At 58.2% G+C, this 115,343-nt stretch carries 105 protein-coding genes and 2 other RNA genes (1 of these 107 cut by a window edge); 40 read left to right on the forward strand and 67 right to left on the reverse strand.

Translation table 11 applies throughout. The features are described from left to right. Positions 1 to 1,238 carry the 5' portion of an acetolactate synthase 3 large subunit gene (locus AC27VJ_RS11840; RefSeq protein WP_488684176.1) on the reverse strand. Its footprint begins 556 nt before the window's first position, so 1,238 of the gene's 1,794 nt are visible here — the first part of the coding sequence; it begins with the start codon at positions 1,236 to 1,238; the stop codon falls past the left edge of the window. A 400-nt stretch (positions 1,239 to 1,638) separates the two neighbouring features. Between AC27VJ_RS11840 and AC27VJ_RS11845 the strand changes: the two genes are divergently transcribed. Then, complete coding sequence (locus AC27VJ_RS11845) at positions 1,639 to 3,606, forward strand: ATP-binding protein (protein WP_488684177.1); 1,968 nt, start codon at positions 1,639 to 1,641, stop codon at positions 3,604 to 3,606. 139 nt (positions 3,607 to 3,745) lie between these two features. Here the strand turns inward: AC27VJ_RS11845 and miaA are convergent, their stop codons facing one another. Beyond that, positions 3,746 to 4,645, reverse strand: a complete 900-nt coding sequence (miaA, locus tag AC27VJ_RS11850) for a tRNA (adenosine(37)-N6)-dimethylallyltransferase MiaA (RefSeq protein ID WP_488684178.1) — start codon at positions 4,643 to 4,645, stop codon at positions 3,746 to 3,748. Between miaA and serB the strand changes: the two genes are divergently transcribed. Further along, the gene (serB, locus tag AC27VJ_RS11855; protein ID WP_488684179.1) at positions 4,644 to 5,534 is read left to right on the forward strand and encodes a phosphoserine phosphatase SerB; all 891 of its coding nucleotides are present in this window, start codon (positions 4,644 to 4,646) and stop codon (positions 5,532 to 5,534) included. The two genes, miaA and serB, sit on opposite strands and share 2 nt — an antisense overlap. Beyond that, a complete protein-coding gene (locus AC27VJ_RS11860; protein WP_488684180.1) occupies positions 5,531 to 6,088 on the forward strand; it encodes a GNAT family N-acetyltransferase in 558 nt (185 codons plus the stop codon). Before serB ends, AC27VJ_RS11860 begins: the two co-directional genes overlap by 4 nt. Before the next feature lie 260 nt (positions 6,089 to 6,348). Here AC27VJ_RS11860 and AC27VJ_RS11865 read toward each other — a convergent pair whose 3' ends face one another. From AC27VJ_RS11865 to ssrA, 3 genes are all read right to left on the reverse strand, one after another. Beyond that, complete coding sequence (locus AC27VJ_RS11865; protein ID WP_488684181.1) at positions 6,349 to 6,546, reverse strand: DUF4169 family protein; 198 nt, start codon at positions 6,544 to 6,546, stop codon at positions 6,349 to 6,351. A 27-nt stretch (positions 6,547 to 6,573) separates the two neighbouring features. After that, positions 6,574 to 7,083, reverse strand: a complete 510-nt coding sequence (locus AC27VJ_RS11870) for an SspB family protein (RefSeq protein WP_113087887.1) — start codon at positions 7,081 to 7,083, stop codon at positions 6,574 to 6,576. 130 nt (positions 7,084 to 7,213) lie between these two features. Further along, positions 7,214 to 7,586, reverse strand: a transfer-messenger RNA (tmRNA) gene (ssrA, locus tag AC27VJ_RS11875). A 116-nt stretch (positions 7,587 to 7,702) separates the two neighbouring features. On the opposite strand from ssrA, the gene AC27VJ_RS11880 reads away from it, so the two are divergent. From AC27VJ_RS11880 to AC27VJ_RS11920, 9 genes are all read left to right on the forward strand, one after another. Next, on the forward strand, positions 7,703 to 8,011 hold the full coding sequence (locus tag AC27VJ_RS11880) for a DUF2853 family protein (RefSeq protein WP_113087888.1): 309 nt from the start codon (positions 7,703 to 7,705) through the stop codon (positions 8,009 to 8,011). 87 nt (positions 8,012 to 8,098) lie between these two features. Further along, on the forward strand, positions 8,099 to 8,893 hold the full coding sequence (locus AC27VJ_RS11885) for a thymidylate synthase (protein WP_353578106.1): 795 nt from the start codon (positions 8,099 to 8,101) through the stop codon (positions 8,891 to 8,893). Further along, positions 8,890 to 9,417 (forward strand): dihydrofolate reductase, encoded by a 528-nt coding sequence (locus tag AC27VJ_RS11890; protein WP_488684182.1) that lies wholly within the window; start codon positions 8,890 to 8,892, stop codon positions 9,415 to 9,417. Before AC27VJ_RS11885 ends, AC27VJ_RS11890 begins: the two co-directional genes overlap by 4 nt. 146 nt (positions 9,418 to 9,563) lie before the next feature. Continuing rightward, positions 9,564 to 10,703 carry an FtsH protease activity modulator HflK gene (gene hflK, locus AC27VJ_RS11895; protein WP_113087891.1) on the forward strand — a complete coding sequence of 380 codons (1,140 nt, stop codon included), beginning with the start codon at positions 9,564 to 9,566 and terminating at the stop codon, positions 10,701 to 10,703. 1 nt (position 10,704) lies between these two features. After that, positions 10,705 to 11,634 carry a protease modulator HflC gene (gene hflC, locus AC27VJ_RS11900; RefSeq protein WP_488684183.1) on the forward strand — a complete coding sequence of 310 codons (930 nt, stop codon included), beginning with the start codon at positions 10,705 to 10,707 and terminating at the stop codon, positions 11,632 to 11,634. Between the two features lie 129 nt (positions 11,635 to 11,763). Then, on the forward strand, positions 11,764 to 12,093 hold the full coding sequence (locus AC27VJ_RS11905; protein WP_488684185.1) for a DHCW motif cupin fold protein: 330 nt from the start codon (positions 11,764 to 11,766) through the stop codon (positions 12,091 to 12,093). A gap of 162 nt (positions 12,094 to 12,255) precedes the next feature. After that, on the forward strand, positions 12,256 to 13,806 hold the full coding sequence (locus AC27VJ_RS11910) for a Do family serine endopeptidase (RefSeq protein ID WP_488684186.1): 1,551 nt from the start codon (positions 12,256 to 12,258) through the stop codon (positions 13,804 to 13,806). 246 nt (positions 13,807 to 14,052) lie between these two features. Then, a complete protein-coding gene (locus AC27VJ_RS11915) occupies positions 14,053 to 14,262 on the forward strand; it encodes a ribbon-helix-helix domain-containing protein (RefSeq protein ID WP_113087969.1) in 210 nt (69 codons plus the stop codon). Between the two features lie 59 nt (positions 14,263 to 14,321). Continuing rightward, on the forward strand, positions 14,322 to 15,032 hold the full coding sequence (locus AC27VJ_RS11920; protein ID WP_488684187.1) for a dienelactone hydrolase family protein: 711 nt from the start codon (positions 14,322 to 14,324) through the stop codon (positions 15,030 to 15,032). A gap of 66 nt (positions 15,033 to 15,098) precedes the next feature. On the opposite strand, the gene AC27VJ_RS11925 is transcribed toward AC27VJ_RS11920, so the two are convergent. From AC27VJ_RS11925 to AC27VJ_RS11940, 4 genes are all read right to left on the reverse strand, one after another. Further along, positions 15,099 to 18,800 (reverse strand): AsmA family protein, encoded by a 3,702-nt coding sequence (locus AC27VJ_RS11925; RefSeq protein ID WP_488684188.1) that lies wholly within the window; start codon positions 18,798 to 18,800, stop codon positions 15,099 to 15,101. Between the two features lie 85 nt (positions 18,801 to 18,885). Continuing rightward, positions 18,886 to 20,304 (reverse strand): FAD-binding oxidoreductase, encoded by a 1,419-nt coding sequence (locus AC27VJ_RS11930; protein ID WP_488684189.1) that lies wholly within the window; start codon positions 20,302 to 20,304, stop codon positions 18,886 to 18,888. A gap of 120 nt (positions 20,305 to 20,424) precedes the next feature. Beyond that, on the reverse strand, positions 20,425 to 23,577 hold the full coding sequence (locus tag AC27VJ_RS11935) for an efflux RND transporter permease subunit (protein WP_488684190.1): 3,153 nt from the start codon (positions 23,575 to 23,577) through the stop codon (positions 20,425 to 20,427). Further along, positions 23,574 to 24,728 (reverse strand): efflux RND transporter periplasmic adaptor subunit, encoded by a 1,155-nt coding sequence (locus AC27VJ_RS11940; protein ID WP_488684191.1) that lies wholly within the window; start codon positions 24,726 to 24,728, stop codon positions 23,574 to 23,576. Before AC27VJ_RS11940 ends, AC27VJ_RS11935 begins: the two co-directional genes overlap by 4 nt. A gap of 247 nt (positions 24,729 to 24,975) precedes the next feature. Between AC27VJ_RS11940 and AC27VJ_RS11945 the strand changes: the two genes are divergently transcribed. Then, on the forward strand, positions 24,976 to 25,389 hold the full coding sequence (locus AC27VJ_RS11945; protein ID WP_353578094.1) for a carboxymuconolactone decarboxylase family protein: 414 nt from the start codon (positions 24,976 to 24,978) through the stop codon (positions 25,387 to 25,389). A gap of 95 nt (positions 25,390 to 25,484) precedes the next feature. Next, complete coding sequence (locus tag AC27VJ_RS11950) at positions 25,485 to 27,953, forward strand: ATP-dependent helicase (RefSeq protein WP_488684192.1); 2,469 nt, start codon at positions 25,485 to 25,487, stop codon at positions 27,951 to 27,953. 10 nt (positions 27,954 to 27,963) lie between these two features. Here AC27VJ_RS11950 and AC27VJ_RS11955 read toward each other — a convergent pair whose 3' ends face one another. Beyond that, on the reverse strand, positions 27,964 to 28,806 hold the full coding sequence (locus AC27VJ_RS11955; RefSeq protein WP_488684193.1) for an alpha/beta hydrolase: 843 nt from the start codon (positions 28,804 to 28,806) through the stop codon (positions 27,964 to 27,966). Positions 28,807 to 28,894: 88 nt separating this feature from the next. Further along, on the reverse strand, positions 28,895 to 29,116 hold the full coding sequence (locus AC27VJ_RS11960; protein ID WP_488684194.1) for a hypothetical protein: 222 nt from the start codon (positions 29,114 to 29,116) through the stop codon (positions 28,895 to 28,897). A gap of 41 nt (positions 29,117 to 29,157) precedes the next feature. Here AC27VJ_RS11960 and AC27VJ_RS11965 point away from each other — a divergent pair, with 41 nt between their 5' ends. Further along, the gene (locus AC27VJ_RS11965) at positions 29,158 to 29,640 is read left to right on the forward strand and encodes a DMT family transporter (RefSeq protein ID WP_488684195.1); all 483 of its coding nucleotides are present in this window, start codon (positions 29,158 to 29,160) and stop codon (positions 29,638 to 29,640) included. Further along, the gene (locus tag AC27VJ_RS11970; protein ID WP_488684196.1) at positions 29,637 to 30,059 is read left to right on the forward strand and encodes a DMT family transporter; all 423 of its coding nucleotides are present in this window, start codon (positions 29,637 to 29,639) and stop codon (positions 30,057 to 30,059) included. The genes AC27VJ_RS11965 and AC27VJ_RS11970 overlap by 4 nt, the downstream gene beginning before the upstream one ends. A 6-nt stretch (positions 30,060 to 30,065) precedes the next feature. Here the strand turns inward: AC27VJ_RS11970 and AC27VJ_RS11975 are convergent, their stop codons facing one another. Then, complete coding sequence (locus AC27VJ_RS11975) at positions 30,066 to 31,337, reverse strand: DUF2778 domain-containing protein (protein ID WP_488684198.1); 1,272 nt, start codon at positions 31,335 to 31,337, stop codon at positions 30,066 to 30,068. A 447-nt stretch (positions 31,338 to 31,784) separates the two neighbouring features. On the opposite strand from AC27VJ_RS11975, the gene pncA reads away from it, so the two are divergent. Continuing rightward, complete coding sequence (gene pncA / locus AC27VJ_RS11980) at positions 31,785 to 32,411, forward strand: bifunctional nicotinamidase/pyrazinamidase (RefSeq protein ID WP_488684200.1); 627 nt, start codon at positions 31,785 to 31,787, stop codon at positions 32,409 to 32,411. Between the two features lie 7 nt (positions 32,412 to 32,418). On the opposite strand, the gene AC27VJ_RS11985 is transcribed toward pncA, so the two are convergent. Continuing rightward, the gene (locus AC27VJ_RS11985) at positions 32,419 to 32,670 is read right to left on the reverse strand and encodes a DUF2164 family protein (RefSeq protein WP_113087905.1); all 252 of its coding nucleotides are present in this window, start codon (positions 32,668 to 32,670) and stop codon (positions 32,419 to 32,421) included. A gap of 129 nt (positions 32,671 to 32,799) precedes the next feature. Between AC27VJ_RS11985 and AC27VJ_RS11990 the strand changes: the two genes are divergently transcribed. Both AC27VJ_RS11990 and AC27VJ_RS11995 read left to right on the forward strand, forming a co-directional pair. Beyond that, the gene (locus AC27VJ_RS11990; protein ID WP_488684201.1) at positions 32,800 to 33,519 is read left to right on the forward strand and encodes an AzlC family ABC transporter permease; all 720 of its coding nucleotides are present in this window, start codon (positions 32,800 to 32,802) and stop codon (positions 33,517 to 33,519) included. Then, positions 33,519 to 33,833, forward strand: a complete 315-nt coding sequence (locus AC27VJ_RS11995; RefSeq protein WP_488684202.1) for an AzlD family protein — start codon at positions 33,519 to 33,521, stop codon at positions 33,831 to 33,833. Before AC27VJ_RS11990 ends, AC27VJ_RS11995 begins: the two co-directional genes overlap by 1 nt. On the opposite strand, the gene AC27VJ_RS12000 is transcribed toward AC27VJ_RS11995, so the two are convergent. From AC27VJ_RS12000 to AC27VJ_RS12015, 4 genes are all read right to left on the reverse strand, one after another. Further along, positions 33,823 to 35,658 (reverse strand): aminopeptidase P family protein, encoded by a 1,836-nt coding sequence (locus tag AC27VJ_RS12000; protein ID WP_488684203.1) that lies wholly within the window; start codon positions 35,656 to 35,658, stop codon positions 33,823 to 33,825. The genes AC27VJ_RS11995 and AC27VJ_RS12000 overlap by 11 nt on opposite strands. A 90-nt stretch (positions 35,659 to 35,748) precedes the next feature. Then, complete coding sequence (locus tag AC27VJ_RS12005; RefSeq protein ID WP_488684205.1) at positions 35,749 to 36,627, reverse strand: 50S ribosomal protein L11 methyltransferase; 879 nt, start codon at positions 36,625 to 36,627, stop codon at positions 35,749 to 35,751. Between the two features lie 95 nt (positions 36,628 to 36,722). Next, complete coding sequence (locus AC27VJ_RS12010; protein ID WP_488684206.1) at positions 36,723 to 37,322, reverse strand: SCO family protein; 600 nt, start codon at positions 37,320 to 37,322, stop codon at positions 36,723 to 36,725. A gap of 124 nt (positions 37,323 to 37,446) precedes the next feature. Next, positions 37,447 to 37,605, reverse strand: coding sequence for a hypothetical protein (locus tag AC27VJ_RS12015; RefSeq protein WP_488684207.1), 159 nt, complete (start codon positions 37,603 to 37,605; stop codon positions 37,447 to 37,449). A gap of 229 nt (positions 37,606 to 37,834) precedes the next feature. On the opposite strand from AC27VJ_RS12015, the gene AC27VJ_RS12020 reads away from it, so the two are divergent. Beyond that, positions 37,835 to 38,302: a chemotaxis protein CheW gene (locus AC27VJ_RS12020; RefSeq protein WP_113087912.1), complete on the forward strand. Its 468-nt coding sequence runs from the start codon at positions 37,835 to 37,837 to the stop codon at positions 38,300 to 38,302. Between the two features lie 217 nt (positions 38,303 to 38,519). On the opposite strand, the gene AC27VJ_RS12025 is transcribed toward AC27VJ_RS12020, so the two are convergent. Both AC27VJ_RS12025 and AC27VJ_RS12030 read right to left on the reverse strand, forming a co-directional pair. Then, on the reverse strand, positions 38,520 to 39,005 hold the full coding sequence (locus tag AC27VJ_RS12025) for a CreA family protein (RefSeq protein WP_488684208.1): 486 nt from the start codon (positions 39,003 to 39,005) through the stop codon (positions 38,520 to 38,522). Between the two features lie 65 nt (positions 39,006 to 39,070). After that, positions 39,071 to 39,661, reverse strand: a complete 591-nt coding sequence (locus AC27VJ_RS12030; RefSeq protein WP_488684209.1) for a 3'-5' exonuclease — start codon at positions 39,659 to 39,661, stop codon at positions 39,071 to 39,073. Positions 39,662 to 39,819: 158 nt separating this feature from the next. Here AC27VJ_RS12030 and AC27VJ_RS12035 point away from each other — a divergent pair, with 158 nt between their 5' ends. Then, positions 39,820 to 40,713, forward strand: a complete 894-nt coding sequence (locus tag AC27VJ_RS12035) for a DMT family transporter (protein WP_488684343.1) — start codon at positions 39,820 to 39,822, stop codon at positions 40,711 to 40,713. On the opposite strand, the gene AC27VJ_RS12040 is transcribed toward AC27VJ_RS12035, so the two are convergent. Both AC27VJ_RS12040 and ligA read right to left on the reverse strand, forming a co-directional pair. After that, the gene (locus tag AC27VJ_RS12040) at positions 40,710 to 41,606 is read right to left on the reverse strand and encodes an aminoglycoside phosphotransferase family protein (protein ID WP_488684210.1); all 897 of its coding nucleotides are present in this window, start codon (positions 41,604 to 41,606) and stop codon (positions 40,710 to 40,712) included. The genes AC27VJ_RS12035 and AC27VJ_RS12040 overlap by 4 nt on opposite strands. Before the next feature lie 61 nt (positions 41,607 to 41,667). After that, complete coding sequence (gene ligA, locus AC27VJ_RS12045; protein ID WP_488684211.1) at positions 41,668 to 43,842, reverse strand: NAD-dependent DNA ligase LigA; 2,175 nt, start codon at positions 43,840 to 43,842, stop codon at positions 41,668 to 41,670. Positions 43,843 to 43,955: 113 nt separating this feature from the next. On the opposite strand from ligA, the gene AC27VJ_RS12050 reads away from it, so the two are divergent. After that, positions 43,956 to 44,570: a LysE family translocator gene (locus tag AC27VJ_RS12050; RefSeq protein WP_488684212.1), complete on the forward strand. Its 615-nt coding sequence runs from the start codon at positions 43,956 to 43,958 to the stop codon at positions 44,568 to 44,570. Here AC27VJ_RS12050 and recN read toward each other — a convergent pair. The 7 genes from recN to AC27VJ_RS12085 all read right to left on the reverse strand — a co-directional run bounded on the left by recN (position 44,567) and on the right by AC27VJ_RS12085 (position 53,616). Beyond that, on the reverse strand, positions 44,567 to 46,240 hold the full coding sequence (gene recN, locus AC27VJ_RS12055) for a DNA repair protein RecN (protein ID WP_488684213.1): 1,674 nt from the start codon (positions 46,238 to 46,240) through the stop codon (positions 44,567 to 44,569). The genes AC27VJ_RS12050 and recN overlap by 4 nt on opposite strands. Positions 46,241 to 46,256: 16 nt before the next feature. Next, positions 46,257 to 47,123: an outer membrane protein assembly factor BamD gene (locus AC27VJ_RS12060; RefSeq protein ID WP_488684214.1), complete on the reverse strand. Its 867-nt coding sequence runs from the start codon at positions 47,121 to 47,123 to the stop codon at positions 46,257 to 46,259. A 233-nt stretch (positions 47,124 to 47,356) separates the two neighbouring features. Further along, positions 47,357 to 48,316, reverse strand: coding sequence for a UDP-3-O-acyl-N-acetylglucosamine deacetylase (gene lpxC / locus AC27VJ_RS12065; protein ID WP_113087922.1), 960 nt, complete (start codon positions 48,314 to 48,316; stop codon positions 47,357 to 47,359). Between the two features lie 286 nt (positions 48,317 to 48,602). Further along, positions 48,603 to 50,354 carry a cell division protein FtsZ gene (ftsZ, locus tag AC27VJ_RS12070; RefSeq protein ID WP_113087923.1) on the reverse strand — a complete coding sequence of 584 codons (1,752 nt, stop codon included), beginning with the start codon at positions 50,352 to 50,354 and terminating at the stop codon, positions 48,603 to 48,605. Between the two features lie 90 nt (positions 50,355 to 50,444). Beyond that, on the reverse strand, positions 50,445 to 51,776 hold the full coding sequence (gene ftsA, locus AC27VJ_RS12075) for a cell division protein FtsA (protein ID WP_113087924.1): 1,332 nt from the start codon (positions 51,774 to 51,776) through the stop codon (positions 50,445 to 50,447). Next, positions 51,773 to 52,702 (reverse strand): cell division protein FtsQ/DivIB, encoded by a 930-nt coding sequence (locus AC27VJ_RS12080; protein WP_162727775.1) that lies wholly within the window; start codon positions 52,700 to 52,702, stop codon positions 51,773 to 51,775. The genes ftsA and AC27VJ_RS12080 overlap by 4 nt, the downstream gene beginning before the upstream one ends. Further along, positions 52,690 to 53,616 carry a D-alanine--D-alanine ligase gene (locus tag AC27VJ_RS12085; protein ID WP_488684215.1) on the reverse strand — a complete coding sequence of 309 codons (927 nt, stop codon included), beginning with the start codon at positions 53,614 to 53,616 and terminating at the stop codon, positions 52,690 to 52,692. Before AC27VJ_RS12085 ends, AC27VJ_RS12080 begins: the two co-directional genes overlap by 13 nt. Positions 53,617 to 54,144: 528 nt before the next feature. Here AC27VJ_RS12085 and AC27VJ_RS12090 point away from each other — a divergent pair. Beyond that, a complete protein-coding gene (locus tag AC27VJ_RS12090) occupies positions 54,145 to 55,449 on the forward strand; it encodes an MFS transporter (RefSeq protein ID WP_113087927.1) in 1,305 nt (434 codons plus the stop codon). Between the two features lie 546 nt (positions 55,450 to 55,995). On the opposite strand, the gene murB is transcribed toward AC27VJ_RS12090, so the two are convergent. The 20 genes from murB to AC27VJ_RS12190 all read right to left on the reverse strand — a co-directional run bounded on the left by murB (position 55,996) and on the right by AC27VJ_RS12190 (position 76,697). Beyond that, on the reverse strand, positions 55,996 to 56,961 hold the full coding sequence (gene murB / locus AC27VJ_RS12095) for a UDP-N-acetylmuramate dehydrogenase (RefSeq protein ID WP_488684216.1): 966 nt from the start codon (positions 56,959 to 56,961) through the stop codon (positions 55,996 to 55,998). Next, positions 56,958 to 58,373, reverse strand: coding sequence for a UDP-N-acetylmuramate--L-alanine ligase (gene murC / locus AC27VJ_RS12100; protein ID WP_488684217.1), 1,416 nt, complete (start codon positions 58,371 to 58,373; stop codon positions 56,958 to 56,960). Before murC ends, murB begins: the two co-directional genes overlap by 4 nt. After that, positions 58,370 to 59,509, reverse strand: a complete 1,140-nt coding sequence (gene murG / locus AC27VJ_RS12105; protein WP_488684218.1) for an undecaprenyldiphospho-muramoylpentapeptide beta-N-acetylglucosaminyltransferase — start codon at positions 59,507 to 59,509, stop codon at positions 58,370 to 58,372. The genes murC and murG overlap by 4 nt, the downstream gene beginning before the upstream one ends. 4 nt (positions 59,510 to 59,513) lie before the next feature. Continuing rightward, the gene (gene ftsW / locus AC27VJ_RS12110) at positions 59,514 to 60,668 is read right to left on the reverse strand and encodes a putative lipid II flippase FtsW (RefSeq protein WP_113087931.1); all 1,155 of its coding nucleotides are present in this window, start codon (positions 60,666 to 60,668) and stop codon (positions 59,514 to 59,516) included. Positions 60,669 to 60,672: 4 nt separating this feature from the next. Further along, positions 60,673 to 62,082, reverse strand: coding sequence for a UDP-N-acetylmuramoyl-L-alanine--D-glutamate ligase (gene murD / locus AC27VJ_RS12115; protein WP_488684219.1), 1,410 nt, complete (start codon positions 62,080 to 62,082; stop codon positions 60,673 to 60,675). Between the two features lie 4 nt (positions 62,083 to 62,086). Further along, positions 62,087 to 63,187 carry a phospho-N-acetylmuramoyl-pentapeptide-transferase gene (mraY, locus tag AC27VJ_RS12120; RefSeq protein ID WP_353578071.1) on the reverse strand — a complete coding sequence of 367 codons (1,101 nt, stop codon included), beginning with the start codon at positions 63,185 to 63,187 and terminating at the stop codon, positions 62,087 to 62,089. A 121-nt stretch (positions 63,188 to 63,308) separates the two neighbouring features. Then, on the reverse strand, positions 63,309 to 64,742 hold the full coding sequence (locus tag AC27VJ_RS12125) for a UDP-N-acetylmuramoylalanyl-D-glutamyl-2,6-diaminopimelate--D-alanyl-D-alanine ligase (protein WP_488684221.1): 1,434 nt from the start codon (positions 64,740 to 64,742) through the stop codon (positions 63,309 to 63,311). Then, on the reverse strand, positions 64,739 to 66,199 hold the full coding sequence (locus tag AC27VJ_RS12130; protein WP_488684222.1) for a UDP-N-acetylmuramoyl-L-alanyl-D-glutamate--2,6-diaminopimelate ligase: 1,461 nt from the start codon (positions 66,197 to 66,199) through the stop codon (positions 64,739 to 64,741). Before AC27VJ_RS12130 ends, AC27VJ_RS12125 begins: the two co-directional genes overlap by 4 nt. A 58-nt stretch (positions 66,200 to 66,257) precedes the next feature. Then, positions 66,258 to 67,997 (reverse strand): peptidoglycan D,D-transpeptidase FtsI family protein, encoded by a 1,740-nt coding sequence (locus AC27VJ_RS12135; protein WP_488684223.1) that lies wholly within the window; start codon positions 67,995 to 67,997, stop codon positions 66,258 to 66,260. Continuing rightward, positions 67,997 to 68,554, reverse strand: coding sequence for a cell division protein FtsL (gene ftsL, locus AC27VJ_RS12140; RefSeq protein ID WP_488684224.1), 558 nt, complete (start codon positions 68,552 to 68,554; stop codon positions 67,997 to 67,999). Before ftsL ends, AC27VJ_RS12135 begins: the two co-directional genes overlap by 1 nt. Before the next feature lies 1 nt (position 68,555). Continuing rightward, positions 68,556 to 69,581 carry a 16S rRNA (cytosine(1402)-N(4))-methyltransferase RsmH gene (gene rsmH, locus AC27VJ_RS12145; protein WP_488684225.1) on the reverse strand — a complete coding sequence of 342 codons (1,026 nt, stop codon included), beginning with the start codon at positions 69,579 to 69,581 and terminating at the stop codon, positions 68,556 to 68,558. 14 nt (positions 69,582 to 69,595) lie between these two features. Then, a complete protein-coding gene (gene mraZ, locus AC27VJ_RS12150) occupies positions 69,596 to 70,036 on the reverse strand; it encodes a division/cell wall cluster transcriptional repressor MraZ (protein ID WP_488684226.1) in 441 nt (146 codons plus the stop codon). Between the two features lie 398 nt (positions 70,037 to 70,434). Beyond that, an RNA gene (rnpB, locus tag AC27VJ_RS12155) (RNase P RNA component class A) lies at positions 70,435 to 70,836 on the reverse strand. 90 nt (positions 70,837 to 70,926) lie between these two features. Beyond that, positions 70,927 to 71,352 (reverse strand): hypothetical protein, encoded by a 426-nt coding sequence (locus tag AC27VJ_RS12160; RefSeq protein WP_488684227.1) that lies wholly within the window; start codon positions 71,350 to 71,352, stop codon positions 70,927 to 70,929. Then, complete coding sequence (locus AC27VJ_RS12165) at positions 71,349 to 71,603, reverse strand: type II toxin-antitoxin system prevent-host-death family antitoxin (RefSeq protein WP_488684228.1); 255 nt, start codon at positions 71,601 to 71,603, stop codon at positions 71,349 to 71,351. Before AC27VJ_RS12165 ends, AC27VJ_RS12160 begins: the two co-directional genes overlap by 4 nt. 76 nt (positions 71,604 to 71,679) lie before the next feature. Next, positions 71,680 to 72,873 carry an NAD(P)/FAD-dependent oxidoreductase gene (locus AC27VJ_RS12170; protein ID WP_488684229.1) on the reverse strand — a complete coding sequence of 398 codons (1,194 nt, stop codon included), beginning with the start codon at positions 72,871 to 72,873 and terminating at the stop codon, positions 71,680 to 71,682. 279 nt (positions 72,874 to 73,152) lie between these two features. Next, on the reverse strand, positions 73,153 to 74,340 hold the full coding sequence (locus tag AC27VJ_RS12175; RefSeq protein ID WP_488684230.1) for an FAD-dependent oxidoreductase: 1,188 nt from the start codon (positions 74,338 to 74,340) through the stop codon (positions 73,153 to 73,155). A gap of 69 nt (positions 74,341 to 74,409) precedes the next feature. Beyond that, positions 74,410 to 74,946, reverse strand: a complete 537-nt coding sequence (locus AC27VJ_RS12180; RefSeq protein ID WP_488684231.1) for a lytic transglycosylase domain-containing protein — start codon at positions 74,944 to 74,946, stop codon at positions 74,410 to 74,412. Between the two features lie 246 nt (positions 74,947 to 75,192). Continuing rightward, complete coding sequence (locus tag AC27VJ_RS12185) at positions 75,193 to 75,960, reverse strand: N-acetylmuramoyl-L-alanine amidase (protein WP_488684232.1); 768 nt, start codon at positions 75,958 to 75,960, stop codon at positions 75,193 to 75,195. Further along, entirely contained in the window at positions 75,957 to 76,697 is a 741-nt protein-coding gene (locus AC27VJ_RS12190) for a TerB family tellurite resistance protein (protein ID WP_162727931.1), read from the reverse strand. The genes AC27VJ_RS12185 and AC27VJ_RS12190 overlap by 4 nt, the downstream gene beginning before the upstream one ends. Before the next feature lie 309 nt (positions 76,698 to 77,006). On the opposite strand from AC27VJ_RS12190, the gene AC27VJ_RS12195 reads away from it, so the two are divergent. The 7 genes from AC27VJ_RS12195 to AC27VJ_RS12225 all read left to right on the forward strand — a co-directional run bounded on the left by AC27VJ_RS12195 (position 77,007) and on the right by AC27VJ_RS12225 (position 85,066). Beyond that, positions 77,007 to 78,218, forward strand: coding sequence for a pyrophosphate--fructose-6-phosphate 1-phosphotransferase (locus AC27VJ_RS12195; RefSeq protein WP_353578061.1), 1,212 nt, complete (start codon positions 77,007 to 77,009; stop codon positions 78,216 to 78,218). A 173-nt stretch (positions 78,219 to 78,391) separates the two neighbouring features. Continuing rightward, positions 78,392 to 79,027: a LysE family translocator gene (locus AC27VJ_RS12200; RefSeq protein WP_113090086.1), complete on the forward strand. Its 636-nt coding sequence runs from the start codon at positions 78,392 to 78,394 to the stop codon at positions 79,025 to 79,027. Positions 79,028 to 79,150: 123 nt separating this feature from the next. Beyond that, a complete protein-coding gene (locus AC27VJ_RS12205; RefSeq protein WP_488684233.1) occupies positions 79,151 to 80,227 on the forward strand; it encodes a transglycosylase SLT domain-containing protein in 1,077 nt (358 codons plus the stop codon). 328 nt (positions 80,228 to 80,555) lie between these two features. Beyond that, positions 80,556 to 81,806: a BtaA family protein gene (locus AC27VJ_RS12210; protein WP_353578058.1), complete on the forward strand. Its 1,251-nt coding sequence runs from the start codon at positions 80,556 to 80,558 to the stop codon at positions 81,804 to 81,806. Then, positions 81,803 to 82,480: a class I SAM-dependent methyltransferase gene (locus AC27VJ_RS12215; protein ID WP_488684234.1), complete on the forward strand. Its 678-nt coding sequence runs from the start codon at positions 81,803 to 81,805 to the stop codon at positions 82,478 to 82,480. Before AC27VJ_RS12210 ends, AC27VJ_RS12215 begins: the two co-directional genes overlap by 4 nt. Positions 82,481 to 82,886: 406 nt before the next feature. Beyond that, complete coding sequence (locus AC27VJ_RS12220; RefSeq protein WP_488684235.1) at positions 82,887 to 83,678, forward strand: glycoside hydrolase family 25 protein; 792 nt, start codon at positions 82,887 to 82,889, stop codon at positions 83,676 to 83,678. 161 nt (positions 83,679 to 83,839) lie between these two features. After that, a complete protein-coding gene (locus AC27VJ_RS12225) occupies positions 83,840 to 85,066 on the forward strand; it encodes a lytic murein transglycosylase (RefSeq protein WP_488684236.1) in 1,227 nt (408 codons plus the stop codon). 536 nt (positions 85,067 to 85,602) lie between these two features. Here the strand turns inward: AC27VJ_RS12225 and metF are convergent. The 3 genes from metF to soxR all read right to left on the reverse strand — a co-directional run bounded on the left by metF (position 85,603) and on the right by soxR (position 88,097). After that, a complete protein-coding gene (gene metF / locus AC27VJ_RS12230) occupies positions 85,603 to 86,499 on the reverse strand; it encodes a methylenetetrahydrofolate reductase [NAD(P)H] (RefSeq protein WP_488684237.1) in 897 nt (298 codons plus the stop codon). A gap of 1 nt (position 86,500) precedes the next feature. Next, positions 86,501 to 87,514, reverse strand: coding sequence for an ArsR/SmtB family transcription factor (locus AC27VJ_RS12235; protein WP_488684238.1), 1,014 nt, complete (start codon positions 87,512 to 87,514; stop codon positions 86,501 to 86,503). A gap of 133 nt (positions 87,515 to 87,647) precedes the next feature. Next, positions 87,648 to 88,097: a redox-sensitive transcriptional activator SoxR gene (gene soxR, locus AC27VJ_RS12240; protein WP_488684239.1), complete on the reverse strand. Its 450-nt coding sequence runs from the start codon at positions 88,095 to 88,097 to the stop codon at positions 87,648 to 87,650. Positions 88,098 to 88,194: 97 nt separating this feature from the next. Here soxR and AC27VJ_RS12245 point away from each other — a divergent pair, with 97 nt between their 5' ends. Next, complete coding sequence (locus tag AC27VJ_RS12245) at positions 88,195 to 88,659, forward strand: VOC family protein (RefSeq protein WP_488684240.1); 465 nt, start codon at positions 88,195 to 88,197, stop codon at positions 88,657 to 88,659. A 56-nt stretch (positions 88,660 to 88,715) separates the two neighbouring features. On the opposite strand, the gene gstA is transcribed toward AC27VJ_RS12245, so the two are convergent. Beyond that, the gene (gene gstA, locus AC27VJ_RS12250) at positions 88,716 to 89,351 is read right to left on the reverse strand and encodes a glutathione transferase GstA (RefSeq protein ID WP_488684241.1); all 636 of its coding nucleotides are present in this window, start codon (positions 89,349 to 89,351) and stop codon (positions 88,716 to 88,718) included. Positions 89,352 to 89,502: 151 nt separating this feature from the next. Between gstA and AC27VJ_RS12255 the strand changes: the two genes are divergently transcribed. Then, positions 89,503 to 89,826, forward strand: coding sequence for a winged helix-turn-helix transcriptional regulator (locus AC27VJ_RS12255; protein WP_488684242.1), 324 nt, complete (start codon positions 89,503 to 89,505; stop codon positions 89,824 to 89,826). A 158-nt stretch (positions 89,827 to 89,984) separates the two neighbouring features. On the opposite strand, the gene AC27VJ_RS12260 is transcribed toward AC27VJ_RS12255, so the two are convergent. From AC27VJ_RS12260 to AC27VJ_RS12275, 4 genes are all read right to left on the reverse strand, one after another. Further along, positions 89,985 to 92,222, reverse strand: a complete 2,238-nt coding sequence (locus tag AC27VJ_RS12260; protein WP_488684243.1) for a methyl-accepting chemotaxis protein — start codon at positions 92,220 to 92,222, stop codon at positions 89,985 to 89,987. A 188-nt stretch (positions 92,223 to 92,410) separates the two neighbouring features. Then, complete coding sequence (locus AC27VJ_RS12265; protein ID WP_488684244.1) at positions 92,411 to 93,118, reverse strand: GIN domain-containing protein; 708 nt, start codon at positions 93,116 to 93,118, stop codon at positions 92,411 to 92,413. Positions 93,119 to 93,145: 27 nt separating this feature from the next. Beyond that, complete coding sequence (locus AC27VJ_RS12270; protein ID WP_488684245.1) at positions 93,146 to 93,718, reverse strand: DUF1700 domain-containing protein; 573 nt, start codon at positions 93,716 to 93,718, stop codon at positions 93,146 to 93,148. Further along, positions 93,715 to 94,041, reverse strand: a complete 327-nt coding sequence (locus AC27VJ_RS12275) for a PadR family transcriptional regulator (RefSeq protein WP_488684246.1) — start codon at positions 94,039 to 94,041, stop codon at positions 93,715 to 93,717. Before AC27VJ_RS12275 ends, AC27VJ_RS12270 begins: the two co-directional genes overlap by 4 nt. A 149-nt stretch (positions 94,042 to 94,190) precedes the next feature. On the opposite strand from AC27VJ_RS12275, the gene AC27VJ_RS12280 reads away from it, so the two are divergent. Continuing rightward, on the forward strand, positions 94,191 to 95,174 hold the full coding sequence (locus AC27VJ_RS12280) for an alpha/beta hydrolase family protein (protein ID WP_488684247.1): 984 nt from the start codon (positions 94,191 to 94,193) through the stop codon (positions 95,172 to 95,174). 79 nt (positions 95,175 to 95,253) lie between these two features. Here the strand turns inward: AC27VJ_RS12280 and ettA are convergent, their stop codons facing one another. Continuing rightward, positions 95,254 to 96,903 (reverse strand): energy-dependent translational throttle protein EttA, encoded by a 1,650-nt coding sequence (gene ettA, locus AC27VJ_RS12285; RefSeq protein WP_353578047.1) that lies wholly within the window; start codon positions 96,901 to 96,903, stop codon positions 95,254 to 95,256. 105 nt (positions 96,904 to 97,008) lie between these two features. Here ettA and AC27VJ_RS12290 point away from each other — a divergent pair, with 105 nt between their 5' ends. The 6 genes from AC27VJ_RS12290 to AC27VJ_RS12315 all read left to right on the forward strand — a co-directional run bounded on the left by AC27VJ_RS12290 (position 97,009) and on the right by AC27VJ_RS12315 (position 102,613). After that, positions 97,009 to 97,941, forward strand: a complete 933-nt coding sequence (locus AC27VJ_RS12290) for an alpha/beta hydrolase (RefSeq protein WP_488684248.1) — start codon at positions 97,009 to 97,011, stop codon at positions 97,939 to 97,941. Positions 97,942 to 97,990: 49 nt separating this feature from the next. After that, positions 97,991 to 98,314 carry a type II toxin-antitoxin system RelE/ParE family toxin gene (locus tag AC27VJ_RS12295; protein WP_488684249.1) on the forward strand — a complete coding sequence of 108 codons (324 nt, stop codon included), beginning with the start codon at positions 97,991 to 97,993 and terminating at the stop codon, positions 98,312 to 98,314. A 13-nt stretch (positions 98,315 to 98,327) separates the two neighbouring features. Further along, entirely contained in the window at positions 98,328 to 98,639 is a 312-nt protein-coding gene (locus tag AC27VJ_RS12300) for a helix-turn-helix domain-containing transcriptional regulator (RefSeq protein ID WP_488684250.1), read from the forward strand. Between the two features lie 107 nt (positions 98,640 to 98,746). Continuing rightward, entirely contained in the window at positions 98,747 to 99,952 is a 1,206-nt protein-coding gene (gene caiB, locus AC27VJ_RS12305) for a succinate--glutarate CoA-transferase (RefSeq protein ID WP_488684251.1), read from the forward strand. Beyond that, positions 99,949 to 101,601 carry a thiamine pyrophosphate-binding protein gene (locus tag AC27VJ_RS12310; RefSeq protein WP_488684252.1) on the forward strand — a complete coding sequence of 551 codons (1,653 nt, stop codon included), beginning with the start codon at positions 99,949 to 99,951 and terminating at the stop codon, positions 101,599 to 101,601. The genes caiB and AC27VJ_RS12310 overlap by 4 nt, the downstream gene beginning before the upstream one ends. A 259-nt stretch (positions 101,602 to 101,860) precedes the next feature. Then, entirely contained in the window at positions 101,861 to 102,613 is a 753-nt protein-coding gene (locus AC27VJ_RS12315; RefSeq protein WP_488684253.1) for a HugZ family pyridoxamine 5'-phosphate oxidase, read from the forward strand. A gap of 367 nt (positions 102,614 to 102,980) precedes the next feature. Here the strand turns inward: AC27VJ_RS12315 and AC27VJ_RS12320 are convergent, their stop codons facing one another. From AC27VJ_RS12320 to AC27VJ_RS12330, 3 genes are all read right to left on the reverse strand, one after another. Further along, entirely contained in the window at positions 102,981 to 103,322 is a 342-nt protein-coding gene (locus AC27VJ_RS12320) for a RidA family protein (protein WP_062450148.1), read from the reverse strand. A 45-nt stretch (positions 103,323 to 103,367) separates the two neighbouring features. After that, a complete protein-coding gene (locus AC27VJ_RS12325) occupies positions 103,368 to 103,706 on the reverse strand; it encodes a protein tyrosine phosphatase family protein (protein ID WP_488684256.1) in 339 nt (112 codons plus the stop codon). 123 nt (positions 103,707 to 103,829) lie between these two features. Then, on the reverse strand, positions 103,830 to 104,666 hold the full coding sequence (locus AC27VJ_RS12330; protein ID WP_488684258.1) for a DUF4432 family protein: 837 nt from the start codon (positions 104,664 to 104,666) through the stop codon (positions 103,830 to 103,832). 155 nt (positions 104,667 to 104,821) lie between these two features. Here AC27VJ_RS12330 and AC27VJ_RS12335 point away from each other — a divergent pair, with 155 nt between their 5' ends. Further along, entirely contained in the window at positions 104,822 to 106,246 is a 1,425-nt protein-coding gene (locus AC27VJ_RS12335) for a L,D-transpeptidase family protein (RefSeq protein ID WP_488684259.1), read from the forward strand. 59 nt (positions 106,247 to 106,305) lie between these two features. Here AC27VJ_RS12335 and AC27VJ_RS12340 read toward each other — a convergent pair whose 3' ends face one another. The 7 genes from AC27VJ_RS12340 to AC27VJ_RS12370 all read right to left on the reverse strand — a co-directional run bounded on the left by AC27VJ_RS12340 (position 106,306) and on the right by AC27VJ_RS12370 (position 115,186). Further along, positions 106,306 to 107,535, reverse strand: coding sequence for an MFS transporter (locus AC27VJ_RS12340; RefSeq protein ID WP_488684260.1), 1,230 nt, complete (start codon positions 107,533 to 107,535; stop codon positions 106,306 to 106,308). Between the two features lie 48 nt (positions 107,536 to 107,583). Further along, the gene (locus tag AC27VJ_RS12345; protein ID WP_488684261.1) at positions 107,584 to 108,243 is read right to left on the reverse strand and encodes a TetR/AcrR family transcriptional regulator; all 660 of its coding nucleotides are present in this window, start codon (positions 108,241 to 108,243) and stop codon (positions 107,584 to 107,586) included. A 51-nt stretch (positions 108,244 to 108,294) separates the two neighbouring features. Continuing rightward, positions 108,295 to 109,008 (reverse strand): AAA family ATPase, encoded by a 714-nt coding sequence (locus tag AC27VJ_RS12350; protein ID WP_353578038.1) that lies wholly within the window; start codon positions 109,006 to 109,008, stop codon positions 108,295 to 108,297. A gap of 683 nt (positions 109,009 to 109,691) precedes the next feature. After that, positions 109,692 to 110,837 (reverse strand): iron-containing alcohol dehydrogenase, encoded by a 1,146-nt coding sequence (locus tag AC27VJ_RS12355; RefSeq protein WP_488684262.1) that lies wholly within the window; start codon positions 110,835 to 110,837, stop codon positions 109,692 to 109,694. Next, on the reverse strand, positions 110,834 to 112,222 hold the full coding sequence (locus AC27VJ_RS12360; RefSeq protein WP_488684263.1) for an aldehyde dehydrogenase family protein: 1,389 nt from the start codon (positions 112,220 to 112,222) through the stop codon (positions 110,834 to 110,836). The genes AC27VJ_RS12355 and AC27VJ_RS12360 overlap by 4 nt, the downstream gene beginning before the upstream one ends. Positions 112,223 to 112,240: 18 nt before the next feature. Continuing rightward, positions 112,241 to 113,611: a glutamine synthetase family protein gene (locus tag AC27VJ_RS12365; protein ID WP_488684264.1), complete on the reverse strand. Its 1,371-nt coding sequence runs from the start codon at positions 113,609 to 113,611 to the stop codon at positions 112,241 to 112,243. Positions 113,612 to 113,671: 60 nt separating this feature from the next. Next, the gene (locus tag AC27VJ_RS12370) at positions 113,672 to 115,186 is read right to left on the reverse strand and encodes an amino acid permease (protein ID WP_488684266.1); all 1,515 of its coding nucleotides are present in this window, start codon (positions 115,184 to 115,186) and stop codon (positions 113,672 to 113,674) included. Positions 115,187 to 115,343: the final 157 nt, after the last annotated feature.

Below are 115,343 nucleotides of genomic sequence, written 5' to 3' on the forward strand. Positions count from 1 at the left end.
GCCCACATCTGGTGCTGGCCGACTTCCGTCGTAATGTAGGTGTCGCGACCCTTCGATGCTTCATACAGCCGCTGAATGGCGTATTGCGGCATGATGACGTCGTTGGAGTTCTTGTAGGCGAAGGATTTGCGCGCGCGCCAGCGGTCGATCTGCTGATGCCACTCTTCCGTCTGCGCCTTTTCAGGACGCTTCGGCAGGGCCCGCCACAGACGAACCATGTCCTCCAGAACCCGACCGACATCGCCAACGATGGGAACATCGACGCGGACATTCTTGTTGATCGAAGACGGATCGATATCGATGTGGATTTTCTTCGAGTTCGGAGCAAAGGCATTCAGACGGCCGGTAATACGGTCATCGAAACGCGCGCCGACACAGACCATGACGTCGCAATCATGCATGGCCATGTTGGCTTCGTAAGAACCGTGCATGCCCAGCATGCCCAGCCAGTTCTTGCCGGATGCCGGATAGCAGCCCAGACCCATCAAGGTGGAGGTGATCGGGAAATCGGTCAGTTCGACGAGTTCACGCAGCAAACGCGTGGCTTCCGGTCCGGAATTGATGACGCCGCCGCCGGTGTAGAGGATCGGGCGCTTGGCCTTCGACATCAGTTCAATGGCAGCGTGAACGGCGTTCAGATCACCCTGAACCTTCGGCTTGTAGCTCTTCTGCTGGATGGCAGCCGATGGCGGCGTGTAGGTGCCGGTCGCAAACTGAATGTCCTTGGGAACATCGACAACGACGGGACCGGGACGACCGGTTTGGGCAATGCGGAAAGCTTCATGAATGATGCCAGCCAGCTCGTTGACGTCCTTGACCAGCCAGTTGTGCTTGGTGCAGGGGCGCGTAATGCCAACGGTATCGCACTCCTGAAACGCATCGGAGCCGATGAGCGATGTTGGAACCTGGCCGGAAATGCAGACCAGCGGAATGCTGTCCATCAAGGCGTCCTGCAGGGGCGTAACAGCATTGGTGGCGCCGGGGCCGGAGGTGACCAGCATGACGCCGACCTTGCCGGTGGAACGGGCATAACCTTCAGCGGCGTGGCCTGCACCCTGTTCGTGGCGAACGAGAATGTGCTGGATGTCGTCCTGCTGGAAAATCTCGTCATAAATCGGAAGAACTGCACCACCGGGATAGCCGAAAATATGCTCGACGCCGTTATCCTTCAGCGCGCGCAGAACGATTTCCGCGCCCGTCATGGTGTTGCCGTTGTCCGTATTGTCCTTATCCGTCATTGCCTGTTCCATCCCGATTTTGGCTTTGGATATCGCGGAGCCATCTGGCCCAAGTGAAGACATAAAAAAAGGCCCCTTTGAGGAGCCTCGTTCAGCGCATGGGTGCTTTCGCCGGATGGTTACACCATCCTGCCCATGCGCCGTCCCACCACGATAAGTACGTTAAGATTTTTCATGGGCCGGAGTGTTAGACACAAAACCAATATCCGTCAACGCATATTGCGGAAAAAATCGGCATTCATTCCATTTATTGCGAGCCAAGCCCCTTCGAAGAAATAAAAATACGCCCGAACTACACCAGTTGTTAAACGCAATCTTATAGGCTCTCCGGCAACGAACGGGACCAACCCGTGTGCGGCCGCATGGAAAAGGCCGGCAAGACCTATGACAGGGGCGAGACGTGTTCAACGACGACCTTCGCAAATCAGCAAAAGCAGGCGAACAGGACCGCCGGGACGATTCCACAGCGGGAAACCGCTTGCTCGGCCACGTCATTTCCTGCACCGGCGCCCGCGCCACGATTTCCGCAACGACTGAGCCGGGAAAGACCGACCTTGCCGAACTCTGGTCCGTTGGCCGCCTGATCTCCATCGATCTCGGCGAAACACGCGTTGCCGCCCTTACCTATGCCATGAAGACCGGACAGGCTGAATGGTCTGCCAGCCGCAGCAACACGCTGCTGATCGAGGTGGAACTGCTGGGCGAAATCCATCGCGCGACGGATGGCTCCGAGCGCTTTTCAACCGGCATCTCTCGCTATCCCTATCTCGGTGCTGTCGCCCATCGCATCCGCGCCAGCGACCTGATGCGCATTTACGAAACGTCAGGCAGCGGCGCGTCCGTGGTCGGCCGCCTGACGCAGGATGACAGCATCGATGCGACGATCAGCATTCCGCAAATGCTATCGAAACATTTCGCCGTGCTGGGCTCCACCGGCGTCGGCAAATCCACCGCCGTCTCTCTTTTGCTGCACAAGGCCATCGAGCAGGACCCGAAGCTGCGCGTGTTGATTCTCGATCCGCACAATGAATTCGCCGCGGCCTTCCCCATGACGTCGGTCGTCATAGACACAGATACGCTGGACCTGCCTTTCTGGCTGATGAAGCTGGAGGAGTTCGCCGAAGTTCTCTACCGCGGACGCAAGGCGGTTTCCGAAGAGCTGGATGTTCTGCGTGACCTAATACCCGAGGCCAAGCGCGCCTTTCGCGGCTCTGAAAATTCCGTCATGCGCCGCGCTTCGGAAAAATCATCGCTAACAGCGGATACGCCGGTTCCTTACCGCATCGCCGATCTGCTGGCCCTGATCGATGAGCGCATCGGGCGGTTGGAGGGTCGCGACGAGAAGCCAGCACTGCGCAATCTGAAAATGCGCATTATGTCGGCTATCAACGATCCGCGTTACCACTTCATGTTCTCCAACAGCACCATTTCCGATACGATCATGGAGACCGTAGCGCATATTTTCCGCGTGCCGGGAGAAGGCAAGCCGATTTCCGTGTTCCAACTGGCGGGCATTCCCTCCGAGGTGGTGAACTCGGTGGCCTCGGTGCTTTGCCGCATGGCCTTCGAATTGGCACTCTGGAGCCAGGGCGCGATCCACACGCTGGTCGTTTGCGAAGAAGCGCACCGTTACGTGCCTGCCGATCCCGCACTCGGTTTCTTCCCGACGCGTCAGGCCATTGCCCGCATCGCGAAAGAGGGCCGTAAATACGGCGTCTCGCTCGGCATCATCACCCAGCGTCCTGGAGAGCTGGATCAGACGATCCTCTCGCAATGTTCCACCGTTTTCGCCATGAGGCTTTCCAACGAAAACGACCAGGAAATCATTCGCTCGGCCATTCCGAACTCTTCGGTATCCACCACCAGTTTCCTGTCCTCCATCGGCAATGGCGAAGCTATCGCCTTCGGTGAAGCCATCAGCGTTCCCATGCGCATTCGCTTCAACCGCGTGCCTGCTCATATTCTGCCAAAGGCAAATGGCGTGATGCCATCCATCGTGGAAGATACGCCGGATACGGTCGACCTGCGCTCCATCGTCAAACGCATGCGCGCCGTAAACGGCCCCGACATCTCCGGCTTCCGCCAGAGCTACGATGCTAAAATCGCACAGGATGCCGACGAGGAAGAATTCGAAAGCTGGAAAAAGGAATTCCATACAAACAGCGCCAGCGAACCCTACCGCCCGGAGATGCTGCCGCGAAGCTCGGTATTTGCCGCCAAAGCGCAAATGCCTGATGTTTCGACCGGCACGGCGCCAGTGTTGCGGGAGGACGTTCCGTCGCGGTCCTTTGTTGGCGAGGAGCCGAGATCTTCGTTGAGGGAAAGCTTGCTGAAGAAGCCGTTGGGAAGTTTGTATCGGAAGGATTGAGAGGGGCGTCCTACTTCGTCATCCCGCACTCGATGCGGGATCCAGTGCGATCAAGTCTTTGATCGCAAAAAGACTCTTAAGCACCGCAGACGCGATGCTGCTGGATACCGGCTCAAGGCCGGTATGACGGAAGGAGTGTTTAAGAAGGCACCACCCTCTCCCAATCCTCCCCCATCTGGTTGCGAAACCATGTCATCTGCCGCTTGGCATATTGCCGTGTCGCCGCCGCAGCCTTTTCGATGACCTCGGCCCCGCTCATCCGCCCCTCCAGCATTTCGGCAATCTGTGAAACGCCGATGGCCTTAATCACGGTCGCATCCGGGGGGACATCCAGCGCCAGCAGCGCTTCTACCTCTTCCACCGCGCCGCTCTGCATCATGCCTGCAAAACGACGGTTAATGCGGTCATGCAGCACCGACCGCTCCGGCAGAACCACAAATTTGCGCGCGCGCGCCGGATCGATGATGACGGGACCGCTGGCACCCTGAAACGCGCGAATGGATTGTCCGGTCGAGGCAAGAACTTCGAGTGCCCGCACGATGCGTTGCCCGTCACTCGGGCTGAGGCTCGCCGCCGTTTGCGGGTCACCTGTCGATAATTCGGCGTAAAGCTCCGCCGGTCCTTCTTCGAGCAGCCGCATACGATAACGCTCGCGAATATCCGAGGGAATGGCTGGCATATCAGACAGGCCACCGGTCAGCGCCTTGAAATACAGCCCGGTGCCGCCGACGATAACGGGATAGCGCCCGTCGCCGCGCATCGTTTCGAGAAGCGCCGTAATCTCGCGCAGCCATTCACCCGTTGAATAAAGTTTGGCCGCGGGAACATGGCCATAGAGGTGGTGTGGTACGCCTTCCATGTCGTCCTCAGAAGGCCGTGCCGTCAGCACCTGCAACGTGTCATAGACCTGCATGCTATCGGCATTGATGACGACGCCGTTCTTCTCGCGCGCCAAACGAAGCGCAAGCGCGGACTTGCCGCTAGCCGTCGGTCCGGTTATCAGGGTCGCATCGAATTCGTCAGCAAGGTTTTTCATCATGGCTCTCGTTGCCACGCTTATCGCCAATCCGTCAAATCCTGTTCTGAATTCCACCATTGCAGAAAGCGCCGCCAAGGCGCTCGATGCATCAGGCCTTTACTGGCTGGCGGACGGGATTGCCTGCGATCTGGTGCTGCGCGACGGAACCGACATCGCGGCGGCCGAACGCGTGCTGCGAATGGCCATCGTTGACCGACCCATCGATATCGCCATTCAGGACCAGGATAATCGCCGCAAGAAAATCCTGATAGCCGATATGGATTCGACCATGATCGGGCAGGAATGTATCGATGAACTGGCCGCCGAAGTCGGCCTGAAGGACCAGGTGTCCACCATTACCGCCCGCGCCATGAATGGCGAAATCGCTTTCGAGCCTGCCCTGCGCGAGCGCGTCGCGCTGCTCAAGGGCCTGCCAATTTCTGTCGTGGATGAGGTCATCGAAAAACGCATCACACTCACACCGGGTGGCATGGAACTCATCGCCACCATGAAGGCGAAGGGGCATTATACGGCGCTGGTTTCAGGCGGTTTCACCGTCTTCACCAGCCGCATCGCCGCAACGCTCGGCTTCGATGAAAACCGTGCCAATATTCTGGGCGAAAAAGACGGCCTTCTCGACGGCACCGTGGCGGAACCCATTCTCGGTAAGCAGGCCAAGGTCGATGCCTTGAACGACATCGCCGCAAAACTGGGTATTTCACCCGAGGACGCAATTGCCGTGGGCGATGGTGCCAATGATCTCGGCATGCTGTATCTCGCCGGTTCAGGTGTTGCCATACACGCCAAGCCCGCCGTTGCCGCAGAAGCAAAAATCCGCATCGACCACAGCGACCTCACCGCGCTTCTCTACCTTCAGGGCTACCGCAAGGCTGATTTCGTTACCCCATGATTGTTAGTGGAACACCCAGACTGATCCTTCGGGATTGGAAAGACACCGATCGCGATCTGTTTCGTGAGGTCAACGCCGATCCCGATGTCATGGCATTTTTTCCGCATCAGCGCAGCCATGACGAATCCGACGCGGCGCTCAAGCACGTCAACGAGATGATCCACGCGACCGGATACGGCTTTTACGCGATAGAACTGCGCGAGACCGGTGAGCCAATCGGCTTCTGCGGTATTGCTCCTGCCAATCTGGACGGCATATTTCCGCTGGGCACCATGGAAATCGGCTGGCGGCTAGCCACCCGTTACTGGGGCCACGGCTACGTCACGGAAGCGGCCAAATCACTGCTATCAATGGCGTTTGATGAAAAAAAACTGCCGGAAATCGTGTCTTTTGCCGTTCACGACAATCTACGCTCAATCGCCGTCATGAAACGCATCGGCCTCATTCGCGACGCCTCCCGCGATTTCCTGCATCCCCGCGTGCCGGACAGCCACCCTCACCTCAAGCCGCATATTACTTACGCGCTGACGCTGGAGCGCTGGTTGGGGAAGTAAGGCATAATTTTCGTCAACTCTGGGAAGCGAAGACGTTAAAATAATTGAATAGGAGTGGCGTTTTCTGGAGTGAGACTCTTTCGATGCGAGCAACATCAAGACGCCACATCAGCCTCCGTCATGCTCGGGCTTGTCCCGAGCATCTAACGAACCCCAACAATCAACGTAGTTAAATCCACGGGACAAGCCCGAGCATAATGTCGTGGTCTTTGGCTGTTCTCGAAAACAGAGCAACGCGACATCACTGGATTCGGCCAGCGTTAAGCGTCGTCCCCCTCACCCTTATCCAGCTTGCCATGATCCAGCACACGAGTGGCCTTGTCGTTCAAAGCGGAGGTGAGGTTCTTTTCAGCCTTGGTGCGGCCAAAGGTCAGGCGGTTTTGCTCCGCCTGTTTTTCTTTGTCGGTGCGCGCCTTCTGTTTGCGAAACTGGCGCAGATTTACGATATCGCCTGTCACGACCATCTCCCCATCTGCGCCATGCAATCACTTGTTCTTGCGAAATGCGTCCAGTGAAACGACCGAACCGGCCTTCTTTTCTTCGTCTGTCTTCTTGTCCTCAGACGACGCAGGCTTGCCTTCGGCAGGTACCGGGTAAGCGGTGATTTCCGCCTCCACGACTTCCTCTTCTTCCGCCAAGGGAACGTCGAATTCGAGTTCGAAATTCACCGAAGGATCGTAGAAGCCGCGGATGGCGTTGAAAGGCACAACCAGCTTTTCAGGCGTGTCGGAGAAGGACAGGCCGATTTCGAACTGGGTGTCGGTCACCTTCATGTCCCAGAACTGATGCTGGATGACGATGGTCATCTGCTCGGCATATTTCGCCTTGAGGTGCTGCGAGATGCGCACACCCGGCGCGCCGGTCAAAAAGGTGATGAAGAAATGATGGTCGCCGGGAAGCCTGCTCGTGGCTGCGACTTCGCTCAATACCTTGCGAATAACGCCGCGAAGGGCATCCTGTGCGAGAATGTCGTAACGGATATGATCCTGCCCCATGCGGTCCTGTCTTTCCTTATTCGAACGTCTTTTACCTAAGTATACGCAATGTCTTAGATCGCAGCAACGGAAAAGCCCTGCGAGCCGCGAGTCATTTGCATCATATAAACAATTCCGGCGGAATGGAGAAGGTGGAGGTTTCTGTTGCCAGGTACCTCCGAACCCCGCCTTACGGGGCTAACCGTAAGGACTTAAGTCGGAATTCCCACACCGCCATTAGGCAGCGAGAGCGTATTCCTTAGCGTTGTTGTCATTTGCAACTACACTTGTGACCCGATAACGGCGGTATCATGCCGAGCAAAAGTTCGATCTTTACACCCTTGTCGATCCTATTTCGCCCCCATCAAAAGCCGGCCTCTCATTCAGAAGCCGCCGGTTTTTGGTGGAGGCGCCGGGTACCGCCCCCGGGTCCAATAGGCTTATTCCATCGACCGTTTATCGCCATAGCCGGATTTGCACCCGGCAAGGCTCATATAGGCGTTTCGCACGGCGGAGAAAAGGGGCTGCGTGACATTTCGATGAAAGGTTGTGCGCAATTCTTGACGGCGCTTCGCACTTGCCACATTCTGCTTGATAAGCGGCCCCTTAATTGCGCCGTGCAACACACGGAGGAGAGGACATGACGGACTATCTTGCAGATGTGAAACTCTACGACGCCGGCGCTGATGAGGCGACGGTCAACAAAATCGTCAAGCATTTGGGCATTGCTCTGCGCAATCGCGATTCGTCCCTCGTCTCGGCATCCGATCCGGAAGAGCTTGCACGGGTAAAGACGAACTGGATCGGCAAGAAGCTGGGCGTGACCGGCCCGGACGCCGACAAGGCCGTGGAAGAAACGATCACGGCAATGAAAGCCGACCGCACCAAATCACGCGTGACCTTCTATTATCTCGTCGCCAAACATCTCGGGAAACTCGAAACGCTCTGATTTCTGTGGGCGAGCCCATTCCTGACACTGGTTCCGCCGCCGCAAAAGCCTATAATATGGCTTTATAAGAATCGGCGGCGGACTGAGATGAAGCAATACCTGGACCTTCTTGCGCATGTGATGAAAACGGGCTCCGACCGGGGCGACCGCACCGGCACCGGCACGCGTTCTGTTTTCGGTTACCAGATGCGTTTCGATCTGTCGGAAGGCTTTCCGGTTCTCACCACCAAGAAGCTGCACCTGCGCTCCATCATTCACGAACTGCTGTGGTTCCTGAAGGGCGACACCAATATCGCCTATCTCAAGGAACATGGCGTTTCCATCTGGGATGAGTGGGCGGATGAGAATGGCGATCTCGGCCCGGTCTATGGTGCGCAATGGCGCTCGTGGCCAGCACCCGATGGCCGACATATCGACCAGATCGCGCTCTTGCTCGAAAGCCTCAAGACGAATCCAAATTCCCGCCGCCACATCGTGTCCGCCTGGAACCCTGCCCTTGTCGATGATATGGCGCTGCCGCCGTGCCATTGCCTGTTTCAGTTCTACGTGTCGGATGGCAAGCTGTCCTGCCAGCTTTATCAGCGCTCGGCAGATATCTTCCTCGGCGTGCCCTTCAACATCGCCTCCTACGCGCTGCTGACGCTGATGGTCGCGCAGGTCACGGGTCTGAAGCCCGGCGATTTCGTACACACGCTGGGCGACGCGCATATCTACTCGAACCACTTCGAGCAGGCGGAATTGCAGATGCAGCGCACGCCGAAAGCACTGCCCACCATGCGCCTCAACCCGGATGTCAAAAGCCTGTTCGACTTCACCTTCGAAGACTTCACGCTGGAGAATTACGAAGCCGACGCCTCCATCAAGGCACCGATTGCCGTATGACGCAGCCGCGCATCACCCTCATCGCTGCTGTAGCTGAAAACGGCGTTATCGGCCGCGATCTCGATATGCCCTGGAAGCTGTCCACCGACCTCAAGCGTTTCAAAGCGCTGACCATGGGCAAACCCATGATCATGGGCCGCAAGACGTTTCTGTCTGTCGGTGAACGTCCCCTGCCCGGTCGTCCGCACATCATCATCAGCCGCAACCCGGATTATCGCCCGGATGGTGTCGATGTGGTTTCGTCGCTGGAGGGTGCGCTGTCGCTTGCCAAGAACAAGGCGCAAGCACTTGGCGTGGATGAGGTTTTCGTGGCTGGCGGTGGCGAGATTTATCGTCAGGCCATGCCGTTCGCCGATCAACTTTCCGTCACCCATGTCGGGGTTTCGCTGGAAGGCGATACTTTTTTCCCGCAGATCGATTTGGCCGTTTTTGAAAAAATCGATGAAACAGCCGCTCCTGCGGGGGATAAGGACAATTATCCGGTGAGATTTGCAACTTATCGTCGGCATCAGCCCGTTAAGTGAACTATTTACCGTGATTGGGTATTAAGTTACCGCCTCTGCGTTGAAACGCACTGCTCTCCTACTTATAACTGAGACTACATTCCCGCCTGACATGCGCATGCGTGTTCGAGAGGGAGCGGGAGAGTTTTTTAGCATAAGAGGTATGGATGCCCTGGAGCAATCAGAATGGCGGCGGCGGTGGCCCTTGGGGCGGCGGCGGCGGTAACGGCGGCAGCGGTGGAGGAAACAATCAGGGTGGCCCCTGGGGTCAGGGACCGAACCGTCCACGTGGTGGCGGTGGTGGAGGCGGCAATGGTGGCCCGCCCGATATCGAAGAAATCATTCGACGCAGTCAGGATCGTTTCAAGAACATCCTTCCTGGCGGTGTAAATGGTGGCGTTATCGCCATTCTCGTTCTGGTCATTCTTGCCTTTGTCGGCATTCAGTCCATCTACACCGTTCAGCCGGATGAGCGCGGCGTGGAACTTCGTTTCGGCAAGCCGAAAGACGAAGTCTCGATGCCGGGTCTGCATTTCCATTTCTGGCCGATTGAAACTGTCGAGATCGTCAAGGTCACAGAACAGCAGCAGAACATCGGCGCACGCGCCACATCCACATCCGCCGCGACCGGCGTGATGCTGACGGGCGACCAGAATATCGTCAACGTGCAGTTCTCGGTGCTCTACACGGTGTCCGATCCAAAATCCTACCTCTTCAACGTAGACACGCCAGCCGAAACGCTGCAGCAGGTCTCCGAAAGCGCCATGCGCGAAGTGGTTGGCCGTCGTCCGGCACAGGACATTTTCCGTGATAATCGTCAGGCGATTGCCGCAGACGTTCGCTCGATCATTCAGGCGACGATGGACGGTTATGGCGCAGGTCTTTCCATCAATGCCGTCGCTATCGAAGACGCAGCACCGCCGCGTGAAGTGGCCGATGCGTTTGACGAAGTTCAGCGTGCCGAGCAGGACGAAGACCGCTTCGTTCAGGAAGCCAACCAGTATGCTAACCAGAAGCTGGGTGCGGCTCGCGGTCAGGCAGCGCAGATCGTTGAAGAAGCAAACGCCTATAAGGGCCGTGTCGTGAACGAAGCTCAGGGTGAAGCCCAGCGCTTTATCTCGATCTACGACCAGTATCGCACGGCACCGGAAGTCACCCGCGAGCGTATGTTCATCGAAACGATGGAACAGGTTCTCAAGGGCTCCAACAAAATCATCATCGATGAAAAGCAGGGAGTGGTACCGTATCTGCCTCTGAACGAAATCATGCGCGGTAACCCCGGCGCAGCACAGCAGGGAGGCAACTGATATGGGCAATCGTCTAACCGCAATTCTCGTCGGTCTCGCCGTCATCCTGTTCTTCGTTTACTCGTCCTTCTTCGTGGTCAACGAGCGCCAGCAGGCCATAGTCGTCCGCTTCGGTCAAATTCAGGACGTGAAGACAGAGCCTGGCCTCTACTTCAAGCTGCCATTCGCCTTCATGGATGCGGATCGTGTTCAGTACATCGAAAATCGCGCTCTGCGTTTCGATCATGACAACATCCGCGTTCAGGTTTCGGGCGGTAAATTCTACGAAGTCGATGCCTTCGTGGTCTACCGCATCACCGATGCCCGCCGCTTCCGCGAAACGGTGTCGGGCGATCAGCTCTCTGCCGAAATGCGTCTGCGCACCCGTCTCGATGCCTCGCTGCGTCGCGTCTACGGTCTGCGCGGCTTTGAATCTGCACTCTCGGATGCCCGCGCATCCATGATGCAGGAAGTGCGCGACGATCTGCGTCCCGACGCGGAATCGCTGGGTGTGAGCATCGTCGATGTCCGCATTCGCCGCACGGATCTGACGCAGGAAGTCTCGCAGCAAACGTTCGAGCGCATGAAGTCCGAGCGTCTGGCCGAAGCCGAACTGATCCGCGCTCGCGGTAACGAAGAAGGTCAGCGTCGCCGCGCTATCGCGGATCGTCAGGTGGTCGAATTCGAATCCGACGCTCGCCGTCAGTCCGAAGTGCTGCGCGGTGAAGGCGATGCCGAGCGTAACCGCATCTTCGGCGAAGCCTTCCAGCGCGACCCAAGCTTCTTCGAGTTCTACCGCTCGATGGGTGCTTATGCGAGCGCACTGAACGGCACCGGCACGACGCTGGTTCTTTCACCAGACTCGACCTTCTTCCGTTATTTCAACAACATTGAAGGCACGCCACCGCAGCCCGCACCACAGGCAACCCCGCCTGCCGCACCTGCGAATTGAGCTAAAGAAACGACAGAGAAAAAGGGCCGGTGGAAACATCGGCCCTTTTTGCATTCTGCGATATTTTCCACTGGCAAAGCATGAGCTTAACCTTTCATATTAAGCCGACTTTTTGTTGCGGAGATTGCAGTGAACATTCAGGACATCCCTTTTGGCACCACGGATTGGTCGCAGGTAGAGCCTACGGAACATGCGGGTGAAACCGGATCGGCTACATGGCGGACGCGTCATTTTGGAAACATCCGGGTGCGCATCGTGGAATATACGCCCGGTTATCTGGCAGATCACTGGTGCATCAAAGGGCACATTCTTTTGTGCCTTGAAGGAGAGCTGAACACGGAGTTGGAAGATGGCCGCAACTTCGTGCTCAAGCCGGGAATGAGCTATCAGGTTGCCGATAATGCAGAACCGCATCGATCCTCCACTTCCGTCGGTGCAAAGCTGTTTATCGTTGACTAGCGAGACACTTGCGCCAAGACAGCTTTCCTGTACGGCTTCAATTCTCGTGGATGAGCGCTAGATTCGTGCCTATTCACGAAAAGGTATTTTTACACTTCATCATTCCGCCTTATGCTTGGCTATTAAGCTAGCTCCAGGTTTTGCAAGATGCGAGGACGCTGTATGCCCGTTACCACTCTTTCGCCATTCCGCAGCAGCATTGCCGCCGTGGCGGGACTTGCCATGATCGCAGGCGGAATGGCTGTTCCGGGCAGCGCGATGGCGCAGAGCAACGGGCCGGCATCGGTGGCTGATCTTGCCGCACCACTGTTGGATGCGGTGGTCAACATTTCCACATCGCAGAGCGTGAAAGGCGAAGGCAAGGGCCCCACCCCGCCGCGCATTCCGGATGGTTCGCCCTTCCAGGAATTCTTCAAGGATTATTTCGACAACCAAAAACCGGACAATGGCGGCAAAGTCAGCTCGCTCGGCTCCGGTTTCGTCATCGATCCCGCCGGTTACGTGGTCACCAACAACCACGTCATCGAGGGTGCTGACGATATCGAGGTCATCTTCCCCAATGGCAACAAGCTGAAAGCAAAGCTTGTCGGCACCGACACCAAGACCGACCTTTCCGTTTTGAAAGTCGAGCCGAAGACGCCGCTGAAAGCCGTCAAGTTCGGTGATTCCCGCGCCATGCGCATTGGTGACTGGGTCATGGCAATCGGCAATCCCTTCGGCCTCGGCGGTTCGCTAACGGTCGGCGTGGTTTCGGCACGCGGACGTAACATCAATGCCGGTCCCTACGACAATTTCATCCAGACGGATGCCGCCATCAACAAGGGTAACTCCGGTGGCCCGCTGTTCAACATGAAGGGCGAAGTCATCGGCATCAACACTGCCATCATCTCGCCAAGTGGCGGCTCCATCGGCATCGGCTTTTCCGTGCCAACCGAACTGGCGCAAAACATCGTCCAGCAGCTTATCGAATTCGGCGAAACCCGCCGTGGTTGGCTCGGCGTGCGCGTTCAGCCCGTTACCGACGATATCGCCGCAAGCCTTGGAATGGACACGGCACGCGGCGCGCTGATTTCAGGCGTCGTCAAGGGCGGCCCGGTCGAGAACGGCCCGATCCAGCCCGGCGATGTGGTGCTGACCTTCGACGGCAAGGATATTCACGAAATGCGCGACCTGCCACGCATCGTGGCGGAAAGCCCTGTCGGCAAGGACGTCGATGTGGTGGTTCTGCGCGATGGCAAGGAGCAAACCGTGAAGGTCAAGCTCGGCCAGCTGCAGGATAGCGCCGAAGACAAGCAGCAGGGCGCCGGCAGCGACGACGCCATGCCGGAAGATGGCGAAGGCGGCGAGATGACGGAGCCCAACGACAAGGGCGACGACCAGACACAGCAGCAGGCCCCAGACCAGCGCGAAGCGCCACAAACGGTTCTCGGCATGAACCTTGTAACGCTGACGGATGAGCTGCGCACCGAAAAGGGCATTGCGGAAAGCGTCGAAGGCGTCTTCGTCGCCAGCGTCGATGCCGGTTCTGCGGCAGAGCAGAAGGGCGTCAAGGCAGGCGATGTCATCGTGGAGGTCGGCCAGGACTTCATGGAAGTGCCCGGCGACGTTATGGTGCGCGTCAATGGCCTCAAATCCGCCGGTCGCAAGAATGCGCATATGATGGTGGCGGATGCGCAGGGCAATCTGCGCTTCGTCGCAGTGCCAGTGGAATAGTATACGATCGTGTCAGGTGCGGGCGGGTGAGCCTTGATGAACACCCTGCCCCACTTATCTTTATTGAGTAGCGTTCGATTACGCTTGATGGCAAAGACCATCAGATTTCAGGGGTGCGGAACTTCCCCGGGACAAAGGGCGTTATTGGACGCCACCGGAATAAAACAGATTCAAAAAATCATAAGCTTACGCGCAAAACATGAATTCGGCTGGCAGCGCGTTGAATCAGTTTGGAAAGCCACAAATTTGATCCGCAAGCACTCCACCACCCTCCACGGCCACCGCACCAGCATCTCGCTCGAAGACGCCTTCTGGGATGAACTCCGCATCATCGCCGAAAAGCGAAAAATGAGCTTCGCCGCCTTGCTTGCCGAGATAGATGACGCCCGGCCCGAAGGCAGCAATCTGTCTTCATCTCTTCGCGTCTATGTGCTGAACTGGCTGAAGAGCCAATAGTCAGGGCGTGCGTCAGACCAATGAATGTTTCCCGGATTTTTATCGCATGTGTTTTGGCGGTGTGTTTCAGCAGTGCTGCGATTGCGCGTCAGACCGTTGATGTGGTGTCGCCATTCGGCCGGATGAAGGTCGAAATTTTCACCAGCGAGGCCAAAGGCCCAAGACCGGCTGTCATCATTCTAAGCGGCAGCAAAGGGTTCGGCTCGTCGCCCTACGACGTAATTGCCGAACATTTCACCCGCGCGGGTTTGGACGTCTACCTCCCGCATCTGCTGACGCCAGAGGATTTGGAGAAGATATCCGCCATGAAGAGTGCGGGTGAGCGAATTGCCTACTACGATCAACGTCGCAGAGACTGGACGAGAAATCTCTCCAATCTCATGTTTCATCTGAACCGACGACCGGAGCATGACGGGCGTGTCAGTATTCTGGGCATCTCACTTGGAGCAGAAAACGCGGCAATTGCGGTGTTGCAGGGACTGCCTGTGGATGCCGTCGTCCTTGTCGATGGTGTTCCATCCTCATATCACACCCCATCTTTGCAGGGAAAGCCGCCCTTCCATTTGATCTGGGGCAGCGAAGACCGCGTTTACCCCGTCGCGTCAGGAACGCGGTTTGCCGAGGCGGTGAAGAATGCCGGTGGCAGAGCGTCCCTGACTGTGATCAACGGCGTCCCACACGATTTCTTTCTGAAGCCGGACACGACGCAGGCGGAAGAAGCTTATCGGTCCGCAATCAATTTCCTGAAATCTGAGTTGCATGCCGACTGATTATCTTAGCCAGAGCGGTTGAAAGCAGCGGACGACAACAATCCTATGAGCGTGTTGCCACCTCACTCAGGGCGTCGCCGTATTCGGCTGCGGCGCCTCGCGGAAGGCGTCGCCGGTCGGGGGAACGGTGAAGACTGGCGGAGACTGAGGCTTTGGCTGCGTTTCCTGCTGACGCTTCAATCGTTCCTGAGACGCTTTCTCAGCCTCAAGACGTTCCTGCGCCATGGCACGCAGACGCTCTTCTTCCTGCTTACGCGCTTCTTCTGCGGCCTTCTGGCGCTCGGCTGCTGCCTGTCTCTCGGTGGCTGCGAAACGATAAAGGGCGACTTCGCGGCGCAGGCGCTGCTTTTCCATGATGCTGGCCTGCAATGCTTCCACGCGGCGGCGCTCACGCTCGAAGGCGCGCAACGAGAGATAGCCGGTGAGGCCCGACACATCGGTGGTCAAGGCAGGTTGCGCCAAGGGACCGGTGTAATTCAGGTGGATGGAGGGTTCGGCACCGGCAAGTTCTTCCGTCCCGGCATTGTAGAGCAGATCGATACCGCCGGTCAGCGTTTCGTCAGCGAGGTCGAGTGTGAGATCACCATCGAATGCCAGTTGCGGAGTGGAAGCGGCGATATTCTGCATGCGCAGATTGCCATCGCTGAGCGTAAACGGCATGGCGACTTCGCCCAGCGGGATTTCGCCTTTCCACAACTGTGCATCAACAAGAGGACGCACCTTGGCAGCATCGATATTGCCCTGAAGATCGTTGGCTGCCTGTAGCCATGGCTGGAAAGCGGCCTGGTTCAAACCGCGCAACACCAGACCGCCGGTGCGGATTTCGCCGGAGCCGCCCGCCGAAGACAGAAGTTCGGCCACGCTTTTGCCGGTGGCTTCCGCCGTCAAATCCATAGCAAAACGGCCACTGGCAACCGGTGTCTCGCCGCTCTTCCACATCACGCTTTCAGGGTTGGCGCCGGAGACCGCGATCTTAGTGCGGAAAATGCCTGCGCCATCGCCCGTAGCCATGGAAAGGCGACCGGATACCTTGCCGCCCATCCATTCACCCGTGATGTTTTCCAGCGCAAGCGTGCCATTGGCGTGGTTAAGCGCGAAGGAAAGGCCGGTAACGGTACCGAATGCTCCCGTATCGAAATTGGCCGTCTTCACTGTCAGGGAAGCATCGAGCTTAGGGAAGGCTGGCATGGATACGGGCTTTGCGCTCAAAGCACCGGATTCCGGGTCGATGACCGGGCCATACATCGTGTCACCCAGCCATGCCAGATCGACATTGTTGACCGAGAGATCGCCCGTGACCTTATAAGGTGCTACCTTCTGGACTGAGAGATTACCGGAGAACGCGTTGCCGCCCGCCTGACCGGAAAGGTTTGAAAACGTTGCCTTGTCCTTGTCCACGGCCAACTTGCCGGTAGCCTTGGTGGACATGCCGCCACCAAGCTGCGGCAGGCCAACGGCGTTCATGATGAGATAGGGCTCGATATCGGCGCTTTCCAGCGCAATGTCGGCGTTACCCTGCGCAAAATTCTCGGCTCGCAGCGCAAAGCTGCCATTGGCCGAGAAGTGCGTGCGTTCGGTCGAGAAACGGAAATCAGTCTGCACCGGCGAGCCCAGCGTGCCGTTGAGCTTCACCGACAGCAAGCCTTCTCCATCCGCATCAAAGGGCAGCGGATCGAGCCCTGCCTGACCGAAGAGAATGGCGGTGGACTGGTTCTTGAGAACGGCTTCCAGCGTCAGCGCCGTGTCATCCGTATCGGACAAAACATCCGGCAGCTTTGCGACGGCGGAAACGCGGCTGCCATTGATGGTGCCGGAAACGGCGGCGTTGGCACCGCCATTGTTCTTGTCGACCGACAGATCGACGGCAATATCGGAGTTCGCATACCAGGCAGCGCTGCGCACCAGCCGGTCGAGAAGCGGATGCTGCGGCAGTTTCTGGCGCAGCAGATCGAACACCGGCTGCATATCCACCGCGTGGAGATTGACGGTACCCTTGCCGGCGAAATCCGTGACTGAACCCTTCAGCTGACCCTTTGCGCGCACCTCTGCCCCGGCAATGTCACCAGCCGTCATGGTGTCGAGCGATAGCACGCCATTTGCCATGGTGAAGGCGGTTTCCACGCGGTTGGCGGTTACGCCCGCCATATTGAAGCGATCCGCCTTGAACTTTGCCGTGATGCGATGATCGAGAACGGAACTGCCGACCTGATCGCCCAGCACAAGCCCACCCAGCGCCCGCAGGGCATCCAGATCGATCTCGTCACCCGAAAGGTCGATGTCGATGCTTGCACCCTTGGCTTCCGCCTGGCGCGCGAGGCGACCATGCAGGGATGCCTGACCGATGGCAAGCTCGAGATTTTCGAAGCGCTGCGCCTGCGTCGTGAGCGAAACCGTAGACGAGAAACCGGCGGCATTCAGCTGGCGAATGGCGGGATCGACCGTGCCGGACAGCCAGTTGGCAAGGCCGGATGGCTGATTGGAGGCAACCAGAAGGTCGCCGTTGAAGGCTGGACCGCCCGTCAGCGTCAGCGATCCCTTCGCCTCCAGCTGGGTACGACCGGGCAGCACGGCAATGGCATTTTCAACCTGCCACCCTGCCCCATTGGGCCGAACATCAAGGCGAATATCGCGAATGGTCGTGTCGTCAGAGACCAGCGCCGGAAGCCGGATACTGGCCTTGCCGGGAACCTGCGGCACCGGAATGCGGGCAATCAGGCTTGCAAAGGCTTCGATACGCTGGCGCACAGGAACCGTTGGCACGCGCGATGTCTTGCCGGTCTGCACGGGTGCCGGCGCAAAGCGGTTGAAATCGATCTGCTGGCCATCCGCCGTCAACAGGAATTCGGGCGATGTGCCGGTGTCGAGCGTCGCTTCGCCGGTGATGATATAGGGATTCTCTACCCCGCCCAGCTCCATGCGGTAGCTGGGAACGCGTACGCGCCCATTGGTCAGCTCGAAGCTGCCGCGGGTGCGTGGTGCGGAGAAACCGGATTGCGCGTTCTGCTGCTGCTGTTTCTGCTTGTCGTCCTGCCGGAAATTGAAGGTGAAGGAGCCGCTGTAAATAGGCCGTCCTTCGGTGGCGGCAATTGCGCCATCCAGATCGATTTCGACCGGATGTTCATCTGGCAACATGCGAAGGCGAAGACCCATGCGCCCCGCATTGGCATCCGGCTCGCCGCTGGAAAGCGAAAACGAGCCAGCATGGCCATCCACCGCAGCGCGGCCTTCCGCCCGCCATGGACCAGCCAGAGACTTGGCCGACATATCGGCATTCAGCCCGGTTACGGTGCGGTTACGGCCAGACTGCTCATCGATGAATTCGATTTGCCCGCCTTCGATGCTGACATTTTCCAGAACGACGGTCTTTGCGGGAATGACGGCGCGGCTGCCGCGCGTCCAGTCCAGCGTGCCATCTTTCAACAGGCGAATGCGCGCCTTCGGCTCTTCGATACGCATGTCGAAAATGCGCGCTTCTCCGGAGAGGAAAGGCGCAAGCTCGGCATCCATAGAGAATCGAGCGACCTGAATTTGCGGCGAACCATCGGCATCCATGCCAGCGCGCACATCATGCAGCGTGACGGAAGGGAATGGCAGAAGTCGCGCTTCGACGCGACCATGCACCACCACCTTCTTGCCCAGAATGCGGCTTGCCTGATCTTCGAAGTTACGACGGAAATCCGTCCAGTCGATGAAATAGGGGATGAGCAGCGCCGCAAACAGCGCCACGACCAAAAGTCCGCCCAGAAAAACCAATATGCGTCCGAGCACGACCCGACGTCTCCCTTAACCGACGATGAAAATTATCTTTTTTTCCTGCCAGAGCAAGCATCATTTCGGCTTTTACAATCGCTGCTCATGCAGGATCGATGCGAAACAGCTTGCCTGGATTGAAGATGTTATCGGGATCAAGTGACCGCTTGATGGCAATCATCACATCCAGAGCATTTCCAACCTCTTCCGCGAGAAAGCTCATCTTGCCCTGCCCTATCCCATGTTCGCCCGTACATGTGCCATCCATGGCGATTGCCCGCCGGTTGAGACGCGCGACGAAAGCCTCGGTATTGGCCACGCTCGTCGCATCCTTACCATCGAACAAGACGAGGACGTGGAAGTTCCCGTCACCGGCGTGGCCAACAATGGGTGCCAGCATCTTGTTATTGAGAATATCCTGCTGTGTCTCCGTGACGCATTCCGCAAAGCGCGAAATCGGCACGCAGACATCGGTCGAGAGGACATCGAGATCAGGCGCAAGTGCCTTGGAAGCCCAATAGGCATCGTGTCGCGCTTTCCACAGCTTGGCCCGCTCCTGCGCATCGCTCGTCCAGCGAAACTCGCTACCGCCGCATTCCGCAACGATTTCGGAAAACTGCTGTGATTGCAGCGCCGTAGTTTCTTCCGTGCCGTGGAATTCCAGAAACAGCGTCGGCTTTTCTTCGTAGGAAAGACCGGAATAGGCATTGCACGCCCGCATCTGCACTTCGTCAAGAAGCTCGATACGCGCAACGGGAACGCCCATCTGCACGGTCATGATAACGGCGTCGCAGGCTTGGCTGACCGTATCAAAGGTGCAGATGCCGCCTGCGATCTTTTCAGGAATGCCCTGCAAGCGCAGCGTGATGGAGGTGATGACACCGAGCGTGCCTTCCGCCCCGACATAAAGCCGCGTCAGGTCATAACCAGCGGAGGATTTACGGGCGCGGCGGCCAGTGCGGATTTCTTCGCCATCAGCTGTGACCACGGTCAGCGCCAGAACATTGTCCTTCATCGTGCCATAGCGCACGGCATTGGTACCGGACGCACGGGTGGACGCCATGCCGCCGATGGAGGCATTGGCACCGGGATCGATGGGGAAAAACAGACCGGTGTCGCGCAGGTAAGTGTTGAGCTGCTCGCGTGTCACACCCGGCTCGACGGTTACGTCCAGATCTTCAGCGTTGACGGCGATGATGCGGTTCATGCGGGTGAAATCAATGGAAATGCCACCGGTCGGCGCATTGACCTGCCCCTCCAGCGAGGAGCCGACGCCGAAGGGAATGACGGGAACCTTGTGCTGCGCGCAGGCCGTGACCACGGCTTTGACGTCATCCGAATTCTCAGCAAACACGACGCCATCGGGCAATTGCGTGGTGAGATAAGTCGTGGTGTGCGCGTGCTGCTCGCGGAAGGACTGGCCGGTCTGGAGCTTGTCGCCCAAGTGCTGTTTCAGAACATCCAGAACGGCAGCGATGCCCGCTTCGTTTCTCGTTCCAGCAACCACATCCTTCAACGCCATGATTTTCTCCACTGCAATGCAAAACCGGACTCACCCTGGAAGGTAAGCCCGGTTGGTATGTGACACGACATTGTGTTTGTCCAGCATTGCCATTTCCAGAATGGCGCGCGGCTTAGCAAGTCATTCCGCCGCAAGCAGCGGCTTGTCTTCCTCGATAGCGCGGCGGCGAATGGCCGTTTCCAGTTCACGGTGCAGACGGACTTCCGCATCCGCCTGCGGCTTGGCAAAGCGCGCGATCAACAGATAGGAGACGGGCGTGATGTAAAGGGTAATCAATGTCGCAAAGCCAAGGCCGCCGACGATAACCCAGCCGAGCGCAATACGTGCTTCCGCACCTGCACCCTGCGCCAGCACCAGTGGCACACCGCCCAGAATGGTGGCGATCATGGTCATCATGACAGGGCGCAGGCGAATGCTGCACGCCTTTTCGATGGCCTCACGCACCGTGGCACCCTGATCACGCAGATGGTTGGCGAATTCCACGATCAGAATACCGTTCTTCGCCATGACACCAACCAGAAGCACAAGGCCGATCTGGCTATAGACATTGAGGCTGGAGCCGGTGACCAGGAGGGCGATGACAGCGCAAGCCAGACCCAAGGGCACCGTCGACATGATGATAACGGAACTCAGCACGCTTTCGAACTGCGCTGCGAGCACAAGGAAGATGATGGCGATAGCAAAGCCGAAGGTCAGCAGCATACCGCTGGAGTTCTCCTGCAACGTGGCTGCTTCACCGAGCGGCAGAAGACGCGCGCCCGACGGCATGATGGAACCCGCCAGTTCATTGACCTTGGCCACAGCATCGCCCAGCGACACGCCTTCCTTGAGGTTGGCGGTAAAGCCGACCGAGGGCAGCTGCTGCTCGCGGTTGAGCTGCGGCGAAACGGCGGTTTCCTTCAAGGATGCGATGACCGACATCGGCACCATCCGCCCATCCTTGGCCTTCAGGAAGATGTTTTCGAGATCGGTCGGGTCGTTGATGGGACGCGTGGACGAGAGAAGCCGCACGGGAATGGCATCGCCATCCACGAAGACATCCACGATCGAGCGGCCTTCAAGCAGCGACTGCATGGCATTGGAGAGGCCGGTGATATCGATACCAAGATCGGACGCCCGTTCGCGGTCAATCGATACCGACAACTGCGCCTGGTTCGGCTCATTGTCGAAACGCGGCGTATCGAACAGGCCGCTCTCTTCCATCGCAAGCAGAAGCTTCTGCGTGGATTCCGTCAGCGCCTGATAGTTGGTGCCGATCATCGCCATGCTGAGGCCGTTGCCAGCACCGCGAATACGAAGGCTGTTGGGCTGGGATGCCGTTGCGCGCAGGCCCGGCACCGTCTGCGCGGCAGCATTGATATCCTGCGCGATCTGGTTCTGGGTGCGCTCACGGTCGGCCCAGGGTGCCAGCGTGATAACGACGAAGCCGGTGTTGGATGAACCGTTCATTCCCGTGATGGAATAAATGTTCTGGATCTCGCCGCTGTCGCGCAGCGGCTGGAGATTCTCTTCGATGCGCTGCAACTGGTCACGCGTATATTCAAGGCTCACGCCCTGCGGCGCCGTCACCCGCATCATGACGGAGGAGCGGTCCTCGCGAGGTGTCAACTCATTCTGCACCATGCCGAAGGCAATCCACGACACGCCAGCGAAAGCAGCGGCGACGATAACAACCAGCAGCGGGTTGTTGAGGCAGGCAGTCAGCGTGCTTTTATAGGTGGAAGCGAACAGGTTGCCGAACCATGCTAGCGGACCGGTCTGCTCCTGAACGCCGTTTTTCAGCATGCGCGATGCCAGCATGGGGCAGAGCGTGAGCGCCACCACCGAGGACAGGCCAACCGCAAAAGCCAGCACGAAACCAAACTCGCGGAACAGGCCACCCAACTGGCCGGGCAGGAAGGAAAGTGGAATGAAGACGGCAGCAAGCGTTGCCGTCGTCGCGATGACCGCGAAGAAAACTTCCTGCGTGCCGAGAACGGCCGCGGCGCGTGGCCCCATGCCTTCAGCGCGGCGGCGCACGATGTTTTCAAGCACCACGATGGCGTCATCCACCACGAGACCCGTGGCTAGGACGATGGCGAGCAGTGTGAGAATATTGATCGAGAAACCGACCATGTAGATCGCGACAATCGTCCCGATCAGCGCAACGGGCATGGTAATCGCCGGGATGAGCGTGGCCCGCCAATCGCGGAAGAAGAGATAAAGCACCACGACGACGATCAGCGCAGACAATCCAAGCGCAAGCTGCACTTCGTGAAGCGCCCCTTCGATGAACACGGCGTCATCACTGGTGATAACGATGCGGGTGTTTTCAGGCAGGTTTGGCACCATGGCCGCAACGGCTGCCTTTACGCCGGTCGAAATATTGAGCGTATTGGACTGCGCCTGACGGATGACGCCGAGACCGACGCCCTGCACGCCGTTGGAGCGCAGGGAGGTGGTTTCATCATCCGCACCCAGCATGACGCTGGCGACATCGCGAAGACGGACGCGGTCCTTGACGATGAGATTTTCGAACTCGGCTGGTGTCGTCAGGCTGGCGGTGGCGCGCACGACGATATCCTGCGTCGAGCTTTTAAGGGAGCCCGCAGGAACGTCGAGCGCTGCGGTACCGAGCGCATTCGATACATCCGTCACCGTCAGACCACGGCTGGCAAGCGCGCCCTGATCGAGGTCGATGCGGAAAACCTTTTCCTGATCGCCATAAAGCTCAACGTCAGCAACGCCATCAACGGCAGCCAGACGGTCGATCACCTCGTCATCGACCAGTTTCGTTAGGTCTTCCATGCTGAGGCTGGTGGAGGTGACGGCCAGACGCATGATTGGCTGGCTGTCGGAATCCGCCTTGATGATCTGCGGCTCGTCAGCATCGTCAGGCAACTGGTTGGTGATGCGGCCAATGGCATCGCGCACATCGTTGGAGGCGACGGCGATATCGACCTTGTCGTTGAATTCCATTGTCACTCGGCTGGTGCCGAACTGCGATGCGGAGGAAATGGACTTCACGCCACTGACACGCGCAACGGCACCTTCAATGGTCTGCGTCACTTCCTGGTCTATGGTCTGCGGCGAAGCACCGTCATAGGTCGTGCGCACCGTAATGACGGGGCGGTCCACATCCGGCAACTCACGCACATCGACGCCAACCAGAGCAGCCAGACCGGCCACCACCAGAAGCGTGTTGATGACGGCGGCGAGAATGGGACGACGGACGAAAAGGGCCGTGAAGGCGAGCTTTGAATCGGTTCCGCTCGGCGGCGTCTGCGCTGTCATCGGCTGGCGACCTCCGGTGCTTTCTTCTGACCCGCGACGCGAACCGCGCCACCCTCACGCACGCGCTGCAAACCTTCGATGACAATGGTGTCATCCTGCGCCAGCTCGGCTTTCACCAGCACGGAGTCCGGGTTGCGCTGCACGACCTGAACGCGGACCTTATGCGTCTTGTCATCCTTAACGCGCCAAACGTAAGAGCCTTCGGCATCCCACTGCACGGCCAACGGATCGACAGACGGGAAATTTTCACCAGTAAAGCCCATCGTCACAGCGAAGGACATACCCGCACGCAGTTCATCATCAGCGTTGTCGAATACGGCGCGGACACGAACGGTACGGCTGGCTTCATCCACACGGTTATCGACTGCCTCGACCTTACCCTTGAAGGTTTCACCGGGACGCGAAATCGATGTCGCCTCCACCGGCATGCCGAGCTTGATGGCCGTGGTGAAACGTTCCGGCGCCCAGAAGTTGACGAGGATTTTCGAACGGTCATCAATGCTGACGATGCTGGTCTGCGTCGTTGCGTTGTCACCGATATTGATCGCGACGATACCGGCGATGCCGTCAATCGGAGCCACGATGTTGCGGCGCTTGAAATTCAGTTCCGCTGTGCTGAGCGCCAGCTTTGCAGCCTCTTCGGCAATCTGCGCATCCAGCACATCCAGTCGCGCCACGGAGCGCAGGTTGCGATAGGAGGTCGATTTTTCGACAGCACTTTTTAAGGAGACCTGCGCCTTTTCGCGCTCGATGATCTGCTCGTCATCATCCAGTCGCGCCAGCACATCGCCCTTTTTCACGCTCTGGCCGGAGGAAACAAGGATTTCGGAAATCAGGCCGGATGCCTGCGGCGTGACCACCACGGACTGAATGGCTTCGCCATTGCCGATGGCGTTCATGCGGTCGTTGACGGTGCCGGTTTTGACGGGAGCGAGTGCAACCAGCGTGGCGCTGTTGCCTCTGCCACCGCCCTGCCCGCGCCCGGCTCCGCCCGCAGGGGCAGCACCGGCGGATTGTGCCGCAGGTTGTTCATCACTGACCAGCCCCGTCTTGGCAAGCAAGCTTCGCCCATCCGGCGAATAAAACGCCCATAGACAGGCCCCAGCACCTACGACAGCAAGACTGACACCAACCTGCTTCCAAACCCGCATACACTTCTCCGAATTGATACCCGTAACCGCTGCATTACATGACTTGCGGCCGCTTCTAGATTGCGCGGCAGTATGTTTGTTGGCCCAAAACAACGCAACGCACAAATCCGTTTCTTACATAATTGTAATTTGCGACGTTTTTCTAAAAGTGCAGCCGATAGATCGCTATAATAATATAGCTTGTACTTGGTTGCCAGCGCGACGCAAAGTTTCGGTGGCCTGATCATACCTTGGAGGAGGAGCCACGATGAGCACCGTTTCGAAAGCACAGAACCCGGAAACCGATCCGCGCGTCAAAGCTGTGTTCGATGATATCCGCACCACGCGAAAATCCGATTTCATCAACAATATGTGGCTCTACCTCGCCTTCGATCCCGACCTTCTGGAAAAGACCTGGGCGGAGGTCAAAGCCGTGATGGCCACGCCTTCGGCGCTCGACCCGGTGGTGAAGGAAATGCTGTATATCGCCGTCTCCGTCACCAATGGCTGCTCCTATTGCGCCCATTCCCATACGGCTGCGGCAAAGGCAAAGGGCATGACGAAGGAAGAACATGCGGACCTCATGCGCGTCATCGCGCTTGCGGGCAAGACCAACCAACTCGCCACCGCACTACAACTTCCCGTCGATACCGCTTTCGATGCGGACACCAAGCCATCCTAAAAAACGCCTTGGAATAGGCATTTTGACGGTTGATAGTGGAATAAAAGCAGAACACGGTTCTGGCCTTTCCGCCCCGAATCACTACATTGGGCCGCATGAGCAACAGTTTCGACGATATGCCGTTCTTCGATGAGGAACCCTCCGAGCCTCGCCGCCAGCCCGTGGCCCCTGCCGCTGCTGGTGGTTTGGGTATCGCTGCGCAGGCCATGGCGGCGCGCGACAAGTCCCGTTCCGCACCGGATTATCTGGCGGGTCTGAACCCGGAACAGCGCGAAGCCGTCGAAACTCTGGAAGGCCCGGTTCTGGTTCTGGCAGGTGCTGGCACCGGCAAGACGCGGGTGCTGACCACCCGTATCGCCCATATTCTCGCGACAGGCCGCGTCTATCCAAGCCAGATTCTGGCGGTGACCTTTACCAACAAGGCCGCGCGCGAAATGAAGGAACGTATCGGCGTTCTCGTCGGCGGCGCTGTCGAAGGCATGCCATGGCTCGGGACCTTCCACTCCATCGGTGTGAAACTGCTGCGTCGCCATGCGGAGATGATGGGCCTGAAATCCGATTTCACCATTCTCGATACTGATGACGTGGTGCGGCTGATCAAGCAGCTCATTCAGGCCGAAGGTCTTGATGACAAGCGCTGGCCCGCCAAACAGTTCGCAGGCATGATCGACGGCTGGAAGAACAAGGGCCTGACGCCGTCGGAAATCCCGGAAGGTGACAGCCGTGCCTTTGCAAACGGCAAGGGCCGTGAACTCTACGCCGCCTATCAGGCACGGCTGAAAACGCTGAATGCCTGCGATTTTGGCGATCTGCTGCTGCACCCGATCACGATTTTCCGCAAGCACCCCGATATTCTGAAAGAGTATCACCAGAAGTTTCGCTACATTCTGGTGGACGAGTATCAGGACACCAACACCTGCCAATATATGTGGCTTCGCCTTCTGGCCCAGCGCCCAAAGGGCGAGCCGCAAAATGTCTGCTGCGTAGGTGATGACGACCAGTCCATCTATGGCTGGCGCGGTGCGGAGGTGGACAACATCCTGCGCTTCGACAAGGATTTTCCCGGCGCAAAGGTCATCAAGCTGGAACGCAACTACCGCTCCACCGAACACATCCTCGGTGCCGCTGGCCATCTGATCGCCCACAACGAGGGCCGTCTTGGCAAGACGCTGTTCACCGACCGTGTCGACCCCAACGACGAGAAGGTCGTGGTGCATGCCGCCTGGGACTCGGAAGAGGAAGCCCGCGCCGTCGGCGAGGAAATCGAGCAGCTGCAGCGCATCAAGCATCCGCTCAACAACATGGCCATTCTCGTGCGCGCCTCGTTCCAGATGCGCGAATTCGAAGATCGCTTCGTCACGCTCGGCCTCAATTACCGCGTCATCGGTGGCCCGCGATTCTATGAGCGTCTCGAAATTCGCGATGCACTCGCCTATTTCCGCCTTGTTTGCCAACCTGCCGACGATCTCGCATTCGAGCGCATCATCAACACGCCAAAGCGTGGCCTTGGCGACACGACTATTCGCAACCTGCATGATTATGCCCGCGCGCGCGACATTCCCATGTTGGCTGCTGCCGCCGACATCATCGAAACCGATGAGTTGAAGCCGAAAGCGCGCAAGGCGCTGTTCGATGTGATACAGGATTTCCGCCGCTGGCAGAACCTGCTGGAAAACACGGATCACACGGTGCTGGCCGAACAAATCCTCGATGAGAGCGGCTACACGGCCATGTGGCAGGCGGATAAAACCGCCGAAGGACCTGGTAGACTTGAAAACCTGAAAGAACTGATCCGCTCGATGGAAGCCTATGAAAGCATGCGCGGCTTTCTGGAACACGTCGCGCTCGTCATGGATGCCGAGCAGAATGCAGAGCTTGATGCCGTCTCCATCATGACGCTTCACTCGGCAAAGGGTCTGGAATTCGAAACCGTTTTCCTGCCCGGCTGGGAAGAAGGCCTGTTCCCACATCAGCGTTCCCTCGATGAAGGTGGCCGCTCAGGCCTCGAGGAAGAACGTCGCCTCGCCTATGTCGGCATCACCCGTGCAAAACGCCGCTGCCACATCTGGTTCGTCTCCAACCGCCGCATTCACGGCCTGTGGCAATCCACCCTGCCCTCCCGCTTTCTGGATGAGCTTCCGCCTTCGCATGTCGAGGTGTCGGCATCCGAGAGCAATTACGGCGGTTATGGCGGACGCGGTAGTTACGGCCAGTCGCGCTTCGACAAGGCCGATCCCTTCACCAACAATTATTCCACACCGGGCTGGAAACGCGCCCAGGCCAACAAGTCCGACGCGACGCGCGACAATTGGGGTACCCGCTCCGGCCACGCTGTGGAACGGATAGGTTACGGTGAAAGCGGCCCGAAAACCCGAACCATCGACGGTGAACTGGTCGCAAAATCCGTGGCAGACACGCCGTCGAAATACACAGTCGGCGACCGCGTCTTCCACATCAAATTCGGCAACGGCAATATCGCCAGCATCGAAGGCAACAAACTGACCATCGATTTCGACCGCGCCGGCCAGAAAAAGGTTCTGGATGGTTTTGTCGAGCGGGTGTGATCTGATTTAGTCAGGGAAGCCCGAGCTTGTTCAGGAAACGATCGACATTTCCGGTGTAGTCATTGTCCAGGCCCAATTCTGCATTGATGGGCGCATGCCGCAAAGCGACAGGCAATACTTCCACCGCGTTACCTGCCTTTCTCGCGAAAGCATCTGCCTGATTGCAAGAAATGCGGCGCAGGGAGGAGCATACGAGCAGCATCGGCGGCACGGTTCCGTTTAAACGAAAAAACGGCGATGCCTGCCTCCAGAAGTCAGGATCGCTCCCGAAAGCCTTCTCGTACAGCGCCGGTCGGCGGTTTTTCATGATGCGCGAGACGTTATAGGCGCCGCTATCAAGGGCGATCGTTGCGAGCCAGGGCTTTGCGCCTTGCCGAGTGACGATGGAAGGGTCTGCCGACATCAAAGCGGCAAGATGCGCACCGGACGAATGTCCCATCAGAACGATCTTCTGGCTGTCGCCTCCCCATGTGCCTGCCATTTTCTGCACATAGGCCAATGCCTTACTGACATCGTCAGCCTGCTCAAGCGGGTTTGCCTCCGGAATAAGACGATAATCAAGCGATACGAAGATGTATCCCTTTGGAACCCAATGTCGAACCTTGTTATCGACGACGTTTTTGGCAGATTTGGAGCCAGACGCCCATGCGCCGCCATGGATCATAACAATGAGGGGCGCGTTATCGGGCTTTTCTGGAAGATGGACATCCAACCGTTGCTTCGCGTCACTGCCGTAGGCAACGTCTTTTTCTACCGTCATTCCCCAAGCGTCTGCGGAACTGGAATTGGTGAGTGCTACACCGGTGCAGACAACAAAAACCACGGAGATCGTTTGAAGCATCTGACGCCACATTTCTCTCTCCTATGGTTGGGTACCACGCTTCTGTCACATCGAGTTGCTAATCCATTCAGTATGACGGCAAATTGCTTTCAGATGCGGATCAAACTTCGCCCGGCGTAAATCCGATCAGGTAAATTGCGGCAATAACAATGGCCAGAATGAAAATTGAGATGACAAAAAGTGTCATGCGGTTCAGGGGTTTGCGGGTCGTTTTCTTCATGGCCTGATAACCGCCGAGGCGGTTTTTGGTTCCGATAAAAAGCTCAATCGATGGTGCCGGGATACCGTTTTTTGGCGAATTCCGATTTCGCTTCAAAGACATATCGGCTAAAGCTGAATCACCTTCTCAAGCTCTGGCCTCTCATGAAAAACGATACACACACGCGCCTCAACCCGCTTCACCTCGCCGCGGCCTTTGCCAGCGGTTGTCTTTTGACGCTGATGGTCCACTTCAATGGCATGCTGGCCCATTTCGGCAGCGCGCTGTTTTCATCCTGGACGGCGCATGGCACCGGAACGGTTGCGGCGCTGATCTACCTTACCATTCTTTATCGAAAGCCGAAGGGCGAGACGGTTGCGAAGCCGAAGGCACCGCTGTGGGCTTACTTCGGCGGCGTCGTGGGTGCGGCCATCGTTATGCTGACCTCCAGCGCGGTCAACTCGCCGCTGGCGCTTTCCGGCACCATTGCGCTCGGGCTTGGCGGACAGGTCATCTTCAGCCTCGCCGCCGATGTGTGGGGCTTGTTCGGATTGCCGAAGCGGCGTCCGGATGCGCGCGACCTGACGGCCATCGCGCTCATTCTCGGCGGCAGTGCACTCATTATACTTGTGGGGAGAGCAGCATGACGCTCTGGATTACCATGGCCTTCATGGGCGGCGTCTTCGTGTCTGTCAGCCGCCAGATCAACGGTCGCCTCAGCCTGTCGAACTCACCGCTGATCGCATCCTTCTGGAACCACATCGTCGGCTTCATCGTGCTGACGGTACTTGGCCTCCTCCTCGGCGGGCTTCTGCCGCCGGGTGCTGCGGATGCGCCGTGGTACGCCTTTATCGGCGGCCCCATCGGGGTGATCTTCATCGCTTCGGGAAGCTGGCTCATTCCGCGCATCGGCGCGGTCAATACCGCCCTTCTCGTCATCAGCGGTCAGATGGTGTCGGGCGTGATCCTTGATCTCTTCAGCGACCAGCCACCGAAATTGTGGGCAAGCACCCTCGGTGTTCTGCTCATTCTCGGCGGAATGGTGCTGACGCAGCGCCGGAAATAGGCCGCGTCAGGAATCCGTGCCCGAAAGCATCCCGAACAGCGTCTTGCCGCCGCTCTTTGAACCGCTTGCCGTCATGGCCGGACGACCGGAGAGCTTGGGAACCACGACGATGCGCTTGACTTCGCCGCGTTTGAAGGCCGCCAGGAATTTCGAATAATCCTTGAACACGACGCAGCCGTTGGATTCGCCGCGGCGCGCCAGCATGTAGGTGTGGGCCAGAAGGCCATCACGACCATGTGGCTTGATTCCACTTTCTGGCGTCAGACGGATGGCTTCGACCCCATGGAATAGCGACTCGCGCATGGTCAGCTTGTAAGCGGATGGAGGCGTTGCGCCACGCATTTTGACATGCACGAAATCCGGGTTGTCACGCATCTTGCCGATGCCAGAATGGGCCTCGAGCTTTTCGCCGCTCGGCATGTGAACGACGCCTGCGGAAATATCATAGATCGCCGTGCCATTGCCGCGATCAGGCCATGGAACCGCATCCATCTTGGTTTCGCGCATCGGATTGTCCGGGCGCGCGAAAGCTACCATAGTGTTCGTCGCTGGTGCCTGCGGTGCCGCCGGGCGGGCGGGCGCAGGTGTTGCGACGGCAAGCTGCTTTTCTGCGGCGGCAGGATTGGCCGGACGCGGTGTCGGCTCCACATCCGCCTTGGCGATCTGCGGACGGAAGCTCGGCAGCGGAACGGTTTCCGGCAGCAGATCTATCTCATCATCCGTGGTGGTCTGTGGTTTGCCAAGCGCAACTTCGAAGGCCGGATGTTCCTTGGCCTGCGTTTCCAGCATTGCCAGTTCCGGATTGTCGGTCGTGCGGCCAAGAGCCGAATCCACGATAGCGGATGGGCGAAGCGCTGCAAGCGCCTGAACCGTGGCCTGCCCCTGCGCATTGATTGCGGCAGCGCCACCGAAGCGGTCTGCAAATGCCTTTGCACCAATGTGATGTTCAGCAGCGAGGCGCGTGCCCTTCTGGTTGCCCAGATGGCCGCTTTCAGACAGGCGGGAAAATTTGCGGATATGGACATTGCGTTCGGCCGCATCGATTGATGCCCGCTCCAGCCTGTCCATATTTGAAACGAGCATGGTGTCGAAACGCTGCGCGCCATGCGAAGCCTGCGCCATGCCATGCAGGGAGGCGAAAGCCGTTATGGCACAGACGCTTGCCAGAACCCCGCCGCCAACAAGGGCGGAAAAGCCGCTGAGGCCGGAGCCTTTGCGTTTTTTGGTGAAGGACGCGCCGATGCGCGCATCTCTACAGGCCACGACTGATGACGCCATGATACTCGTTACTCGAACCGTTTACGCAAAACCGGACGACACCGGTCACCGTGTTAATGCCGCGCGTGCTGTGCGAAGATTGCACAGGCCCCGAGGCTGACTGGTTCAAAGCATGCCGAATTATGGTAACCAAAGTCTTTACAAGTCCCCTGAAAACGAGAGTTCTTTGAAGCTTGCATGCGTTTCTCTAAGGGCAGCTACCAATCAGCCAAGCAATAAGATACGTGGCCATTTCGGTAAAAATGGCTGCCAGAGATATTCGATATGGACTCTAACTGATTCTCCCCATCGACACCGCTCCCCTATATGCCGACTTGGCCGAAAATTGGCTACAAATGCGGCAGCGTTGGGGCAGAGCCAGTATTCCAGCCACCAAATCACAGCTTTTCAGCTTGATCCACAGGCTGCGGCTTGGCATCTTGACGCACCCCCTTGGAGGAGAAAAACATGAAGGCGCTGCTTTTGATCGACATCCAGAATGGTTTTTGCCCCGGCGGAAACCTGGCTGTGGCGGATGGTGACAAGATCGTTCCGATTGCCAATGCGCTGATCGACAATGGCGGCTACGACCTCATCGTCGCCTCTCAGGACTGGCACCCGGCCAGTCATGGAAGCTTCGCATCCCAACACCCGGGCAAGCAGCCTTTCGACATGGGTGAGCTTTCCGGTAAGCCGCAGGTCATGTGGCCAGACCATTGCGTGCAGGAAACACCGGACGCCGATTTCCACCCTGATCTCAAGACGGAAGCCTTCGATTACATTCAGCAAAAGGGTGAAAACCCGGCGGTGGACAGCTACTCCGCCTTTCGCGACAACGATCAGTTCGCTACGACAGGCCTTGCGGAGTACCTGCAGCGGCAGGGCGTGACTGTTCTGGACGTCTGCGGACTGGCAACGGATTACTGCGTCAGCTTCTCCGTGCTGGACGCCCTGGAGATGTTGCCGGACGTCAAAGTCCGCTTCATCGAAGACGCCAGCCGCGGCATAAATCCGGAAGGCATCAGAAAAGCTATTGCCGCGATGCGGGCAAAGGGCGTTGCCGTGGTCAACAGCAGCGATATTCTGATGGATTAAACCCTCTTCACCGCCGCGGCACGGACCTTTCCAGAAGATCGATGTCGGCAGCAGCATATTCCATGCGTTGCAGCACCGCCTCATGCGCATCACGCAGGCCCTTGTTGTAAAACACCGGACCAATCACTTCCGCAAGATGGTCCACCAGTATCTCGACCTGAAGTGCGCCGATTTCGACATCGAGTTCATCGGCAAGATAGCTGCGCAGTGCCAGAACCATATCGGCCTTCTGCTGTTTTTCCAGCTTCAAATCTTTCATCACGGTCTCCTTGGATTGCGGCAAACGTAATCGATGGTTCAATGAAATCAATCAAGCTATTCCAGCAATTTGTTTGTCATCTGGTCCGCAGGGCGTTAGGAGCAGAAGAAATTTCGGAGCCCCCAACATATGTCAGCTTCCCCCTTCCGGTCCGGCCTGAGACGCGGCCTGCCCGTTACCCTGTCCGTCATGCCCTTCGGCGCCCTCTTCGGTGCCGTTGCGATTGACAACGGCTTGACGGTCACTGAGGCGATTTTAATGAGCGGCAGTATTTATGCCGGTGCCAGCCAGCTGGTCGGTATCGAACTGTTCAATCAAAATCTTCCGGCATGGCTCGTCGTCCTGTCCATCTTCGCCGTCAATTTCCGCCATGTGCTCTATTCCGCAGCCATGGTGCGCGTGGTGCCGGAATGGTCGATTGCCCGCAAGGCTCTGGGCTTCTTCTTTCTGGTCGATCCGCAATTTGCCGAATCCGTGCGCCAGAAGGAAATTCACGGCAAGGTCGGTTTTTCCTGGTACATGGGCTACGCGCTGATCGTCTATGTTGGCTGGATGCTGTCCACCGTCGCCGGTGCACTGCTCGGTAATCTCATCGGCGACCCGAAGGAAGCGGGCTTCGACGTGCTGCTGCCGGTCTATTTCATGGGCATGGTATTGGGCTTCCGCACCCGCAGCAACTTCTATCCCGTCATGCTGGCCAGTGCCGTGGGTGCCATTGCTGCCTATCACTTCGTCGGCTCACCCTGGCATGTCAGCATCGGTGCCATCGCCGGCATTCTGCTCGCGGTCATTCTGCCGCCTGCACCGGTTGATCCGCAAACCGACGCCAAGAACGGGGAGATCGCATAATGAGCGACCTGCTCGACCCCCACACTTTGCTGATCATCTTTGCCGGTGCCCTCGCGACCTATCTCACCCGCATCGGCGGCTACGTGCTAATGGTGCGCATGAAGACCATTCCGCCGCGCGTCGAGGCCGGGCTGAATGCGGTTCCCGTCGCGGTTCTGACCACCCTCGTCGCACCCGCCTTTTTCGAAGGCGGATACGAGGTGAAGCTGGGCATGATTTTCGCGCTCGTCGTTGGCCTGCGCTTTCCCGGCCTGATCATGCTGATATCAGGCTGGGCGCTGGTCGTGGCGATGCGCTACTTCTCTATCGCGTAAGCGTTTCCGTCGCAGCAGTCAGCCACTGCTGCACGGAAGAATCGGAGATCAGCGGCATCAGCTTTTCCCGAACCGTGGCGTGGTAGGTATTCAGCCACGCCAGCTCTTCCTCGGTCAGAAGCGACACGACGATGAGACGCCGGTCGATGGGGCACCATGTCAGCGTCTCGAAAGACAGCATCGGCTGGTCGCCACCGTCAATGGCCTCAGCCTCGCGCACATAGATCAGGTTTTCGATGCGGATGCCGAATGCGCCGGGGCGGTAATAGCCCGGCTCGTTCGATAGGATCATGCCCGGTAGGATTTCCTGTTGCGAAACGCGGGAAATGCGCTGCGGACCTTCATGCACGGAAAGATATGAGCCCACGCCATGGCCCGTGCCATGCCCGTAATCCGCCCCCGACTTCCACAGTGCAATACGCGCCAGCGGATCGAGATCGCAACCACGCGTGCCCTTTGGGAAACGGGCGGCGCTGATGGCGATGACGCCCTTCAGCACCAGCGTGAAAAACCGCTTCTGCTCTTCCGGCACATTGCCGATGGCAACCGTGCGGGTAATATCCGTGGTGCCGTTCACATATTGCGCACCGGAATCGACGAGGAACATCTCGCCATCCTGCAAAGCGCGGTCGCTATCCGTCGTCACGCGGTAATGGATGATGGCGGCGTTGGGACCGGCCCCGGAAATCGTATCGAAGGAAATATCCTTCAGCGGGTTTTGCATGGCCTGCCCCACCCGCGCACGCGCCGCCTCCAGAGTTTTGACGGCCTGAATTTCCGTGACCGTGCCGGGCTGCTGTCCATCCAGCCATGCCAGATATTCCACCATGGCGGCACCGTCCTGCACATGTGCGGCGGCGGAACCGGCAATCTCTGCCTCGTTCTTGCAGGCGCGCGGCAGCTTGACCGGGTCGGCAGCTTCCACCACTTCCCCACCCGCTTCGGTGATGGAAAGCGTCAGCGCCACCGGCGTCACATCCACATCGGTCAGAATACGGCCAGCCGCGCTGGCAATCGCATGCAGACGCGCTGCAATCTCTTCGGGCGGCAAAAGCGTTGCCAGTGGCGAGAGATAGGCCTTCACCTCTTCGCCCGTCTTGCGCTCATCCACAAATAGATCGGCCTTGCCATCGGCGTAGATGATGGCGCGCGCCAGCGGATGCGGCGTATGCGGCACGTCATTGCCGCGAATGTTGAATATCCACGCGATGGAGGATGGATCGGTGATCAAAACGGCATTTGCCTTGCGTGCCGAAACAATCTCGCCAATCGTGGTGATCTTCACCTGCGCAGGCAGACCCGTGACATGATCCGGCTGAATGTTGACCGGCTCCATCGGCTCCGCCGGGCGATCCTCCCATAGCGGATCAAGCGGGTTGCTCTCCAGAAGAACGACCGAACCGCTCTTTTCAGACAAAGCTTTCTCGAAACGCTTCAGCTCCGCGCCCGTATGCAGCCACGGGTCGATGCCCAGGCGAAAGCCGTTCGGCGCATTGTTGGAAAGCCATTTCGCAGGCGGTGCACCCACCAGATCACCACCAATGAAGACTGACTGATCGACCTGCGAAGCAAGCTGCGTGGTGTACCGACCATCCACAAAGACAATAGCCTCATTGCGCGTAACCAGCACGATACCGGCAGAACCGGTAAAGCCGGTCAACCACGCCAGACGCTCGGCACATTCCGGCACATATTCGCCCTGATATTCATCGGCGCGCGGCACCAGAAAGCCATCGATACCGAGCGCATCGAATGTTGCGCGCAGAGCCTCGACGCGAGACTTGCCGAATTGCGGAGTGGATTTGTTTTCGAATGACTGGAACATGAACTGCTTTCCGAATGCCTGATTTCGGAGCAGACCATAAGCATCTGACCGAAAGCTGTGAAGCGGTTTTCGGTCAGATAGTGATAACACTCAGTCGTTACGAAGATGGATGGTAACCCAGCCATTGCGCCAGATGGTTCTGACGTGGCTGAGATGCATGCCGTTATAGGCCGACAGAACTTTCCAGCGCTGCGACGCCAGAATGCCCGACAGGATGACGGTGCCGCCGGGCGCCAGATGCGTCACCAGCTGCGGTGCCATCTTGATCAGCGGGCGGGCGAGAATATTGGCAACGATGAGGTCGAACGGTCCGTGCTTGCGGAAGGAATCCGAATGGAAGCCGGGTGCGGTTTCCAACGCCATGCCGGAAACGATGCCGTTCAGCCGGGCATTTTCCTTGGCGACCTTGATGGCGATAGGGTCGATATCTGTTGCCAGAACCGGCACCGGGCGCATCTTGGCAACCGCTATGGCCAGAACGCCACTGCCGGTGCCGAGGTCAAGCGCATTGCGAATGGTGCGCGCGCGCAGCACCTGCTCAATCATCTCCAGACAACCTGCCGTGGTGCCATGGTGACCGGTGCCGAAGGCCTGACCGGCCTCAATCTCGATGGCGATATCATTGACGCGCACCTTATCCCGATCATGCGAACCGTGGACGATGAACCGCCCTGCCCGCACCGGCTTCAGGCCTTCCAGCGACTTGGCAATCCAGTCAACATCTGGAATGACTTCGCGTTCGAGCACAAGCTTCGGATAGGCAATCTTCAGCGCGTCTTCGATGCGGCTGCGGGCGTCTTCTTCCTCGGATTCCAGCAGATAGACCGAGGCTTCCCAGATATCGCGCTTCTCATCCACCTCGGTCGTGGCGATGGCAACATCTTCTTCGCCGAACACCTCCGACAGCAGATCCAGCACTTCCCCGGCCTGAACTTCGGTGGTGGTTACAAAAAGACGGATTTCGCTCACGGCTGACGCTTTCCTTGCATAGGTTCCAGCCGTCAGCCTTTGCCACAAAAGCGGCTGCGATCCAATGGAGTGACAGCGAGATTATTCAGCCGAAATCAGGTCTTGGTGAGATTTTGCAGCTTTTGCACGGCGACATCGGGATTTTCGCCATAAGCGATGGTCCCGGCAAAGCGGCCCTTTGCATCCAGAAGGATGACCGAGGCGGTGTGATCCATGGTGTAATCGCCCTTGGGGTCCTTCTCATCCACCGGTACCTTCTTGGCGTAGATGCGGTAGCCCTTCAGCGTCTCGGCAATTTTATCCGGTGCACCGGTAATGCCGGTAATGCGCTTGGAGACGTTGGACACATACTGATTGAGGATTTCGGGCGTGTCGCGCTCAGGATCGACCGAGACGAAATAGGCCTGCATCTTATTGCCATCAGGGTCTACCTTCTCCATCCAGCCATTCAGCTCGAACAGCGTGGTGGGGCAGACTTCCGGGCAATGGGTAAAGCCGAAGAACAGCGCGGTCGGCTTGCCCTGAAAAGCTTTTTCGGTAATCGGCTGGCCGTTTTGTGCAACAAGCTGGAAGGGCGTGCCATAAACTTCCTCGACCATCTCCTCGCGGCTCTTGGTCAGCTCCATCGTCAGCCAGCCCATGACACCCAAAAGGACGACGACTGCACCCCAAAGTGCGATACGAATATTCTTCATGCCATTCCCCGATCAGCATAGAGCCAGCGTTTGGAAAGCTTCTAGCCCGAGCCACGTCATTTCGGCAATTCAAGAAAAGGTTTGAAGCGGCAACCGCGCTGTTTTGTCTCAAACAGCAATGCGCTCAGAAGCACCAGGCAATGCCGCTTTGCACCGCCGAGAGAAAAATATCCGTTCCGTGGCGCATCCAGCCATCGAATGTCAGCAAAACGAGAAACAACGCGGCACCTGTTGCGAGGGCAGCGGCAAACAATTTCATCGGGCCGGTCAGTAAAACTCTCATGGCGCAAATATACCGGAAAAACGGGTGCGGCGAAACCACGAAATGGCCTGCATTACCGCTGTTTATAGTGCCGCGTTAGGGAAAGTTTAAATTGTTTTTGGGCATTATGATTGCCAGCGGTCAGCCCTTGTGGCGCACGACATGATGTCAACCGGACTAGCTCCGACGCCGCATCACCTTCAAAAATCAAATTCGGCCAGCCAAGAGAGCCGTCAGGAAAAGTACGACCATGTCGAACGCCATCAAACAATCAGGCGCATATCTGGAAATCGTGTCCTTCCATCTCGGCGATCAGGAATTCTGCATCGACATCATGGCGATCCGCGAAATTCGCGGTTGGGCGCCGGTGACCCCGATGCCACACACACCACCTTACGTTCTCGGCCTCATCAACCTTCGCGGCGCGGTTATTCCCGTCATCGACATGGCCTGCCGTCTGGGCATGAAGATGACCGAACCGTCCGAGCGCTCCGCCATCATCGTCACCGACATCGGCGGTAAGCTGGTTGGTCTGCTGGTCGAACAGGTCTCCGACATGATGACCATCAAATCCGAAGACCTCCAGCCTGCGCCTGAAATCATCCCGGAAGACCAGCGCAATTTCTGCCACGGCATCGTGGCGCTGGAAAAAAGCATGGTCTGCTTCCTCAACCTCGACACTGTCATCGCCGACGAACTTTCGCGCGAAGCTGCTTGAGGCGATTTTTACACCACAAACGCAAACGGCGAGCCTCTGGCTCGCCGTTTTTGCTTTCAACGCCCTCTAATCCGTCATACCGGGCTTGACCCGGTATCCAGCAGCGCCGCGTCTGCGGTGCAAAAGAGTCTTATGTGATCAAGGACTTGATCACACTGGACCCCGCATCAAGTGCGGGGTGACGGAGTGTGAAGATGCAGTCTCGACTAGAAAAACCTCAAGGCTTGCCCTTCGTCCACGTCACCGTCTGTCCATAAAGCGGCACCGTGGAAATCGCCATCTTGGCAGACCCATCCGTCAATTCACGGGTATGGACGAGGTAGATCAGCGTATCATTCGCCTTGTCGTAGATGCGGTTGACGACCATCTTTTTCCACACCAACGACATGCCCTGCCGGAAGACTTCCTCGCCCTCCTTGCCAAGATCGATATCGCCCACTTCCACAGGCCCGGTCTGGCTGCAGGAAATGGCGTTGTTGGACGGGTCTTCAAACCAGTTCCCGTTCTTCAGGCGGTCGATCACGCCACGGTCGAAATAGGTAACGTGGCACGTCACACCCTTGACCTGCGGGTCGGCGATTGCTTCCACTACGATATCATTGCCAGTCCAGTCGACACCCACCTTGCCCACCACCTGAGCAACAGCGGCCACCGGCAACAGGGCAAGACCCGCAACCACCAGAGAACGAAACGCTTTAGCCATAACCCAAACCCTCACATGAACTGCCATAGAGATAGGTCTGCGCAGGCGTACAACAAGGCGTGATGTCAGCGTTTTCTCATGGTGCACGGCGCATAGCCGGTGGCGTGCAGTCGTCCGGTCACCATGCCGATCTTTTCGGGTATGTGGTGAATGTGCTCGACAGCGAGTGCCTTGGCCGCCGCAATCGATGCCGCCGCGCACACCACCGCATCTTCCGCCGCATTGTGGTGCACGAAGCGTAGTTGCAGATGATGGGCGATGATATTGAGCTTGTGCGAGGGCAGCGACGGCCAGACGCGTTGCGACATCTTCACGCTGCAAAAATAGGACAGCTGCGGATAGCTCTGTCGATATTTGTCGAAACTGGCCCGCATGACGCTGAAATCGAAGGCGGCATTATGCGCGATCATCGTTGAGTCACGCAGGTCATCGGCAAACTCGTCCATCACCTCGGGGAATTCCGGCGCATCTTCTACATCGTGCGGCTTGATACCGTGAATGGCGACATTGAAAGACGAAAATCGCATATCCCTGGGGCGGATCAGCCGCTCTTCCACCCGCACGATCCGGCCATCCTCGATCCATGCGAGACCGACGGAGCAGGCGCTGCCACGCTCTTCATTGGCGGTCTCGAAATCGATGGCGATGGTCTTCAAGGAGTGATTCCCGTTTGCTCTTCGCACGGCATAAAGCAAAGCGCAGCGAAAATGAACCGCCTCACAGGAATCGGGTGGTAAACCGCGAAAGCCAGCATTACAGCAAAAGCAGGGATCGATGTTGTGAGGGGAAATCAAACGTGGCCGTGCATAAACAGATGAATGCGACCGAATGGGCGCTGCTCTGCATCCTTTCGATCCTGTGGGGAGGCTCGTTCTTTTTCGTCGGCATCGCCGTCAAGGAACTGCCGCCGGTGACCATCGTCACGCTGCGCGTCTCAATCGCAGCACTAGCCCTACTCACCGTCTGCCGCATCATAGGTTATCGCGTGCCCAGAGCCCCGCAAGTGCTGCGCGCCTTCTTCGGCATGGGCCTGCTCAACAACATCATTCCCTTCTGCCTCATCGTCTGGGGCCAGACGCATATCGCCAGCGGCGTCGCCTCCATTCTCAACGCCACCACGCCACTCTTCACCGTCATCGTCGCCCACATGCTGACAGCGGATGAAAAGCTGACCATCAACAAGCTCGCAGGCATCATCATTGGCTTCGCCGGTGTCGCCACCATGATCGGCCCGGCGGCGCTGACGGGCGAAAGCTCCAGCCTATGGGGCCAGCTCGCTATTCTCGGCGCGGCCATCTCCTACGCTTTCGCCGGAATCTTCGGCCGTCGCTTCAAGGCCATGGGCGTGCCGCCGCTGGTCACTGCAACCGGGCAGATTTCCGCATCCACCATCATGCTCATCCCCCTCGCCCTCATCATCGACCAGCCATGGACGCTCGCCATGCCAAGCGGCGAAGTCTGGGCCGCCCTGCTCGGTATCGCCCTTCTGTCCACCGCGCTCGCCTACCTCATCTTCTTCCGCATTCTCTCCTCAGCCGGTGCCACCAACCTCGCACTGGTCACGTTCCTAATACCCGTCAGCGCCATTCTGCTGGGCTCTCTGGTGCTGGGCGAACAACTGGAAGCTAAACATCTGATTGGCATGGCGATGATTGCCGCCGGGCTGGTGGCGATTGATGGCAGGGTGTTTCGACGCCGGGTGGCTTAACTGGTCTCACCATAGTCGGAAAAGATTTCGCGAATGGTTCTGCGGGACCATTCAGCGAGATAGGTGCGGTTGGGGCGTTGTGCGGCAAGCGTAATCAGCGCTTTCCATAACGCCCAGCCCCGCCCCCGCTGCCATGTCTGGTGGTCAAAAGGAAGACACTCGTGGAAAACACGCCGACTGTCGCTGTCGAACACTGTCCATGCCATAATGAGATCGGTCGAAGGATCGCCAACGGCGCAACTGCCGAAATCGATGACGGCTGAAAGCCTGCCGTCTTTGACAAGTAGATTTCCTTCAGCCACGTCGCCATGAACCCAAACAGGTGCGCCCTGCCATTCGCTGGCGGTTGATTTCGCCCAGACGTCACGCGCCAAATCCACGTCGATTTCATCCGACAAGGTTGCAATGGCCGCCTCTGTCTCGGCAGCATAGACACTCAACGAACCGCCACGATGGAAGTTATGTGTCCCGGCAGCGGGACCATTCGAGGCATCAATGGCTTGAAGTTCCAGAAGGAACCCGGCGACATCGCGCGCGAGCTGATGGAGATCAGTCTGATCAAGCTCCATGGCGAGCGGCTTGCCGTCCAGCCAGCGATAGATGGACCACGGCCAAGGAAAGCCCTGCCCCGGCTGGCCCAACGCAAGGGGTTCAGGAATTGGCAACGGAAGACGATTGGCGAGATAGGGCAGCCAAAGCTGTTCTTTTTCCACCTGAGCCACATAGCGTGAGGCACTCGGCAAGCGAACGATCATAGTCTCGCCTAGACGGAAACTGCGATTATTCCAACCGCTGAGTTCAACCGGCTTCACAGCCAGAAGCGCCCATTGCGGAAACTGCTCCGCGACCAGTGCAGCGACTGTCTCTGCCGAAACCTCTAGGCGATCATCCATAACATGCGTCCTCTTAGCCGCATGTCACCTACATCCCAGGCGCAAAAGTAATATGACGAAGCTACCCGCCGATCAGCGCCAGCCACTCATCTTCATCCATGGTCTGCACGCCAAGTTCCCGCGCCTTGTCCAGCTTGGACCCTGCACCCGGCCCCGCCACCACATAGTCGGTCTTCTTGGAGACGGAACCGGCCACTTTGGCACCGAGACTTTCGGCACGCGCCTTCGCCTCATCGCGGGTGAATTTTTCGAGCGAGCCGGTGAAGACCACCGTCTTGCCCGCCACGGGGCTACCTTCCGTCGTCGGCTTTTCGGCCTCCTTCGGGCGCAATTCCTTCATCAGCCGGTCGATGACATCGAGATTGCGCGGTTCCTTGTAGAACTCCACGATGGCCCTTGCCATCACCTCGCCAATGCCTTCGACGCTGTTGAGTTCGGCCCAGGCATCGCCGGTCAGATCGGCTGCGGCTTTCATGGCTTCTTCGAAATGCTCATAGTTGCCGTAGGTGCGCGCCAGAAGCTTGCCCGTCGTCTCGCCCACATGGCGGATGCCGAGCGCAAAGATCAGCCGATGCAGATCGATCTCGCGGCGCGCGTCGATGGCATCGAACAGCTTTTTGACGCTGGTCTTGCCGAAGCCATCGATGTTTTCGAGCTTGGTGAGATGCGAGTCTTCCTGCCGCTTTTTCAGCGTGAAGATATCCGGCGCGGTCTTGATGGACAGGGCCGGGTCTTCGCTCTCGAAGAAGAAATCGATCTGCTTGGTGCCGAGACCTTCGATATCGAAGGCATTGCGCGAGACGAAATGTTTGAGATGCTCCTTCGCCTGTGCAGAGCAGGCAAACCCACCGGTACAGCGGGTGACGGAATCGAGCTTACCGGTTTTCTCATTGCGCTCGCGCACCGCGTGACTGCCGCAGACCGGGCACTGCTTTGGAAATTCGTAACGCTGCGAACCGGCGTCGCGCTTTTCGAGCAGCACATCCAGCACCTGCGGAATAACGTCGCCTGCCCGCTGCACGATGACGGTATCGCCGACACGGATATCATGCTCTTCCGGGCGGATGCGCTCGCCATTATTACCGATGCCTTCGATGTAATCGGCGTTGTGCAGCGTGGCGTTGGTGACGACCACACCGCCGACGGTGATCGGCGTCAGGCGCGCAACGGGTGTCAGCGCGCCGGTGCGGCCCACCTGTATCTCGATCTTTTCGACGGTCGTGAACGCCTGTTCCGCCGGGAACTTGTGCGCGGTTGCCCAGCGGGGGCTGCGGGAGCGGAAACCCAGCCGTTCCTGCAAATCCAAACGGTCGACTTTATAAACTACACCGTCGATATCGTAATCCAGATCGGGCCTTGCGATACCGATTTCCTGATAATGTTCAATCAGTTGCTGGCCAGACGTGAATCGCTTCATGAAGGGGTTCACCGGGAAGCCCCATTCACGGAACTTCTCAACGATGCCGAATTGCGTATCGGCAATGCGCGTCGGCTGGCCTCCATCGGACACCTCACCCAGCGCGTAGGCGAAGAAGCGCAGCTTGCGCTTGGCCGTCACAGTCGCATCCAGCTGCCGCAGCGAGCCAGAGGCGGTGTTGCGCGGATTGACGTAGGTCTGTTTTCCCTCGGCTTCCATCTGCGCGTTCAGCGCCAGAAAGTCGCTCTTGGCCATATAGACCTCACCACGCACCTCCACCACATCGGGCACGCCCTTTGGCAGACTGTTCGGAATCTCCTTGATGGTCATGATGTTGGCGGTCACGTTCTCGCCTGTGGTGCCATCGCCACGGGTCGCCGCCGTCTTCAGCTTGCCGTTCTCGTAACGGATCGACATGGAAAGGCCGTCGATCTTCGGCTCTGCGGTAAAGGCAATCGAATCGTCGGGCATGTTACCGAGGAAACGATAGACGGACGCCACGAAATCGCTAACATCCTCATCCGAAAACGTGTTGTCGAGTGACAGCATGGGACGCGCGTGAACGATGGGCGCAAATGTGGGCAGTGGCGCAAAGCCGACCTTCTTGGAGGGGCTGTCCGCCCGCACCAGATCGGGAAACGCCGCCTCGATGGCGTCGTTGCGGCGCTTCAGCGCGTCATATTCGGCATCCGAAACCTCCGGCGCATCCTTGCCGTGATAGAGCGCGTCGTGCCGGGCAAGCTCCGCCGCCAGAAAGGCAAGCTCAGCGGAGGCCTCAAGCTCGGACAGTTTTTCCACCGGGATTTGATCTTGGGACATTGGGCAGCCTCGTGCATGAACAGAATTCGTTTTTAACGAAGGCGGGCCACTTTTCAACGTCCGGCATTGCGGTAATCTTAAAATCGGGAGCGAATCACACGGGGATCATACGCATGGACTTCATGACGCTCATCGCATTCGCCGCCGCCTTCTTCGTTTTTGCAGCCAGCCCGGGCCCGGATAATATGACCATCGTCGCCCGCACCATCACCCATGGCGCGGCATCCGGCCTTGCCTATGGCGCAGGCACCGTGGCGGGCATCCTGATCTTCCTCACGCTCGCCGCCTTCGGCCTCTCCATTCTCGCCGCCGAGATGGGCATAGTGATGACAGTCCTTCGTTACGCAGGTGCAGCCTATCTCATCTGGATGGGCATCAAACTGTGGACGGCGGAGCCGGTCGTGCCGGAGCTGCAAGCGGTCAAAGCACACGGCAACCTCTTGTCGATCTTCGCAACGGGCATGGCGCTTAATCTCGGTAATCCGAAAATGCCGCTGTTCTATGTGGCCTTGCTGCCGAACGTGGTCGGAGCATCGCTGACGGTGGATCATCTGGCCGCGCTGGCTGGCGTCATTCTCTGCGTGGAGACAATCGTCATCGGCGGTCATGTCGCTCTTGCGGTGCGTGCCCGCAGCCTGCTGCGCTCCGAAAAAATCGTGCGCCGGGTCAACCGTACGGCAGGTGGTGTGATGATTGGCTCAGGTGTCGTGGTGGCCGTCAGCCGTTAGTCCTGCGCTGCCAGCAGCTTGGCAGCGGCAGCCCTCGCCTCATCCGTCACGGAAGCGCCTGCCAGCATGCGGGCGATTTCTTCGGTGCGGTGTTCGGGCTGCATGGTGGCGACGCGGGTAGCGATGCGCTCTGTGCCGTCGCCGGATGGACCCTTGGAGATGAGCAGATGCGTGGCGGCGCGGGCAGCGACCTGTGGGGCGTGGGTGACGGAGAGAACCTGAACGGTTTTAGACAGGCGCTTCAGCCGCTGACCAATGGCATCCGCCACGGCGCCACCGACGCCAGTGTCGATTTCGTCGAAGACCAGCGTGGGCGCAGAGCCACGATCTGCCAGAGCCACCTTCAGCGCCAACAGGAAGCGCGAAAGCTCGCCGCCCGAGGCCACTTTCATGATTGGGCCGGGGCGTGTGCCGGGGTTGGTCTGAACGTGAAACTCGACGATATCGATGCCATCGGCGGTGCCGGAAGCTGCATCACTGGTGACTTCCACGGTGAATCGCGCGCGCTCCAGCTTCAAAGCTGGAAGCTCTGCCATCACAGCTTCAGACAGAGCCGAGGCTGCGTTGTGGCGTTTTTCGGAAAGCGACTGGGCCGCCCGGTCGAAATCCGCCTTCACGACAATCAAATGCTTGTCCAGTTGGGCCAGCTTTTCTTCACCGGCATCGAGATCGGCGAGATCGGCGACCATGCGTTCGGCCAGCGCCGGAAGCTCGGTGACAGGAACGGAATATTTGCGGCCAGCAGCACGCAAGGCAAACAGGCGCTCCTCCACCCGCTCCAACTCACGCGGATCGAACTCGGTGCGGCGAAGCGCTGCTTCGACTTCCATCTGCGCATTGGATAGGCTGTCGAGCGCGGCATCCAGCAGCTGAACGGTTTCTTCCAGCAAACCGGGCGCCTCGTGGCTCTTGCGCTCCAGACGACGCATCATGGAAGCGATCATCGGAACGGGCGATGAGTTACCGTTGAGAAACTCGCTGGCCTCGCCGATATCACCGGCAATCCGCTCGGATTTCTGCATCACGCCACGGCGTTCCGCCAGTTCGTCCTCTTCGCCATCGCGCGGCGACAGAATTTCGAGTTCTTCGACGGATGCCCGCAGATAATCAGCCTCTCGGGCTGCTGCCTCCACCTTGGCGCGGTGTACTTTCAAGCCACGCTCGGCATCCTTCCAGATGCGGTAAAGCGACTGCACGGACAATACGTCGTCAGTCAGACCGGCAAAAGCGTCCAGAAGCGTGCGATGGGCATTGGTATCGACCAGCGCGCGGTCATCATGCTGGCCATGGATTTCCACCATGTGCTGGCCAAGCTGGCGCATCAGTTGAACGGAAACAGCCTGATCATTGACATAGGCCTTGGTGCGGCCATCGGCAGATTGAACGCGGCGGAAAATCAGATCACCGTCATCATCGAGGCCGTTTTCGCGAAGCATCAGGCGGGTGGGATGCTGCATGCCAACTTCGAAAGTGGCCGTTACCTGCCCCTTGTCTTCGCCGTGGCGCACAAGGCCGCCATCGCCGCGCCCACCGAGCGCCAGCGACAGACTGTCGAGAAGAATGGATTTACCGGCGCCCGTTTCGCCGGTCAGCACAGAGAGGCCGGCCTCGAACCCAAGGTCGAGCCGTTCGATCAGAACGATATCGCGGATCGATAGCTGGACCAGCATGGCTTAGGCTCTGTCCTTAGGCTCCCACCAGTTTTTTACCGGCGCGGGAAATCCAAGATTCCTTGTTTTCACGAGGCGCAAGCCCCTGCCCCTTCAACAGCTTGAAGGAATCGTCGTACCACTGACTGTCAGGATAGTTGTTGCCGAGAACAGCCGCGGCCGTCTGGGCTTCATCCGCCAGACCCATGGCGTAATAGGATTCCGTCAGACGGGCCAGAGCTTCTTCGATCTGGTTGGTGTTCTGATACTGCTCCACCACGATGCGGAAGCGGGAAACGGCAGCCAGATATTCCTTGCGCTCAAGGTAATAACGACCGACCTGCATCTCACGTCCAGCCAGCTGGTCACGCGCAAAGCGGATTTTCGCCTGGGCATCGGGCACATATTCCGAATCAGGGTAATCGGTAACGACCTTGTTCATCGCTTCGATGGTGCGCTGTGCGGCGCGCTGGTCCTGCGTCACGTCGGCAATCTGCTTGGAGTAAGCAAGGCCGATCATGTACTGAACGTAGGCCGCATCTTTCGCACGGGGATATTGCTTGAGGAAGCGCGTGCCGGATGCAATCGCAACTTCATTCTTGTTCTGACGGGTCGCGATGAAGGTGTTCATCACCAGCGCCTTCTGGCCCCAGTCCGTGAACGGATATTGCTTGTCGATGGCCGAGAACTTGCGACCGGCTTCGGTCATGTTGCCAGCATTCATGTTGGCAAGGCCCTGCTTGTAGAGAACGTCCGGCGGATCGGTCTCGACGCCAAGCTTGGTGATGTCGATATCAGGGTCGGACTGGCAAGCAGTTACCAGCGTTCCGGCGCCAATCAGCATAAGCGATACGAGCACGCCCCGCACCGTTCCATTCATCGCACCAGACACTACACGCTTCATTCGTCAGTTCCCACTTCCTGCGTCAATACAGAACATCGGCTTTTCCAGTGGCGTTTCTAGCCATAAAAGCGTCCGCAGGGCAACGCAATGATGACGCAATAACGCATTTTTATGGCATGACACCCGCAAGCTGATGAATATATCCGCCGCAAAGCAATCATTTCACATTTGTTTTTACCGACATACGAAAAAGCCGCCCCTGGGGACGGCTCATGTTCTTTATAGGACCACGATCATGCAGACCAGGGTGCAAACTCTGTCTGCTGGATGGCCACGAACTCGCGGGCGCGAACGACGGGATGGCGTGCGGCTGGAGCTTCGACGATTTCATAGGCCGAAGGATCGTTCAGCAGGGCCTTCAGGGCGTTGGCGTTGACCTTGTGGCCACCGCGATAGGAACGGTAGCAACCAATGAACTGCGCGCCTGCAAGGGCCAGATCGCCAACGGCATCCAGCGTCTTGTGACGGACGAATTCGTCCTTCTCGTAACGCAGGCCTTCCATGTTGATGACCGTGTGGTCGTCGGAAATGACGACGGAATTTTCAAGCGACGAACCCAGCGCGTAACCGGCAGCCCAAAGGCGCTCGACATCACGCATGAAGCCGAAGGTACGGGCGCGCGACAGCTGATTCTTGAAGGTCTCGGCAGTCAGATCGCCCTTCCACACCTGGCGACCGATCAATGGCGTGTCGAAATCAATCTCGACTTCGAAGCGCGTCCCGTCATAGGGGCGGAACTCGGCCCAGGAAGCACCGGCTTCGATGCGCACCGGCTTGATGACGCGAATGTAGCGGCGCTTCACGCCAAGGTTCACGATGCCGACTGATTCGATGGCCTCGATGAAAGGCATCGAGCTGCCGTCCATGATCGGAACTTCCGGACCATCGACCTCGACGATGAGGTTGTCGATGCCCATGGCATAGATGCCAGCCATGACGTGCTCGACGGTTGCGATGGACTGCGGCAGCGAACGACCGATGACGGTGCAGAGATCCGTGTTGCCGACATTGGAGGAAACGGCCTTGAGTTCGACCGCGCTGCCATCTTCATACTGGCGGCTGAAAACGATGCCAGTGCCCGCTTCCGCAGGCTGGAACGTCATGGACACCGGGTTGCCCGAATGCACGCCAATGCCCTTGAGCTGAACAGGATTGGCGATTGTTGTCTGGAAACCGAGCAGTCCGATGGTCATGCGAATAAAGCCTTTTCGTGCGGACCTGCCTGCTATACCGGCGCGATCCAAATGTCTACCGAGGGGAATAAGCACCGGTGAAACCGCGTTATATTCTCGTCTCATCGTCATACATACGCACTGTGGATGGCTATCTCAAATCACTGTTGATTTCGCTTTGTAACAGACTCAAAGCTTTGAAAAACCTAATGTAACCGGCGCGTGCGAACTGTCATGAAACAGCAATACCCGGGCTCTTTCGAACCCGGGTACCACATGGTGAAGAATCACAAGATCAGCTGCCTGATCAGTTCGACTGGCGGCGCAGGAAGGCCGGAATTTCAAGCTGATCGTCGTCATGCTGGCTGGCGGAGGACGGCGTCTGACGGCCATGATCGTCCAGATTGCCACGACGCGGAGCGTAGAGGCTGGCTTCCTGAGACAGCGGGCGACGCTGCTGTGGAGCCATGCTTGGCGCATCCATCATGTCGGAAGGAACGGTTTCTTCCTCATCACGGCGACCGAGAGAGTTGGTGATGCGCTTCAGAAGACCCATTGGGCCACGCTCTTCCGGAACGGCAGAGGCCGGGTGGGCGCGGTGATCCATCTCAGCCTTAACGACTGGAGGGAAATCCTCGACCTTCGGCATGCGGACCGGCTCAGGCGCGCGGGCGACTGGAGCGGGCTCATGGTAAACCGGCGCCGGAGCCTGCTGCATGCGCGGTGCAGGTGCTGCCACCTGTTCCGGTGCATGGTAGGCAGGCGCCGGGGCGGTGTGCACCGGTGCTGCGGGGCGAGCAGCAACCGGTGCTTCCGCTGGAGCAGATGCGAACAACTTGCTCTGAGGACGGAATTCGGCTTCTGCCTGGGCCTGACGGAGCTGCTGTTCGGCAGCGGCCAGTGCCAGTTCCCGTTCCATTTCGACTTCAGCCGAACGAATGGTCTGGGCGATCGGGTCTACTTTTGGTGCCTGCATGACTGGGGCAGGCTGAACTGCGGCCGGAGCAGAAGCAACGGCCGCGGAAGGACGGATAAGCGGCTTTGCAGCGGCAGCAGCACGCATTTCTGCGATGTTCTGTTCCATCTGGCCGGGAACGCGGTCGATGCCGGTAGCAACGACGGACACGCGGATGAGGCCTTCGAGAGCTTCATCGAATGTTGCGCCGAGGATGATGTTCGCATCCGGATCGACTTCTTCGCGAATACGGGTCGCGGCTTCGTCGACTTCGAACAGGGTCATATCGCGACCACCGGTGATGGAGATCAGCAGGCCCTGTGCGCCCTTCATGGATGTTTCGTCCAGCAGCGGGTTTGCAATCGCTGCTTCCGCAGCCTGCATTGCACGGCCCTGGCCGGAAGCCTCGCCGGTACCCATCATTGCACGGCCCATTTCGCGCATCACGGAACGAACGTCAGCGAAGTCGAGGTTGATAAGACCTTCCTTCACCATCAGATCGGTAATGCAGGCAACGCCGGAATAGAGAACCTGGTCAGCCATCGCGAAGGCATCGGCAAAGGTCGTCTTGTCGTTGGCAATGCGGAAAAGGTTCTGGTTCGGAATGACGATGAGTGTGTCGACCGACTTCTGAAGCTCTTCGATGCCCTGCTCGGCCAGACGCATGCGGCGACCGCCTTCGAAGTGGAAAGGCTTGGTCACGACGCCAACCGTCAGAATGCCCTTGTTGCGGGCAGCCTGTGCAACAACGGGAGCAGCACCGGTACCGGTACCACCGCCCATGCCGGCAGTGACGAAGCACATATGCGTGCCGTTCAGGTGGTCGATGATTTCATCGATGCACTCTTCGGCAGCAGCACGACCGACTTCCGGCTGGGAACCGGCGCCCAGACCTTCAGTGACATTGACGCCGAGCTGGATGACCCGATCGGCCTTCGTCATCGTCAGTGCCTGCGCATCCGTATTGGCGACGACGAAATCGACGCCCTGGAGGCCTGCCGTGATCATGTTGTTGACAGCATTACCGCCGCCACCGCCAACGCCGAAAACAGTGATGCGTGGCTTCAGCTCGGTGATATCCGGCTTTTGCAGCTGTATCGTCATTTTAACATTCCTTCTTTTTCTGGCCGCATCGCCCCGCGGTCAATTTGTATCAACTTCACTCGGTCCTCTGCCGAAACTCTAGACAGAGGATCAGAAACTTTCCTTCAGCCACTGCCCTACCCGGGCAATCCGGCCGCTACCCGTTCCGAACGGCGAGAACATTCCGCTCTGCGCCGCATGGATTTCGATGTCCGCGATCTGCGGATAAATCATCAGCCCGCAGGCTGTCGAAAACGCCGGGCCTTTGGCCGCGACCGGCAGACCGGACACGCCCATGGGGCGGCCGATTCGGACGTTACGGGCCAGAATGCGCCGCGCCGTTTCCGGCAGGCCGGTCAACTGGCTTGCACCACCCGTCAGAACCACGCGCTTGCCGACAATCGGGGAGAAACCCGATTTCTGGATGCGGTCGCGGATCAGTTCCAATGTCTCTTCGATGCGGGCCCGAACAATGCGGCTGACGAGAGCGCGCGACACCTGCGAAGGCTGGTCGCGGTCGTCTTCGCCGATTGGCGGAACGGCAATCATGTCACGGTCATCAGAACCGTTGGCCAGTGCAGAACCATGCACAACCTTCAGACGCTCCGCATCTTCGATACGGGTGGACAGACCGCGCGCCAGATCGGTGGTGACGTGGTGTCCGCCAAGGCCGATGGCATCGGTGTGAACCAGACGTCCCTCGGCGAAAACCGAAATCGTCGTCGTGCCGCCGCCCATGTCGATGGCCGCACAACCAAGCTCGACTTCATCATCCACCAGTGCCGCAAGGCCGCTGGCATAAGGGGTCGCGACAATGCCTTCGACCGACAGGTGAGCACGGTTGATGCACAATTCCAGATTCTTCAACGCGGTGCGCTCGGCGGTCACAACGTGCATGTCCACGCCCAGCATGTCGCCATACATGGACAGGGGATCGCGAATGCCGCGCTCTCCATCCAGCGAGTAGCCAGTTGGCAGCGAGTGCAGAATGGCACGATCCTGCCGCAGCGACTGTTGGCTGGCCGCAATCAGAACCTTGCGCAGATCGCCCGATTCGACTTCCTGACCGCCCAGATCGATGCTGGCGGTGTAGATGTCGCTGGCCAGACGACCGGCAGATACGTTCACGATCAGGCTATCGACGGTCAGCCCAGCCATGCGCTCGGCGGCATCTACGGCCAGACGAATCACACCTTCCAGCGCATCCAGATCGGCAATCACGCCGGATTTTACGCCGCGCGAACGCTGATGTCCGATGCCGATGATCTCAACCTTGTGGGTGCGACCCGGCAGAACTTCGGTTTCCTGACGCGGCGTCAGACGACCAATCATGCAAACGACCTTGGTGGAGCCGATATCGAGAACCGAGACCACATGGCTGCGCTTGGAAGACAAAGGCTTCAGGCGCGGAAGACCAAAATGGGAAGAACCAAAAAAGCTCATGTGTTCTTCTCCGCAGCCTTGAGTGCCTTCGACCGGGCTTCAACCGCCTTCTGACGACGCTCTGCCGCACCTTCGGTCAATTGAACGGTGGTGCGATCCGGCAGGCGCAGATCGACCGCCGCAACATCCCGCGACAAAACCTTTTCTTCCATGTCCATGCGCGACAGCAGCTGCAGCGCCTTCGGCACGTTTTCTTCCGGCAGCTTGACCACGATGCCGTTGTCCAGATGCAAATCCCAGCGACGTCCAGCAATGCGGACATAGGCGCGCACGCGGTTGCGGATTTCCGGCCAGTCGGCCAACTCATCCACGAAGCCAGCAGCACCCGTCTCAGCATCGCGCCCGACGAACAGCGGCAGACCGGCATATTTGTTGTCGCGCAGCGGCGCGATGACGCTGCCGCTTTTTTCGATCAGCGACAGTTCAGAACCATGCTGCCAGATACCGAAGGCCTGACGCTCCTTGAGACGCACCTCGATGGTCTTGGGATAGATCTTGCGAACGTCGACATCTTCGACCCAAGGCAGCTCAGTCAGCTTCTTGCGCGCAGCATTGACGTCGAGCGCAATCAACGATGTCGCGCCGTCGAGGCCCAGAAGCTGGAACACGTCGATCTCAGACGTCTGAATGTTGCCGGACACTTTGACGTCTTCGATGGCAAAACCGGCAGCAGATGTCGTTGCCTGCGTTACCAAATCCGTATGGCCACCCAGCGACATGCCGTAGAGGCCAATCGAGGAGAAGAAAGCAATCGTGGCAAGCGTGCCCGTGTGGGCAGGGATGTGAATGCGACCCGTGGCAAGCGATACGACGAAGCGGAAGCTCTTGCGCAAGGGACGTGGCAGCACCATCCGCTCATCGACCGAAGCCGAAGCGAACTGCTCGCGCTTTTTAACCGCCGACTTTTTGCCGTTTACCGCGAACACGAAGCGTCCTCCACCATCCAACGGACAAGCTCGCCAAAGGAGCGGCCCGCATGAGCTGCCATTTCGGGCACGAGGGAGGTTGGCGTCATGCCCGGCTGAGTGTTGACCTCAAGCCAGATAAGCTCGCCATCTTCTGAGAAACGATCGTCGTAGCGGAAGTCGGAACGGCTCACGCCACGGCAGCCAATCACCTGATGCGCCATAACCGCCAATGATTGGATTTTTTGGTAAATTTTCGGTGAAATTTCCGCGGGAATGACATGCTTTGAGCCACCCTTGGCGTATTTCGCATCGTAATCGTAAAATGTGTGACCGAGCGGCACCACCTCCGTCACACCCAAAGCCTCGCCATCCATCACCCCACAGGTGAACTCGCGACCATGGATATAACGCTCGACCATGACATCATCGCCATAGCGCCACTCCGAAGAGCCAAGCACCTGCGGCGGATGGGACTGACCTTCCTTGACGAGAACGACGCCGAAGCTGGAGCCCTCACGCACGGGCTTCACCACATAAGGCGGCTCCATAGGATGCTGATTGCCAATATCGAAACGACCCATCAGCTTTTCAGCAGCAACAGGAATGCCAACGGTCGCAGCAATCTTCTTGGCCAGCGACTTGTTCATCGCCAGAGAGGACGCCAGCACGCCGGAATGCGTATAGGGAATTTCGAGATATTCGAGGATGCCTTGGATCGTACCATCTTCGCCATAAGGGCCGTGCAACGCATTGAAGGCTACATCCGGACGCAGCTTGGCAAGCGTCGCGGCGACATCACGGTCCACGTCGAGACGCGTGACCCGATAGCCCTCGCCCTCCAGCGCCAATGCGCAAGCCTCTCCCGATGAGAGGCTGACTGGCCGCTCTGAAGAAAACCCACCCATAAGAACAGCTACGTGCTTGCCGCTCATGAAAACCTCTGACACCAAAATCACTCAAGCGAGATCACTGGAACTCATCTGCCCCGCGATTCTCTCGCCCGCTTCGTAGGAAACACTTAAGCGTCATTAAGGTTAATGAAGTGTTTACTTTCGTTAACCGGAGACGCCGCCTGAGTGATTTTTCTTAAAGAATCACTCGAAGCACGAATTCCTCCCTTGGAATCAGAGAGTTGGAGCCAATGCAAGATTCAGAATTTCAACGGAGCGAAATAAAATCATTGCGCGGACGCAAAGCCGCACCTGCAAAAGCAAGTTCGATTCGTTAACGGCAGAGGCTTTTCCCCAACCAATTTTGGGACAGGCTCGGCAACTGATCTTACGTATTTAAGACGTGCCGAAGAAATTCGGACTGGAGCCCAATGATGATTTCAGCTGCGTATATTCGCTCTTTTTTATAAAATATTGCGTTCAAGGCGTTCCAAAGGACTGAAAATTGCGTTAACGCAGCACAATCTCTTCCAAGAGTTATAAGTGTTACTTAACAACGGAACCAAAATCATGACCGACGCGATATCCAAGGTATCGCCGACCGCTGCAAATCCGAACGATGTAAAGACAAATTCGCCTGCACGAGTTCTTACTGCCAGCGTGGTCGGCACGACCATCGAATTCTTCGATTTCTACGTTTATGCGACTGCCGCAGTGCTCGTGTTCCCGACATTGTTCTTCCCGAACAATGATCCGATGACGGCGCTTCTTGCATCCTTCGCCACCTTCTCCATCGCCTTCTTCGCCCGCCCGCTGGGTGCCGTGGTGTTCGGCCATTATGGCGACCGCGTGGGCCGTAAGACGACGCTCGTGGCTGCTCTTCTGACCATGGGCGTTTCCACCGTCATCATCGGCCTGCTGCCGTCCTATGAAACCGCTGGCGTTCTCGCGCCGCTGCTTCTGGCGTTGTGCCGCTTCGGTCAGGGCTTCGGTCTTGGTGGTGAATGGGGCGGTGCCGTGCTTCTGGCAACGGAAAATGCTCCCCCCGGCAAGCGCAGCTGGTACGGCATGTTCCCGCAGCTGGGCGCACCTCTCGGTCTGTTCCTGTCGTCTGGTGTGTTCTGGCTCTTGCTGCACCTTATGTCGCAGGAAGCCTTGCTGAGCTGGGGCTGGCGCATTCCTTTCGTCGCGTCGATCATCCTGATCGCCGTCGGCCTGTGGGTTCGCCTTTCCATCACTGAGACGCCGGCCTTCCAGAAGGCCATCGACAAGCAGGAGCGCGTTGCCGTTCCGGTCGCTGAACTCTTCCGCCACCACAAGCGCAGCCTGGCGCTCGGTACCTTCGTTGCGCTGGCAACCTTCGTGCTGTTCTACATCGGCACGGCTTATCTGCTGTCTTACAACGTCAAGGTTCTGAAAATCCCGTTCCTCGACGCGCTGGAAGTCCAGATCCTCAGCTCCATCGTCTTCGGTATCTTTATTCCGATCGCTGGAAAGCTGGCAGAACGTTTCGGTCGTCGTGAAGTCCTGATCGCCACCACGGTGCTGATCGGTGCATTCTCCTTCCTGTTGCCAAGCCTGATGACCAGCGGCGAAGGCTCGATCTTCGTCTTCGCGGCTCTCGCCATGGCGCTGATGGGCATGACCTACGGCCTCATCGGAACGGCGCTTGCTGCCCCCTTCCCGACAACGGTTCGCTACACCGGCTCCTCCATCACCTTCAACATGGCCGGCATCTTCGGCGCATCGCTCGCGCCCTACATCGCCACATGGCTGCAGGTGAATTACGGCATGGGCTATGTCGGCTACTACCTCTGCGTTGCAGCCATCATCACGCTGCTTTGCATTCTGCTCTCGGGCAAAGACGAAGTCTAAGCCTGAATCAAACACACAGAAAAGCCCGCGAAGTCATTGGCTGCGCGGGCTTTTTCTTTGGATCTCTGTGTTTAACGCCCGGGGTTCTTATAGTGATCGTAAACCCACGACCGATACCAGCCATGGGAAAACCTGCCACATAAAGATTTGAAGGGTCATAGGCTTCGCCAGATTTTGCAGTCTTAAACTTAAAAGCTTACTCGCCCGGATGGATTTTATGGCGGCGCGCACGGTTTGCATCGCTGACCCAAATGGCGGACCAAACGCCCGCACCAATGAGTAGCGGCAGAACATACAGAAAAAAGAAGGTCGCGGAATTCATGGTCGTAGCCTTCCTAGGACATGTCTTGCCGCTAAATGTAATATCAACGCGGTGAAAAGCCAAGTACCTGTGGAAACCACGATGCTCCAGGAGAGGCTAAGCCTCTCCCCGTTTGCCATCGAAACCGCCGGCGCTATGAAGCCCGCAGCAATGCAAGCCGTTGAAAGACGATCAATGGAATTCGCCAGAAGCTTGGTGCGTTCGTTGTGGACGAGACTCATCCGTCACGCCCCGAGAAACGGCTCCACCTCACGACCAGGCATGAACAACCCCAACCGCTTGATTTCCCATTCGAGCCGAATGCCCGCATGCTCGAACACACGCTTGCGCACGGCTTCACCTAGATATTCCAGATCATAACCGGTCGCATGGCCGGTGTTGATCATGAAATTGCAGTGCAGCGAAGACATCTGCGCGCCGCCGATGACCATACCGCGACCGCCCGCCTCATCGATGAGGCTCCAGGCCGAATGACCCTTTGGGTTCTTGAAGGTCGAGCCGCCGGTCTGTTCGCGGATCGGCTGAACCGTTTCGCGGTGATGGCGGACCGCATCCATGTCTGCGCGGATTTTTGCCCGGTCTTCCGGGTGACCTTCGAACAGAGCGCCCGTGAAGATCAAATCCTTGGACGCTTCGGAATGACGGTAGCTGTAGCCCATATCGGCGTTGGACAGGACATGTTGATTGCCCTGACGGTCCACGGCGTAGACTTCCACCACGCGGTCACGCGTTTCGCCGCCATTGGCACCGGCATTCATGCGCAGCGCGCCGCCGATGGAGCCGGGAATGCCGTAATAGAAATGGAACCCGCCGATGCCATTGTCCATCGCCATGGCCGAGATATGCTTGTCCGGGCAAATCGCACCGGCCTTGATGCGGTTTTCGCCAGCCAGTTCTACCTGGCCGAAGCCCTTGGCGGACAGCCGCACGACGACACCGGGGATGCCGCCATCGCGAACCAGCAGGTTGGAGCCGACGCCGACGACCGTCAGCGGCACGTCTTCCGGCAGGATTTTGAGGAAGGCAATGAGATCATCGGTATCATGGGGCTGGAACATCAGTTCCGCCAGACCACCTGCCCTGAACCACGTTACGCGATCCATCGGACTGTCTGGCGTCAAACGTCCTCTGAGTTCCTTTACTCCGTCGCCGAGCCTTTCCAGCAACTTTACCCCATCCACCTGTCTCATGCAGACTTTCCTGAAATGCTATCCAATTCCGAGGGCAGCACTGCTGCCCACTGCGTAATGTTACCAGCCCCCAAGAGAACCACGAAATCACCGGGATTCGCAATGGCCGCAACGGTCTTTGCCAGATCGTCGCGGGAGGCCAGATGGCGTGCATCCCGATGGCCCGCTGCCCTTGTGGCAGAAACGAGCGCTTCGGAGTTCACACCGTCGATTGCATCTTCACCCGCCGCATAGACCGGAGCAAGAAGAATTGTGTCGGCATCGTTGAAACAATGCGCAAAATCTTCAAACAGGCTGGAAAGGCGCGAATAACGGTGCGGCTGATGTACGGCGATAATGCGCCCGCTGCATGCCTCACGCGCCGCTTTCAGTACAGCCTTGATCTCGACCGGGTGGTGACCGTAATCGTCGAACACCTGCACACCGTTGGATTCGCCCGTCAGCGTGAAGCGGCGCTTGACGCCACCGAAGGAGGCCAACCCCTTCTTGATGTCCTCGACGGAAATGCCAAGACGATTGGCAACGGCAATCGCCGCCGTTGCATTCGACACGTTGTGACGGCCAGGCATCGGCAGTACGAGATCGGTGAAGGTGAAAATCTTGCCCGTGCGGCGACGGCGAATTTCCACGTCGAAAATCGACTTTGTGCCATCGATGCGCACATTATAGAAGCGCACGTCAGCCTGCGGGTTTTCGCCATAGGTGATGACCTTGCGGTCCTCGATCTTGCCCACCAGCGTCTGCACTTCTGGATGGTCGATGCACAGCACGCCGAAACCGTAGAACGGCACGTTTTCCACAAACTGGCGGAACGCGGCGCGCACGGCATCGAAATTGCCGTAATGGTCCAGATGCTCCGGGTCTATATTGGTGATGACGGCGACGTCGGCAGGCAACTTGAGGAAAGTGCCGTCGGATTCATCGGCCTCCACCACCATCCATTCACCCTCACCCATGCGAGCATTGGTGCCGTAGGCATTGATGATGCCGCCATTGATGACCGTCGGGTCGAGGTTGCCCGCTTCCAGAAGGGTTGCAACCATGGACGTGGTTGTCGTCTTGCCATGCGTACCGCCAATGGCAATCGCATTACGAAAGCGCATCAGCTCGGCCAGCATTTCTGCACGGCGAACGATCGGCAGATGCTTTTCACGCGCTGCCGCCAATTCCGGGTTGTTCTTCTTGATAGCCGTGGAGACCACAACGACCTCTGCATCGCCAAGGTTTTCCGCAGCCTGACCGACGAAGACCTCGATGCCCTTGTCACGCAGACGCTGCACATTGGCACTGTCTGCCTGATCCGACCCCTGCACGCGGTGGCCAAGATTGTGAAGTACCTCGGCAATGCCGCTCATGCCGATGCCACCAATTCCGATGAAATGGACGAGACCTATGGCTTTCGGCATCTTCATGGATGCACTCCTTCTTTATTCTTCAATTTGAATTGCTGAACGGATTGCCCTGCGGCAACCGCTTCCACCAGATCGGCCAGACGCTGGGCCGCATCGGGTTTGCCGGTTGCCTTCGCAGCAGCAGCTGTTTGCGCCAGACGATCGGGATCGTTCATGGCATCGCTCAGCAGCGAGGACAGCTTTTGCGGAGACAGTTCAGACTGTTTGATGACACTTGCGCCACCCGCTGCCGAAAGGGCGGCGGCATTGGCGGCCTGGTCGTGATCCAGTGCATGCGGATAAGGCACCAGCACGGAGGGACGCCCGATGACGGACAGTTCCGATACGGTGGATGCACCCGAACGGCTGATGACGAGATCGGCCCCGGCGATGCGTTCTGCCATATCGCCGAAGAAGGGCGAGATATCCGCCTTCACGCCGAGCTTGGTATAGGACGCAATCACGCTGTCCTTGTCTTCGGGACGCGCCTGCTGCGTCACCGAAATGCGCGAGCGCATCTCGTTCGGCATCAGGCAGATGGCGGCAGGCACTGCGCCGGAGAAAAACTGCGCGCCCTGACTTCCGCCGAAGACGACCAGCTGGAACGGCTCACCGGCATGGGATGGCGTATAGGCCACATCGGCGGCAGACAGCACGGCAGGGCGAACCGGGTTACCCGTCGCCACCGTCTTGTCGGCATATTGCCCTTGCGTCTCGGGCAGGAAGCCGCCTGCAATGGCTTTGACACGCTTTGCCAGCGCCTTGTTGGCGCGACCCATCACGGCATTCTGCTCATGGATGATCGATGGCACGCCGAGCCCCGTAGAGGCCAGCAGCGGCGGCACGGTGGGATAACCACCGAAACCGACAACGGCGACAGGCTTCAGCTTCGTCACCAGACGACGCGCAGCACGAAGTCCGGTCCACAGCTTCAACAGAGCCTTGGCGACCGAAATGGGGTTCTTGGAGCCGATGGTGGCCGATGGGACGACGTGGATTTCATCGGCCGGAAACTTGCCCGCGTAACGTTCGGCGCGGCTATCGGTTACCAGATGCACGGAATATCCGCGCGCCTTCAACTCGTAAGCCAGCGCCTCTGCCGGAAACACATGGCCGCCGGTTCCCCCGGCGGCAAGCAGAACAATACCTTTGCTCATATTTTTACTCCGCAGGAAGGCCTGCATTGACCCGGAAGAAACTGCGCTCCTGCGCACGTTTCTCAGGGCGATGGCGCGTCAGCGCCAGCAGGAAACCAGCCGTAACACAAATCGCCATCATAGACGAACCACCATAGGAAATCAGCGGCAGGGTCATGCCCTTGGCGGGCATCAGTTCAAGGTTGACGCCGATGTTGATCATCGATTGTACGCCAAGCTGAAGCACCAGACCGGCAACGGCAAAACGGACGAAATCGTCCTTTTCCTTGAAGGCATGCGCCAGACCGCGCAACACGATGAAAGCGAAGATCAGAACCAGCAGCATGCAGAACAGAATGCCGAATTCCTCCGCCGCAACGGAGAAGATGAAGTCGGTGTGGCTATCGGGAATGATACGCTTGACGATGCCTTCACCCGGGCCTTGGCCGAACCAGTTACCGCGAATGATGGCTTCACGGGCGGTGTCCACCTGAAACGTGTCGCCCTCACCCGTCCAGAACCGGTCGATACGACCAGCAACGTGCGGCAACATCAGATAGGCCGTCACGATACCGCCGACACCAAGACCGCCCAACATGATGATCCAGAACCACGGCACACCAGCCATGAAGAACATGCCCCCCCAGACGACAGATGTCAGAATGGTCTGCCCGAAGTCCGGCTGGGCGATGAGAAGTGCGGCCACGATGCCGAAGGTAATGATGGCAAAGAGATTGCCGGGAATTTCAGGGTGACGCGCACGCTCCGCAAACAGCCACGCGCAGACGATGACGAAAGCGGGCTTCATGAACTCGGACGGCTGAATGGAGAAGCTGCCGATGGAAATCCAGCGGCGCGCGCCCTTGACCTCGATGCCGAAGAACAGCGCAAAGATCATCATCAGCAGCGATGCAATGAGAATGATAACGGCCACGCGGCGCACCTGTCGCGGCGAGAGGAACGACAGACCCACCATGATGGCCAGTGACGGCACCATGAACATGGCCTGACGCTCGACGAAGAAGAAGCTATTGAGGCCGATACGTTCTGCCACCGCGGGAGATGCCGCAAAGGACAGCATCAGCCCGATACCCATCAACGTAATGAAGGCAGCGAGGAAGAAACGGTCGATGGTCCAGAACCATTCCGCGACCGGTCCACGGTCAATACGGCTTACCATTTCATCAGCCCCCCTTTTCCGAGCCAACCAACATCGTCACATTGCCAAGTGCCGCAACATGCGAAACGAACGAATCACCACGTATTTCAAAGTTCTTATATTGATCGAAGCTTGCGCAAGCCGGTGATAACATCACGACATTGCCGTCGCGGCCATCCTTCTGCGCATCCTCCGCCGCGTGCTGTACGGCCTTGTCCAGCGTGCCGGAGATCTCGTAGGGCACGGCCTCACCCAAAGTCGCTGCAAATTCTGCCGCCGCCTCACCGATGAGATAGGCCTTGGCGATATGCGAAAACAGCGGCGAAAGGCTGGTGATGCCACCCGCCTTGGGCAGACCACCAGCAATCCAGTAGATGCGGTCATAGCTGGACAAAGCCGGAGCCGCCGCATCCGCATTGGTCGCCTTGCTGTCATTGACGAAGGTGACATTGCCGCGACGGCCAACCGGCTGCATGCGGTGCTTGAGGCCGGGGAAGGAGTTCAGCCCTGCCCGGACTTCATCAACAGAAACGCCAACAGCCAGGCAGGCAGCGATAGCCGCTGCCGCGTTCTGCGCATTGTGGCTGCCGCGCAGGGTCTGGATGCCATCGAGATCGACCAGCAGCGAAGACGTGCCGCCTTTTGCCTTCATGATCCGGCTGCCCTCGGCATAAAGGCCATCCGCCACAACGCTGCGTTTGGAAATGCGCGAGACCTTGACGCCAGCCCGCTCGATGCGATCAGCGATCAGCGTGCAGTAGCTGTCATCCACGCCGATCACGGCGGTGTCACTGCCAGCGACCAAGCGTTCCTTGACGTCGGCATAATGCTGCATCGTGCCGTGACGGTCGAGATGATCGGGCGTCAGGTTGAGTAGAATACCCGCTGTCGGGTTCAGCGTCGGCGCAAGATCGATCTGGTAGGACGAGCATTCGACCACGTAGAAGCGCTGCGCTTTCGGCGGATCGAGGCTCAAGACCGCCGTGCCGATATTGCCGCCGAGCTGCGTATCGCGGCCAGAGGCTGTCAGAATATGCGCGATCAGCGCCGTGGTCGTGGATTTGCCGTTGGTCCCAGTGATCGCGATAAAGGGGCAATCTGGCGCATGCGCCCGGCGTTCACGAACGAAAAGCTCGACATCGCCTATCACCTCAACGCCAGCGGCGCGGGCGAGATCGACGGACCAGTGCGGCTTGGGATGCGTCAGCGGGACACCGGGGGCCAGAACGAAGGCCGCGAGCTTCGACCAGTCAAGCGTGCGCAGGTCTGCCGTGTGAATGCCTTCGCTTTGCGCCTTGGCGACACTATCGGGATTGTCATCGAACGCCGTCACCTCAGCACCGCCAGCGACCAGCGCCCTTGCGGTGACGAGGCCCGAGCCGCCGAGACCGAACAGGGCTACCTTTTTTCCGGCAAGTGAGGTGACAGGGATCATGCCGTTACCTCAGCTTCAGCGTTGCAAGGCCGAGCATGGCAAGACCAACGGAGATGATCCAGAAGCGGATAACCACCTGGCTTTCCGTCCAGCCCTTCTTTTCGAAATGGTGGTGGATGGGTGCCATGAGGAACACGCGCCTGCCGGTGCGTTTGAACCAGAACACCTGAATGATGACCGACAGCGTTTCCATGACAAACAGGCCGCCGACGATGATCATGACGATCTCGTGCTTGACGGCAACCGCGATGGAGCCGATGAGGCCGCCGAGTGCCAGCGAACCGGTGTCACCCATGAAGATAGCGGCCGGTGGTGCGTTGAACCACAGGAAGCCGAGGCCAGCGCCGATGACCGCGCCGACGATGACGGCAAGCTCACCCGTACCGGGTACAAAATTGATCTGGAGGTAATTGGCGAAGATGGCATTACCGACGAGGTAGGAGATGACGCCGAAGGTCGCCGCCGCAATCATGACCGGCACGATGGCCAGACCATCGAGACCATCCGTCAGGTTCACCGCATTGCCCGCACCGACGATGACGAAGGCGCCGAACAGCACGAAGAAATAGCCGAGATTGACGACGAACTCCTTGAAGAACGGGAAGGCAATGGAGCTTCCCAGCGTGCCGCCATGCGGCGCGGTTGCCAGCGCAACTTCCATCATGAAGAAGACCGCAATGGCCGCAATCACGAATTCGATGCCAAGGCGTGCCTTGCCGGAAAAGCCCTTGTCGCTTTGCTTGGTGACTTTCAGATAGTCATCGTAAAAACCGATGGCACCGAAGCCGAGCGTCACCATCAGCACGGCGACGACGTAGACGTTGGAGAGGTCACCCCACAGCAGCGAACCACCGAGAATGCCCGCAAGGATCATCAGCCCGCCCATGGTGGGCGTACCGGCCTTCTTGAAATGCGTCTGCGGACCATCGGCGCGGATCGGCTGACCCTTACCCTGGCGGATGCGCAGCGAATTGATGATGGCGGGGCCGAACAGGAAGACGATGAGGGCAGAGGTAAACAGTGCCGCACCGGCCCGGAACGTAATGTACCGGAACAGATTGAAGATTTGAACTTTGTCCGACAGTTCAACGAGCCAGATCAGCATGTTTGCCCTTTCAAAAGGCCGGTTAAAGCGGCGGGCAGACAAGGGGTAAGCCTGCGCCGCTCCAAGTTTTCGTTTCAGCACCGTGTTGCCGGAGGCAGCTATTTGCGTCCGGCTGAAATGCTCAGATTTGGCGTTCCGTCTCGGGGAATGCCGGATGCTTGTCAAGAAGGGCAGAGACGATCTTGCCGAAACCGATGCCAAGTGATGATTTTATCATCACCACATCGCCCGGCTGGACCCATTTGAGCACGAATTCATTGAGTTCGGCAGTGGTGGGGAACCACGCAACGGTCACGCTCTCCGGCAGGGCATCGCGAAGTGCAGCCATCGACTCACCCGCCAGCCACACATGTTCGATACCGGCAGACAGAAGCGGACCGGACAATTCCTCATGTACCTCAGTCGCAAACTCGCCCATTTCAAGCATGTCGCCGAGAACGGCGACGCGCCGTCCGTTGCCGCGCACTTCCGCAGAGGCAAGCAGCGCAATGGCTGCGCGCATGGAGGCCGGGTTGGCGTTGTAGCTCTCATCGATCAGCAGGAACGAACCCTCGCCGACCGAAAGGCGGTGGCGCTGGCCCCTGCCCTTCACGGCTTCCAATGTGCCAAGTGCCGCAAAGGCCCGGTCGAGATCGGCCCCGGTCACGGCAACGGTGCCAAGAGCGGCCATGGCGTTTTCGGCAATGTGGCGACCGGCAGCACCGATATGCAGCTCGCTGGTCTCGCCGTTGATGATGGCCCAGATGGTGGAGCCGTTTGGCGTGCTTTCATAATCGGCAAGGCGGAAGTCGGCCTTGGCATGCTGACCGAATGTCAGCACATGCTCGATGCCTGCATCATAGGCTGCCCGCTCAAGCTGCTCGAACTGCGCGTTGTCGCGATTGAGAATGACCGCGCCGCCCGGCAATACGCCGTCGAAGATTTCAGCCTTCGCCGCAGCAATCTCTTCCAAGCTGTTGAAATTGCCCAGATGCGCCGCCGCTATGGTGGTGATGATGGCGAGATGCGGCTTTACCTGTTTGACCAACGGGCTGATTTCACCCGCATGGTTCATGCCGACTTCGAAAATCCCGAATTCCGTATCGGCGGGCATACGCGCCAGCGTCAGCGGCACGCCCCATTGATTGTTGAAGGAGGAAACGGCTGCATGGACCTTGCCGGAGGGCGACAGAACCTGCCGCAGCATTTCCTTTGTCGTCGTCTTGCCGACGGAACCGGTGATGGCGATGATGCGTGCCGATGTCCGCTCTCTGGCTGCAATGCCGAGCTTGACCATGGCGGCGAGCACATCTTCCACAACGATCATCGGTACGGTCAGTCGCCCCAGCGCTGGCAGCTTGGATTCCGACACCACCAGAAGTCCCGCACCGTTTGCCACCGCAAAGCTTGCATAATCATGGCCGTCCACCCGGTCGCCCTTGATGGCGAAGAATGCTTCGCCCGCCTGAACGGTGCGGCTATCGATGGAAATGCCTGTGATGCCTTGCGGCAGATTGCCAACCGGACGGCCTGCCATGACGGCGACCATTTCCGGCACTGTCCATAACCAGTTCAAATTTTCAATCCTTCCAGCGCAGTACGCACCTGTTCATGGTCCGAAAACGGCAGCGTGACGCCGCCGATGATCTGACCTTCCTCATGCCCCTTGCCCGCTACAATCAACGTATCGCCATTCCCCAGCAGCGAAACCGCGTAGCAGATAGCTTCAGCCCTATCCGCAATTTCCAGAGCACCGGGGGCGGCCACCATGATTTCGGCGCGAATGGTCTGCGGCTCTTCCGAACGCGGATTGTCATCCGTCACGATGACGATGTCGGAAAGCCGGGTCGCGACCTCACCCATGATGGGGCGCTTGCCCTTATCGCGGTCTCCGCCACAGCCGAACACCGTGATGATGCGGCCAGAGGTGAAGGGCCGCACGGAGGTCAGCACATTCTCCAGCGCATCTGGCTTGTGGGCATAGTCCACATAGGCCAGCGCACCGTTTTTCGTCTGGCCGATCAACTCGAGACGACCAGCGGCACCCACCAGCTTTTCCAGCGCCTTCAGCGCCACGGACGCCGAAACGCCGGTAGAAATCGCAAGCCCTGCGGAAACCAGCGCATTCGCAACCTGAAAATCACCAGCCAAGGGAATATCGACTTCGTAAATCTTGCCCTGATGGTGCACTTCGATCATCTGCTTGTGACGGAAATGCTCGACGCGCTTCAGCTCCAGATAATCGCCCTTGCGACCGACGGTGCGCACATCGTGCCCCGCTTCCTTCGCCACCTGAATGGCGCGGTCCGACCATGGGTCGTCAGCGAAGATGATAACGGGCGAACCCTTGGGCAAAAGCGTATCGAATAGCCGCATCTTGGCGGCCATGTAGTCTTCGATGGTCGGATGGTAATCCATGTGATCGCGACCGAGATTGGTAAATCCCGCAGCCTTGAGCTTCACGCCATCCAGACGACGCTGGTCGAGGCCATGGCTGGAGGCTTCCATCGCGGCATGGGTCACGCCTTCGGAAGCGAGTTCCGCCAGCAGCGCATGCAGCGAGACCGGATCCGGCGTCGTCAGCGAGCCATACTCTTCGCGGCCCGGCGCGATGACGCCCGTCGTGCCAATCTGTGCTGCGGCATGGCCTGCGAAAGCCCAGATTTGGCGGGTGAAGGAAGCAACCGAGGTCTTGCCCGCCGTGCCTGTTACGGCGACCATTGTTTCGGGCTGTTTTCCGTAAAAACGGGCGGCAGACAGCGAGAGATAGCGGCGCGCATCCGAGACGACCAGAACCGGCACATGGGCGGCAATTGCGTGGTTGGACACCACCGCGACAGCGCCTTTGGCCACTGCATCCTGCACATAGGCAGCACCATCGGCCTTGGTTCCGGCAACGGCTACGAAAAGCGATCCCGGCTGGACCTTGCGGCTATCCGCCGTAATCCCCGTAATCTCCAGCGCTCCGGCTTCCGCCTGAAGCAATTCATTCAATTCCGGAAACTCGCTCCCGGATAGGTCTCGCAAATTCATCGATATGTCCGTCTTGTCCCCCCGGCGCGAATCGCCGGTCCATGGTAAGCTGTAACAATCAATAAGACACCAGCAAGGCCGATCCGTCGCTGCCGAACTTTGGCTTTACACCGAGAATGGCGGCAGAGCGGCTGATGATATCCTTCACCATTGGCGCTGCCGTATTACCGGCAAGCGCGGCCCCGTTGCCCTTGTCGGTACGCGGCTCATCGATGAAGGTCAGCACGACATATTGCGGGTCATAGATCGGGAAAGCACCCAAAAACGCGTTAAAATTCTTGTCGTGCACATAGCGACCGTTGACGACCTTATCTGCCGTTCCAGTCTTGCCGCCAACGTCGAAGCCTTCGACGCGCGCGTTGCGACCGGAACCCTTGGTGCCGTTCCAGTCGAACAGGAAGCGCATGTCCTTGCTGGTCGTCGGTTTCATGACCTGCGTTGCCACCTGATCTGCCTGTTCTCTGGTGCGAGGCAAGAAGGTTGGCTCGATGAGCTTTCCACCATTGACCAGCGCCGCACCGGCAATCGCCGTCTGCAACGGGGTGGTCGACACACCGTGACCAAAGGAGATGGTGATGGAGTTGATCTTCTTCCATGTGCGCGGCTGCGATGGCATCGCCACTTCCGGCAATTCCGTCTTCATTCTCGACAGCAGGCCAAGCTTGGTCAAAAAGTCCTTGTGGCCGTCGATGCCCACAGTGTCGGCAATCTTGGCCGTACCGATGTTGGACGAATACTGGAAAATTTCCGGCACCGACAGCATGCGGCCTTTGCCGTGGAAATCCTTGATGGTGAAGCCACCGATGCGGATCGGCGCGCGGGCATCGAACATATCGTTGATGCGGACCTTCCCGGAATCGAGACCCATGGCGATAGTAAAGGACTTGAAGGTTGAGCCCATTTCGAACGTGCCGTTCGACATGCGGTTGAGCCAGCCTTCCTTAGCGCCTTCCGCCGGGTTATTGGGATCATAATCAGGCTCGGAAACCATGGCGAGGATTTCGCCGGTATGCACGTCTATCACGACGGCGCCCGCGCCGAGAGCCTCTGTTTTCTTGATCCATTCGCTCACGACTTCACGGGCAATCGCCTGAACGCGCAGGTCGATGGAAAGCTTGACCGGCTCCAGCGGCTGGTCGGATGTCATGCCAAGCGCCGTCAGGTCGGCAAGGCCCTGGCTGTCGAGATAGCGTTCCATACCCGCAACGCCGCGGTTATCGATATTGACGTGACCGACGACGTGGGCCGCGGTCGGGCCACCCGGATAGAAGCGGCGCTTCTCAGGACGGAAGCCGATGCCAGGAATACCCAGCGCCAAAATCTGGCTCTGCTGCTTCGGCGTCAACTGGCGGCGCAGCCACTGGAACCGCGATTCGGATTTCAGTTTCTGGTAGGTGCCGCGCGTATCGAGATCGGGCAGAACGGTGCGCAGCTTCTCGATGGCTTCATCGACATCGACGATGCGGTGCGGTTCGGCAAACAGAGAGACGGTGCGGATGTCCGTTGCCAACACTTCGCCATTACGATCCAGAAGATCGGGGCGCGAGGCCATCAGCCGGTCTGCGGGCGCAATGCTGGAAACAGTTTCCGGCTGCGTCATACCATACTGAACCAGACGACCGCCAACGACACCATAAAAAGCGATGAAGCCGAAAATCAGCAGGCCGACGCGGGTCTTTGCCTGCGTTGCACGGCGTTTGCGCGCACCTTCAAAGGCAGCGTGGTCGGCAAACCCACTGGTGCTTGCGGAAAAATGAGCCCTGCTTTTCAGAACCATGACGCGAGACAGAAAAGACATCAGTCAACCGCTCCAGTTATCGTTTCATCCATATCGCCCGTCTCGTCGCCCAACTCGCCGCGCGCAACCGGCATGGGAGCGGCAGGACGCGCAGCGCGAGCCGCACGCGGCTGCGGCACTGGAATCCCGCCGGTTGCCGCAATCTGACCTGCGGGTGTCGACTTCGGCTTGACGCCACCCAGCGTCGCGCCCGGCTTGGAGCCGTTCATGGCAGCGGCAATCACGTCTTCCACGCTCATGCCCTGCGGCTCAGGCGGCTGCGGCAATTGCGAGCGCAGCATCGGCAATTCCTTCGGCTGCGAAAGCTGCGTCGGCTGCGTGGGTGCCAGCGAAAGGTCGCCTTGGTAAGCGTTAACCAGACGATGCAGACGGTTCGGCTGGGTCAGCAGCGCCCAGTCAGCCCGCAGAAGGTCGATGGTGTCCTTCTCCAGCTTGATTTCGGCTTCCAGCTTTTTCACCGATTCAAGCTTCAAATCGGCCTGATGCTTGATGGAATAGGTCACGACAGCTGCCGCCACCATCACACCCATGAGAACGAGGTCAAAGGTCCGCAGCATATCAGCCTCCCATCTTTTCAAGGCTGGCAAGGTCGGGAAGTTCGAAAATCGAGAAATCGGCAGGCCGAACCGGTGCAGTCGTGCGAACACCGGCGCGCAGCTTGGCGGAACGGGCGCGTGGATTGATTTCCGCCTCCTCGTCGCTCGCCGCAATCATCGGCTTGCCCAAGGAATCGAAAATGGCCGACTTGGCGGCGACCATCGGCATATGGCGCGAACCAGCCGCACGGTCGGAACGATCCGCGAAATATTTTTTGACGATGCGGTCTTCCAGCGAATGGAACGTGACGACCACAAGCCGCCCGCCGGGCTTCAGCGCCCGCTCTGCCGCAAACAGCGCCTGCGCCAACTCGCCCAACTCATCATTGACGAAGACGCGCAGCGCCTGAAACACCCGCGTTGCCGGATGAATCTTGTCCTTGGCCTTGCGCGGCGTGACGATCTCGATCAGTCCGGCCAGATCGCGGGTAGTGCGGAAAGGCTCTTCGGCGCGCTTCTTTTCGATAGCGCGGGCGATGCGGCCCGGCTGCTTTTCTTCGCCGAGAAAACCGAAAATACGGATGAGGTCGGAAACCTTGGCGCGGTTGACGACATCTGCCGCCGAAACACCGGATGCGGACATGCGCATATCCAGCGGACCGTTCTTCTGGAAAGAGAAGCCGCGCTCAGCCTCATCGATCTGCATGGAGGAAACGCCGATATCCAGCACGACGCCATCCAGCCCTTCGGCTGGCGCATGGTCTGCAAGATTGGAAAACTGGGACTGGATCAGCGAAAGACGCCCGCCATTGGCCGCAACCATAGCCTGCCCGCCCGCAATCGCGGTGGGGTCGCGGTCCAGAGCGATGACGTTGGCGCCCTGATCGAGAATGGCCTGCGTGTAGCCACCGGCACCGAATGTGCCATCGAGAATGACTTTACCCGGCGCTGGCTCCAGCGCCGTCAGAACCTCATGGAGAAGAACCGGAATGTGGCGAACCGGTCCGCCACCGGCATCAGAAGATCGTCCGCCAGAATTCGCCGCCATTCCGTTTCCCCGTCCTATCCGGGGCGAACAGCAGAAAATCCGCGCCCCGTTCTTGCTGCCTTCTGCGCCTCGTGAAACGCTTCCGGCTGCCACAACTGAAAATGATCCGCCCGACCGACGAAGGTGACTTCCGTGCTGATGGCGGTGAATTCCCGGATGAAATCCGTCACCATCAACCGCCCTTCCGCATCGAGCTTCATGAAAACGCCGCCACCGTGAACCAGCAGCGACATCGCGTTCGCTTCCGGCGAAAACGCGTCCATGGACGCGATCTGCCGTTCGTATCGTTCCAGCAAGTCCGGTCCGCCAACACTGATCGCCGGAAATGCGAAATCCTGAAGACAATAAAGCTCCTGAATGCCGCGCTCCGCCAAGACCGAACGAAACAGGGACGGAACCGAAACGCGCCCCTTGGCGTCGATCCTGTTCGTCACGTTCGATAAAAAGCGACCCATTGCAAAACTCGCCAAAACCGCCTGATGCCGGGCCAAAACCCGCACCGACTGGCAACACCGTTACGCACGACACATCGCTGACCGGTAGGACGTAATGCCCATCGGACCCTTGCAGGCCTCTCCGTTTCAGAGATTGCGGGTCAAAAACACGACCCTTTGTGGTGTGCATTTGGGATACCATGGGACACTTTGGGCGTCAATGGGAGAAGCCAGCAGGATGCCAGCTTCGGATCGAATATTCATATCCCGTTAAGTTTAACGAATGGTTTACCGTGTTCATTCAAGCACTTGCGCAGCGACAATAAATAATCGCCTCTCAAATATTATTTTATAAGCAATAACAAATACTTACACACCCCGCCCGGAGGCGTGGGTTAAGAGCCTGTAATAAAAAGGAATTTGCCAGTTGGCCTGTAAGCCGGGTTCTGTATGGCCCCGGTTTGACCCGGAACGTGGCAGCCATTCATCTGGGACGGCATTTGCACGCCGCCTCTCGCAACCCACCCGGATAACTCGCCCAAAAACCGGCTGTAGGTACGCTTGCGCGCACCCCGCGTTATCCCTATTCGGTCTTGCTCCCGGTGGGGTTTACCATGCCACCCCTGTTACCAGCGGCGCGGTGGGCTCTTACCCCACCCTTTCACCCTTACCATCTTAGAGATGGCGGTCTACTCTCTGCGGCACTTTCCCTAGGGTCGCCCCCGCCGGACGTTATCCGGCACCGTGTCTTTGTGGAGCCCGGACTTTCCTCACCCTACCGTCTTTCGACATTGGTAAAGCGCGGCTGCCCGGCCAACTGGCAGGGGCTCCATAGACGGGTTCAGGATGAAAAGCCAACAGAAAATCGGAGGATGGATGGGCTGAGTGTGCGAGCAGCCTTTTTTAAAACCTTACCGTCTCGCTCGCGCCAGGCGGTTTTTCGAAACGGCATCGGCAAGGCGCTTACGGATTTCGAGGAAAAATTCCTCTGGTATCATTCCATAATCGACCCTTGAAGGATCACCGGGATGGGGTCTTATCTCAGGGCTGGGCCATTCGAATTCATTGACTTCTGAAACGCGCACCCAGTTCCGGTCTTCGTCCAAACCAATCCTGGCGCAGATTTCCGTGGGAATTTCTAGCGAATATTCCTCTTCACCCACTTCAGGATAAGAGTGCGAAATGGGCACGACCAAAGTCTTGCCGGTTTTCGCCGTGTGAAGCACGATAGCGCAAGGCCGTTCCTTGCCACTCGTAGACAGGCCTTTTTGACTGTCAGCATCCCACAGATAATCGAATCGGATCACCAGACCCGGAACCGGATCAGGATAGTTCACTCCGATGCTTTACCGTATTCGGCGCTCATAATCGCGTCCAACATCTCGTCATCCATCTCGCTGACATGAATTGCCCGACGTTCCCTACTTTTCAGTCGCTCGTAATTTTCGAGTTCTTTCAAGCTGATGTAAGCGCCGATTGGTCGGCCATGCGATGTGACTTCGACGCCGCCAGAAGCTTTTGCTTCATCGCTATATTTGCCGAACTCCTTTGCGAATGTCGTCGCTGCAACTCGTATTGAATAACCCATTCTCAAACTCCTGCCTTCACCATAAAATACGGAACTTCCGTATTTTGTCAATTCCAGCGGAGATGGCCCCCAAAGCTTAGCTCAAAAACACCGGCGCGAAATCGGCCTGATAGCCTTGATCGACGATCCTGCCCTGGCTCAAAAGCTCCGCGCCCAGCCGCCCGATTTCATCGGAGCTTTTGGCCGCAGTACCGCATCCGCCGGTCAGAACTGCGATGTTTGGCGAGGCCGTGTGACCGATGGCTGGGAACCCGCTCGGCGTAAAGGACGTCACGCAGCCCGCAATCGAAATGCGCGAACGGTCTATCGCGGGCACCAGCGTTTCGATGATGTCGGCAAAATCATCGCGCACCTTGGCGCTTCCGCCCGCGCGGAACCAGTCGCGAATTTCGCGCTCGCCGTTCAGCACGATATCGACAGGTTCGCCGCCGATCTTGAGGTAGGTCTTGCCATCGGGATAACGCACGGGCGGCAACAGGTAGATGTGCTTTCGCGGATCGGCAGGCTCGTAGATCAGCGATGGCATGCCCGCATAATGGTACAATTCATCATCGGGTATCTCGAAAAATGCGACGGTGCGGCCATTGACCTGCATGTCGAGCCGCTGTGACAGCAAGTCCTCCGCCACCGAAAAACCACCCGCCGCGACCAGCACCTTTTCCGCCGTATAGGTCCGACCCGATACAGTGGTCACCGTTGCGACATCGCCCTCTTGCCGCACGCGGATGGCAATATCATCGATGCGCGTGACGCCGCGCTTTTCCGCAATCGCGATCTGCGCCCGCACCAGTTCCCGCGGATTGACGTAACCGGCATTGTGCCGCTCGAACACCCCCTCGCATCCGGCTTCGAAGCCGAAATAGGAAAAGCGCTCACGAAGCACCTCGTCATCCAGAATCTCGGTCTCGACACCCAGCGTCTCCGCCGCAGCGCAGACATTCTCGATATAGGAAAACCCCGTGCCGCGTTTTTTGCCGACGATCAGGCAACCGACCTCGCCGTAAAATTCGACGCCGCTTTCGCGCTCGATCTCGGCGTAGCGGGCGATAGAGCGATTGGCGAGGCGCGCCCAGTCCGCATTGCTATCGATGGTGCGGGTAATGCGAGCCGCATCATAGTGGCTCGCAAAAACGCCGGTGTGGTTCCTGATATCATCAGGCTCACGCGGCCCGATCAGCGCAATACCGTCCCCGCTTCCCGCCAGGTGACGCGCCGCCGCAGCCCCCATCATGCCCGCACCGACCACGATATATTTGAACTGTGTTGCCATGTTCGAGATCACCGATTTTAGACTCTGTTACAAGGAGTTGTAGCGGTTTGGTGAATCGATTCCAGAGGTTTTGGGTTTTGATGTCGGCACTTGTGGCTCACCCCCCTCTGTCCTGCCGCACATCTCCCCCACAAGGAGGGAGATTGGCTGGGCGAACGGACGTCGCTTCAATCTCGACGACAGAGTTTGCCGAAAGCTCTCCGCGATTCGATCTCCCCACCTGTGGGGGAGATGCCCGGCAGGGCAGAGGGGGGCTAGCCACACCCACCATTGCCGGCGTTATATAAACACAGGCCCCACCTGACCCGCAAAATCCTCTTCCGCCAGCTGCCCATCCAGCAAGAGCACCGCCCCCAGCCGCCCGATCTCATCGGAAGACTTGGCCGACACGAAATTGCCACCGGTCAGCACCGCAATATTCGACGACTGCGTATAACCAATATAAGGATATCCGGTGCGGGTGATGGATGCGACGCAGGAGCCTGATGTGACCAAGCAACCCTCCAGCTTCGGCATGAGTTCAATGGCGTGCTTCACCAGAAACGCGACCTCGCTCGCCGTGCCATCTGAGTGAAACCAGCGCACCGCCTCGTCCAGCGTTTCCAGCCTGCCCTTCTCGCTCTCACCGCCGATCTTCAGGTAAACTTTGCCATCGGGATAAAGAACCGGCGGTAGAATATAGACGATGTCATCGGCGTTTTCCGCCAGAACGATGGTTGACGGCATATCAGCGAAATCGCGCTGCTTTTGCTCGTCCAGTTCGAAAAACGCAATCGTCCGGCCCGTTGCCGCCATATCAACTTTCGAGGGGAGAAGATTCGCCATGTTGGTGAAGCCGCCCGCCGCAATGATCACCTTTTCCGCCTTGTACCGCTGTCCCTCCCCCGTGACCACCGTGACGCCAGAAGCGGTGTCATCAATGCTCACCACGGTCTCGCGCATTAGCGCGGCACCCTGACTTTCGGCAATCGCGACCTGCGCTTTCACCAGCGCGCGTGGATTGACGTAGCCAGCATTGCGCGGCTCGAACCATCCGTCATGATCATCAGGCAAAGCGAACATCGGGAAACGCGTTTCGAGCTGCGAGGCAGCATATTCCTCGACCTCAAGTCCCAGCCGGTCCCGCGCCGCCATGGCCCCCGCTACATAATCCCCGCCCAGCCCTTTGCCGTTTCCGGTAAAGAGGCAACCGGCCTCATGATAGAACCGAATTCCGCTCCTGGCTTCGATCTCGGCATAACGGGCAATCGAACGCTTCGCCAGTTCCGCCCAGACGGGATCGCCATCGAAACCACGGGTAATGCGCGCCTCATCGTAATGGCTGGAAAAGATGCCCTTGTGGCTCTTGATATCAACTGGCTCGGCAGGCCCGATCAAGGCCACGCCATCCGTCTGCGCTGAAAGATGCCGCGCCGCCGCCGCACCCATCATGCCTGCACCGACGACGATATATTTGAAATCCACCATGACCTTGCTCCCGCTGCCGAATGCGCTGCCTAGCAAAGTCAGGCCGCTTTCAAAAGCGGCAATCCTCATTCAGCTCTGCAGCAGTGCCTGCACCTTGCCGCAATAGCGCTTGGAAACCGGGTTCATGCGCGTGGCACCATGACCGGCATTGTAGCGGAGAATCGTGCTGCACACCTGTCCGCCGCCAAGCTGGTGGGCGGTTGCCAAATATTGCATACCCCAGCGGATATTGGTTTCAGGATCGTAGAGTGCCTTGGTGGTGCCGCGATAGCCCATCATGCGCGCCGTGGCTGGCTTAATCTGCATAAGGCCGACTTCTCCGGCGCTGCCGCGTGCCTTCGGATTGAAGCGACTCTCTACCGAGATCACCGCATGGGCCAGATTGGTCGGCACGCCGTAACGCTTGGCATATTTGACGATGAGGTCGGAGTAGTTGTTCTTCAGACCGGTTGGAAGCGTCTTTTCGGGGATGGGATAGCCAGGCTTGCGGAAATAGGTTTCCAGAGTGACGGTTTTGGTCTTCACTTCATCTTTGGCAAAAACGGGTCCACTCTGCGCGGCAAGTATGGCAAGACAAGCCGAGACAGCAACAATTAGTCTTCTCATTAGTATTAAGGGTCTCCGGGCGTGAAGACTTCAAGATCACCAGCGCAAAGCCGGGCCAAGCGGAAAGTTCATCGGAACCATCCGTTACAAGTCCTCACCATTGATATTGACGACCAACGCTTCACACTGAAACACGTCGCGGTTTGATGAGGCTTATAAAGGGGCCTAATAAGGATTTACTGTGGCAAGGCAGAAAAAACGATTACCAAAGCCAACTTCAGGGGAACCGTTTTCTGAAAAACGCGTTTAAACGCCACGAAATTTCGGCAGCGCCGAGATCAGCCGGTGCAGCGTATCGATGGTGGAAAAGTCCGCGATACCATCCACCAGAGCGGGCCGGAAATGGCGCTGAAAGGCAGCTACCGCGCCTTCGGTCTTCTCGCAATAACTGCCTGTTATTTCAACGCCGTATCCATAGAGAGACAGCATGGATTGCAGGGCCTCCACCGGCTGACCGCTATCGCCACGCTGAAAGAAGCGACCGCCGCCGATGGGCGCAGGCGCCACCCAGTGCCCGACACCCTTCTGCGACAGGATGTCCCACGGGAATTTTTCACCCGGATCGATCTTTCTGATGGGTGCAATATCGGAGTGCCCAAGCACCCGCTCCGGCGCGATGGACCAGCGTGCGCCGCAATCGCGACACAATTCGATGACCGCATTAATCTGGGGTTCAGGAAACTCCGGCAGCCCCGCAGGATGGCCCTGATTGGCAATCTCGATGCCAACAGAGCGGGAGTTGATGTCGCCGGCGCCATTCCAGGCGCTTTTGCCCGCATGCCAAGCCCGGCGGCTTTCCGGCACCATCTGCACCACGCGCCCGTCTTCATAAACGAAGTAGTGGCTGGAAACCTGGCTTTCGGGATTGCACAGCCAGGCAAGCGCACCATCCGCGCTCTGCATGCCGGTGTAATGAAGAATGATCATGTCGGGCGCGCTGACATCGACCCTTTCGCCATGGTTGGGCGAAGGCACAACGGAAGCGCCCGCATAATCCGCTGTAAACTCACTCATGCGACGCGGCGTTCTTTCTCGATTGCCGCATAGGCGGCGTTGAGTGCCGCCATACGCTCATTCGCAGCCGCATGCAATTCCATGGGAACGCCACGTGCAATAAGCTTGTCCGGGTGGTGCTCCGCCACCAGCGAACGATAACGCTTGCGAATATCCAGAAAATCATCGGCGGGCGAAACACCCAGCACACGGTAAGGATCGCGCCCTTCCATATGCACATGCCGCGCCATGATCATCTCGAAATGATCTTCGGTGATTCTAAAAATCTCTGCGATACGTCCCAGAAACGCCAGTTCGCGCTCATGGATCAGGCCGTCGGCCTTGGCGATATGGAACAGACCGTCGATGACGCTTTCCAGCATCTCGCAATTCTGATCACCGGAACCGCAAAGACCGGCAAGCCGCTCCGCATAGGCCTCGTAACCGGCAACGTCCTGACGCGCCAGATTATAGAGACGCGCAACGTTTCTGGCTTCTTCCTCGGGAAAATCGAATATCTGGCGAAACGCCTTCACCTCGGCATCATTCACCATGCCATCAGCCTTCGCCATCTTGGCGGAAAGAGCGATGATTGCGACGGAGAAAGAAACCTGACGGCGGGTTTCCGGGTCGCCTTCAAAGACGGTACGAACCGCCTCGATAACACGGCCAAGCACGTTGCCTGCTGCATCGCCGATTGCGCCGAGCAGCCGTTCCCACAAAGATGAAAGTTGCAAACAGGCGAAATCGTACATCATGCCTCCCAGCATACGGCCCCTACGGTTGATTGCAATATGCATAAAGGTCGCATGTCATTAACTTTTCTTCATCTTGAGATCATATCGGCTGACATTGATTTCTAATACGCTCCGTGGTGCAAATCGGTTTTCCACAGGTCGGCATTATCGTCGCGGCTGCGCTATCAATTGAAACGATTATATCGGCTAACTCATTCAATCGCTTTGAAATTTCGCGATTTTCTTAAGAAATTCACTTTACATGCCACATTCTCTCACGCATCCATTTGCCACACCTTATCTTTGCAATGAACACGAAGGAGAGCCACGATGGCTAAACAGAAAGTCGCAATGTTGACCGCAGGCGGTCTCGCGCCCTGCCTCTCTTCCGCCGTGGGCGGACTGATCGAACGCTACAGCGACATTGCACCAGACATCGACATCGTGGCTTACCGCTCCGGTTATCAGGGCGTTCTTCTGGGTGACAGCATCCAGATCACCAAGGACATGCGCGAAAAAGCGCCTCTCCTGCACCGCTACGGCGGCTCGCCCATCGGCAACAGCCGCGTAAAGCTGACCAATGCCGCAGACTGTGCCAAGCGCGGCCTCGTCAAGGAAGGTCAAAATCCGTTGGCCGTGGCAGCAGATCGTCTGGCAAAAGACGGCGTAACGATTCTCCACACCATCGGCGGCGATGACACCAACACCACTGCGGCAGATCTAGCCGCCTATCTCGGCGCCAACGGCTATAACCTCACCGTCGTCGGCCTGCCAAAGACGGTCGATAACGACGTCGTGCCGATCAAGCAGTCGCTGGGCGCGTGGACAGCTGCCGAAGTCGGCGCGAATTTTTTCGACAATGTCAGCAACGAGCAAAGTGCTGCGCCCAAGACCTTCGTCATCCACGAAGTCATGGGTCGCCACTGCGGCTGGCTGACGGCGGCCACGGCGCGCGCCTATATCCAGAAGACCAAGGGCAATGAATATGTCGAAGGCCTTCTGATGGGCGAGCAGCTGAAAAGCATCGACGGCCTCTATCTGCCGGAAATGGCTTTCGACATTCAGGCCGAAGCAGAGCGCCTGAAGAAGATCATGGACAAGACCGGCTTCGTCACCCTCTTCGTGTCCGAAGGTGCGGGCCTCGATTCCATCGTTGCCGAGCGTGAAGCCGCAGGCGACACCGTCAAGCGCGATGCCTTCGGCCACGTCAAAATCGACACGATCAATGTCGGCGGCTGGTTCCAGAAGCAGTTTGCGGGCCTCATCGGCGCAGAGCGGACAATGGTGCAGAAATCCGGTTACTATGCCCGCTCTGCCCCAGCCAATGGCGAAGACCTTCGCCTCATCCAGAGCATGGTCGATCTGGCCGTGGAAAGCGCCCTGAACAAGGTTTCAGGCGTCACCGGTCATGATGAAGACCAGGGTGGCAAGCTGCGCACCATCGAATTCCCGCGCATCAAGGGCGGCAAGCATTTTGATTTGTCGGCAAAGTGGTTCGGTGAGGTCATGGACCACATCGGCCAGCCCTATAAGGCTGCGTGATTATTCGCAAAAGCGCTTCTTTATGCCGCATTATGTGGTTACGCTAAAATACTGTGGCGTAAACACACCGCTCTCGACGTTATGAACTTTCAGCCCAGAAATCCGTTTCGGTTTCTGGGCCGATGTTGTAGGTTAAAAGAAAATGACGTCGGGGAGGGCAAGGAGGAAAGCATATGTCCGCACAAGTCTGGCTGGTCTTTTGTGCAGCCTGTGCCATTCTTTTCGCGCTGCCCTCGCCCATTTCCTATAAAGTCGCGAGCTACGCCGCCATACGCGGAAAGCGCGCGCTTATTGCCGCCGTAACCGGCGCCACCATCGGCATCGTCACCACCATCACCGCCGCCTCGATTCTGGTCGCTGGCGCAGAGTTTCTCCCCTCCACCGTTCTCGACATCGTTCAATGGGCCGGAACCGGCTGGCTGATGCTGTTCAGCCTGTGGACCATTGCGACGCCTGCGGCACGCGAGGCCAATGCAGACAACGACAATCTGCGCGGCAAAAGCTTCGGCACCATTTTTACCGATTGCTTCGTGCTCTCAGCACTTCGCCTGCGCTATTTCGGCTTCTTCGTTGCCTTCATCGTGCAATTCGTCAACGGCACCCGCGACGTCATCGAAATGGTGTCGCAAATGCAGGCTGTCGCGCTGCTGATTGCCTTTGCCTGCCTGACGATCCAAGCCTCGTTTGCCCGCCTGACCATCCGCTCCGTGCGGCGCATGTCGGTCACCAAAAAGCTGCGTAATCCCAAGAGAACGCACTTCATTGCGGGCCGCGCCGTGACTGCCGGATATCGCCGGATCGCTGCCTAAGCATTTGCCGTTCAGTCGCCGCTTGCCGGAATCCTTACGATAGGTTAATGATCGCCGGATAGGGACTGCCTGCTTCGCTTGAAACGGGGGTATCAAGCGACAGGCGCACTCAAGGGCGGCAGCATGAAAATTTCTGGCAGTTTACGCCGAAAATCGGCTCTACTTTTGTCGTCCACGGTGGGCATTGCGCTGACACTGGCAGGATGCACAAGTGTTGAAGTTGCATCCAAAGGCGATATTGCCCAGCCCAAAATAGTATCTGCCCCGGCCACGCCGGATAGCACCGCCGCCCAGACGGCAGCCACCACAACCACCGAAAAGACGCAGGAAACCGCAGCCGCCACTCCGGCAGGCGCGACCTCTACCCTCCCCGGCACGGCTCCAGCCACCACACAAATCGCAGCCAATTCCGCAGCAGAAGCCCTGCCTTCAGCTTCAGCCGCCGCCGTCAAGGGCGGTCGCGTTGCCCTTCCCCCGGCCTCGGAAATTGCCGCTGCGGCAGCAGAATCCGCCATCGACGCACAGATACAGCCTCAGGCCGCAACCCAGCAGGTTGCGCTCGCAACGCCAGCAGTCGCCGCCGTCGCGCATCAAACAAGCGCCGCTGCCACTCTTCCACAGGTCGTTGCGCTGAAGGGCGGCTTCCCGCCTGCGCCTGGCGCACCGGGCACGCCATCGGCAGCCCCCATCCCGCTGACCGAAGAAATGATGAAGCAGCAGAGCGTCATCCCGGTTCCGAAACCGCAAGGCGCCATGCTCGCCTATGCTTCGGCCCCGCAAAATGCAGCGCTTGCCGCCATCAGCACCCGCGAGAGCCTGACAACTGCGCCGGACGCGCCGACAATGATGGGCCGTCAGCAGCTGAGCGGCCTCATCACCAAATACGCGACCATGTATAATGTGCCGGAAGACCTCGTGCACCGGGTGGTCATGCGCGAAAGCCGCTACAATCCCCGTGCCGTTAACGGCGGCCATTTCGGCCTCATGCAGATCAAGCACGCCACCGCCCGCTCCATGGGCTTCGACGGCCCCGCGTCTGGCCTGTTCGATGCGGAAACCAACCTCAAATATGCCGTGAAGTACCTGCGCGGCGCGTGGCTGGTTGCCGATAACGACCGCGACAATGCGGTGCGGCTGTATGCTCGTGGGTATTATTACGATGCCAAGCGCAAGGGCATGCTGCACGTTCTGCGGAAGTAGGTTTTTCCAAACATTTTAAGTTGGAATGTGGGGCCTACCCCCCCTCTGCCCTGCCGGGCATCTCCCCCACAAGGAGGGAGATCGGCCGGGCGCGAACTCCCCAATCTATCCGCAGCGTTAGAAATTGCCGAAAGGTCACCGCGATTCGATCTCCCCACCTGTGGGGGAGATGTCCGGCAGGACAGAGGGGGGGGGGGGGGGTAGACCCCACCCGGCAACCTCAGCTGTGGATAGCCAGAACGCCATCCGCCCCCCTCCCCCAAACCCGTCATCAAACTGTTGCGTCACAGCGCTAAACGCCTCTCAACCGAACGAGAGGTGGAATCATATGACGGGTGTCGCGCCGAAAACCGGTTTTAGCAAAAACGTAAAACTCAAAGCCGCGCTGCTGCAGCACAAGGCATTGTCCACCAGTGGCATGTCCGAGCGCCTGTTCGGCGTGCTGTTTTCCGGCCTTGTCTATCCGCAAATCTGGGAAGACCCGGCAGTGGATATGGAAGCCATGGAACTGCGGGATGATCATAGCATCGTCACCATCGGTTCGGGCGGCTGCAATGTGCTGGCCTATCTCTCGCGCAATCCGTCGCGCATCGATGTTGTCGATCTCAATCCGCATCACATCGCGCTCAACAAACTGAAGCTGGCCGCGTTCCGCCACCTGCCTGCCCATGGCGATGTCGTGCGCCAGTTCGGCGTGGCCAATGTCCGCTCAAACAGCGATGGCTATGATCGTTTCATTGCGCCGAACCTCGACGCCCAGACCCGCGCCTACTGGTCAAAGCGCACGCTGACCGGTCGCCGTCGCATTTCGGTCTTCAACCGCAATATCTATCGCACCGGCCTTCTGGGTCGCTTCATCGGCGCTGGCCATGTGCTGGCCCGCCTGCATGGCGTGAAGCTTCAGGACATGGCCAATGCCCGTTCCATGGACGAACAGCGCCAGTTCTTCGATGAGAAGGTAGCACCGCTCTTCGACAAGCCAATGATCCGCTGGCTGACGAAGCGCAAGAGCTCCCTCTTCGGCCTCGGCATTCCACCGCGTCAGTATGACGAACTCGCCAGCCTTTCGGATGGCAACACTATCGCCCCGGTTTTGCGCCAGCGTCTGGAAAAATTGGCCTGCGACTTCCCGCTGAAGGACAATTACTTCGCATGGCAGGCCTTTGCCCGCCGCTATCCGCAGGCGCAGGAAGGCAATCTGCCGGACTATCTGCGCGATGATTATTATCAGGCGATCCGCGAAAATGCCGCGCGCGTCCATGTCCACCACGCCACCTTCACCGAGCTGCTGGCCTCCAAGCCTGCCTCCTGCGTCGACCGTTACGTGCTGCTGGATGCGCAGGACTGGATGAGCGACACACAGATCAACGAGCTGTGGTCGCAGATCAGCCGAACGGCGGCCCCGGATGCCCGTGTCATTTTCCGCACTGCTGCCGAAAAGAGCGTCATCGAGGGTCGTCTGTCACCGGATATCCGCGCGCAATGGTCCTATCTGGCCGAGCGTTCGCAGGAGCTCAATGCCCGTGACCGTTCCGCCATCTATGGCGGTTTCCACATCTATCAGAGGGCGCAGGCATGAAGAGCATCGGCGACAATATCAGCCTTGGCGATATCAAGCATGCAAACCTGATGGACCGCATGTACCGCCACCAGCGGCACATCTATGACATCACCCGCAAATATTATCTGCTGGGCCGCGATGACACCATCGACAAGCTGGACGTGCCGCAAGGCGGCAACCTGCTGGAAGTCGGCTGCGGCACAGGCCGCAATCTCTTGCGCGCCTCGAAGCTTTTCCCAACGGCAAAGCTCTACGGCCTCGATATTTCCGCCGAAATGCTGACGACCGCAGCAGAAAACTTCGGTGGCCACCGCGAACGCCCGGTGCTGCGCGTCTCCGATGCCACGACCTTCCGGCTCAGTGAGTTCGGCCGTGCCAACGGTTTCGACCGCATCATGATTTCCTATGCGGTTTCGATGATCCCCGAATGGGAAAAGGCCGTGGAACGCGCCGTACAGTCACTCGCCCCCGGCGGCTCGCTGCACATCGTTGATTTCGGCCAGCAGGAAGACTTGCCACGCTGGTTCCGAAACGTGCTTCAGGCATGGCTGACCAAGTTCCACGTCACGCCGCGTGCCAATATGCGCTATGTGCTGGAAGCTTTGGCAGGCGGCCACAATGCGACGCTGGAGTTTGAGCCGATTGCTCGAGGATATGCGTGGCGTGCGGTGCTGACGCTGCCGAAAGGCTGAGGTCACAGATCCCGGTGGAGCGTTGACGCGTATTTGCGGTCAGAGTGTGGGGCTTACCCCCCTCTGCCCTGCCGGGCATCTCCCCCTCAGGTGGGGAGATCGAATCGTGGATAGCCCTCGTCCTACCTGAATGTTGTGGAATTGGCTCGATTAGCGATAAAGTTGCGGATGGAATGAGGAGCAGGCGCCCAGCTGATCTCCCCACCTGAGGGGGAGATGTCCGGCAGGACAGAGGGGGGTAGGCCACGCGCTCTGCTGTCAATCACGTGTGACCCAACCGCGAACGGCTACATTTCTCCACACAGCACCTTGCCATAACGGCTTGTTTACCCTGTTATGGTAAACAGGAGATTACGGCGCTTCTCACCAAGCAGCCGGCGGGAAAATCATACGTTCTGGGATCATCATGCAGCGGCTACTTCCGGCTCTATTATCGACCATGCTCCTGTTGAGCGGCTGCACCTCCACCAGTTATGATTTTCTGGAAACCGCCTCTGTCGCAAAGCCCCGCTTCAAGGATAACGACCCGCAGGATTTCGGCTCCCGGTCGCCGCACAAGCACGAGGTGCATGGCATCGACGTGTCCAAGTGGAACGGCGATATCGACTGGGCGACGGTGCGCAAATCCGGCGTCTCCTTCGCCTTCATCAAGGCCACCGAAGGCACGGACCGTATCGACGCACGCTTCGATGAATATTGGCGCGAAGCATCGGCCGCTGGCGTGCCGCACGCGCCCTACCACTTCTATTATTTCTGCGCGACGGCTGATGCGCAGGCAGACTGGTTCATTCGCAACGTGCCGAAGGAATCCATGAAGCTGCCGCCGGTTCTCGACGTGGAATGGAACCCCGCCTCCCCCACCTGCAAGACGCGGCCGGCGCCGGATGTCGTGCGCGCAGAAATGCAGCGCTTCCTCAGCCGCATCGAGAGCTACTACGGCAAGCGACCGATCATCTACACCAGCGTCGATTTCCATCGCGACAATCTGGTCGGCCAGTTCAAGACCTATCCGTTCTGGGTGCGCTCCGTCGCGGCCCATCCAACGGATATCTACAACGACCGGCAGTGGTCATTCTGGCAATATACCGGCACCGGCGTCATTCCCGGCATCAGCACACCGACCGATATCAATGTCTTTGCCGGGTCGGAAAAGAACTGGCGCACATGGGTGGCCTCCACATCCAAGCCAAGAAGCTGATGATTGTGGCTTGATTTTTCCATCAGATACGGCAGATGTGCTGCGAAATAATCGCTTGGCGTTGGAAACAAACCGTCCGGTTACGCTTTTCCCACGTCTTGCCCACGCTTCTGCCAAAATCTTGGCGAACGCAGGGGCACCATTTCATTTGAGGAATTCGGATGTTCAGCTTCTCGCCACGCAGCTTCGCACTTGCTGCCAGCCTTTTCACATTGTCTTGCGGCTCCGCATTGGCCGTCCCCCTCGTTACCTCGCCGGATGACCCGAAGCAGGTCGCCTGCGGCGGCGATCTCAACACCTTCCTGCAAGGCGTAAAGACGGAAGCCATCGGCAAGGGCGTGCCCGCTGAAGCCGTGGACAAGGCGCTGGCCGGCGCACAGATCGACCAGAAGGTACTGTCGCGTGACCGCGCACAGGGCGTCTTCCGCCAGACCTTCCTCGAATTCTCCCAGCGCACCGTCAGCCAGGGTCGCCTCGATCTCGGTCGTAAAAAACTCCAGGAATATTCCGCGGCCTTCAAACGTGCGGACGATGAGTTCGGCGTGCCCGCTGGCGTCATCGCCGCCTTCTGGGCCATGGAAACCGATTTCGGCGCCGTACAGGGCGATTTCAACACCCGCAACGCCCTCGTCACCCTCTCGCATGATTGCCGCCGCCCGGAACTGTTTCGCCCGCAGCTCATAGCGCTGACAGAAATGGTCCAGCACGGCGATCTCGATCCGGCCACCAACACCGGCGCATGGGCAGGTGAAATCGGCCAGGTACAGATGCTGCCCAAGGACATCATCGCGTTCGGCGTGGATGGTGATGGCGATGGTCACATCAACGTCAAGTCCAGCAGCCCGGATGCCATCCTTACGGCCGCCAAGTTCATCCAGCATCTCGGCTTCAAGAAGGGTGAGCCGTGGATTCAGGAAGTGTCCATACCGGAAAACTTGCCATGGGAAAAATCCGGTCTCGGCGGCACGCTGACGGCTGGCGAATGGTTCAACCTCGGCGTAACTCCACGGGATGGCAACAAGAGCTTCGCTGCCCTGCCCGCCGCTCTCATTCTGCCGCAGGGCCGCAAGGGTCCGGCCTTCATCACCTACCCCAACTTCAACATCTATCTGGAATGGAACCAGTCCTTCATCTACACGACGTCGGCTGCCTATTTCGCAACCCGCTTCATGGGCGCACCTGTTTATGCCAAGGGCAACCCGGAGCCCGGCCTGGACGATGCCGCCATGAAGGAACTTCAGACCAAGCTCGATGCCAAGACGCATGATGTCGGCAAGATCGACGGCATCCTCGGCTCCGGCACCCGCATCGCCGTCCAGCGCGAACAGCAGCGCCTCGGTCTGCCCGCCGATGGCTGGCCGACACGCGCCTTGCTGGACGCTCTCTAATCGATCGCCTCCGTCACCCCGCACTTGCTGCGGGGTCCAGCAGACGCGCGTCTGCGCGGCGTAGGAGTCTTTCAGCCCGAGGACTCGGGCTGACTGGATACCGGATCAAGTCCGGTATGACGGAAATTGGCAAAACGGCCGTGGCATTAACCACGGCCGTTTACTTTTTTTGCATTTCGCACCGACTTTTTCAGACTGTAATATAAGTTGTTTTTCAACGCATTGGCGCCAAAGTCTCAGATATCATTGCCATTTTCGTGTGCACCGCATCATAAAATTCGCTTTTCAAGAGACACAAAACGGTCATAATGATTACTGTCAACGTAAAGGAGGCAGAGCATGGGACTTACAAATTCTCTTAATGCCTTAGCAGTCGGTGTGGCGTTTGCGTTTGTCGGAGTGATGCTTTTCATCTGACACGCATATTGGGTTATCGCGCACACCCAAAGAGTTGATCATCATAAGCCATTAAAAAAGCGCAGGTTTTTCGAAACCTGCGCTTTTTTCATTTTGATCGTTGGACTTAGAAATTGGCCTTACGCGGCTGATTTCCGCAGGGGACGGTAGCCGACATTATCCAGCACCGCATTCACCAGCGGTGCGCGGTTCATCGTGTAGAGATGGAATTCGTTAACGCCGCGTCGTTGCAGGTCGAGAATCTGTTCAGCGGCAACATCTGCAGACACCTTGGCGCGTCCCACAGGGTCTTCATCGAAACCGGCAAAACGATCATCCAGAAAGGCCGGAACGCTGGTGCCGCAGCGACCGGCAAAGCGCTTCAACTGCGTGAGATTCTGGATCGGCATGATGCCCGGCACGACCGGAATGGTAATCCCTGCCTTAACGACGCGCTCCATATAACGCTCGAAAATGTCGTTATCGAAGAAGAACTGCGTCAGCGCGCGCGTCGCACCATTGTCAGCCTTACGCTTCAGCATATCGATATCGATTGCATCGCTTCCACTTTCCGGATGCTTCTCGGGATAGGCGGAAACGGAAATCTCGAAATCGGAAATCTCGCGAAGACCGCGCACCAAGGCGGCTGCATTCTCGTAACCTTCTGGATGCGGCTTGTAATCCGTACCGATGCCGGTGGATGGGTCACCACGCAGCGCCACGAAGTGCTTCACGCCAGCCTCGCGGAACTCCTCGACTACATCATGGACTTCCTGCTTGCTGGCATCCACGCAGGTCAGATGCGATGCCGTTGGCAGTCCAGCGATGGAGATCATGCGCTGCACGGCCTGAAGCGTCGGAGCCTTGGTGGTGCCGCCTGCGCCGTAAGTCACCGAAACGAAGTCCGGGTTCCAGCGCGAAAGCTCCTCGACAGTCTCCCAAAGCTGCACATCCATATCGGGGTTCTTGGGTGGAAAGAACTCGAAGGAGAGCTTGAAATTTCCGTTTGCGTGGCGGTCTGCCTCAGTCTTCGTCATGTCATGCCCTCCCGGCGGAAAGAAGTGGTGCATCGATCGCCTCCTCGCCCGCAATCAGCAGGCGTGGATCGCGCGCAACCCAGATTGTTACGTCGAGAGACTGGGCGGATGCCTTGCCGGAATGCAGATCGAACGCCTGCTCCGGTGTAAGGCCAGCCTTTTTCAGCCACTCTTCCATGGTTTGATGTGAAAAGCCCAGGCGGACATGCGCATGGTCTTCGCGCAGATACTCCAGCGAATGCGGCGCCAGATCGATGATCACCAGACGACCATTGGGACGCAGCATGCGCGCAGCTTCTGCAAGCGCCATTTCAGGGTGATCGAGGAAGTGCAGAACCTGATGCACCACGACAAGATCGAAATCCTGCCCTTCAAGCGGCAGGTTCAAGATATCACCATGCCGCACGGAGGCATGGGCAACTCCGGCCTTATCCAGATTGGAGCGGGCAACGGAGAGCATATCGCGGCTGGCATCAATGCCGATTGCGCGACGGTAGATGCCACTGAAGAGCTGGAGAATGCGGCCCGTGCCGGTGCCAAGGTCCAGCATGGAATCCACCGGCGTCGTGCCGATCAGCTTCAGCAATGCGCTTTCCACTGCGTCATCGCTGACATGCAGGCGGCGAAGCTCGTCCCAGGCGGAAGCATTGCGGCTGAAATAATCCTGCGCCCGCTCGGCTCTCACCCGCTTGACGGCAGAAAGGCGCTCGAAATCCCGCAAAAGAACCGCATCATTGGGTGACGCAACGGAAAGAAGCTGTTTGACCAGCTCGGCGGACTTGCCATCCTGCTTCAAACGGAAGTATGCCCACGCACCCTCCTGATAACGGTCGATCAGGTCTTCCTCGGCCAGAAGCTTCAGATGGCGCGAAATACGTGGCTGTGACTGGCCCAGAATTTCCGTCAGGTCCGTCACAGTAAGGTCGCCTGCACCCAGCAGCGCAAGCAAACGAAACCGCGTCGGTTCGCCCGCAGCCTTCAAAAGCCCCACCAGATTATCAAGCCCTAAAGCCAACACCACACCTCAAGCCAATCAACATATAAAGATATCTTTATACGATTGATGAGGAATTGCAAGAAGAGAGCATCCAACAGCGGTGGAAAATTAAGAGTTAGTGAATGCCAGCAGGCGGCGTCGATAGCACCTCTCACTTCAGCAAAACGGCGCCCTTTCCCTCCGCCCCAAGAATGTCACCGGGGTTCCGCAGAGGACAGTCTTTAACCGAAAGGCAACCGCATCCGATACAGCCTTCAAGATCGTCCCTCAGTTGCGTGAGCCTGTCGATCCGCTGTTGAAGCGTTGTGCGCCACGAGGCGGCAAGTCCTTTCCAATCCTCCGCATTGGGCGTTCGTCCGTTGGGCAGCAGAGACAATTCCCGCCGGATTTCAGCAAGGGGAATGCCCGCCTGCTGGGCAATCTTGATGACGGCAACCCGACGCAACACCTCCCGCGGATAACGCCGCTGGTTTCCGGCATTGCGTGAAGCCGTCAGCAGACCCTTGGCTTCATAGAAGTGGATCGTGGAAACCGGCACGCCGCTGCGCCTCGCCACCTCGCCGACAGACAGTTCCCGATGAATATCCAATTTAGCGCTCACGCCTCTTGACCTCAACTATAGTTGAGGTCCTATGAACCCTGTCAGCTCATCAATCAAGCGCCATTCACGGTGTTTGTCACACCAACAGGAGTTGACCATGATCTCGATAAAAGGACTTTACGAGGCACATCTGACCGTTTCCGACCTCACGCGCTCAATCGACTTCTACCGCGATGTCGTCGGGCTCGAACTGGCTCACACCATTCCAGACCGAAACGTGGCCTTCTTCTGGGTCGGCGGGCCTGAAACATCCATGATCGGCCTCTGGTCGATCCACAGTTCGCCGCTGCGGCTGAAACTGCATATCGCCTTCAAAACGACGCTCGACCAGGTCATCGCAGCCCCGGCCTATCTGCGCGAAAAAGGCATCATCCCCCGTAATGGCGCAGGTATCGAGATAACCGAACCCAGCGTCTTCCCCTGGATGCCGTCCGCAAACGTCTATTTCGACGACCCGGACGGACACCAGCTGGAATATATCTCAATCCTGCCAGGGCAAGCCCGCCCGGATATTGCGGGAATGATGACGTTTTCGGAATGGAATCGGCTGGCAAAAGACTAAAGCCAACCGCAGAAAGCTCATGCGTCGCCAGACGGTCGGCGACGCATGAGTGCCCATTAATTCAAATCCAGCCCCTCCTCAAGGATCGACCTCTGCACCGCCGGGCGAGCTTTCACACGCTCGTACCAAGCCTGAAGGGCCTGCAATGCGTCGAATTGAATCGGCGCAGTGTAATAGGACTTCAGCCAGGATGCCTGCCCCCAACCCGTCAGAGCAAAGAGGTAGGCGTCGGCGACGGTGAAGCTGTCGCCCATGAGAAACCGCTTGTCGGCGAGATGATCGTTGATCCACGCAAAGCGCTTCTCCAGCTTCGGCTTTGCGGTCTTCAAATAATCCCCTGCCAACTGCGCATACAGCAACGGAATGAAGCCCTTATGGACCTCCGTTGAAAGGAAGCTCAACATCTCCTGAAGTTTGTACCGCTCGAATGTCCCATTGGCGGGCGCCAGGCCCAGTTCGGGCTTCAGGTCCGAGAGATACTGAACGATAACAGTACCTTCCCGCAACACGTTGCCATCATCCAGCTCGAGAGCTGGAATGTAGCCATGCGGGTTGACGGTGTAAAAATTCTTGCCCTGTTCGGTCGTGTAGTCATTGTGATCGACTTTGATGAACTCGACATCGAGACCAAGTTCATTCGCGACGATGTGCGGCGAAAGCGAGCAGGCAGCAGGCATATAATACAGTTTCATACCGGAAAATTCTCCATGGATTTCACGATTCCTCCTGCGCTTGAAGAGGACGTGCCAACCCTGTAATTCATGCGGTATAGAAACGTAAGAACGCAAAAACTTGTCATCTAGGTACAAAAATTATACCTGGTATCATGGAGAGGCTCTTCAGATGAAAGACACCGTATCGGGCTGCTCCGTCGAAGAAGCCATGCATCTCCTCGGCGGGCGTTGGCGTCTGCTGATCGCGTCTTATCTTGTCGATGGGCAGAAGCGGTTTAACGAATTGCGCAGGCTGATGCCGGGCATTTCCCAACGCATGCTGACCCTTGATCTGCGCGCGCTTGAAGAGGCAGGACTTGTCCAGCGAACCGTCTATCCCACAGTCCCCGTCAAAGTGGAGTATGCACTGACAGAGGATGGGAGACGAATGGAGAAGGTCGTGACCGTGGTTCAGGAATTTGGTTTGTGGCTGAAAGCGCGCAAGGTGGCTTGAAGGCTACGCTGCTATGTGGCTTTCGCAAAAGAGGCGGCCAACGCCGCCTCTTTGAATTCTCGTGGTTAAACTAGAAACGCTTCCCGTTCAGGCACCACGGTCAGCGCCGTGTTGCCTTGTGGGTAACGCTGCGGGCCAGCCGCAGCGCGCACGGCTGGTTAAGCCGCCCACCGTCCAGATGACGCAGCCCGCCGTCCACTCTCCTGTCCCAACTGGAAGTTTGACAGCAGGTCGTTCAGGTTGGCGCTTTCCTGTGCCAGGGAGGCACCGGCTGCATTCATCTCTTCCACCATCGCCGCATTCTGCTGCGTGGCCTGGTCCATGTGGTTGACGGCAGTGTTGACTTCGGCAAGTCCAACGGACTGCTCCTGCGCAGCCGTGGCAATCGCTTCCATGTGAACATTGACCGATTGTACCAGTTCGGCAATCTCGCCCAGTCCTGTTCCGGTATCGCTAACAAGACGAACGCCCTCACCCACGGCGATTGCCGAATTACCGATCAGTTCCTTGATCTCCTTGGCCGCCTTGGCAGACCGTTGCGCCAGTTCGCGCACTTCCTGCGCAACAACCGCAAAGCCCTTGCCAGCCTCGCCCGCACGTGCAGCTTCAACACCGGCATTCAACGCCAGCAAATTCGTCTGGAAGGCAATTTCATCGATGACACCGATGATCTGGCCGATCTGCTTGGACGAGTCTTCGATCTTCTCCATCGCCGCAACTGCATTGCGCACCACGTCGCTGGAGTTGCTGGCTTTTTCGCGTGCAGTCCGCACAACGCCACGCGCTTCAGCGGAACGCTTAGAGGTGGATGTCACATTGGCGGTGATCTGCTCCAGCGCCGCTGCGGTTTCTTCCAGAGATGCCGCCTGCTGTTCCGTGCGCTTGGCCAGATCGTCCGAAGCGGAGGAGATTTCATGCGAACCGCTGGTTACCGTAGAGACCGACTGGCCAACGCTTGATAGCGTTTCACGCAACTGACGCACGGAGCTGTTGAAATCCTGACGCAGCGCTTCAAACTGCGACGTCAGTGGCTCGTTCAGTTCGCAAAGCAGGTCGCCCGCAGCAAGACGCTTCATGCTGACGGCGAAGGTGCTGGTCGCCTGCACCAGCCGTGCTTCCGCTTCGGCTTCCGCCGTGCGCTGTGTCGCCACACGTTCCTCTTCCGAGCGCTGACGGTTGATTTCCGTCTCGGCTTCCAGCTGTTTGTTTCGAATGGCAGCCAGTCGGAACACCTCGACGGAGCCCGCCATCTTTCCAATTTCGTCCTTGCGATCGGCAAATGGAACGTCGAGCGCCGTGTTGCCACCGGCCAGATCGTTCATTGTAGACGTCAACGCGCCAATCGGACCCGCAACCCGGCGCACGACAATCAGCATTCCAGCGACAGCGACGATAGCAGTGACCAACAGCAAGGCACCATAGAAGACAACATCGGAGAAGGCTGAGTTCGCCAGCGTGTTGGCTTTGTCATTGACCAGTTTCAGCGACAGGACGACAACCGCGGCAATCGGAGCCTGAGATTTTGAACTCGGTGTGATCCACGCATCGAGCGAAACGTCCAGCGGCTGCCCATTCGTGGCCGCCTTGAACATATCGGTTCGCATTTGCGCAATTGGGCTGTTGAAGTAGCCTGCTTCGGCTGCGGACATAGCCTGCTTCAGCTCATCTGGCGTCGAAGGATGATCGATGAGAACGCGAACCTGTTTCCACGCCGCATTAACGGAGGTGTCCTGGGCTACCAGATCGACAATTTCATCGCGTGAAAGCGGTGTCTTCAGCGCGGCAGCCTTGTTCAGAACAATGTTTTCGGCGCCCGCAGCAGCACGTGCAGCCCATGCGTTGTAACGGATCTGAAGAAGGTCCATCAAGCTGCTGTCCAACAGACGAATTTCCGCTTCGGTATATTGCGAGCTCTTTTCAAGATGCTCGAGCACGCCGCTTCCGAAACTCAACTGCTTCGCGTTGACGTCCTTGTCACGGCTCTGCATATCCACCGCCAACTGCGTATCGATCGCCTGCCTCATGGAAACGATTGTATCGTAGTTGGTCTTTATCTTGTTCAGCATATCGGTGAAGTCAGGCTTGTTCACAGCCACGATCGATTCCGTAATCGCCTTCATCGCATCGTCGACCTTCTGGCGATCGACCGGAATCTCCTTCTGGGTCGAGGCAGCTTTTTCCGGCACCGTTATGAAAACGGTGTTCGAATGCCCGCGCTCCAGACGATAGTTCAACAGGAAGTCGAACAAAGCCTTGTCCACTGCCGTCAATGCAGCAACATCGCGGAAGTTACTGAAATTGTTATATGAAACGTAAAGCGACCGAGTAACCATGCCGCCAAGCGCTACACTTATGACAAGAAACACGGTGACAAGAATATTTCTGATGGAAAACATTGCGACCCCTAAACCCCCTCTAGGAAACTAATCGCAATCTCTCAAATCGAATATAAGAACGTGTTAAAATCATTATCCCCAAAAAGATAATTTTGAAAACTTTCTTACCTGTTATTTTGTTGGTTAAAAACGCGAGATTTTAAGAAAAACAATCAATACAGATGCTTAACTACCTAAAATCCAAAGAATTATGGACGTTGCGTTACACGACCGTTCCCACGTATTTCCGAATGCCGTAAGACTGGATTGCCAAACAAATCGATGTTGCCGTTTCCGGAGATCGAGACATCGGCGCTTGCCATGGCGGTGATTTCCGCATCACCATTTCCTCGAATATCGACCTTTGCCGATTGGGTGGTCAAATTCTTGAGCAGCCCTTTACCCGAGCCTGAGATGTCTAGGTCAACATTCTGTGCTGCCCCCGATGCAGCGACCCTTCCTCGACCTCGAATGTCGAGCCTTAGCTGAGGCTGGTCGATGTTTATCAGCGCAAGCTCAACGTCGCCGTTCAACGTCCAGCTGGAAATGGCCGGCCCCGATACATGGACGTCCAATCGTGGCATTGACCAACCTGGATCGCAGTTCAAGCTTAATTTGCCACCCTTCATTTGAACATGATGAAGCAAACTCCGGTCGCCGCTTATGACCATTTCCGCCCTATCTCCGTGCTCGTAACGCACTGTCGCCGATAGACTGATCTCCAGACTGTCAACCATATCGAAAGGCAACGTGATCTGATCCTTTGCAGGAACGGATGGTCCGCAGGTCGAGCCGACGGCACCCCACAATGTCTTCACGTCGGCGAGATTCTGCCCGGCAAGACCAATGCCCACCACCAGAAAAGCGACCGCTCCTGTCAGCCCTGCCGCTGCCACCAATGCCAGTCTTCGGGTCATTTTTATCATCCTTGAAAAAGGGTAACGTCAAAGGCTGCCTTGAACCGGCTTGGCCAATTTAAAATGCAGTCGGGCGTAACGTCCGAACAGGCGGATGCCTGCTCCCACCGCAAGTAGCAGCAGAGCACCACCGCCCACGAAGCCGCTGACCAGCCCCGCGCCGATGAAAACATGGCCCACGATCGTTGCAAGAGTGCTGCCGACTTGAAAAACCACAGCGGTAAAGATGATTTTCAACCCGAAAGCACCAATGGCTGCGAGAGCCGCAGCGAAGCCCAATATCGCAGCCGCCATGATGAAAAGCAGTGGCAGAAGAAAAATCACATCCAGAATAGCCAGTCCAGCCAACGCCAAAACTGCCGACAGCATATTCGAAACGCTCCATTGCGCTTCGAAGCGACGCAAACCAGCATCGGCTTTAAGCTCCCGTGCAATTCTCGTCGGATCGCCCAACGCAGCTGCGACCTCTGTCTGTTGCCGACCGGAGGTTTCAGACTCTGCAAAATGCGCAGCGTAGTCTTCGACGATCTCCTCAATCTCATGAGACGGCAACCCTTTCAGACCCCGTCTCAAAGTCTGCAAAAAGACATCCTGGTTCATTTCAAATCCTCCAGAAGTTTTTCGACCTGACCTGCAAAGGAGCGCCAGTCACGACGATGAGCTTCGAAAACCGTCTGCCCCAAAGGCGTTAGTCGATAATATTTGCGAGGTGGCCCGCTGCTCGATTCGACCAGACGCGTGGCAACGAGACCATCATTCTGCATGCGCCGCATCAGCGGATAGATAGTGCCTTCGCCCATACCGACAGCCGCGACCAAGGTACTGGCAATTTCGTACCCATAGCTCTCCCCCCGTGACAACACGGCCAGAACGCACAAATCTAGCGCGCCTTTTCTCAGCTGAACCTGGATCGAGTCGACCATTCCATTCCCCATATTTACAAACTATGTATAACACGCTACCTGTTATTGCAAGGTAGTGAAATCAACATATTGAGGTTCAGCATTTCATCGGTCGCGACACGTTTGAAAAACCGGTTGCGCCGCAGTTTTCGCCAGCAGGAGAAATCATCATGTCACGCTTATATTTGGCCCTCGCCGCCAGTTTTTGTCTTGCCATATCGCCCGCCCAGGCAGCAGGCCTGAGATTCCTTCGTATCCCTGATGGTCCGGATGGTCCGGCCATAGACGCAGCAATGTGGTCGCCTTGCGCTAAAACGCCTGTCGATGTGGAAATTAAATCCATAACCTTACCGGCAGTTCCTGATTGCCCGATTTCCGGGAACAACCTGCCGCTCGTGATTGTCTCGCATGGCTATGGTGGCTGGTATCTCGGCCATCACGACACCGCTGAAGCCTTGGCTGATTCCGGCTTCGTCGTGGTCGCCATCAATCATCCGCATGCCAATTATGCCGATATGAGCCGCGCAAATGGTTTGCCTCCCCTGATCAACAGACCCGTCGATGTCAAACGAACCGTGGACTTCATGCTGACGGCATTCCCCGACTCTTCTAAAATCGACCAGCAAAGGATCGGATTCTATGGCTTCTCCCAAGGAGGCTATACGGGTCTTGTCGTCGCCGGCGCCAATCCGGATTTCAGCAAATTGCCGCCGCGTTGCTCCGACCCGAAAGCGATGGGCTGCCCGCCATCCAATCAAGCCCGCCCGCCGCAACAGATGCTGATGCCAGCACCCCTCACCCATGACGCTCGCATCAAGGCAATGGTGGTCGCCGACCCATTGAGCAGCGTCTTCGAAGCTCCCGATAGCGTGAAAGATGTCACAATCCCACTACAGATCTGGAAATCAGAACTGGGAGGTGGTGGTGGTGGCGCATCACCAGACGATGTTTCGACACTAGCGCGTGTTTTGCCGAAAGAACCTGACTTGCGGATCGTGCCCAACGCCGTTCATCTGTCATTTCTGACAATGTGCCCTGAAAACCGATTGTCTTCGGAGGTTTGCAAGGACGCCCCTGGCTTCGACCGCGCTGCCTTCCACAAGGAGTTCAATGCGGAGATGGTGTCGTTCTTTCAACGGCACCTCGCCGAGTAAACCGGCAAAATAGACAAAGCAAAACCCGTCATACTCATGGAATATGACGGGTTCGATATCTTGACAGTCAAGGCGCAGATTACCGCGTCAGACGCTTGTAGGACTGGCTGCCGGGGTTGAGCGCGTCAGCGCCCAGACGGCGGACCTTGTCCTGTTCGTAGTCTTCGAAGTTGCCTTCGAACCATTCCACATGGCCGTCGCCTTCGAAGGCGAGAATGTGGGTGGCAAGGCGGTCGAGGAACATTCTATCGTGGCTGATGATGATGGCGCAGCCGGCGAAGTTTTCGAGTGCTGTTTCCAGCGCGCCGAGTGTTTCGGTATCAAGGTCGTTGGTCGGTTCGTCGAGGAGGAGAACGTTGCCGCCGGCCTTGAGCATCTTCGCGAGGTGAACGCGGTTGCGCTGACCACCGGAAAGGTTGCCCACTTTCTGCTGCTGGTCGCCACCCTTGAAGTTGAAGGCGCCGCAGTAAGCTCTTGAGTTCATGTCGAACTTGCCGAGCTTGATGACTTCGGCGCCGCCGGAGATTTCTTCCCAGACGGTCTTGTCGGCCGCGAGCGCATCACGGCTCTGGTCGACGTAACCAAGCTGCACGGTTTCACCGATGCGAACCGAACCGCTATCTGGCTTTTCCTGACCAGTGATCATCTTGAACAGCGTCGTTTTGCCGGCACCGTTGGGGCCGATGATGCCGACAATACCGCCCGGTGGCAGCTTGATCGACAGATCGTTGATCAGCGTGCGGCCTTCGAAGCCCTTGACGATGCCTTCCATCTCGATAACCACCTGACCCAGGCGCTCCGAAACCGGAATGATGATCTGCGCGTCGCCGGGACGCTGCTTGTCGGCGGCATCCACCAGCTGCTCGTAGGACTTGATACGGGCCTTGGACTTGGCCTGACGCGCCTTCGGGCTGGATGCGATCCATTCCTGTTCACGCGAAATTGCCTTCTGGCGGCCTGCATCTTCGCGGGCTTCCTGCTGCATGCGCTTGGCCTTGGCCGTCAGATACGCAGAGTAGTTGCCTTCATAAGGAATGCCACGGCCACGGTCGAGCTCGAGAATCCAGCCGGTGACGTTATCCAGGAAGTATCTATCGTGGGTAATCATCATCACGGCGCCTGGGTAATCGCGCAGGTGCTTTTCGAGCCATGCGATGGTTTCGGCGTCAAGATGGTTGGTCGGTTCGTCGAGCAGCAGCAGGTCCGGCTGCGACAGAAGCAGACGGCAGAGCGCGATACGACGGCGTTCACCACCGGACAGCAGCGTCACGTCGCTGTCCTTTGGCGGGCAGCGCAGGGCTTCCATCGCCATTTCGACCTGCTGTTCCAGATCCCATAGGTTCTGGCTGTCGATGATATCCTGAAGCTTCGCGCCTTCGTCGGCGGTCTCATCGGAATAGTTCATCATCAGTTCGTTGTAACGGTCTAGAACGGCAGTCTTGTCGGCCACGCCAACCATGACGTTTTCGAATGCGTTCTTGGCCGGGTCCAGATGCGGTTCCTGCTCCAGATAGCCAACGGTCGCACCTTCGGCCAGCCAGGCTTCACCGGTGAAATCCTTGTCCTGACCGGCAATGATGCGCAGCACGGTCGACTTACCCGCACCGTTGGGGCCGAGAATACCGATCTTGGCATCCGGGTAAAACGACAGGTTGACGTTCTCGAGAATCTTCTTTGCGCCGTAAGACTTGTTCAGCCCCGACATGTGGTAGATGAATTGGCGTGCCATTGTAGCGAATGCTCCACGTCAGTTTGGGAAAGTTGCCGCTATGTAGGGTAAATGAGGCTTTGGAGCAACCTCCAACCAAGAATAAGCCAAGCTGTGGAGACGGGAATGGACGATATGATGTTTGGTGAAATCAACCGGCTGGAAAGCCCCTCCGGCGCCACCCTCGCCTATCGCCACCAACCCGCCACCGGCAAGCCGCGCGGCGTGCTGCTCATCTGCCACGGGCTTGTCGAACATGCCGGGCGCTACCGCCGTTTCGCGCAGGTCATGTCAGAACAGGGTTTCGAGGTCTATGCCCACGATCATCGCGGCCATGGTCGCACGAAAGCCGATGAGGCACCCATCGGGCGCTTTGCCTGGAAGGACGGCGTGGCCAAGGTCATCGCCGATGTTATAGCCATGCGCACCCTCGCTGCAGAACGCCACCCTGGCCTGCCCATCATCCTCTTCGGCCACTCCATGGGCGGCCTCATCGCACTCAACACCGCCGTCAGCCACCCAGATGCCTTCGATGGCCTGTCGATCTGGAACTCCAACCTCAACACCGGTGTGATGGGGCGCTTGGCGCAGGTCATTCTCAGAATAGAGAAAATGCTGAAAGGCTCGGATGTCCCCAGCGCCATCCTACCCAAAGCCACCTTCCGCATCTGGAACAGCAAGATGCCGGAAAAGCGCACCACGGCAGACTGGCTAAGCCACGACAAATCAGCCGTGGACGCCTATGTCGAAGACCCGCTCTGCCAGTTCGAAGCCAGCGTCTCATTGTGGCAAGACGTATTCGAAATGTCCTATCGCGGCCCGAAACTTCTGTCGCGCCTGCCAAGAGACCTGCCAATCCTCCTCGTCAGCGGCAACGAAGACGCCGCCACCAACAATGGCCGCGAAATCGTCTGGCTGGCCCAGCAGTTCCGCACGGCGGGCTTTACACAGGTCACCGACCGCATCTACCCGGGCATGCGACACGAAACACTGAACGAAATCGGCTGGGAAGTTCCGGCAGCGGATTTTGCGGCTTGGGCGCGGGATGCGGCGGGCTAAGACAGCATTAAAAATTAATTTGCATAATCGTTTTTAAACGAATATAATCATGTTTGAGATAAGACATTATTTGACGAGTGACGGCATCGACCCGATTGCGGATTGGCTGAAGGATTTGCGAGACCTTCAAGCCAAAGTGGCGATAATCAGACGATTGAACCGGCTAGAGCAAGGAAACTTTGGAGATTTCAAGCCGCTACGCGATGGCGTTCACGAGCTGCGCATCGATATCGGCCCGGGTTACCGGGTTTACTATGCTCGCTCTTGCAAAACGATCATGCTGCTTCTGTGTGGCGGAAGTAAACGTACGCAGACCAGCGATATCGAACGGGCTTGTACCTATTGGCACGACTGGCAGAACCGAACCGACTGAAGGAGTGAAACAAATGAAAGATCGCAGTCATGACGATGCCATGGCGGATTTGTTTCGCGATGATCCCGAACTGGCGGCGGCCACGTTGGATGCTATATTGGCCGATGGCGATCAGGGCGAACTCATGGTTACGCTTCGGCAGATGGCCAAGGCGTTCGGCGGCGTCCCACAGGTCGCCAAAGCGGCTGATCTCAACCCCACACAGCTATATCGAACTCTTTCTGCAACCGGCAACCCTGAACTGCGTAGTCTCAGCGCAATTCTGCGCTCGATGGGACTGCGTCTGGCAATTCAGCCGCTTTCAGGCACCGCCCCTCGTGCGTGAATTCAATCATTCTGTTCACTGCCGAAACGGAATGACGCCATGAGATTATTTCACATGCACGCAGAAGTTCGTCCGTCTATAAACTTCTGAAAATGTGCGAGACAGACATGGCAGAACCTTCCGATAAAAAACAGCCGCCCTTGAAGGGCATTCGTGTGATCGAACTGGCGCGCGTGCTGGCTGGCCCCTGGGCCGGGCAGATGCTGGCCGATATGGGGGCTGACGTCATCAAGGTGGAAAGCCCCGATGGCGGCGACGATACGCGTGCCTGGGGACCGCCCTTCGTGGAAAGCAAGGAGGGCGACAATCTTTCTGCCGCCTATTACCACTCCACCAATCGCGGCAAACGCTCCATCACCGTCGATCTGAAGACGCCGGAGGGACGCGAGACCGTGCGTCGGCTGGTCAAGACTGCCGATGTCGTCATCGAGAATTTCAAGCGCGGCGGGCTGGAGAAATACGGGCTGGATTATCAGTCGCTTCGAGCACTGAACCACAAGCTTATCTACTGCTCCATCACCGGCTTCGGCCAGACCGGGCCCTATGCAGATTTCGCCGGTTACGATTACATCGTCCAGGGCATGTCCGGCTTCATGTCGATTACCGGCGAACCGGATGGCCAGCCGATGAAGGCAGGCGTGGCGGTGGCCGATATCTTCACCGGCATCTACTCCGTCACCGCCATTCAGGCCGCCCTCATTCACGCCATGCGCACCGGCCAGGGCCAACATATTGATATGGCGCTGCTAGATGTGCAGTCTGCAGTGCTCGCCAACCAGAACATGAACTATCTCATTTCCGGCAAGGCCCCGGTGCGGCTGGGCAATGCGCATCCCAATATCTCGCCCTATGAGGTGGTACCGACGGCTGACGGCTTTCTTATTCTCGCCGTCGGCAATGACGGGCAATTCCGCCGCCTGTGCAAGATCCTCGGCATCGATGCCATTGCTGATGAAGAACGTTACGCCACCAACAAGGCCCGCGTCGCCCACAAGGTCGAGGTGCGCCAGATCGTTTCCACCGAAACACTGAAATGGACGAAGCGCGACCTGTTGACGGCCTGCGAAACCAATGCCGTACCCGCCGGGCCGATCAATTCCATTGAGGAAATGTTCGCCGATCCGCAGGTAGAGGCCCGTGGCCTGCGCGTTGATCTGGAAGCAGCGGATGGCACCGTCATTCCGGGCGTGCGTACCCCCATCGTTTTATCCGAAACGCCCCTGCATTATAATCGACCAAGCCCGCGCCTTGGCGAACATCAGGATGAAGTGCTGGCCGAACTGAATGAAATCGAGAGGAATATAGCGCCATGAAGAGAACCGGCGGACAGTTGATTGTCGAAGCCCTGAAAGCCAATGGCGTATCGCGCGTCTCCTGCGTGCCGGGCGAAAGCTATCTGGCCGTGCTGGATGCTCTCTACGAAAGCGGCATCGAAACCGTTGTCTGCCGTCAGGAAGGTGGTGCTGCGATGATGGCAGATACCTGGGGACGCCTGATCGGCGAACCCGGCATCTGCATGGTCACACGCGGCCCCGGCGCAACGAATGCTTCCGCCGGTCTGCATATCGCCATGCAGGATTCGATTCCGATGATCCTCTTCATCGGCCAGGTCCAGCGCGATGCGCGCGAGCGTGAGGCCTTTCAGGAGGTCGAATATCGCCGCGCCTTCACCGAATTCGCCAAATGGGTCGGCGAAATCGATGATGCCCGCCGCATCCCAGAATTCGTCACCCGCGCCTTTGCCATCGCCACATCCGGTCGCCCCGGCCCCGTAGTCCTGAGCCTGCCCGAAGACATGCTGGTCGATCTGGTCGACGCACCGAACGCCCAGCCCTACACCCCGGTGGAAAACCACCCCGGGCCCAAACAGATTGCCAAATTCGCTGAGCTTGTGGGTAGTGCCAAACGCCCCATGGTCATCGTCGGCGGCACCCGCTGGACAGAAGACAGCGTTGCGAAATTCAAGACATTTGCCGAAACCTTCAAGCTGCCCGTCGGCTGCTCTTTCCGTCGTCAGATGTTGTTCGATCACCTCAGCCCATCCTATGCGGGCGATGTCGGCATTGGTATTAACCCGGCGCTGGCAAAGGAGATCAAGGACGCTGATCTCATCGTGCTGTTGGGCAGCCGCATGTCGGAAATGCCGTCATCGGGTTACACCCTGCTCGACATCCCCTACCCTTCGCAGACACTGGTGCACATCTTCCCGGATGCCGAAGAGCTTGGCCGCATGTATCGCCCCGATCTCGCGATCTGCGCCTCCACCAGCGACTTCGTGGATGCACTCGAAAGCCTCGACGCGCCGCAAAACCCCGTCTGGGCTGAACGCACCGCCGCCATGCACGATGCTTATCTGAAGTGGTCTACTCCGCCAAAGACCGGCCCCGGCCCGGTGCAGATGGGCCCGATCATGGACTGGATCGAAGCGAATGTGCCTGTTGACGCCGTCTTCACCAATGGCGCGGGCAACTACGCCACTTGGCTGCACCGCTTCCACCGCTTCCAGCGGTTCAACACGCAGTCAGCCCCCACATCCGGCTCCATGGGTTACGGCCTGCCCGCCGCCGTCGCGGCCAAGCATCTGTTCCCGGACCGCGAAGTTGTCTGCTTTGCGGGCGATGGCTGCTTCATGATGCACGGCCAGGAATTCATCACAGCCGTTCGCTACGGCCTGCCGATCATCACCGTGCTCGTCAATAACGGCACCTACGGCACCATCCGCATGCATCAGGAACGCGAATATCCCGGCCGCGTCAGCGCCACGGACCTCGTCAACCCAGACTTCGTCGCCTTCGCCAAAGCCTATGGCGGCCACGGTGAAATCGTCGAAAAGACAGAGGATTTCGGCCCGGCCTATGAGCGTGCGCGTGCCAGTGGCAAGCCTGCGATTATTGAGGTGAAGCTGGACCCGGAAGCGATTACGCCTGCGCGGACACTGACGCAGATTCGGAGTAAAAACTGATATCGAGCAGTGGAAACGGCATTGCCGTGGTGAGCCGCGTAGCTTTTTGCGTGAGCACTGCCCCTCGCTTTCGTCATACCGGCCTTGAGCCGGTATCCAGTCAGACCAAGTCCTTGGTCTGAAGAGAGTCTTCTCGCCGCGCAGACGCGAGTCGGCTGGACCCCGCAGCAAGTGCGGGGTGACGGAAGCCGGGGACGCCAATCACGGACTTGACTGGCAACCTCGCCGGGCTATACCGCGACTGGCTACGGAGACAACTATGGCAGACACAACAATCCCACCCATCACACCACGCAGCGCAATCATCGAACCCTCGGCCGGTGCGCCCTTCGAAGCCGTGCGCGTGGCGCGGGACGTACTGCACACCTGCCGCACTGCCGGGCTCGCGACAATCGATCCGCAAAGCGGTTATCCCTACAACACAGCCACGAACATCGCCGTCGAGCCGGATGGCACGCCGTTCTTCTTCGCAGCCCGCCTCGCCCTCCACGCCCGCAATATCGACGCCGACCCGCGCATCTCGCTGGTTCTCGCCCCCTTCAGCAAAGGCGATGCGTTGACATTGCCGAGGCTGACGCTGGTTGGAAAAGCCGTGCTGATCAGTGATGACGAGGTGCCGCTGGCCAAGGCGCGCTACATCGCCCGCTATCCGAAAGCCAAGCTCTACCTCTCGCTACCGGACACACAGCTTTACCGCCTGAACATCGAAGGCGTACAAATCAACGGCGGCCCCGCCCGAAATGCCAGCAATATCACACCAGCCGATTTGCGCACGGACCTTTCCGGTTCTGAAGGGCTGGAGGCCGAAGTCACGCGTCTGAACAGCATCAAGGGCGAAGCATCACGGCTGGCGGTTCTGGCGGGCAGAAAGGCTGGGGCTTGGAAAGTTACGTCTATCGACCCTGATGGGATCAATCTTGCGTCGGCTGGCGATCTTGCGCGGCTTTGGTTTGACGAGCGCGTGGCGAATGTGAATCAACTTGGCAAGGCGTTGAATCGAACTTCGAAGTGATGGAGGTAAGGGATTCAAAATTAAGCAAAATTCCTTGCGGCATGGCGAAATAGCAAACGGCGGCGGGTGTGGCTTACCCCCCTCTGCCCTGCCGGGCATCTCCCCCTCAGGTGGGGAGATTAGCTGGGCGCGCGCTCACCGGTCATCTCAGACCTTGCAGAGGGGCGACGACTTGTTTGCCGGAGCCCCTCCTCTGACGCTACGATTGGAGCGGTGAGTGAGCATCTTGCCGATCTCCCCACCTGTGGGGGAGATGTCCGGCAGGACAGAGGGGGGTGAGCCACACCCACTGCCACCTGCTATTGTAAACCAGCCAACAAAAAAGCCGGCCACAAGGACCGGCTTTCTCGTCAAATTCTCAAGCCACTCAAATAGCAGCTGTCACGATAAACTCGACCTTATAATCCGGCGTAGCCAATGCTGCTTCGCTGGTCGCGCGGGCTGGTGGGTTGGCGGGGTCGATCCAGCCTTCCCAGACGGCGTTCATTTCGCCGAAGGTGGACATGTCGGAGAGATAGATGATGGTTTGGAGAACCTTGGACTTGTCGGAACCGGCGAGCGCGAGCAGGCGGTCGACTTCGGCCAGTGCGGACTTGCTCTGCTCGGTCACGGATGTGCCTTCACCGACCTGACCGGCGAGGTAGACCGTGTTGCCGTGAACGACTGCGCCGCTCATGCGCTTGCCGGGTTCGATACGCTTGATGCTCATGCTGAAACTCCTGTTGGTGCTTTGGATAGAAAATAACGGCTGCAATCAGCCGCGCAGATGATGAGTCTTTTCGTAAATGGCCGTGGAGCGCGCGCCGGAGCGGCAAAAGCCCAGCATCGGGCGCTGAAGCTCGTCCAGCGCATCCACCATGCCGGCTACGGCATCGGCATCCACGCCGAAACGACCGACGGGCACATGCACGATGGCAATGCCCAGTTCCTCGGCCCGTTCGGCAATATCGGCAAACAGCGGCTGGCCGTCTTCTTCACCATCGGGGCGATGGCAGACGATGGACTTGAAGCCCTGCGCCTTGACCTCATCGAGATCGGCAACGCTGATCTGGCCGGTTACGGAATATTCGTCGTCGATACGCCTGATATCCATCTTCGTGTCCTCCGGTCGCAACGGCAACCGGCCTTTGCAGGCCGTGCCGTCCTAAAATCCGAAACCGGTGTAAGGGGTTAAATCCGGTGCGTCAATGACGCGCTTTTCCAATTGCAGGCCCATTCAGAGAATAGAAAAGCGTAGAGCGTAACTGCGGCTCTCACCCGGCTGGAGAATGTGAAATTCACCCGCCTTCTCCAGCTCTGCGCGGTCTACCCAGCGATGAGAGACCGGCTCTATGCCCATGACATGCGCAGGCGTCTGCTGATTTCGCCACATCTGAAGATAGGGCAGCGTATCGCTGCGGAACGCCACTTTCAGCGTTCGTCCGCCAAGTGCGGTAATCGGCCCAAGCGTCATCTCCGCCCAGTCCGCCCCCTGCTCCACGGGCACGCAGAACACGCCGCCCGGCTCCTCCCCAAAACGCCAGCCGAAACCACCGCCCTCAAACATATCTCCGGAAAGCCGCACGCCATCATCGAACAGCCGCGCACCGACATTCATATGGTACATGTGAAAGACCGGACGTGCATGGTCGCTGGTATTGGTCACGCGGTCCTGCAAGCTGACTTCGCCGGTCGCCCCATCTATCCGCCACTCCCGTTCCAGCAGCGCCGTTCCGCCATCTGCCAGCGTCACGGGAACCCCAACGGCGGCGCGCGCATTATCATCCGAGGCCTCCCAGTCGAGAATTTCGGCTGGATGGGCGGAAAACGAACCATGCAAGGGATATTTGCGGCCACTGGCATCGTTTTCGATGGGTTGGGGGTGGCGAATATGGTCAGGTCCGCAGGTAAACAAAAAACCTTCGAGAGAGTGATCGATTCGCGCATCTCCATCATCGGGAATGGCCCGTCCCGGTGCAATATCGATACCTTCGACCACGCAGGCGCCGATGTCGAAAACGGATGTTTCATCGAGAAAAATCGTGGGGGATTTCCCGGATTTCAAGGCTCGCATGCTTCCTCCTCACTGCCCAATTGACGCGGCGATCACGCAAAAGCTATTGCAACGTCAGGAAATTAAGATTGCGTTAACTTCGAATTCATCTTTTTCACAATAGGGTCAAGATTAACGTGTGTGTGTTGGGCAAGAACCCAAGGGATCGCAGAATCGTGAAACTTTTTATTAACGCAATGTTCTGTCTCGCCGTGGTGGCAACGCCGATGCTTGCACCGGTAAATGCCAGCGCGCAACAGCGACAGGTCTATCAGGAACAGCCCATGCTCGTCTCCCCCGACGGGCGTGTTCTTGAATTCATGCCCGACAGCCGCGACATCGTCATCAGTCGAGATCGCATGGGTCGCACGGTTTATTACGATCGCTATGGCAATCTGGTAGCAACGGAAATGCCGCGCGGGGCAACGCCGCGCCGTCAGGCCCAGCAGCAGGACCCGTACCGAGATCCCTATTACAATCAAAACGAGACCTACTACCCGCCAGCCCCCGGCGGCCAGTACCGCGAACCACAGCGCGACTACGGTTATCAGGGTGGCAACGGCAATGTGCAGGATTACCGCGAATATCGCGGCGATGGCAGCGACCGGAATGTCTATACCGGCTCCGTCGCCCGCCCCGGCGCTGTTGAAAGCGCACCTCTGAACCAGCCGATGCCGGGCGAAAGCACCGTCGAGGCCGTGCCACAACCCGACCATCTGATCGAACGAAACCAGCCGGTCAAGGCACCGGTCAACCGGTCGCGTCAGGAAATCGTGGCGCTTCAGGTGTTCCTCGACCGTCAGGGCATTTCGCCGGGCGTGATCGATGGCAAGATGGGCGATAACGTCAACAAGGCCATTGCCGCGTGGCAGGAAATGACCGGCGAACAGCTGGACCCGAACAATACCGAGGACATTCTGGAGCGCCTGCGCAACACCGGCGGTCTGGCGATTGTTGACTATACAATAACGGCTGCCGATGCCGCTGGCCCATACGTCGCCTCCATTCCGGATGACTATGCCGAAAAGGCGCAGCTTCCGGCAATGGCTTACACCTCGACATCGGAAGCGCTGGCTGAGCGTTTCCACATGGATGAGACCTACTTGAAGGAACTGAACCCCGGCGTGGACTTCACCGTGCCCGGCACCATCATCAAGGTCGTCAATCCCGGCGAAGCCAAGACTGGTCAGGTTGCTCGCATCGTTGCCCACAAGGGCATCAAGCAGGTCTTCGCCTATGACCAGGGCGGCGCTCTGATTGCAGCCTACCCGGCCACGATCGGCTCCTCTGATACGCCATCCCCATCAGGAACCCATACAGTGGAGCGCATCGCGCTCAATCCGGGCTATACCTATAATCCGAAGATCAACTTCCAGCAGGGGCAGAACAACCAGATCCTGCAAATTCCGCCCGGCCCTAACGGTCCTGTCGGTACGGTCTGGATTGCGCTTTCCAAGCCCACCTACGGCATTCACGGCACGCCGGAACCATCCAAGATCGGCAAGACCAATAGCCATGGCTGTATCCGCCTGACCAACTGGGATGCGACGGAACTGGCCAAAATGGTTCGGCCCGGTGTGGTCGTAGAGTTTGCTGAGTAATTAAATCTCAAACACAAAAATGCCCGGCCAAGTGCCGGGCATTTCTTTTTGGAGGCTGCTTATCCGAGACGAAGCCGACGTTTTTCTGACGCGCGTTCCGTCAGGAAAAATGCAAGGCCAGATGCGGGAAGCGCAAAGCCGAGCCAGGATGCGGCAGCCCAATGGCCATGGGCATAGGCCCATCCACCCAGCGCCGAACCGGCAGCGCCACCCATGAAAAACGTCGCCATGAAGATCCCATTGAGGCGGCTGCGGAATTCTGCGCCCAGCGTGAAGATCGCGCGCTGCCCAAGCACCAGATTGGTGGTGACGGCAAAGTCCAGCACAATGGCTGCGACCACCAGCAATGCCAGCGACAGATGCGATCCCTCCGGCGCAATATGGGTAATAAGAAACGCGGTCGCTCCTGCCGTCAACGCCGCAAATGTCGCCGCCCATGTCCAGCCGCGGTCAGCCATCCGCCCGGCAATGGGCGCGGCAACCGCACCGGCGGCTCCGGCCAGAGCGAAGAGCGCAATTTCGGTCTGTGACAGGCGAAAGGCCGGACCGCTGAGATAAAGCGGCGTCACCGTCCAAAACAGGCTGAAGGCTGAAAACATGCTGGCCTGATACAGCGCGCGCCGTTGCAGCAGACGTGTGTTGGCGGCAAGCTTGGCCATGGAGGCAAGCAGCGCGGTATAGGGCAGCTTCGCATCCGGCATACGGCGCGGCAACAAACGGTAGAGAACGATTGCCAGTACAGCCATGACAGCCGCCGATATCCAGAAGACACCGCGCCATGACACGAAGTCCGACAGCACGCTGGAAACTGGCCGCGCCAGCATAATGCCAACCATCAGGCCGCTCATGATGCTGCCAACGACCCGCCCGCGCGTGGCATTGGGCGTCATATGCGCCGCCAAGGGCAGGATCATCTGCACCGCGACGGAGCTTATGCCGACGAGGAAGACGGCCAGCAGAAACGGTCCCGCATTTGGCGCAAGTGCGGCACCAACTAGCGCAATCACCGCCATCGCAACAGTGGTCACGATCAGTCTTCTGTTTTCAATGAGGTCGCCCAGCGGCACGACGAACAGGAGGCCAAGGCCGTAACCGATCTGCGTCAGCGTCACGATCAGCCCCGTTGCGCCTGCCGAAATGCCAAGCTCTGCCCCAATGACGCCCGCCAGCGGCTGGGCATAATAAAGATTGGCTGCAACCAGACCACAGGCCGTGGCCAGCAGAAAAATCATGGCGGAAGAGAGCGTCTCGTCCTGTGCGGGCTCAGCGCCAAGCACCGTGGGTGTCATGTTAAGTCTCCAATTCGGAAATAATCATTTCCAAAATAAGCAAAAAATTCAGTCGAATACCTTCATGGCAATATCGACCACTGCACTCAGTTCCTCCCGCGTTGGGGCGGTTTTGCCGACAACGCGAATTCCGTAGAGAATGCAAAGGGCGGTCTTTGCCAGCGCCTCCGCATCCCGATCAGCCGTAACACTGCCATCCGCCTGCCCTTCCCGCACGAGACGCGCCAAAATCCTCTCGCGTGCTTCGATGGCGCCGCGCACGACGCGGGCCATGTCCTCATCCAGCGAGGCCAGATCAGCGGTGGCACCGACAACGAGGCAGCCGCGTCCACCCGATTGCCCAGCGGACCCATCGGCATAAAAATTCATCGCCGCCAGCAGCTTCCCTCGGCCATTCGTGCCAGCCCGGACAGCCGCCTCGAAACGCTGCGTCTGCACCAGCTTGTAGCGCTCGACAGCGGCAATATAGATGTCCTTCTTATCCTTGAAGGCCTTGTAGAGACTGCCCTGTGTCAGCTCCATCGCCTGCGTCAGATCCCCCACTGAGGTCGCGTGATAACCGCGCTCTGAAAACACGCCAATGGCCTTGTCGATGGCCTGATCGACATCGAACTCGCGCGGACGACCGCGCTGGCGTGTGAGGGTGGAAGATGAAAGGTTCTGTGTCATGGCGGCAATATAGGAAACGATCGTTTCCAAATCAAGCAAAATAATACGCCCGGCTCGTTAGAGAACCGGGCGTACTGAATTTGCTTGAAATCAGGCCGCCTTGCGACCGAACATTTTCAGCACATTGCCGGAGCGAACGACGCGCACGGGCATCAGCCGCAAGACCTCATTGGCGAAGCTGCGAACATTCTCCATGGCCTTATCGACATTGCTGACCTTGTGACAGTCCAGACCGGCCAGCGTGCCACCATAATCGAAAATATCGCGGAAGGCTGCGCGCTCGGCAATCGGCGTATCCAGAACGCGCACATTCTTTTCTGCCAGCAACGCTTTGACCAGCAGCATTGAGCGGGTGCTGACCATGGCATTGACGCGGGTCAGCACGACCGAATGATCGATCTTCATGCCCATTTTGCGGTTGAGGAATTCGATATGCTCAAGCACCTCAGCCGCGCCGCGGGCGTCCATCGCAGAGCCCTGCACCGGGATGATGACGTGGTCGGAAATGCCGAGCGCCATGGTCAGAAGCGGGCTTTTCGTGCCCGGCAGATCAATGATGAAACAGTCCGTGTTCGACCGGTTTTCGCGAATATGCGTTTCCAGCGACGCCATGGTGACATGGGAGATGACCGCCAGATTCTGCATCTGGCCCGACATTTCCGACCAGCGCGAAATCCACAGTTGCGGATCGGCATCCAGAACCGTCACGCGGTGGCCGGTGCGCGCAAGCTCGGTCGCCAGCAGCAAAACCGCCGTCGTCTTCCCCGCGCCGCCCTTTGTATTTGCAAACGTAATGACAGGCATGTGGCCCCCAAATGCAGAGCCTGAATTCATCGCTCTTCAACGCACCGCGAGATTCATGGTGCAGGGATATTGTTAACGAAGATGGTTAATGAAATGGAAAGATTTGGTGCGAGGTTTTGTGTGGGGTGGGGTATTTGGGTGTGACAACCGCCTGAGTAACACTCTCATATCAGAGGATGCGGCTGGGTTATCTCTCCCCTTGTGGGAGAGAAAGCAATTTCAACATCTTAGCAAAGCTAAGTGTTAGAAATTGCAAGTGAGGGGTTTCTCTCGGCGCGAGCGGCAAACCCCTCACCTGAAAAATCTATGACTTAGCTTTGCTAAGATCATGATTTTTCTTCCTCTCCCACAAGGGGAGAGGTAACCCAGCCGCAACCGTCGACACACCCACCGCCCTCATGCTTCGGTGCTTTGGCCGAAGGGCAAAGCACCGAAGCATCTGCCGCATACTCTGCCCCAAGCCCGCAACCACCGTCCTCATGCTGAGGTGGCGCGAAGCGCCCTCGAAGTATCCGCCGCATACTCTGCCCCAAAGCCCGCAACCCTCGTCCTTCGAGGCCCCTGCGGGGCACCTCAGGATGAGGGTTGCTGCCGTTGTGGGCTAACGTTTACGCGCCAGCATTAAGCACCAGCGTAAGCACCCGCACCTCGCCGTTCAAATCAGCCAAGCGCCATCACCTCACTCAAAAGCACTCCAGAAACAGCGCCTTCGTATTCTCCGCCGTCATCTCCACCGGGTTACCGCCGCAGCTCGGGTCCTTGATGGCCTCTGCCACCAGTTCATCCACGCGGTCTGGCTTGATACCCATGGCGGTCAGGCTTTCCGGTACGCCCAGCTCTTTGCGAAGCTCCAGCACGTAATCATAAAACCCATCGAACCCGCCTTCGATACCGAGATAGGCTGCCGCGCGGGCGATTTTCTCTTCGATAACAGGGCGGTTGAAGCAAAGGACCGCTGGCATGACGACGGCGTTGGTCATGCCGTGGTGGGTGTTGTAGACGGCGCCGATGGGGTGCGACAGGGAATGGATAGCGCCCAGCCCCTTCTGGAAGGCGACCGCGCCCATGGCGGCGGCGGCCATCATGTTGGAACGGGCTTCGATATCCGTGCCGTCCCTATAGGCGCGTGGCAGATATTCCTTCACCAACCGCAGGCCTTCAAGCGCGATGCCCTGGCTCATGGGGTGGAAGAAGGGCGAGGAATAGGCTTCCAGGCAATGGGCGAAGGCATCCATGCCGGTGCCTGCGGTAATCGCCTTGGGCATGCCGACCGTCAGTTCCGGATCGCAGATGACGACGCCGGGCAGGAATTTCGGGTGGAAGATGATCTTCTTCACATGGGTTTGCGAATTGGTGATGACGCTGGCGCGGCCCACTTCCGAGCCTGTGCCAGCTGTCGTCGGCACGGCGACGATGGGGGCGATACCATCAGAGTTTGCACGGGTCCACCAGTCGCCAATATCCTCGAAATCCCAGACCGGACGGGTCTGGCCTGCCATGAAGGCGACGGCCTTGCCGAGGTCGAGACCGGAGCCACCGCCAAAGGCGACGACGCCGTCATGGCCGCCATCCTTGAAGGCTTTGACGCCGGCTTCGAGATTGATCTCGTTGGGGTTGGGGTCCACATCGGCAAAGATGGCGCGGCCAAGACCCGCCTCTTCCAGAATATCCAGCGCGTGGCCGGTGATCGCCATATTGGCCAGGCCACGGTCGGTGACCAGCAGCGGCTTTTTGATGCCGAGCGTCTTGCAGGCATCCGCCAATTCCTTGATCCGGCCACGTCCCATCTTGATCGGGGTTGGGTAGCTCCAGTTTGCGACGATGTTCATTTCGTGACTTTCTTCAGATGGTAGGATTTTGGACGGGTCAGGTTCTGGAAACCGATGACCGACAATGAGCCGCCGCGACCGGTTTCCTTGACGCCGGTCCAGCAGAGAGCCGGGTCGAGATAATCGGCGCGGTTCATGAAGACGGTGCCGGTTTCAATCTCGCGACCGATGCGCCCTGCCCGCTCAGCGTCCTGCGTCCACAGCGATGCAGTGAGACCGTATTTGCTGTCATTCATCAGGCGGATGGCTTCTTCGTCGTTCTTCACCTTCATGATGCCAACGGCAGGACCGAAGGTTTCTTCGGTCATGAATTCCATGGAGTGATCGACATCAATGAGAATTTGCGGCGCGACATAGGCGCTTTCGCCATCATCGGCGGCAAAGAGCTTGGGATCGACCAGCGCCTTGGCGCCCTTGGCAACGGCATCGGCCACCTGCTGGCGCACGACCTTGGCGAAACGCTTATTGGCCATAGGGCCGAGGGACGTTTCCTGCTCCAGCGGGTTGCCCAGCTTGTAATTGGAAACCCAGGCGACGGACTTTTCAACGAAGGCATCGAACAGCGCTTCATTGACATAGACGCGCTCGATACCGCAGCAGCATTGCCCGGAATTGAAGGTCGCGCCGTCCATCAGCGTATCGACTGCCGCATCCAGATCGGCGTCTTCCATGACGTAGCCGGGGTCTTTGCCGCCGAGTTCAAGACCAAGGCCGGTGAAGGTGCCAGCCGCAGCGCGCTCGATGGCGCGACCGCCTTCGACGGAGCCGGTGAAGTTGACGAAGTTGAAATTACTTTCGGCAATCAGCGCCGATGTGGTCTGATGATCGAGGAAAAGATTGGCGAAAACATCATCCGGCACACCGGCCTCGACAAAGGCGCGCACCATACGCTCACCCACCAGCAGCGTCTGCGCGGCGTGCTTGATGACAACCGTGTTGCCCGCCATCAGCGCCGGTGCAATCGTATTGATCGCCGTCATGTAGGGGTAGTTCCACGGCGCGATGACGAAGACGACGCCGTGCGCTTCGCGCTCGATACGGCGCTCGAAATTGCCGCTTTCCTCGATGACCAGCGGTGCCAGCGCATCGGCTGCAATGGCTGCGACATAGTTCGAGCGTTCGTTAAAACCCTTGAACTCGCCGCCGTAGCGTACCGGGCGGCCCATCATATGGGCCAGTTCCGGCACGACTTCGCCAACCATCTCATTCAGCCGCGCGACGCCTTTCAGCACTAGTTGAACGCGATCTTCCAAAGGGCGACGGGCCCAGGATTTTTGCGCAGCACGCGCCTTCAACACGACGCCGCGCGCCGCATCCAGCGACATCGCCTCGCGTTCGGCATAAACGGTGCCGTCGATCGGCGAAATATTCTGGATCATGGTCATGATATTTTCCTACTTTGTTTATGCCCGCTCAAACCCGCGCGCGACTTCCCAGTCGGTGACGCGGCGGTCGTATTCTTCCTGCTCCCACTTTGCGGCGCGAACATAGTGGTCGATGACATCCTCACCAAAAGCGCTGCGCAGCATCTTGGACGTGTTAAGGTGATCCGTCGCATCCCGCAATGTCTTGGGTATCTCGCGGATGTCCTTGCCGCCATAGGCATCGCCTTCGAACTGCGCCTCAAGTTCCATCTTGTTTTCGATGCCGTCAATGCCTGCCGCCAGAAGTGCGGCCATGGCGAGGTGCGGGTTGAGGTCGGAGCCGCCGACGCGGCATTCGATGCGGATGCCCTTGGTGTCTGCGCCGCAAAGGCGGTAACCTGCGGTGCGGTTATCCGTGCTCCACACGGACTTGGTGGGCGCAAATGTGCCTGCCATATAGCGCTTGTAGGAGTTGATATAGGGCGCGAGGAAATAAGTGATTTCGCTTGCATGGGCCAAAAGCCCGGCGATGTAATGCTTCATCATGGCGGACATGCCGTGGTCGGCGTCCTTGTCCAGAAACATCGGCGTCTTGCCATCGAGGCTCCACAGCGACTGGTGGATGTGCGAGGAACTGCCCGCCGCGCTGTAATTCCACTTGGCAAGGAAGGTCACGGCCTTTCCTTTGGACCAGGCGATTTCCTTGGTGGCGTTTTTGATGATGGCGTGGCGGTCGGCCATGGTGAGCGCATCGGCGTAGCGCACGTTGATCTCTTCCTGGCCGGCAGACGCCTCGCCCTTGGTGTTTTCCACTGGAATTCCAGCACCTTGCAGGCCATTGCGAATGGCGCGCATGACATCTTCTTCCTTGGTGGTCTGGAAGATGTGGTAGTCTTCATTATAGGCGCTGGCGAGTTGCAGATCGCGGTAGCCATTGGCACGGGCGGTCTCGAAACTCTGGTCGAACAGGAAGAATTCCAGCTCGCTGGCCATATAGGCTTTCAGCCCCATGGCCTCCAGACGCGCGACCTGTTTCTTCAACAGCGCGCGGGGAGAGTGGGCAACCTCGGCATGGGTGTGGTGGTCATAGGCATCGCACAGAACCAGCGCCGTGCCTTCCAGCCATGGCACACGGCGTAGGGTGGCGAGATCGGGCTTCAGCGTATAATCGCCGTAACCCTTTTCCCAACTGGTGGATTTGTAGCCCGGCACGGTTTCCATTTCCATGTCGGTTGCGAGCAGATAGTTGCAGGTGTGGGTTTCCTCATAGGCGCTTTCCACGAAGAATTCCGCCTGGAAGCGTTTGCCCATCAGACGACCCTGCATATCCACGAGGCATGCCAGAACCGTGTCTATGCGCCCTTCCGCGACATCTTTTTTAAGCTCGTCGAATGTGTAGGTCGTCGTCATGATGTTTTCGTTCCCTTTGTTTTATGGGGCGACCGTTGCCGGTCGCCCTGTTTGTCTCGGTCAGGCCTTGGCAGCCGCCGCATCGAGTGCGGCCTGCTTGTGCTCCAGCGCGAATTCCTCTTCCGGCGACAGGATGAGGCGGTGACGGCCAACCAGCGCGAAATAGGCGATGGCAACGGCAAACCACAGCGCCACCCAGATCACGCCCTTGGTGAAGTTCGGGTCCTGCACCTGATAGAGCAAGGTTATGACAGCGATGATGATGGTCAGCACAGCACCAGGAATGCCGAGCGGCGAACGGAAAGGACGCTCGATGTTGGGCAGGTTACGGCGCAGCATGATGAAGGAGATCGCCTGCATGATATAGGAGAACATCGCGCCGAACACGGCCATATTGAGCAGCACGCTGCCGATGATGCTGCCGCCCTCGGTCGCACCCAATGCGAACCAGATGGTCATCATCACCGCGAGGCCGACGATGGCACCCGTCAACATCGCGACATGCGGTGTCTTGAACTTGGGATGCGTGACGGACAGCGCCGTCGGGAAATAGCCCGCACGCGACAGCGAATAGATCTGGCGACCCTGCGCATAGAGGATGGTGTGGAAGCTAGCGATGAGGCCCGTCAGCGCCACGAAGCCAAGCAGAACAACGCCGCCATCACCATAGACGGCCTTGAAACCATCCAGCAGCGGCTCCAGCGAAGAGCCGAGATGGAAGGCACCGATGCCGGGCAGCGAAGGGTTGAGCAGCACGATCATAAAGGCCGAGATCATGAGCGTGATGATGCCGAGAATGATGCCCTTGGGCATATCGCGCTTCGGATCGACGGATTCTTCAGCCGCCAGCGGCAATTGCTCGATGGCGAGGAACAGCCAGACCGCAAAGGGCAGCGTGGCGAGAACACCGGAGAAGCCGAAGGGGAAGAAGGAGCCGTTGCCTTCCGGCAGTTCGATGGCCGCACCATCCGGCCCGACGCCGATATTCAGCGCCCAGCGGGAGAAATCGATATTGGGAATGGCGCTGATCCAGAAGAAGACGAGAACACCCAGCGAAATCAGCGTGATAACAAGTGTTACCTTGAAGGACAGTTCAAGTCCGAAGACGTTGAGCGCCAGAAAGATAACGTAGAACAGCACCCACAGGAACGGCGAATAGGCCGGATCGAGCCCGAGGATGGAGTTTACGTAAGCCGTAATGAAGGTGACGATGACGGCGGGCGTGAGGACGTATTCAACGTTCTCGCAAAGGCCAGTGATGAAGCCGCCCCATGGACCCATCGCCGTGCGGGCGAAGGAATAGGCGGCACCCGTATGCGGCAAGGCCGGGCTCATTTCCGCGATGGAGAATGTCAGCCCGAGATACATGACGGCGATGATCATGCCCGCAACCAGCATGCCGCCCCAGCCGCCGGTGGCGAAGCCGAAGTTCCAGCCGGAAAAATGGCCAGAAATAACCGCGCCGACGCCAAGCGCCCACAACGACCAGACACCCGCGTAACGCGAGAGCCCTCTTTTTTCGAAATAGGATGCGTCAGCCTTCTTATAGCTGACCCCTGATGATGAATTGTCCATGCCGTTCTCTCCTGATCAAGAAAAACAGGCTGTCAGCCGGAATGGCCGATTTTGCCCCAGTCTCGGCGCGATGGAACACCCGATCACGCCATGCACATCTGCTGTTCCCACGCTGCACCCGTGCCGATTGTTCGGCATTCTTGGCGGTGCAGCGCCG

This window comes from Agrobacterium sp. 20P9.1.2, assembly GCF_057799395.1.

Bases quoted from the DNA above. Each gene is read 5' to 3' on its own strand.
- AC27VJ_RS12185 (WP_488684232.1), bottom strand. From the start codon at position 75,960: ATGAGTGAGTTTACAGCGGATTATGCGGGCGCTTCCGTTGTGCCTTCG.
- AC27VJ_RS12010 (WP_488684206.1), bottom strand. From the start codon at position 37,322: ATGAAGAATATTCGTATCGCACTTTGGGGTGCAGTCGTCGTCCTTTTG.
- AC27VJ_RS12320 (WP_062450148.1), bottom strand. From the start codon at position 103,322: ATGAGCATCAAGCGTATCGAACCCGGCAAGCGCATGAGCGGCGCAGTC.
- AC27VJ_RS11910 (WP_488684186.1), top strand. From the start codon at position 12,256: ATGCCCGTTACCACTCTTTCGCCATTCCGCAGCAGCATTGCCGCCGTG.
- AC27VJ_RS11950 (WP_488684192.1), top strand. From the start codon at position 25,485: ATGAGCAACAGTTTCGACGATATGCCGTTCTTCGATGAGGAACCCTCC.
- AC27VJ_RS12365 (WP_488684264.1), bottom strand. From the start codon at position 113,611: ATGACGACGACCTACACATTCGACGAGCTTAAAAAAGATGTCGCGGAA.
- AC27VJ_RS12040 (WP_488684210.1), bottom strand. From the start codon at position 41,606: ATGGATGATCGCCTAGAGGTTTCGGCAGAGACAGTCGCTGCACTGGTC.
- AC27VJ_RS11880 (WP_113087888.1), top strand. From the start codon at position 7,703: ATGACGGACTATCTTGCAGATGTGAAACTCTACGACGCCGGCGCTGAT.
- AC27VJ_RS12275 (WP_488684246.1), bottom strand. From the start codon at position 94,041: ATGGTCGACTCGATCCAGGTTCAGCTGAGAAAAGGCGCGCTAGATTTG.
- AC27VJ_RS11885 (WP_353578106.1), top strand. From the start codon at position 8,099: ATGAAGCAATACCTGGACCTTCTTGCGCATGTGATGAAAACGGGCTCC.
- AC27VJ_RS12050 (WP_488684212.1), top strand. From the start codon at position 43,956: ATGGACTTCATGACGCTCATCGCATTCGCCGCCGCCTTCTTCGTTTTT.
- rsmH (WP_488684225.1), bottom strand. From the start codon at position 69,581: ATGGCGGCGAATTCTGGCGGACGATCTTCTGATGCCGGTGGCGGACCG.
- pncA (WP_488684200.1), top strand. From the start codon at position 31,785: ATGAAGGCGCTGCTTTTGATCGACATCCAGAATGGTTTTTGCCCCGGC.
- AC27VJ_RS12195 (WP_353578061.1), top strand. From the start codon at position 77,007: ATGGCTAAACAGAAAGTCGCAATGTTGACCGCAGGCGGTCTCGCGCCC.
- AC27VJ_RS12265 (WP_488684244.1), bottom strand. From the start codon at position 93,118: ATGACCCGAAGACTGGCATTGGTGGCAGCGGCAGGGCTGACAGGAGCG.
- AC27VJ_RS12215 (WP_488684234.1), top strand. From the start codon at position 81,803: ATGAAGAGCATCGGCGACAATATCAGCCTTGGCGATATCAAGCATGCA.
- AC27VJ_RS12300 (WP_488684250.1), top strand. From the start codon at position 98,328: ATGAAAGATCGCAGTCATGACGATGCCATGGCGGATTTGTTTCGCGAT.
- AC27VJ_RS12210 (WP_353578058.1), top strand. From the start codon at position 80,556: ATGACGGGTGTCGCGCCGAAAACCGGTTTTAGCAAAAACGTAAAACTC.
- ftsZ (WP_113087923.1), bottom strand. From the start codon at position 50,354: ATGACGATACAGCTGCAAAAGCCGGATATCACCGAGCTGAAGCCACGC.
- AC27VJ_RS12370 (WP_488684266.1), bottom strand. From the start codon at position 115,186: ATGGACAATTCATCATCAGGGGTCAGCTATAAGAAGGCTGACGCATCC.
- AC27VJ_RS12015 (WP_488684207.1), bottom strand. From the start codon at position 37,605: ATGAGAGTTTTACTGACCGGCCCGATGAAATTGTTTGCCGCTGCCCTC.
- AC27VJ_RS12090 (WP_113087927.1), top strand. From the start codon at position 54,145: ATGACCGACGCGATATCCAAGGTATCGCCGACCGCTGCAAATCCGAAC.
- AC27VJ_RS12295 (WP_488684249.1), top strand. From the start codon at position 97,991: ATGTTTGAGATAAGACATTATTTGACGAGTGACGGCATCGACCCGATT.
- AC27VJ_RS12175 (WP_488684230.1), bottom strand. From the start codon at position 74,340: ATGGTGGATTTCAAATATATCGTCGTCGGTGCAGGCATGATGGGTGCG.
- AC27VJ_RS12165 (WP_488684228.1), bottom strand. From the start codon at position 71,603: ATGGGTTATTCAATACGAGTTGCAGCGACGACATTCGCAAAGGAGTTC.
- AC27VJ_RS11870 (WP_113087887.1), bottom strand. From the start codon at position 7,083: ATGGGGCAGGATCATATCCGTTACGACATTCTCGCACAGGATGCCCTT.
- AC27VJ_RS12130 (WP_488684222.1), bottom strand. From the start codon at position 66,199: ATGAATTTGCGAGACCTATCCGGGAGCGAGTTTCCGGAATTGAATGAA.
- ftsW (WP_113087931.1), bottom strand. From the start codon at position 60,668: ATGGTAAGCCGTATTGACCGTGGACCGGTCGCGGAATGGTTCTGGACC.
- hflC (WP_488684183.1), top strand. From the start codon at position 10,705: ATGGGCAATCGTCTAACCGCAATTCTCGTCGGTCTCGCCGTCATCCTG.
- AC27VJ_RS12060 (WP_488684214.1), bottom strand. From the start codon at position 47,123: ATGAAGCGTGTAGTGTCTGGTGCGATGAATGGAACGGTGCGGGGCGTG.
- ftsA (WP_113087924.1), bottom strand. From the start codon at position 51,776: ATGAGCTTTTTTGGTTCTTCCCATTTTGGTCTTCCGCGCCTGAAGCCT.
- AC27VJ_RS12270 (WP_488684245.1), bottom strand. From the start codon at position 93,718: ATGAACCAGGATGTCTTTTTGCAGACTTTGAGACGGGGTCTGAAAGGG.
- metF (WP_488684237.1), bottom strand. From the start codon at position 86,499: ATGACGAAGACTGAGGCAGACCGCCACGCAAACGGAAATTTCAAGCTC.
- murD (WP_488684219.1), bottom strand. From the start codon at position 62,082: ATGATCCCTGTCACCTCACTTGCCGGAAAAAAGGTAGCCCTGTTCGGT.
- AC27VJ_RS12180 (WP_488684231.1), bottom strand. From the start codon at position 74,946: ATGAGAAGACTAATTGTTGCTGTCTCGGCTTGTCTTGCCATACTTGCC.
- AC27VJ_RS12280 (WP_488684247.1), top strand. From the start codon at position 94,191: ATGTCACGCTTATATTTGGCCCTCGCCGCCAGTTTTTGTCTTGCCATA.
- AC27VJ_RS12325 (WP_488684256.1), bottom strand. From the start codon at position 103,706: ATGGATATCAGGCGTATCGACGACGAATATTCCGTAACCGGCCAGATC.
- AC27VJ_RS12220 (WP_488684235.1), top strand. From the start codon at position 82,887: ATGCAGCGGCTACTTCCGGCTCTATTATCGACCATGCTCCTGTTGAGC.
- AC27VJ_RS11935 (WP_488684190.1), bottom strand. From the start codon at position 23,577: ATGACAGCGCAGACGCCGCCGAGCGGAACCGATTCAAAGCTCGCCTTC.
- AC27VJ_RS12000 (WP_488684203.1), bottom strand. From the start codon at position 35,658: ATGTTCCAGTCATTCGAAAACAAATCCACTCCGCAATTCGGCAAGTCT.
- miaA (WP_488684178.1), bottom strand. From the start codon at position 4,645: ATGATGAAAAACCTTGCTGACGAATTCGATGCGACCCTGATAACCGGA.
- AC27VJ_RS12035 (WP_488684343.1), top strand. From the start codon at position 39,820: ATGAATGCGACCGAATGGGCGCTGCTCTGCATCCTTTCGATCCTGTGG.
- AC27VJ_RS12135 (WP_488684223.1), bottom strand. From the start codon at position 67,997: ATGTCTTTTCTGTCTCGCGTCATGGTTCTGAAAAGCAGGGCTCATTTT.
- AC27VJ_RS12200 (WP_113090086.1), top strand. From the start codon at position 78,392: ATGTCCGCACAAGTCTGGCTGGTCTTTTGTGCAGCCTGTGCCATTCTT.
- AC27VJ_RS11995 (WP_488684202.1), top strand. From the start codon at position 33,519: ATGAGCGACCTGCTCGACCCCCACACTTTGCTGATCATCTTTGCCGGT.
- AC27VJ_RS12260 (WP_488684243.1), bottom strand. From the start codon at position 92,222: ATGTTTTCCATCAGAAATATTCTTGTCACCGTGTTTCTTGTCATAAGT.
- recN (WP_488684213.1), bottom strand. From the start codon at position 46,240: ATGCTGGTCCAGCTATCGATCCGCGATATCGTTCTGATCGAACGGCTC.
- mraY (WP_353578071.1), bottom strand. From the start codon at position 63,187: ATGCTGATCTGGCTCGTTGAACTGTCGGACAAAGTTCAAATCTTCAAT.
- AC27VJ_RS11960 (WP_488684194.1), bottom strand. From the start codon at position 29,116: ATGTCTTTGAAGCGAAATCGGAATTCGCCAAAAAACGGTATCCCGGCA.
- AC27VJ_RS11965 (WP_488684195.1), top strand. From the start codon at position 29,158: ATGAAAAACGATACACACACGCGCCTCAACCCGCTTCACCTCGCCGCG.
- AC27VJ_RS11860 (WP_488684180.1), top strand. From the start codon at position 5,531: ATGATTGTTAGTGGAACACCCAGACTGATCCTTCGGGATTGGAAAGAC.
- AC27VJ_RS12205 (WP_488684233.1), top strand. From the start codon at position 79,151: ATGAAAATTTCTGGCAGTTTACGCCGAAAATCGGCTCTACTTTTGTCG.
- AC27VJ_RS12340 (WP_488684260.1), bottom strand. From the start codon at position 107,535: ATGACACCCACGGTGCTTGGCGCTGAGCCCGCACAGGACGAGACGCTC.
- lpxC (WP_113087922.1), bottom strand. From the start codon at position 48,316: ATGACCATCGGACTGCTCGGTTTCCAGACAACAATCGCCAATCCTGTT.
- caiB (WP_488684251.1), top strand. From the start codon at position 98,747: ATGGCAGAACCTTCCGATAAAAAACAGCCGCCCTTGAAGGGCATTCGT.
- AC27VJ_RS11985 (WP_113087905.1), bottom strand. From the start codon at position 32,670: ATGAAAGATTTGAAGCTGGAAAAACAGCAGAAGGCCGATATGGTTCTG.
- AC27VJ_RS12245 (WP_488684240.1), top strand. From the start codon at position 88,195: ATGATCTCGATAAAAGGACTTTACGAGGCACATCTGACCGTTTCCGAC.
- AC27VJ_RS12170 (WP_488684229.1), bottom strand. From the start codon at position 72,873: ATGGCAACACAGTTCAAATATATCGTGGTCGGTGCGGGCATGATGGGG.
- murG (WP_488684218.1), bottom strand. From the start codon at position 59,509: ATGAGCAAAGGTATTGTTCTGCTTGCCGCCGGGGGAACCGGCGGCCAT.
- AC27VJ_RS12190 (WP_162727931.1), bottom strand. From the start codon at position 76,697: ATGATGTACGATTTCGCCTGTTTGCAACTTTCATCTTTGTGGGAACGG.
- AC27VJ_RS12355 (WP_488684262.1), bottom strand. From the start codon at position 110,837: ATGAACATCGTCGCAAACTGGAGCTACCCAACCCCGATCAAGATGGGA.
- AC27VJ_RS12360 (WP_488684263.1), bottom strand. From the start codon at position 112,222: ATGACCATGATCCAGAATATTTCGCCGATCGACGGCACCGTTTATGCC.
- hflK (WP_113087891.1), top strand. From the start codon at position 9,564: ATGCCCTGGAGCAATCAGAATGGCGGCGGCGGTGGCCCTTGGGGCGGC.
- AC27VJ_RS11930 (WP_488684189.1), bottom strand. From the start codon at position 20,304: ATGGCGTTGAAGGATGTGGTTGCTGGAACGAGAAACGAAGCGGGCATC.
- ettA (WP_353578047.1), bottom strand. From the start codon at position 96,903: ATGGCACGCCAATTCATCTACCACATGTCGGGGCTGAACAAGTCTTAC.
- AC27VJ_RS11890 (WP_488684182.1), top strand. From the start codon at position 8,890: ATGACGCAGCCGCGCATCACCCTCATCGCTGCTGTAGCTGAAAACGGC.
- AC27VJ_RS11990 (WP_488684201.1), top strand. From the start codon at position 32,800: ATGTCAGCTTCCCCCTTCCGGTCCGGCCTGAGACGCGGCCTGCCCGTT.
- AC27VJ_RS11975 (WP_488684198.1), bottom strand. From the start codon at position 31,337: ATGGCGTCATCAGTCGTGGCCTGTAGAGATGCGCGCATCGGCGCGTCC.
- AC27VJ_RS12020 (WP_113087912.1), top strand. From the start codon at position 37,835: ATGTCGAACGCCATCAAACAATCAGGCGCATATCTGGAAATCGTGTCC.
- ftsL (WP_488684224.1), bottom strand. From the start codon at position 68,554: ATGCTGCGGACCTTTGACCTCGTTCTCATGGGTGTGATGGTGGCGGCA.
- AC27VJ_RS12315 (WP_488684253.1), top strand. From the start codon at position 101,861: ATGGCAGACACAACAATCCCACCCATCACACCACGCAGCGCAATCATC.
- AC27VJ_RS11970 (WP_488684196.1), top strand. From the start codon at position 29,637: ATGACGCTCTGGATTACCATGGCCTTCATGGGCGGCGTCTTCGTGTCT.
- AC27VJ_RS11940 (WP_488684191.1), bottom strand. From the start codon at position 24,728: ATGCGGGTTTGGAAGCAGGTTGGTGTCAGTCTTGCTGTCGTAGGTGCT.
- AC27VJ_RS12025 (WP_488684208.1), bottom strand. From the start codon at position 39,005: ATGGCTAAAGCGTTTCGTTCTCTGGTGGTTGCGGGTCTTGCCCTGTTG.
- AC27VJ_RS11945 (WP_353578094.1), top strand. From the start codon at position 24,976: ATGAGCACCGTTTCGAAAGCACAGAACCCGGAAACCGATCCGCGCGTC.
- gstA (WP_488684241.1), bottom strand. From the start codon at position 89,351: ATGAAACTGTATTATATGCCTGCTGCCTGCTCGCTTTCGCCGCACATC.
- murB (WP_488684216.1), bottom strand. From the start codon at position 56,961: ATGAGACAGGTGGATGGGGTAAAGTTGCTGGAAAGGCTCGGCGACGGA.
- AC27VJ_RS11955 (WP_488684193.1), bottom strand. From the start codon at position 28,806: ATGTGGCGTCAGATGCTTCAAACGATCTCCGTGGTTTTTGTTGTCTGC.
- AC27VJ_RS12330 (WP_488684258.1), bottom strand. From the start codon at position 104,666: ATGCGAGCCTTGAAATCCGGGAAATCCCCCACGATTTTTCTCGATGAA.
- AC27VJ_RS12225 (WP_488684236.1), top strand. From the start codon at position 83,840: ATGTTCAGCTTCTCGCCACGCAGCTTCGCACTTGCTGCCAGCCTTTTC.
- AC27VJ_RS12085 (WP_488684215.1), bottom strand. From the start codon at position 53,616: ATGAGCGGCAAGCACGTAGCTGTTCTTATGGGTGGGTTTTCTTCAGAG.
- AC27VJ_RS12290 (WP_488684248.1), top strand. From the start codon at position 97,009: ATGGACGATATGATGTTTGGTGAAATCAACCGGCTGGAAAGCCCCTCC.
- AC27VJ_RS12350 (WP_353578038.1), bottom strand. From the start codon at position 109,008: ATGCCTGTCATTACGTTTGCAAATACAAAGGGCGGCGCGGGGAAGACG.
- AC27VJ_RS12255 (WP_488684242.1), top strand. From the start codon at position 89,503: ATGAAAGACACCGTATCGGGCTGCTCCGTCGAAGAAGCCATGCATCTC.
- serB (WP_488684179.1), top strand. From the start codon at position 4,644: ATGGCTCTCGTTGCCACGCTTATCGCCAATCCGTCAAATCCTGTTCTG.
- AC27VJ_RS12310 (WP_488684252.1), top strand. From the start codon at position 99,949: ATGAAGAGAACCGGCGGACAGTTGATTGTCGAAGCCCTGAAAGCCAAT.
- mraZ (WP_488684226.1), bottom strand. From the start codon at position 70,036: ATGGGTCGCTTTTTATCGAACGTGACGAACAGGATCGACGCCAAGGGG.
- murC (WP_488684217.1), bottom strand. From the start codon at position 58,373: ATGAAGATGCCGAAAGCCATAGGTCTCGTCCATTTCATCGGAATTGGT.
- ligA (WP_488684211.1), bottom strand. From the start codon at position 43,842: ATGTCCCAAGATCAAATCCCGGTGGAAAAACTGTCCGAGCTTGAGGCC.